Raw genomic sequence first — 115343 nt, 5'->3', positions numbered from 1 at the left:
CCACGCCGGACGCTGGCCGACCTCCAGCTCCAGGTCGTGCCGGAAGTCCTCGGTGATGGTCTCCATGCCGCAGCCGGTGTGGTGGATGAGGGCCACGCTGCGGGTCCCGAGCGCCCGCTGGCTGATGGTCAGGGAGCGGATCACGTCGTCGGTGACGACACCGCCCGCGTTGCGGATGGTGTGACAGTCGCCCAGCTTCAGGCCGAGCGCGGCGTGCAGGTCCAGGCGCGCGTCCATGCAGGCGACGACCGCGACCCGCTGTACGGGGCGGGCGTCCATGCCGGGGTCGGTGAACGCCGCGGCGTAGCGCTCGTTCGCCTCGACGAGCCGGTCGGTGACGGTGTGGTCGGCCACTATGGCGGATTCCGGGCCTGCGGGTACCGATGCAGAAGTCGTCATATCCATGACGTTACTGGCCGTCCCCGCCCGTGGCCCGCTGTGAAGCGGTACAAAGAACGTCATCGGGGCTTGTTGTGAGCAGGCCCACAGGGCGGTGCGCATGCGGCCGTCCGAGTGAAAAGCCGCGTGATACCGGTTTGCGGACGCCGGGGTCCGCGACGCGCAGGCCGGTTGATTGACCGGGCGACACGGTGGACTAAAGTGACGCGAAGCGGGAGGCGAGGTCCTCCCTGCTGGACTGAATTCCCCGGAGACCTGGGCGACGTCCCGCCAGATCTCCCCACGTGCGCGGCGCGTACGTACGGCTCGGCCTCCTCCCGCTCCCGGCCGACCGACGCTCTTGGCGCCGGCAGGCCTCCCCTTCAGATGCGAGCGGGAGGGGACCCGGCGGTGCGTGACGCCGCGCCGGACCTGAGAGGCCGCCCCACTTGAGCCAGAGTCGACACGTCCCGGTGATGCTCCAGCGGTGTCTGGACCTGCTGGCGCCCGCCCTCCAGGAGCCGGGAGCCGTGGTCGTCGACTGCACGCTGGGACTCGGCGGGCACAGCGAGGCACTCCTCGAACGCTTCCCCGAGGCCCGGCTCGTCGCGCTCGACCGCGACAAGGAGGCCCTGCGCCTGTCCGGCGAGCGGCTCGCCCCGTACGGCGAGCGCGCCACCCTCGTGCACGCCGTCTACGACGAACTGCCCGACGTCCTCGACCGGCTCGGCACCCCCCGCGTCCAGGGCGTGCTGTTCGACCTCGGCGTCTCCTCCATGCAGCTCGACGAGGCCGACCGCGGCTTCGCCTACGCCCAGGACGCCCCGCTCGACATGCGGATGGACCAGACGACCGGCATGAGCGCCGCCGAGGTCCTGAACACCTACCCGCCCGGCGAACTCGTCCGCATCCTGCGGGCGTACGGCGAGGAGAAGCAGGCCAAGCGGATCGTGTCCGCGGTCGTGCGCGAGCGCGAGCGCGAGCCGTTCACCAACAGCGCCCGCCTGGTGGAGCTGATCCGCGCGGCGCTCCCGCAGGCCGCCAAGCGCACCGGCGGCAACCCGGCCAAGCGCACCTTCCAGGCCCTGCGTATCGAGGTCAACGGCGAACTGTCGGTCCTGGAGCGGGCGATCCCGGCCGCCGTGGAGGCGCTCGCGGTCGGCGGGCGGATCGCGGTGCTGTCGTACCACTCGCTGGAGGACCGGCTGGTCAAGCAGGTGTTCGCGGCCGGCGCCGCCAACACCGCGCCGCCCGGCCTGCCCGTCGTCCCGGAGCAGTACGCGCCGCGGCTCAAGCTGCTCACCCGCGGTGCCGAACTCCCCACCGAGGAGGAGATCGCCGAGAACCGGCGGGCGGCACCGGCACGGCTGCGCGGCGCCGAGCGCATCAGGGAGTCCCTCGGGTGAAGGGGGTTCCTCGGGAGCAGCCAGTGAGGCAGGCCAGGCAGGGGTGCGGACGGCTCACCCGGGGCCGGGGGGAGGGCACATGAGCAGGAAACCCGAACTGAAGGGCCGGGCGGCCCGACTCGCCCGGCTCCTGCCCACCGGCGGCACCCGCGGCCAGGCGGCCCGGGCGCCCTTCGTCCTGCTGGTCGTCGTCCTGCTCGGCGGCGGCCTCATCGGGCTCCTCGTGCTGAACTCCGCCCTGAGTGAGGGCTCCTTCCAGCTGGACGACCTCAAGCAGCGGACCAAGGAACTCACCGACGAGGAACAGGCGCTCCAGCGGGACATCGACGCCTACTCAGCCCCCCGGGCCCTCCAGCGCCGCGCCCTCGAACTGGGCATGGTGCCCGGCGGCGACCCCGCCTTCCTCGACCCCGACGGCACCGTCAAGGGCGCCCCCAGCCCCGCGCCCGCCGCGGCCACCCCGCTCGTGCTCGCCCCCGAGGCACTGGCCTCGACGTCCGCCGGCGCGACCGCGGCCACACCGTCCCCCTACACCGAGCCGTCCGCCCCGGCCCCCACGTCCACCACCGCGGCCCCACCCAGCACAGCCGCCACCCCCACCACAGCGGCGACGCCCACCCCGACCCCGACTCCCGGCAGGTGACGGAAGTGTCCGACAGGGAACCGCCGCGCCGCCGCGTGCCCGGACCCGCGAGGCCCGTCCGCCCCGGCGGCGGGCGCCGCCCGGGACCGGGCGCCCGGCCGGCCCGCAGGCCGGGCCCGCCCCGCCCTGCGCCCCGCGCCTTCCGGCTGGGCAGCCCGCGTCCCCGGCTGCGCATGATCGGCCTCGCGCTGACCCTGGTGCTGGCCGCCTTCGTCGTACGACTCCTCCAGGTGCAGGCCGTCGACGCCGGCACGTACTCCGCGAAGGCCGAGCAGAACCGCTACGTCGTGCACACCCTGCCCGCCGAACGCGGCGGGATCACCGACCGCAACGGCGTCGCCCTCGCGACCACCGTGGACTCCTACGACATCACCGCCGACCCCACGATGTTCACCCGCGAGCAGCTGAAGGTCGACGACGGCCCCGAGCAGGCGGCGGCGCTCCTCGCGCCGATCCTCGGCCAGGACCAGGAGCAGCTCGCCAAGGTGCTCCGCCCGAAGAACAAGGAACTGCGCTACGTCCGCCTCGCCCGCCGGCAGACCCCCCAGGTCTGGAACCAGATCAAGGACCTGAAGACCGCGCTCACCACCAAGGCGGAGACCGACAAGTCCACGGTCAACGCGCTCGCGGGCGTCTTCGCCGACCCCAGCAGCAAGCGCGTGTACCCGGGCGGCGACCTCGCCGCCGGCATCCTCGGCTGGGTCGGTGCCGACGGCAAGGGCGGCGGCGGCCTGGAGCGGAAGCTGGACAAGAAGCTGGCCGGCGAGGACGGCAAGATCCGCTACGCCCAGTCCGGCGGGCGCCAGGTGCCCACCGCCGGTTCCACCGAGACGCCCGCCGTGCCCGGCAGCGACGTCGAGCTGACCATCGACCGCGACATCCAGTGGGCCGCGCAGCACGCCATCAGCGAGCAGGTGGAGAAGTCCAAGGCGGACGGCGGCTACGTCATCGTCCAGGACACGCAGACCGGCGAGATCCTCGCCATGGCCAACTCGCCCGGCTTCGACCCCGGCGACCTCGCCCACGCCGACCCCGACGCGCTGGGCAACGCCGCGCTCCAGGACGCCTTCGAACCGGGCTCCACCGCCAAGGTGCTGTCCATGGCGGCCGTGCTGGAGGAGAACGTCGCCACCCCGGGCACCCACATCACCGTCCCCAACCGGCTCAAGCGCGGCGACCGGCTCTTCAAGGACGACATCGACCACCCGACCTGGTATCTCACGCTCAACGGCGTGCTCGCCAAGTCCAGCAACATCGGCACGATCATGGCCACCGGCGAACTGGGCAAGACCCAGGCCGAGGCCAACAAGGTGCTCTACTCCTACCTGCGCAAGTTCGGCCTCGGCGACTACAGCGGGCTCGGCTTCCCGGGGGAGACCAAGGGCATCCTCGCGCCGCCCGGCCAGTGGTCGACCTCGCAGCAGTACACGATTCCTTTCGGCCAGGGCGTCTCCGTGAACGCGCTCCAGGCGGCCTCCATCTACTCGACCATCGCCAACGGCGGCGTCCGCATCGAACCCACGCTCGTCCGCGGCACCAAGGACGCCGACGGACGCTTCACTCCGGCCCCCGAGCCCAAGAAGACCCGCGTGACCAGCGAGAAGACCGCGAAGACCCTCTCTCAGATGCTGGAGTCCGTCGTCGACGACGAGGAGGGCACCGGCACCAAGGCCCGCATCCCCGGCTACCGGGTGGCGGGCAAGACGGGCACGGCCAACCGGGTGGATCCGGCCACCGGCAAGTACCACGGCTACACCTCGTCCTTCGCCGGGTTCGCCCCCGCGGACAAGCCCCGCGTCACCGTCTACTGCGCCATCCAGAACGCCACCGAGGGCAGCTACTTCGGCGGCCAGATCTGCGGCCCCATCTACAAGCAGGTCATGGAGTTCGCCCTGAAGACCCTCCAGGTCCCGCCGACCGGGGCCGACCCCGCGAGGCTCCCGGTGACCTTCAAACCCTGAGCCGTACCGCCCCTCCCGCACCGAGCCCGTACCGAGCCAGCGCCGTTTCAGTACCGAGCCACCAGGAACCACCCGTGACAACGATCACCCCCGACCCCGGGAACCAGAGAGCCCCCCAGGCCCCGCCCCAGCCCTCGCTTCGCCGGGAAGCGGGTACTCCCGGTACGCTCACCGCCGTGCCACACCCTGATCAGTCCCAAACCACCCAGAAGGGCCACCCCGTGACATACCCGGGACCGCCCCGGCCGGTGCGGATCTCCGCCACACCCCTCGCGGAACTCGCCGATCAGCTGGGTATCGCCGCGCCGGACGGCTCCGCCGAGATCACGGGGATCACCCACGACTCGCGCGCCGTCCGCCCCGGTGACCTGTACGCCGCCCTGCCCGGAGCCCGCCTGCACGGCGCCGACTTCGTCACCCAGGCCGCCGGTCTCGGCGCCGCCGCCGTGCTGACCGACCCGGCCGGCGCGGAGCGTGCCGCCGCCGCCGGACTGCCGGCGCTCGTCGTCGACGACCCGCGCGCGCGGATGGGCGAGCTGGCGGCCACGATCTACGGCCACCCGGGCCGAGACCTGCTCCAGATCGGCATCACCGGCACCTCCGGCAAGACCACCACCGCCTACCTCGTCGAGGGCGGCCTGCGCACGGCGAAGTCCACCGGTCTGATCGGCACGGTCGAGATGCGCATCGGTGACGAGCGCATCAAGTCCGAGCGGACCACGCCCGAGGCCACCGACCTCCAGGCGCTGTTCGCGGTGATGCGCGAGCGCGGCACCGAGGCGGTCGCCATGGAGGTCTCCAGCCACGCCCTGGTGCTGGGCCGCGTCGACGCCTGCGTCTTCGACATCGCGGTCTTCACCAATCTCAGCCCGGAGCACATGGAGTTCCACTCCGGCATGGAGGACTACTTCCAGGCCAAGGCGCAGCTCTTCACCCCGGAGCGCAGCAAACTGGGCGTGGTCAACGTGGACGACGAGTACGGGCGGCGGCTGGCCAACGAGGCCACCGTCCCGGTCGTCACCTACTCCGCCGAGGGTCACCCGGACGCCGACTGGCGCGCCGACGAGGTCGAGGTCGGCCCGCTGGACTCGACGTTCATCGTGCTCGGGCCGAAGGGCGAGCGGATCACCGCCAAGTCACCGCTGGCCGGGCCGTTCAACGTGGCGAACACCCTCGCCGCGATCGTCGCCCTGGCCGCCGCGGGGCTCGACCCGCAGAGCGCCGCCGACGGCGTCGCCGCCGTACCGGGCGTGCCGGGCCGGCTGGAGCGCGTGGACGAGGGCCAGCCCTTCTTCGCGGTGGTCGACTACGCCCACAAGACCGACGCCGTCGAGTCCGTCCTGCGGGCCCTGCGCAAGGTCACCGAGGGCAGGCTGCACGTGGTGCTCGGCTGCGGCGGCGACCGGGACACCACCAAGCGGGAGCCGATGGGTGCCGCCGTGGCCCGGTTCGCCGACACCGCCGTACTGACCTCCGACAACCCCCGCTCCGAGGACCCCCTCGCGATCCTCGCCACCATGCTCCAGGGCGCGGCGTCCGTGCCCGCGCACGAGCGCGGCGAGGTGCAGGTCTTCGAGGACCGGGCCGCCGCGATCACCGCCGCCGTCGCCCGGGCCGAGCCCGGCGACACGGTGCTGGTGGCGGGCAAGGGCCACGAGCAGGGCCAGGACATCGCCGGGGTCGTCCGTCCCTTCGACGACCGCCAGGTGCTCAGCGAAGCCATCAAGAAAGCCCAGGGATGAGATCCCGATGAGATCCCGAACGATCCAGCCGATCCTGATCCTGATCCAGGGGACGAACTTGTGATCACCCTCTCACTCGCCGAGATCGCAGAAGTCGTCGGCGGGCGGATGCACGACATACCGGACGCGTCCGCCGAGGTCACCGGGCCGGTCGTCCGGGACTCCCGGGAAGCGGGGCCCGGCAGCCTGTTCGTCGCCTTCGTGGGCGAACGGGTCGACGGCCACGACTTCGCCGCGCAGGTCGTCGAAGCGGGTGCGGTGGCCGTCCTCGGCTCCCGTCCCGTCGGCGTGCCCGCGATCGTCGTGGACGACGTCCAGGCCGCCCTGGGCGCCCTCGCCCGGCACGTCGTGCGGCGCCTCGGCACCACCCTCGTGGCCCTCACCGGGTCGGCCGGCAAGACCAGCACCAAGGACCTGATCGCCCAGGTACTGCGCCGCAAGGCGCCCACGGTCTTCACGCCCGGTTCCATGAACAACGAGGTGGGGCTGCCGCTCACCGCGCTCACCGCCACCGACGAGACCAAGTTCCTCGTCCTGGAGATGGGCGCCCGCGGCATCGGCCACATCCGGTACCTGTGCGAGCTGACCCCGCCGAAGATCGGCGTGGTCCTCAACGTCGGCTCCGCGCACATCGGCGAGTTCGGCGGCCGGGAGCAGATCGCCCAGGCCAAGGGCGAACTCGTCGAGGCCCTGCCGCCGGCCGAGGAGGGCGGCGCCGCGATCCTCAACGCGGACGACCCGCTCGTACGGGCCATGGCCTCCCGAACGAAGGCGAAGGTGATCCTTTTCGGAGAGTCCGGCGAAGCGGACGTTCGCGCCGAGAACGTGCGACTCACGGACACCGGACAGCCTTCCTTCAGCCTTCACACACCCTCCGGTGCAAGCGATGTGACCATGCGCCTGTACGGTGAGCACCACGTGTCGAACGCGCTCGCCGCGGCCGCCGTCGCCCACGAGTTGGGCATGTCCGCAGACGAGATCGCCACCGCGCTCTCCGAGGCGGGCTCCCTCTCCCGCTGGCGGATGGAGGTCACCGAGCGCCCGGACGGCGTGACGGTCGTCAACGACGCCTACAACGCGAACCCCGAGTCCATGAAGGCAGCACTGCGTGCGCTCGTCGCCATGGGAAAGGGGCGGCGTACGTGGGCGGTGCTCGGCAAGATGGCCGAGCTCGGGGACGAGGCGCTCGCCGAGCACGACGCGGTCGGACGGCTCGCCGTCCGGCTCAACGTCAGCAAGCTCGTCGCGGTCGGGGGCAGGGAAGCCCAATGGCTGCAACTGGGCGCATATAACGAGGGTTCGTGGGGTGAGGAGTCGGTGCACGTGTCCGACGCACAGGCGGCGGTCGACCTGTTGCGCAGCGAGTTGCGCCCAGGAGACGTCGTGCTCGTGAAGGCGTCCCGTTCGGTGGGTCTGGAGAGCGTCGCCACGGCGCTCCTCGAGACCGGCGCCGAGGGTGAGGTTGCCGCCCGATGATGAAGCAGATCCTGTTCGCAGGAGTCATTGGCCTCTTCCTCACGCTGGTCGGCACCCCGTTGCTGATCAAGCTCCTGGCCCGCAAGGGCTACGGCCAGTACATCCGCGACGACGGACCGCGCGAGCACGCCAGCAAGCGCGGTACGCCGACCATGGGTGGTATCGCCTTCATCCTGGCGACGGTCGCCGCGTACTTCCTCGCCAAGGGCATCACCGGCTACCTGGACCCCGACATCGACGCGGGGCCGACCTTCTCCGGTCTGCTGGTGATCGGCCTGATGGTGGGCATGGGCCTGGTCGGCTTCCTCGACGACTACATCAAGATCGTCAAACGGCGTTCGCTGGGCCTGCGGGCCAGGGCGAAGATGATCGGCCAGCTCACCGTCGGCATCGCCTTCGCCGTGCTCTCGCTGCAGTTCGCGGACAACCGGGGCAACACCCCGGCCTCCACCAAGCTGTCGTTCATCACCGACTTCGGCTGGACCATCGGCCCGGTGCTGTTCGTCATCTGGGCGCTGTTCATGATCCTCGCGATGTCGAACGGCGTGAACCTCACCGACGGCCTGGACGGCCTGGCCACCGGCGCCTCCGTCCTGGTCTTCGGCGCCTACACGTTCATCGGCGTCTGGCAGTTCCAGGAGTCCTGCGCCAACGCGCTGACCCTGACCAACCCCGGCGCCTGCTACGAGGTGAGAGACCCGCTCGACCTCGCCGTGGTCGCGTCCGCGCTGATGGGTTCCTGCCTCGGCTTCCTGTGGTGGAACACCTCGCCGGCCAAGATCTTCATGGGCGACACCGGTTCGCTCGCGCTCGGCGGTGTGCTCGCGGGTCTGGCGATCTGCTCGCGCACCGAACTGCTGATGGCCATCCTCGGCGGCCTGTTCGTCCTGATCACCATGTCGGTGGTCATCCAGGTCGGCTCCTTCCGCCTCACCGGCAAGCGGGTCTTCCGGATGGCGCCACTCCAGCACCACTTCGAACTCAAAGGCTGGTCCGAGGTCCTTGTCGTGGTCCGATTCTGGATCATCCAGGGCATCTGTGTGATCGTCGGACTCGGCCTCTTCTACGCGGGATGGGCAGCGGACAAGTGACCTCCTCGGTGCCTTCGGAATTCACCGGCAAGCACGTCACCGTCGCCGGACTCGGCGTCTCCGGCGTCCCGGCCGCCAAGGTCCTGCACGGACTCGGCGCGCACGTGACCGTCGTCAACGACGGCGACGACGAGCGCGCCCGCGCGCAGGCGGCGGAGCTGGAGGCGCTCGGCGTCACCGTGCGCCTCGGCGACGGGGACACGCTGCCCGAAGGCACCGAGCTGATCGTCACCGCACCCGGCTGGAAGCCCACCAAGCCCCTGTTCACCGCGGCCGGGCAGGCCGGCGTCCCGGTCTGGGGCGACGTGGAGCTGGCCTGGCGGCTGCGCGGCCTGGACGGCAGGAAGCCCGCGCCCTGGCTCGCCGTCACCGGCACCAACGGCAAGACCACCACCGTCCAGATGCTCGCCTCGATCCTGAAGGCGGCCGGTCTGCGCACCGCCGCCGTCGGCAACATCGGCGTCTCCCTGCTGGACGCGGTCACGGGCGAGCAGGAGTACGACGTCCTCGCCGTGGAGCTGTCCAGCTACCAGCTGCACTGGGCGCCCTCGCTGCGCGCCCACTCCGCCGCCGTGCTCAACCTCGCCCCGGACCACCTCGACTGGCACGGCTCGATGGAGGCGTACGCCGCCGACAAGGGCCGCATCTACGAGGGCAACCGGGTCGCCTGCGTCTACAACGTCGCCGACAAGGCCACCGAGGACCTGGTCCGCGCCGCCGACGTCGAGGAGGGCTGCCGCGCGATCGGCTTCACGCTCGGCACCCCCGGGCCCTCCCAACTCGGTGTCGTGGAGGGCCTCCTGGTCGACCGCGCCTTCGTCGAGGACCGGCAGAAGAACGCCCAGGAACTGGCCGAGGTCTCCGACGTCAACCCGCCGGCCCCGCACAACATCGCCAACGCCCTTGCCGCCGCGGGCCTCGCCCGCGCCTTCGGCGTCTCCGCCGCCGCCGTACGCGACGGGCTGCGCGCCTTCACGCCGGACGCCCACCGCATCGCGCACGTCGCCGACGTGGACGGCGTGGCCTACGTGGACGACTCCAAGGCCACCAACACCCACGCCACCGAAGCCTCCTTGGCGGCCTACGAGTCGATCGTGTGGATCGCGGGCGGACTGGCCAAGGGCGCGACCTTCGACGAACTGGTCACGGGCGCGGCGAAGCGGCTGCGCGGCGCCGTCCTCATCGGCGCCGACCGCGCCCTGATCCGCGAAGCCCTGGCGCGACACGCGCCCGAAGTACCCGTGGTCGACCTCGACCGGACCGACACTGGTGCGATGCTCCAGGCCGTCCAGGAGGCGCGGCGGCTCGCCCGGCCCGGCGACACGGTGCTGCTGGCACCGGCCTGTGCCTCCATGGACATGTTCACCAACTACAACCAGCGCGGTGACGCGTTCGCGCAGGCCGTTCGCGAACTCGGCGCCTGACCCGGCCGCCTCCTGCCGCCGGGTGAACTCGGGAGGACGCGTGGGACGGTCCATGCCGACGTACAGCGGAGGCCGCGATGCCCGGTAGTCCCCAGAGCCGCACCGGACGTCCGCCCGTACAGCGGTCCGTCAAGCGACCCGCCACACCCGGGCCGGCGCACGAGAACGGCGCGCTCCGCCTCTACCACCGGCTGCGCCGGGCCTGGGACCGGCCGCTGACCGCGTACTACCTGATCTTCGGCGGCAGTCTGCTGATCACCGTGCTCGGTCTGGTGATGGTCTACTCGGCCTCCCAGATCACCGCGCTCCAGCTGTCGCTGCCCGGCTCGTACTTCTTCCGCAAGCAGGCCCTCGCGGCGCTGATCGGCGCGGGGCTGCTGGTCGCCGCCATGAGGATGCCGGTCAAACTGCACCGGGCGCTGGCCTATCCGATCCTCGCCGGTGCCGTCTTCCTGATGATCCTGGTCCAGGTGCCCGGGATAGGAGTCGCGGTCAACGGCAACCAGAACTGGATCTCGCTGGGCGGCTCCTTCCAGATCCAGCCCAGCGAGTTCGGCAAGCTGGCCCTGGTGCTGTGGGGCGCGGACCTGCTCGCCCGCAAGCAGGACAAGAAGCTGCTGACCCAGTGGAAGCACATGCTGGTGCCGCTGGTGCCGGCCGCGTTCATGCTGCTCGGGCTGATCATGATCGGCGGCGACATGGGCACCGCGATCATCCTCACCGCGATCCTGTTCGGTCTGCTGTGGCTGGCCGGCGCGCCCACCCGGCTGTTCGCGGGCGTGCTCTCGATCGCCCTGCTGCTCGGCTTCATCCTCATCAAGACCAGCGCGAACCGCATGGCCCGGCTCAACTGCCTCGGTGCCACCGACCCCGGACCGGGCGACTCCTGCTGGCAGGCCGTGCACGGCATCTACGCCCTCGCCTCGGGCGGACTGTTCGGGTCCGGGCTCGGTGCCAGTGTGGAGAAATGGGGCCAACTGCCCGAGGCGCACACCGACTTCATCTTCGCCGTCACCGGTGAGGAACTGGGCCTGGCGGGGACGCTGTCGGTACTCGCCCTCTTCGCGGCTCTAGGCTATGCGGGTATCCGCGTGGCCGGACGCACGGAGGACCCCTTCGTGAGGTATGCCGCGGGAGGCGTGACCACCTGGATCACGGCCCAGGCCGTGATCAACATCGGTGCGGTCCTCGGGCTGCTGCCGATCGCCGGTGTCCCGCTCCCGCTGTTCTCCTACGGGGGATCCGCCCTGTTGCCGACCATGTTCGCCATCGGTCTGCTGATCGCCTTCGCGCGTGACGAACCCGGTGCGCGGGCGGCGCTTGCGTTGCGGCAACCTCGCTTTGGTAGAAAGCGGGGAGCCAGGGGACCCGCGGCCAAGCGGAGCCCCGGGAGTTGGAACACGATGCGACGGCGCGCCTCGAAGGCGCGCTCGTCCGGAGAGCGGTGAATTTCGGTGCATGTCGTACTCGCCGGCGGAGGAACCGCGGGCCACATCGAGCCCGCGCTCGCCCTCGCGGACGCCCTGCGCAGGCAGGATCCGACCGTGGGGATCACGGCCCTGGGCACGGAACGCGGCCTGGAGACCCGCCTGGTGCCCGAGCGGGGTTACGAGCTGGCGCTGATCCCGGCCGTACCGCTGCCGCGCAAGCCCACCCCCGAGCTGATCACCGTCCCGGGCCGGCTGCGCGGCACCATCAAGGCCGCCGAGCAGATCCTGGAGCGCACCAAGGCGGACGCCGTGGCCGGCTTCGGCGGCTACGTGGCGCTGCCCGCCTACCTCGCGGCCAAGCGGCTCGGTGTGCCGATCGTCGTCCACGAGGCCAACGCCCGCCCCGGCCTGGCCAACAAGATCGGATCGCGCTACGCCGCCCAGGTCGCCGTCTCCACCCCCGACAGCAAGCTGCGCAACTCCCGCTACATCGGCATCCCGCTGCGCCGCTCCATCGCCACCCTCGACCGCGCCGCCGCGCGCCCCGAGGCCCGCGCGATGTTCGGGCTCGACCCCAACCTGCCGACGCTGCTGGTCACCGGCGGTTCGCAGGGCGCCCGGCGGCTCAACGAGGTGGTGCAGCAGGTCGCGCCCTGGCTCCAGCAGGCCGGCATCCAGATCCTGCACGCGGTCGGACCCAAGAACGAACTGCCGCAGGTCCACCAGATGCCGGGGATGCCCCCGTACATCCCGGTAAGTTATCTGGACCGGATGGACCTGGCGTACGCCGCCGCCGACATGATGCTCTGCCGCGCGGGCGCGATGACCGTCGCCGAACTCTCCGCCGTCGGGCTCCCGGCCGCCTACGTTCCGCTGCCCATCGGCAACGGCGAACAGCGGCTCAACGCCCAGCCGGTGGTCAAGGCCGGCGGCGGACTGCTGGTCGACGACGCGGAACTCACGCCCGAGTGGCTCCAGCAGAACGTCCTGCCCGTGCTCGCCGACCCGCACCGGCTGTACGAGATGTCCCGCGCCGCCGCCGAGTTCGGCCGCCGGGATGCCGACGACCTCCTCGTCGGCATGGTGTACGAGGCGATCGCCGCGGGTGCGCGACGCTAGTAACACGTCGGCGAGTGAGCCGAAGGGGCGCGTCGGTGCCGACAGGTCGAGCGCGCGGAGGCCCGAAGGGTTGAGCGCGGTCGGGCTGTCGGCACCGACTGCGGCGCCCCGGAGGTGAACCGAGCCAGGAAAGGAAGTGCGCGTGGCCGGATCGACCACCGCCGAGCGGGGTGCACGGCAGCAGGAGTCGTCCGGCCCGCCCCGGGTGCGCCGGTTCCGCCCGCCCCGCCTTCGTACGATCATCATCCTCGCCGTGGCGCTCGTGCTCGTCGCGGCCGGCACCGTCTGGGTGCTCTACGGCTCGAACTGGACGCGCCTGGAACAGGTGTCGGTCTCGGGAACACGCGTCCTGACGCCCGATCAGGTGCGCGAGGCCGCCGACGTACCGGTCGGGGACCCGCTGATTTCGGTCGACACGGAGGCGGTCGAGGCCCGACTGCGCCGGAAATTGCCCCGCATTGACGAGGTCGACGTGGAGCGTTCCTGGCCGCACGGAATCGAGCTGAAAGTGACCGAGCGTACTCCGGTCCTGATTGCCCAAAAGGGCCGAAACTTCGTGGAAGTGGACGATGAAGGCGTCCGTTTCGCCACGGTTTCCAAGGCCCCGAAAGGCGTGCCCACGCTGGAATTGGAACCCGCCCGTTCCGGCTCCGCCGCGGCGAGCCTGCGCCGCTTCGACGACGACCGCCTGGTGCGCGAGGCCGTGCGGGTGGCCGGCCGGCTCCCGGCCGGGGTCGCCCGGGACACGCGGGTCGTCAAGGTCCGTTCCTACGACGACATCTCGCTGGAGCTCAGCGGCGAGCGGACCGTGTCGTGGGGAAGTGGTGAGCAGAGTGTGCGCAAAGCCCGCGCGCTCACCGCGCTGATGAAAGCGACGCCCGATGCGCGGTACTTCGACGTGAGTGTTCCCACCGCCCCGGCGTCATCCGGGAGTTGACGGGTATACGTGCAGGCCAGCACCCTGGTTGGGCAGCGCTACGGCTGATCACATAGGGTGAAAAGAAAAACGGGAGGTTCGGCGTGTTCGTTGAACGTGCGCCACTTGTCGACTTAGTGTCCTGTTCGGAAGAGTCCAAGGAACAGACACACTGGTAACCCTAAACTTCAGCGTTAGGGTTCGGGTCGGCGCTACGGACCGTCCCAATCGGCATCAGTCGTCGGGTCGCGGGGGCATCAGTGCTTCGGCGGTCGGGCGACACGTAACTCGAGGCGAGAGGCCTTCGACGTGGCAGCACCGCAGAACTACCTCGCAGTCATCAAAGTCATCGGTGTCGGCGGCGGTGGTGTCAATGCCATCAACCGGATGATCGAGGTCGGTCTCAAGGGCGTCGAGTTCATCGCCATCAACACCGACGCGCAGGCGCTGTTGATGAGCGACGCCGACGTCAAGCTCGACGTCGGCCGCGAACTCACCCGCGGACTCGGCGCCGGAGCCAACCCGGCCGTCGGCCGCAAGGCCGCCGAGGACCACCGCGAGGAGATCGAGGAGGTCCTCAAGGGGGCCGACATGGTCTTCGTGACAGCCGGTGAAGGCGGCGGCACCGGCACCGGCGGCGCGCCCGTCGTGGCCAACATCGCCCGCTCGCTGGGCGCCCTCACCATCGGCGTGGTCACCCGCCCGTTCACCTTCGAGGGACGGCGCCGGGCCAACCAGGCCGAGGACGGCATCGCGGAACTCCGCGAAGAGGTCGACACCCTCATCGTCATCCCCAACGACCGGCTGCTGTCCATCTCGGACCGCCAGGTCAGCGTGCTCGACGCGTTCAAGTCCGCCGACCAGGTGCTGCTGTCCGGTGTGCAGGGCATCACCGACCTCATCACCACCCCCGGCCTGATCAACCTGGACTTCGCCGACGTGAAGTCGGTCATGTCCGAGGCGGGTTCGGCCCTCATGGGCATCGGCTCGGCCCGCGGCGACGACCGCGCGGTGGCCGCCGCCGAGATGGCGATCTCCTCGCCGCTGCTCGAGGCGTCCATCGACGGCGCCCGGGGCGTGCTGCTCTCCATCTCCGGCGGCTCCGACCTCGGCCTGTTCGAGATCAACGAGGCCGCCCAGCTGGTCAGCGAGGCCGCCCACCCCGAGGCCAACATCATCTTCGGCGCGGTCATCGACGACGCCCTCGGCGACGAGGTGCGGGTCACCGTGATCGCGGCCGGCTTCGACGGGGGCCAGCCGCCGTCCAAGCGGGACAACGTCCTCGGATCCTCCTCGGCCAAGCGCGAGGAGCCCACCCCGGCCCGGCAGACCGAGAGCCGCCCGTCCTTCGGCTCGCTCGGCAGCGTCAAGCCCAAGGAGGAGCCGGAGCAGGCGCCCGCGCCGGAGCCGGTCGCCGACCTGCCGGTCTCCCCGCCGCCGGTGCCGCCGTCGCGGACCTACTCGGACAGCGCGGCCGAGGAACTGGACGTGCCGGACTTCCTGAAGTGATAGGACAGCGCGACACCGTGAACGGCGCGCACTTCGGCTTCACCGACAGGTGGGGCGGAGTGAGCGCCGTTCCGTACGAGGAGCTCAACCTCGGCGGCGCGGTCGGCGACGACCCCGGCGCCGTCACGGCCAACCGGGAGCTGGCGGCCAAGTCACTGGGCGTCGACCCGGCCCGGGTGGTCTGGATGAACCAGGTGCACGGGGCCGACGTCGCCGTGGTCGACGCCCCCTGGGGGGACCGCCCGGTCCCGCGGGTCGACGCGGTCGTCACCGCCGAGCGCGGTCTCGCCCTCGCCGTCCTCACCGCCGACTGCGTGCCGGTCCTGCTCGCCGACCCGGTCGCCGGTGTCGCCGCCGCGGCCCACGCGGGCCGGCCGGGCCTGGTCGCCGGGGTCGTCCCCGCCGCCGTAGGGGCCATGACCGAACTGGGCGCGGACCCCGCCAGGATCGTCGCCCGTACCGGACCCGCCGTGTGCGGCCGGTGCTACGAGGTGCCCGAGGAGATGCGCGCCGAGGTGGCCGCCGCCGAGCCGGCCGCGTACGCCGAGACCGGCTGGGGCACTCCGGCTCTCGACGTGAGCGCCGGCGTGCACGCGCAGCTCGAACGCCTCGGGGTGCGCGACCGGGCGCAGTCGCCGGTGTGCACCCGGGAGTCGGCGGACCACTTCTCGTACCGACGCGACCGCACCACCGGGCGGCTCGCGGGCTATGTGTGGCTGGACTGATGGGGCATGACGGACCGTAAGCACGAACTCGCCGCGAACCTGGCGAAAGTGGAAGAGCGCATCACCGCCGCCTGCGCGGCCGCGGGCCGCCCGCGCCAGGACGTGACCCTCATCGTGGTCACCAAGACCTACCCCGCGGACGATGTGCGCATTCTCTCGGAACTGGGGGTGCGCCACGTCGCGGAGAACCGCGACCAGGACGCGGCACCCAAGGCCGCCGCCTGCTCGGATCTGCCGCTTTCATGGCATTTCGTCGGCCAGTTGCAGACCAACAAGGTGCGATCCGTGGTCGGCTACGCGGATGTCGTGCAGTCGGTCGACCGGGCCCGGCTGGTCACGGCCCTGTCGAAGGAGGCCGTACGGGCCGGCCGAGAGGTGGGCTGTCTCCTCCAGGTCGCGCTCGACGCCGGGGAGAGCGGGCGCGGGGAGCGCGGCGGCGTCTCGCCCGCCGGAATCGAAGAGTTGGCCGACCTGGTCGCCGGATCGGACGGGCTGCGGTTCGACGGGCTGATGACGGTGGCTCCGCTCACCGGCGAGTACGCGGGACGCCAACAGGCGGCGTTCGAGCACCTCATGGATTTGTCGACCCGGGTGCGCCGAACCCATCCGGCTGCGAACATGGTCTCCGCAGGGATGAGTGCGGACCTCGAACAGGCCGTGGCCGCCGGAGCGACACATGTACGCGTCGGCACTGCGGTACTCGGAGTCCGACCCAGGCTCGGGTAACGTCGCCAAGAAGTCGGACCACAGCAGAAAATATGGTCATTACCGCCGAAAGGCGGACGCAACGACCTCGTGGATCGCAGGCACTTGGCAGTCGTCAGCAGATCCACCACAGAGCGGAGGACTCAGAGCATGGCCGGCGCGATGCGCAAGATGGCGGTCTACCTCGGCCTCGTGGAGGACGATGGGTACGACGGCCGGGGGTTCGACCCCGACGACGACTTCGAACCCGAACTGGACCCGGAACCCGAGCGGGATCACCGGCGCCACGAACCGGCGCACCAGTCACACGGTTCGCATCAGCCCCAAAGGGACGAAGAGGTACGAGTCGTACAACCGCCCGCGCAGCGCGAGCCGATGCCCCGTTCCGCTCCGCTCGCGGCGGAATCCGGTCGTCCGGCGCGCATCGCGCCCGTGGCGTCCATCACACAAGAACGCGCAAGCCTGGAAAAGAGCGCACCGGTCATCATGCCCAAGGTCGTGTCCGAACGAGAGCCCTACCGGATCACCACACTTCACCCCCGGACCTACAACGAGGCCCGTACCATCGGGGAACACTTCCGTGAGGGCACTCCGGTGATCATGAATCTCACTGAGATGGATGACACAGATGCGAAGCGACTTGTCGACTTTGCGGCCGGTTTGGTGTTTGGTCTTCACGGCAGTATCGAGCGGGTGACGCAGAAGGTGTTCCTGCTGTCTCCTGCTAACGTCGATGTCACGGCGGAGGACAAGGCCCGCATCGCAGAGGGCGGGTTCTTCAACCAGAGCTGAGACGCACCACCGGTACAGAGCAAGAACACGGGCCCGAGGAAGGGTCCGAGAGATGGTTCAGGGGAGAGGGAAGCACAGGTCATGAGCGTGGTCCTGGATGTCGTCTACATCGCGCTGATGTGCTTCCTCATCGTGCTCATCTTCCGGTTGGTCATGGACTACGTCTTCCAGTTCGCCCGCTCGTGGCAACCCGGCAAGGCGATGGTGGTCGTTCTGGAGGCCACCTACACTGTCACCGATCCACCGCTGAAGCTTCTGCGGCGGTTCATCCCGCCGCTGCGTCTCGGGGGCGTGGCGCTCGACCTGTCCTTCTTCGTACTGATGATCATCGTCTACATCCTGATCTCGATCGTGAGCCGGCTGTGATCGATGAGAGAGATACGGGCTTGCCGAATGCCGACGACAACGTTGAGGTGAAGAGATGCCGTTGACCCCCGAGGACGTGCGGAACAAGCAGTTCACGACCGTCCGCCTCCGAGAAGGCTATGACGAGGACGAGGTCGATGCCTTCCTCGACGAGGTCGAAGCCGAACTGACCCGGCTGCTCCGCGAGAACGAGGACCTGCGCGCCAAGCTGGCCGCCGCCACGCGCGCGGCCGCGCAGAACCAGCAGAACATGCGCAAGCCTCCGGAACCTCCGCAGGATCAGCAGCAGCACCAGCAGGGTCCGCCGCAGCACCAGCAGGGTCCGCCGCAGCAGGGCGGTATGCCGCAGCAGGGCATGCGAGGTCCCGGCGCTCCGGTGCCCGCCGGCATATCGGGCCCGCCGCAGCAGCAGATGGGTGGCCCCATGGGTGGTCCGCCCCAGCTGCCCAGCGGTGCTCCGCAGCTGCCCGCCGGTCCCGGCGGACAGGGTGGCCCGCAGGGTCCCGGCCCGATGGGTCAGGGTCCGGGGCCGATGGGCCAGGGCCCGGGTCCGATGCAGGGCCAGATGGGTCCCGGTCCGATGGGCGGCCCCATGGGCGGCCCGCAGGGCCCCGGCGGTCCCGGTGGCCCCGGCATGCCCGGTCAGGGCGGCCCCGGTGGCGACAGCGCCGCCCGTGTCCTCTCGCTGGCCCAGCAGACCGCCGACCAGGCGATCGCCGAGGCCCGTTCCGAGGCCAACAAGATCGTCGGCGAGGCCCGTTCGCGTGCCGAGGGTCTGGAGCGGGACGCCCGTGCCAAGGCGGACGCCCTGGAGCGGGACGCGCAGGAGAAGCACCGCGTCGCGATGGGCTCCCTGGAGTCCGCCCGCGCCACGCTGGAGCGCAAGGTCGAGGACCTGCGCGGCTTCGAGCGCGAGTACCGCACGAGGCTGAAGTCCTACCTGGAGTCGCAGCTGCGCCAGCTGGAGACGCAGGCGGACGACTCGCTCGCCCCGCCGCGTACTCCCGCGACGGCCTCTCTGCCGCCGTCCCCGGCGCCCTCGATGGCACCGGCCGGTGCCAGTGCCCCGTCCTACGGCGGCAACCAGTCGATGGGCAGCGGTCCCGGCCAGTCCGGTCCGTCCTACGGCGGTCAGCAGCAGATGTCGCCGGCGATGACCCAGCCGATGGCGCCGGTGCGGCCGCAGGGGCCGTCGCCGATGGGGCAGGCGCCCTCGCCGATGCGCGGGTTCCTGATCGACGAGGACGACAACTGAGCTGTGTCGGACTGACGTCCGGTAGGTAGTACGGCGTTGCCGTCGGCAGCGTTCAGGGCGGGCCCCGGGTTTTTCGACCCGGGGCCCGCCCTTTGGTGTGCGCGGTTCTGCGTGCGGGGCGTTGGTGTGGGCGGGGCGTTGGTGTGGGCGCGGGGGGTGCTGCCCGGCGTTGCGGGGTGCCGCTGCGCCCACCCGTGCCGCCCCAGCGGCACGACTGCCCGCAGCTACGCAGAGGGCCCGCATCCTGTGGATGCGGGCCCTCGTTGGGTTCCTTCGGCTACTGCTTGCGCAGGCGGAACACCAGGGACAGGCCCTCGTCCGTGAACGGGGTGCCGTACGTGTCGTCCGCCTCGCCCTGCGCGAAGTCCGTCGCCAGGACCTCGTCGGCGATCAGGCCCGCGTGGTCGGCCAGGGCCGCGATCGTCGCCGGGTCCGTGGCCGTCCAGCGCAGGGCGATCCGGTCCGCGACGTCGAGGCCGCTGTTCTTGCGGGCCTCCTGGATCAGGCGGATCGCGTCCCGCGCGAGACCGGCCCGGCGCAGCTCCTCCGTGATCTCCAGGTCCAGCGCCACCGTCGCACCCGAGTCGGAGGCGACCGACCAGCCCTCGCGCGGCGTCTCCGTGATGATCACCTCGTCGGGGGCGAGGGCGACGGTCTCGCCGTCGACCTCCACCGACGCCGTGCCCTCGCGCAGCGCCAGGGACAGCGCGGCGGCGTCCGCGGCGGCGACGGCCTTCGCCACGTCCTGGACCCGCTTGCCGAACCGCTTGCCCAGCGCACGGAAGTTGGCCTTCGCGGTCGTGTCGACCAGGGAGCCGCCGACCTCGCTGAGCGACGCGAGGGACGCCACGTTCAGCTCCTCCGTGATCTGCGAGTGCAGCTCGGGGGAGAGGGCGTCGAAGCCCGCCACCGCGATCAGCGCGCGGCTGAGCGGCTGCCGGGTCTTGACGCCGGACTCCGCGCGCGTGGCACGGCCCAGCTCGACCAGGCGGCGGACCAGGACCATCTGCTTCGACAGCTCCGGGTCGATCGCCGTGAGGTCGGCCTGAGGCCACGAGGACAGGTGCACCGACTCGGGCGCGCCCGGGGTGACCGGCACGACCAGGTCCTGCCAGACCCGCTCGGTGATGAACGGGGTCAGCGGGGCCATCAGCTGGGTGACCGTCGCGACGACCTCGTGCAGCGTGCGCAGCGCCGCCTTGTCGCCCTGCCAGAAGCGGCGGCGGGAGCGGCGCACGTACCAGTTGGACAGGTCGTCGACGAACGCGGACAGCAGCTTGCCGGCCCGCTGGGTGTCGTAGGCGTCCAGTGCCTGGGTGACCTGGTCGGTCAGCGCGTGCAGCTCGGAGAGCAGCCAGCGGTCCAGGACCGGGCGGTCGGCCGGGGCCGGGTCCGCCTCGCTCGGCGCCCAGCCGGAGGTGCGGGCGTACAGGGCCTGGAAGGCGACCGTGTTCCAGTAGGTGAGGAGGGTCTTGCGGACGACCTCCTGGATGGTGCCGTGGCCGACCCGGCGGGCCGCCCAGGGCGAACCGCCGGCCGCCATGAACCAGCGGACCGCGTCGGCGCCGTGCTGGTCCATCAGCGGGATCGGCTGCAGGATGTTGCCCAGGTGCTTGGACATCTTGCGGCCGTCCTCGGCGAGGATGTGGCCGAGGCACACCACGTTCTCGTAGGACGACTTGTCGAAGACCAGGGTGCCGACCGCCATCAGCGTGTAGAACCAGCCGCGGGTCTGGTCGATGGCCTCGGAGATGAACTGCGCCGGGTAGCGGCTCTCGAACAGCTCCTTGTTCTTGTACGGGTAGCCCCACTGCGCGAACGGCATCGAACCCGAGTCGTACCAGGCGTCGATGACCTCCGGCACGCGCACCGCTTCGAGGGAGCAGCCCTCGTGGCTGCAGGTGAAGGTCACGTCGTCGATGAACGGGCGGTGCGGGTCCAGGGACGACTGGTCGGTGCCCGACAGCTCGGTCAGCTCCGCGCGGGAGCCGACGACCGTGAGGTGGTCCTCCTCGCAGCGCCAGATCGGCAGCGGGGTGCCCCAGTAGCGATTGCGGGACAGGGCCCAGTCGATGTTGTTGTTCAGCCAGTCGCCGTACCGGCCGTGCTTGACCGCCTCCGGGAACCAGTTGGTCTTCTCGTTCTCCTGGAGGAGGCGGTCCTTGATGGCGGTGGTGCGGATGTACCAGGACGGCTGCGCGTAGTAGAGCAGGGCCGTGTGGCAGCGCCAGCAGTGCGGGTAGCTGTGCTCGTACGGGATGTGCTTGAAGAGCAGGCCCCGGGCGTCCAGGTCCTCGGTCAGCTTCTCGTCGGCCTTCTTGAAGAAGACGCCGCCGACCAGCGGGACGTCCTCCTCGAAGGTGCCGTCCGGGCGGACCGGGTTGACCACGGGCAGTCCGTACGCGCGGCAGACCTTGAGGTCGTCCTCACCGAAGGCGGGGGACTGGTGGACGAGGCCGGTGCCGTCCTCGGTGGTGACGTAGTCGGCGTTCACCACGTAGTGGGCGGGCTCCGGGAAGGCCACCAGCTCGAAGGGGCGCTGGTACGTCCAGCGCTCCATCTCGGCACCGGTGAAGGACTGCCCGGTGGTCTCCCAGCCCTCGCCGAGGGCCTTCTCCACCAGCTGCTCCGCGACGACCAGCTTCTCCTCGCCGTCGGTGGCGACGACGTAGGTGACCTCGGGGTGCGCGGCGACCGCGGTGTTGGAGACCAGGGTCCACGGGGTCGTGGTCCAGACGACCAGCGCGGCCTCGCCGGCCAGCGGGCCCGAGGTCAGCGGGAAGCGGACGTAGACGGACGGGTCGACGACCGTCTCGTAGCCCTGGGCCAGCTCGTGGTCGGACAGGCCGGTGCCGCAGCGGGGGCACCAGGGGGCGACGCGGTGGTCCTGGACCAGCAGGCCCTTGTTGAAGATCTCCTTCAGCGACCACCAGACGGACTCGATGTACTCCGGGTCCATCGTGCGGTACGGGTCCTGGAGGTCGGCCCAGTAGCCCATGCGCGTCGTGAGCTCTTCGAAGGCGTCGGTGTGGCGGGTCACCGACTCGCGGCACTTCGCGTTGAACTCGGCGATGCCGTACGCCTCGATGTCCTGCTTGCCGGAGAAGCCCAGCTCCTTCTCCACCGCCAGCTCCACCGGCAGGCCGTGGCAGTCCCAGCCGGCCTTGCGGCCCACGTGGTAGCCGCGCATCGTGCGGAAGCGGGGGAAGACGTCCTTGAAGACGCGCGCCTCGATGTGGTGGGCGCCGGGCATGCCGTTGGCGGTGGGCGGGCCCTCGTAGAACACCCACTCGGGGCGGCCCTCGGACTGCTCCAGGCTCTTGGCGAAGATCTTCTGCTCGCGCCAGAAGTCGAGCACCGCGTGTTCGAGCGCGGGCAGGTCGACCTGGGCGGGTACCTGGCGGTACTGAGGCGTTGTCATCAGCGAGCTTCCTCCGGCGGACGTGCTGCCTTCCGTCGGAGGGACGAGAGCCGTGCTCCCGCGGTACCACCCTCCTTGGCCCGGCCGGTGCGTCGTGTGCTCCGGTGAGCCCCCTCATTGGGGTCGCGAGCCGGTTCTACTCGCCGCGGCTGTCCTGCCACGGCTTTCTTCCGGCGGCTCCGGGGTGATCTTCACGTCGCGCTCGCCCCCGGGCTCACACCGTCCCCGGGTCGCTCTGGGCTGCTGACGCCGCTACTCGTCCCCATCCACGCTTTTCGCTGCGCCCAGTGTACGGCGCCGTGCGGACCGCGGCCGACCCATTTGGGCGTGACCCGAATGCCGCCGTCCGGGGTCAGGCTCCCGGGCGGCCCGGCGGGAGCCGCTCCGGCGGATTACCGGGCGGGGAGCTGGGCACAACGCATGCATGCTCGCCGGGCGGCGCACGGCGGGCGGGCGAGTCGGGCGGCGTGCCCCGTTGCCGCGGGACCGGAGTCGATTTATCGTCCCAGCACGATTCGCGCGCAAGATCACAATATGTGAAGGGGCCGCGGCCATGGTGGCGAAGAAGAAGACGACGGCCGCGAAACGGAGCACCGCCGCGCAGAGCGCCGCGGTGCCGGACCCGGAGGAGAAGGCGGCGGCAGAGGCAGAGAAGGGCCCGGCGAAGAAGACGGCGGCAAAGAAGACCGCGGCCAAGAAGACCGCTGCGAAGAAGACCGCGGCGAGCGGTGGCACGGCGAAGAAGAGCACGGCCAAGAAAGTGGGCGCGGCCGAGGCCGCGGAGCAGACGGGAGCCACGACGGTGGTTGCGAAGAAGACTCCTGGCACGGCCACGGCGGCCAAGACCGCTGTTCCCAAGGCCCGCGGCACCGCTGCGGACCCCGGCGACCTCGCGGTACGCCCCGGCGAGGAACCCTGGACCCCGCAGGAGGTCGAGGAGGCACGCGGCGAGCTGCAGTCCGAGGCCGACCGGCTGCGTACCGAGATCGACACCTCCGAGCGGTCGCTGCAGGGCATGATGCGGGACTCCGGCGACGGCGCGGGCGACGACGAGGCGGACACCGGCAGCAAGAACATCACGCGCGAGCACGAGCTGGCGCTGGCCGCCACCGCGCGCGAGGTGCTCACCCAGACCGAGCGCGCCCTGGAACGCCTGGACACGGGTACCTACGGCCTGTGCGAGAACTGCGGCAAGCCGATCGGCAAGGCGCGGATGCAGGCCTTCCCGCGGGCCACCCTGTGCGTCGAGTGCAAGCAGAAGCAGGAGCGCCGGTACTGAGCCGCAGCCGGGACGGGAAGTGTGCCGTACCCTCGTGCTCAGTCAAGGACCTAGGCTGAGGGACTCACGTGGCAGAGGCGGAGCGCATCATCGGTACTCCGGACACCCCGGACGCGGCGGGGGAGGGGCAGGAGCGGCCCGACGCCGAGCCGGAGCGGGAGCAGCAGAAGCAGGAGCAGGCTCCTGAGCGCACTCGGGGCAAGCGGCGGGTCGCCGTGCTGTTCGCGGTCGCCCTCTTCGCGTACCTGCTCGACCTGGGCAGCAAGATGCTGGTGGTCGCCAAGCTGGAGCACCACGAGCCGATCGAGATCATCGGCGACTGGCTGAGGTTCGCCGCGATCCGCAACGCGGGCGCGGCCTTCGGCTTCGGCGAGGCCTTCACGATCATCTTCACGGTGATCGCCGCGGCCGTGATCGTCGTGATCGCCCGCCTCGCGCGCAAGCTGCACAGCCTGCCCTGGGCGATCGCGCTCGGCCTGCTGCTCGGCGGTGCCCTCGGCAACCTCACCGACCGGATCTTCCGTGCCCCCGGCGTCTTCGAGGGTGCGGTCGTGGACTTCATCGCGCCCAAGCACTTCGCCGTGTTCAACCTCGCCGACTCGGCGATCGTCTGCGGCGGCATCCTGATCGTGATCCTCTCCTTCCGGGGGCTGGACCCGGACGGGACCGTCCACAAGGACTGACCCGCACGGGGAGCCCGGTTGTCCACAGGGGCCCGATCGTCCACAGGGACTGAGCGCGCGTTCGGGTGGGCCCGGACCGTCCGGCATACTCGACGGGTGAGCACGATTCCCGAGATCCGTACCCTGCCCGTGCCCGACGGCCTGGAGGGCGAGCGCGTCGACGCCGCCATCTCCCGCATGTTCGGCTTCTCCCGCACCAAGGCCGCCGAGCTGGCGGCGGCGGGCAAGGTGCAGGTCGACGGGTCGGTGGTCGGCAAGTCCGAGCGCGTCCACGGCGGCGCCTGGCTCGAGGTCGAGATGCCGCAGGCGCCCGCGCCCGTGCAGGTCGTCGCCGAGCCCGTCGAGGGCATGGAGATCGTGCACGACGACGAGGACGTGGTGGTGATCGTCAAGCCCGTCGGCGTCGCGGCGCACCCGTCCCCCGGCTGGAGCGGGCCGACCGTGATCGGCGGACTGGCCGCCGCCGGGTACCGCATCTCGACGTCCGGTGCCGCCGAGCGCCAGGGCATCGTGCACCGCCTCGACGTCGGCACCTCCGGTCTGATGGCGGTGGCCAAGTCGGAGCGCGCCTACACCTCGCTCAAGCGCCAGTTCAAGGAGCGCACGGTCGACAAGCGCTACCACACGCTCGTACAGGGCCACCCCGACCCGACCAGCGGCACCATCGACGCCCCCATCGGCCGCCACCCGCAGCACGACTACAAGTGGGCCGTCACCGCCGAGGGCAAGCCCTCCGTCACGCACTACGACCTCATCGAGGCATTCCGCGCCGCCTCCCTGCTCGACGTGAAGCTGGAGACCGGCCGCACCCACCAGATCCGCGTCCACATGGCCGCCCACCGCCACCCCTGCGTCGGCGACCTGACCTACGGCGCGGACCCCACCCTCGCCAAGCGGCTGCGGCTGACCCGCCAGTGGCTGCACGCCGTGCGGCTCGGCTTCGAGCACCCCGGCACCGGCGACTGGGTCGAGTACGCCAGCGACTATCCCGAGGACCTCCAGCAGGCCCTCGACCTGGTCCGCGAGGAGACCTACGGATGAGCGGGCCGAGCCGGGCCCCGGCCGCCTACGAGGTGCGCGTCGCCGAGGACCCCGCCGACCGCGAGGCGTGCTTCGCCGTGCGCAAGGACGTCTTCGTCGCCGAGCAGAAGGTCCCCGAGGACATCGAGTACGACGCCTACGACGCCGACGCGGTCCACGTCCTGGCCGTCCGGGAGGACGGCGTGCCGCTCGGCACCGGCCGGCTGCTGCACGGCGCGGCCGCCACCGCGAAGAACGGCGACGGCGACCCGGCCGTCGGCTCCCTGGGCCGGCTCGCGGTGACCGCCGCAGCCCGCGGCCTGGGCGTCGGGGCCGCGCTGGTCCGGGCCGTCGAGGCGGCGGCACGCGCGCGCGGACTCACCGCGGTGGACCTGCACGCGCAGACCCACGCCCTGGGTTTTTACGAACGTCTGGGGTACCAGGCATACGGACCCGAGTTCCCGGACGCCGGGATTGCGCACCGCGCGATGCGGCGAGCCCTGTAGCCGGGGCGGCGAACGGGCTGGTGAGACCGGCCGCGTGGCACGCTTGAGGTCCGCCGTGTAACGCCGAGACCCCACCGGAGCGGTGACCGTGGATCAGCTGGCCCTGTTGTTCATGCTGTTGCTCGGGGCCCTGCTGAGCGTCCCGATCGGCGACCGGCTCGGGCTGCCGGCGCCGGTGCTGATGACGCTCCTCGGGATCGTCCTGGCGCTGCTGGACTTCGTGCCCAACGTCGACATCCCGCCCGAGCTGATCCTGCCCGCGCTGCTGCCGCCGCTGCTGTACGCCGCCGTGCGGCGCACCTCCTGGCGGCAGTTCGCGGCCAACAAGCGCCCGATCTTCCTGCTGGCCGTCGCGCTGGTCTTCGTCACCATGGTCTGCGTGGCGTCCGTGGCCCACGCGATCGTGCCGGGGCTGCCGCTCGCCGCCGCTTTCGCGCTGGGCGCCCTGGTGGCGCCGCCGGACCCGGTCGCCGCGACCGCCGTCGCCGGGCAACTGGGGCTGCCGCGCCGCCTGGTGTCCATCCTGGAGGGCGAGGGGCTCTTCAACGACGTGACGGCCATCGTCCTGTACCACGTGGCCATCGCCGCGGCGGTCGGCGGCTCCTTCTCGCCGTGGCAGGCCGGGTTCGACCTCGTGCTCTCCGCCGTCGTCGCCGTCACCATCGGGCTCGCCCTGGGCTGGGGCTCCAACAAGCTCATGAGCGTGCTCGGCGACCCGACGCTGCAGATCGGCCTCACCCTGCTGGTGCCGTTCGTGAGCTACGTCGCCGCCGACGAACTGCACGGATCGGGTGTGCTCGCCGTACTCACCACCGCCATGTTCCTCGCCGAGTACGCCTCGGACGCCGACGACGTGATGACCCGGCTCGGCGGCCACACCGTCTGGGACGTGGTCGACACCCTGGTCACTGGGGTGGCCTTCGGACTGATCGGACTGGAACTGCACAACGCCGTGCGCACCGCCTCCGGCCGGTGGACGGAACTGCTCGGCTGGGCGGCGGCGATCCTCGGCGTCGTCGTCCTGGTCCGCCTGCTGTGGCTGCTGCCGGCCACCTGGCTGACCCAGCGGCTGCACGCCAGACGCGACCAGGACGAGGACATCCCGACGAGCTGGCGGGAGACGGTGGTCATGTGGTGGGCGGGGATGCGGGGCGTGGCCTCCGTCGCGCTGGCCCTGGCGATCCCGCTGGAGACGGACGACGGGGCGGCCTTCCCGCACCGGGAGGAGATCGTCTTCATCGCGTTCGGGGTGATCATGGGCACGCTGCTGTTGCAGGGCCTCACGCTCCCCTGGCTGGTGGGCAGGCTCGGGGTACGGGCGGACACCGAGCGGGAGCAGGAGTTCGAGCGGGACCTGGCGCTGCGGGCGGCCAGGGCGGCCAAGCAGCGGCTCAAGGAGATCGAGGCGGTGGAGGAACTGCCGGAGGAGCTGTCCGAGCAGATGCTGCGGCGCGCCTTCGACATCGGGATACGCATCAGCCCAGACCTCGGGGACGAGGAACGGCGCGAGGCGCAGGAGCAGCGGGCGCGGCGGATCAAACGGGTCCGGCGCATCCAGGGCGAGATGCTGAGCGCCGCCCGGCACGAGGTGCTGGCCGCCCGCAGCGAACCAGGTGCCGACCCGGAGATCGTCGACCGGGTCCTGCGCCACCTGGACGTGCGCAGCCTGCGCTGACCCCGGCGGGCGACCGCGCGGTCACAGGCTCTTGGCGGGGCGGCCCGGGAAGCGGCGGGCGTCCCCGTCGGAGGAGCGTCCGGCGGCCGCGTCCGGGGCGTGGCGGGCGTGCGGGAGGCCGGAACGGGGCGGGCGCAGGGCGGCGTCCGCCGTGTTGACCCGGGGCAGCGCGTAGGGGTGCTCGTCCGCCAGCCAGCGGATCATCCCCTCGCGGACCGCGACCCGCACCGTCCAGATGTCGTCCGCGTCCTTCGCCGTCACCAGGGCCCGCACCTCCATGGTGGTCGGGGTGGTGTCCGTGACGGTCAGGTTGTAGCTGCGCCCGTCCCAGGCCGGGCACTCGCGCAGCAGGTCGCGCAGCCGCTCCCGCATCGCGTCGAGCGGCGCCGAGTGGTCGAGGTGCCAGAACACGGTCCCGGTCATCTGCGGGGTGCCGCGCGACCAGTTCTCGAACGGCTTCGAGGTGAAGTACGACACCGGCATCGTGATCCGGCGCTCGTCCCAGGTGCGCACGGTCAGGTAGGTCAGCGTGATCTCCTCGACGGTGCCCCACTCGCCGTCCACCACGACCGTGTCGCCCATGCGCACCATGTCGCCGAAGGCGATCTGGAACCCGGCGAACAGGTTGCCCAGGGTGGACTGGGCCGCCACACCGGCGACGATGCCGATGATGCCGGCCGAGGCCAGCAGGGAGGCGCCCGCCGCACGCATCGCCGGGAAGGTCAGCAGCATCGACGACACGGCGACCACGCCCACGATCGCCGTGACCACCCTCATGATCAACGACACCTGCGTCCGCACCCGCCGGACCCGGGCCGGGTCCCGTTCGGCGTGGGCGTGCGCGTAACGCGAGTAGGACGTCTCGACGACCGCCGCGGCGATCCGGACCACCAGCCAGGCCACCGAGCCGATCAGCAGCAGGGTCAGCGTCCGGCCGACTCCGGTCTGATGCTCGGGGAACACCTCGGCCTCGACGTAGGAGCCTCTCAGCAGGCCCGCGCAGAGCGCGATCTGGTAGGGCACGCGGGCGCGCCGCAGCAGCCCCCACAGCGGTGTCTCCGGGTGGCGTCCGTCGGCCTTGCGCAGCAGCAGGTCGGTGGCCCAGCCGATGACCACGGTCAGCAGTACCGAGCCGCCGACCACGATCAGCGGGCGGAGTATCGTCTCCATCCCTCGAACGTAACCGGCCGCGCGGTGCTGTGAACCTGTGAGCTATCTCCCGCCCGGGGTATCGCCGGGCGCGGGCCCGTCACACCCGGCTGGCACCATGGCCTCATGAACATCGTGCTCTTTCACTCGACCCTCGGCCCGAGGCCCGCGGTGCGGCAGGCCGCCGACCGGCTGCGCGACGCCGGGCACCAGGTGTGGACCCCGGACCTCTTCGAGGGCCGTACCTTCGACTCGGTCGAGGAGGGCATGGCCCATCAGGACGGGATCGGCCGGGAGGAGCTGCTGAAGCGGGCGGTGCTTGCCGCCGCGCCCTATTCGGAGCGCGGGCTGGTGTACGCCGGGTTCTCGCTCGGCGCCTCCATCGCCCAGACCCTCGCCCTCGGCGACCACCGGGCGCGCGGGCTGCTGCTCCTGCACGGCACTTCGGACCTCGCGGCCAACGCCTCGGTTGACGAGCTGCCGGTCCAGCTGCACGTGGCCGAGCCGGACCCCTTCGAGACGGACGACTGGCTCAGCGCCTGGTACCTCCAGATGGGCCGGATCGGCGCCGACGTCGAGGTGCACAGATATCCCGGCGCCGGTCACCTCTACACCGACCCGGAGCTCGACGACTACGACGCGGAGGCGGCCGAGGCCACCTGGCGGGTGGCGCTCGGCTTCCTCGAGACCCTCCGGGAGGCTCAGACCGGGGCGTAGACCCGCTCGACGCGTCGGGTGCCGCTGCGCGTGCGGCAGGAGCGGGCCCAGGCGGAGGCGGCCGCCGCGTCGGTGCGGTCGGAGACGACGTAGTAGTCCAGCTGCGCCCGGTCCGCGGTGACGTCCAGCACGCCGTAGCCGTGCCGGTCGTGCCGACCCGGTGGGCGTGCCGGTTCGCGGCCCGGCAGCGGATCGCCGGAGGCGACGCCGAGCGCGCGAGTGGGCGAACTCGCGAGAGTTCGCCCACTCGTCAGACGGCGATCACCGGGTCACTTGGTGACGCCCGCGTCCTTCAGCGCCTTCTGCCACGCGTCGGGCGTGCTCGGGGTCTCGACCACCTTGTCGTTGATCTTGATGGTCGGGGTCGACTGGACGCCTTCGGCCTTGTCGAAGGACTTGCTCATCCGCATCGCCCAGGCGTCGTAGGTGCCCTTCTCCACGGCGTCCTGGAACTTCTTGTTGCCCTTCAGGGCGTCGACCGAGTCCGCCACCTTGATCAGGTAGTCGTCCTTGGCGAACTCGTCGGTCGACTCCTCGGGGTGGTACTTCGTGGAGTAGAGCGCGGTCTTGTAGTCGACGAACGCCTCGGGGCTGACGTTCAGCGCGGCGCCGAGCGCGCTCAGCGCGTTCTTCGAGCCCTCGCCGCCCAGGTTGCCGTCGAGGAAGGTGCCGACGGTGAAGGAGAGCTTGTAGTCGCCGTCCTCCATGCCCTTGTTGACGGTCTCGCCGATGCTCTGCTCCATCGCCGCGCAGCCCGGGCAGCGCGGGTCCTCGTAGAGGTGGATGACGTTGTCGGACTTGGACTCGCCGATGACGACGGTGGTGCCGTCCTTGCCGGAGGTGTTGGCCGGGGCCACCACCTTCGCCTCGGCGGCCTTGTCCCAGCCGCTGGGCTTGTTGCCCTGCACGACGGCGTAGCTGATGCCGCCGGCTATCGCCAGCACGCCGACGATGGAGGCGGCCACGATGACCTGGCGCCTGACCTTGTCGCGCTTGGCCTGGCGCTCGCGCTCCTGGCGCAGGCGCTCACGGGCCGCCGTCTTCGCCGCCTGGCTGTTCCGCTTGCTCATGATGGTGATCTCTCCGGGGACGCGCACACGGGGGTGTGCGGAAGTTCGTATGGGGGGACTGCCGTGCTCGGTGTGCTCGTGCGACTCGGCCGGTGCCGGGTCAGACGAGGGTGGCCACCGGGCACGGCGGTCCGCGACGTCCCAGGGAGTGCGTGAGGATCCGCTCGCGGGCACCGGCGGCGCGGCGGGCCGGGGGAGCCGGGCGGCGCACCGCCGGGGCCCGGCGCACGCCCACGGCGGCGACGGCGAGCAGCAGCGGCCGGAAGGTGGTCGCGGCCACCGCGCCGAGCAGCTGGGCCAGCGCCCGCTCGCCGCGCCGCAGCCAGGCCGCCGCCAGCAGCCCGACACCGACGTGCGCGCCGAGCAGCAGCCAGGCGGTGCCGGGGTCGGCCTGGGCCAGCACCGACGCCATCCGGTCCGTCTCGGCCCCGGTCACCCGGGTCAGCGGCGCGGTCACCCCGGCGTGGATGCCGGTCCCGTCGCCGCACAGCACGTCGAAGCCGACCGAGCGCAGCGGGCCCGCGACCGGGCCGCCCGCCCGGCCGTAGCAGACGTGCTGGCCGGTGGTGAAGACCGTGTCGGCGGCCAGCTCCAGCGGGATCAGCAGGGCGGCGATCCGCCCGAAGCCGCGCTCGCGCCGCCCGGCCAGGGCGTACGCGATCAGGAACACGGCGGCGGCGACGGCGGCCACCGTGGGCAGCGGCAGCGGAACCCCGGACAGCAGCACGTGCGACGCGGTGCTGAGGGTCACGGCGAGTGCCGTGAACAGCGCCGCGCGTACGGCTCTGAGCGGGGTTCCGGATATGTCCATAGCAGTAGAAGAGTGTGTCACGGGGTCCGGTAAGGGACCCCTAAAGGGTTCCTGTGAGACAGCCGACGGTTACCGAAACCGGAATGGTCACAGACCCGGGATCCGGCCGTTGCGGAACAGGTCGACGAAGGTCTGGTGGTCACCGCGCGCGCGTGCGCCGTAGCGGTGCGCGAAGTCGACCAGCAGGGGCGCGAAGCCCTCCTCGTCGGCCGCGATCGCCGCGTCGATGGCCCGCTCGGTGGAGAACGGCACCAGGGACTCCCCGGACTGGTCGTCGGCCGCCGCGTGCATGGTCGCGGTGGCCCGGCCCAGGTCGGCGACGACCTCGGCGATCTCCTCCGGGTCGTCGATGTCGCCCCAGTCCAGGTCGACCGCGTACGGCGAGACCTCGGCGACCAGCTGTCCGGCGCCGTCCAGCTCGGTCCAGCCCAGCCACGGGTCGGCGTGCGCCTGGAGGGCGCGCTGGGAGATCACCGTGCGGTGGCCCTCGTGCTGGAAGTAGTCCCGGATGGCCTGGTCGGTGATGTGACGGGAGACGGCCGGGGTCTGGGCCTGCTTGATGTAGATCACGACGTCGTTCTCCAACGCGTCGCTGTTGCCCTCCAGCAGGATGTTGTACGAGGGCAGGCCGGCCGAGCCGATGCCGATGCCCCGGCGGCCGACGACGTCCTTCACCCGGTAGGAGTCCGGGCGGGCCAGGGAGGACTCGGGGAGCGTCTCCAGGTAGCCGTCGAAGGCCGCGAGCACCTTGTAGCGCGTGGCGGCGTCCAGCTCGATGGAGCCGCCGCCGGGGGCGAAGCGGCGCTCGAAGTCACGGATCTCGGTCATCGAGTCCAGCAGCCCGAAGCGGGTCAGCGAGCGGGCCATCCGCAGCGCGCCGAGCAGCGGGCCCTCCGCGGTGTCCAGCGTGAAGGGCGGCACCTCGTCGCTCTTGGCGCCGGTGGCCAGGGCGTGGATCCGCTCGCGGTACGCGCCCGCGTACACCCGCACCAGCTCGGTGATCTGGTCGTCGCTGAACGCCTTCGCGTACCCGATCAGCGCGACGGAGGCGGCGAAGCGCTTGAGGTCCCAGGTGAAGGGGCCGACGTAGGCCTCGTCGAAGTCGTTGACGTTGAAGATCAGCCGGCCGGTGGAGTCCATGTACGTGCCGAAGTTCTCCGCGTGGAGGTCGCCGTGGATCCACACCCGGGAGGTCCGCTCGTCCAGGTAGGCGCCGCCGTGCTGATCACCGAAGTCCGGATCCTCGGTCAAATCGCGGTAAAAGAGACCCGCGGTGCCGCGGTAGAACGCGAAGGCGGAGGCCGCCATCTTCCGGAACTTCACCCGGAACGCCGCGGGATCCGCGGCCAGCAGCTGGCCGAAGGCGGTGTCGAAGACGGCGAGGATCTCCTCGCCGCGGTGCTCCTCGTTGAGCTGCGGGACCGACATGCCTGGTGCCTCCTGGTGCGGGTGGTGCCTCACGGATGGAGCGGATCTCCACTCGGGCCAACGTTCGAAGGGGTGCGGGAGTGCCCGCCCCAGAAGGTACGCGTGGTGGCCCTCGGAGTGTCAGTGCAGAGGCATAGACTTCGACGCTGACCCCCCGGATCGACCGCCGCCAGTCGTCCCCAGTTTTCCCAGGAGGCCGCACGTGTCAAAGCCGCCGTTCACGCACCTGCACGTCCACACCCAGTACTCGCTGCTGGACGGTGCCGCGCGGCTCAAGGACATGTTCGACGCGTGCAACGAGATGGGCATGTCGCACATCGCCATGTCCGACCACGGCAACCTGCACGGGGCGTACGACTTCTTCCACTCCGCGAAGAAGGCCGGAGTCACCCCGATCATCGGGATCGAGGCGTACGTCGCGCCCGAGTCCCGGCGCAACAAGCGCAAGATCCAGTGGGGCCAGCCGCACCAGAAGCGGGACGATGTGTCCGGTTCCGGTGGTTACACCCACAAGACCATGTGGGCGACGAACAGCAAGGGTCTGCACAACCTCTTCCGCCTCTCCTCCGACGCGTACGCCGAGGGCTGGCTGCAGAAGTGGCCGCGGATGGACAAGGAGACCATCAGCCAGTGGTCCGAGGGCATCGTCGCCTCCACCGGCTGCCCCTCCGGCGAGGTGCAGACCCGGCTGCGCCTCGGCCACTTCGACGAGGCCCTGAAGGCCGCCGCCGACTACCAGGACATCTTCGGCAAGGACCGGTACTTCCTGGAGCTGATGGACCACGGCATCGAGATCGAGCACCGGGTCCGCGACGGGCTCCTGGAGATCGGCAAGAAGCTCGGCATCCCGCCGCTGGTGACGAACGACTCGCACTACACCTACGCGCACGAGGCGACCGCCCACGACGCCCTGCTGTGCATCCAGACCGGCAAGAACCTCTCCGACCCGGACCGCTTCCGCTTCGACGGCACCGGCTACTACCTGAAGTCGACGGACGAGATGTACGCCATCGACTCCTCCGACGCCTGGCAGGAGGGCTGCGCCAACACGCGCCTGATCGCCGAGATGATCGACACGACCGGCATGTTCGAGAAGCGCGACCTCATGCCGAAGTTCGACATCCCCGAGGGCTTCACGGAGATCACCTGGTTCCAGGAGGAGGTCCGCCGCGGCATGGAACGCCGCTTCTCGGGCCAGGTCCCCGAGGACCGCCAGAAGCAGGCCGAGTACGAGATGGACGTCATCATCCAGATGGGGTTCCCGGGGTACTTCCTGGTGGTCGCCGACTTCATCATGTGGGCCAAGAACCAGGGCATCGCGGTCGGCCCCGGCCGAGGCTCCGCGGCCGGTTCGATCGTGGCGTACGCGATGGGCATCACCGACCTCGACCCCATCCCGCACGGCCTGATCTTCGAGCGGTTCCTCAACCCCGAGCGCGTCTCCATGCCCGACGTCGACATCGACTTCGACGAGCGCAGGCGCGTCGAGGTGATCAGGTACGTGACCGAGAAGTACGGCGCCGACAAGGTCGCCATGATCGGCACCTACGGCAAGATCAAGGCGAAGAACGCCATCAAGGACTCCGCGCGCGTGCTGGGCTACCCGTACGCGATGGGCGACCGGCTCACCAAGGCCATGCCCGCCGACGTCCTCGGCAAGGGCATCGACCTCAACGGCATCACCGACCCGACCCACCCGCGCTACAGCGAGGCCGGCGAGATCCGCTCGATGTACGAGAGCGAGCCGGACGTCAAGAAGGTCATCGACACCGCCAAGGGCGTCGAGGGCCTGGTCCGGCAGATGGGCGTGCACGCGGCCGGCGTGATCATGTCCAGCGAGCCCATCGTCGACCACGCCCCGATCTGGGTCCGGCACACCGACGGCGTCACCATCACGCAGTGGGACTACCCGCAGTGCGAGTCGCTGGGCCTGCTGAAGATGGACTTCCTCGGCCTGCGCAACCTCACGATCATGGACGACGCCGTCAAGATGGTGAAGTCCAACAAGGGCATCGACCTCGACCTGCTGTCGCTCCCGCTGGACGACCCCAAGACCTTCGAACTGCTGCAGCGCGGCGACACGCTGGGCGTCTTCCAGTTCGACGGCGGCCCCATGCGCTCCCTGCTGCGGCTGATGAAGCCCGACAACTTCGAGGACATCTCCGCCGTCTCCGCGCTCTACCGGCCCGGCCCGATGGGCATGGACTCGCACACCAACTACGCGCTGCGCAAGAACGGCCTCCAGGAGATCACGCCGATCCACAAGGAGCTGGAGGAGCCCCTCCAGGAGGTCCTCGCGGTCACCTACGGCCTGATCGTCTACCAGGAGCAGGTGCAGAAGGCCGCCCAGATCATCGCGGGCTACTCGCTCGGCGAGGCCGACATCCTGCGCCGCGTGATGGGCAAGAAGAAGCCCGACGAACTGGCGAAGAACTTCGTCCTCTTCCAGGCCGGAGCCAGGAAGAACGGCTACAGCGACGAGGCCATCCAGGCCCTGTGGGACGTGCTGGTCCCCTTCGCCGGCTACGCCTTCAACAAGGCGCACTCGGCCGCGTACGGCCTGGTCTCGTACTGGACCGGCTACCTGAAGGCGAACTACCCGGCCGAGTACATGGCCGCCCTGCTCACCTCGGTCAAGGACGACAAGGACAAGTCGGCCGTCTATCTGAACGAGTGCCGGCGCATGGGCATCAAGGTGCTGCCGCCCAACGTCAACGAGTCCATGTCGAACTTCGCCGCCCAGGGCGACGACGTGATCCTCTTCGGCCTCTCCGCCGTGCGCAACGTCGGCACCAACGTCGTCGAGTCGATCATCAAGTGCCGCAAGGCCAAGGGGAAGTACGCGTCCTTCCCCGACTACCTGGACAAGGTGGAGGCGGTCGTCTGCAACAAGCGGACGACGGAGTCGCTGATCAAGGCCGGCGCCTTCGACGAGATGGGGCACACCCGCAAGGGCCTCACCGCGCAGTACGAACCGATGATCGACAACGTGGTCGCGGTCAAGCGCAAGGAGGCCGAGGGCCAGTTCGACCTCTTCGGCGGCATGGGCGACGAGCAGAACGACGAGCCCGGCTTCGGACTCGACGTGGTCTTCGGCGAGGACGAGTGGGACAAGACCTACCTCCTCGCCCAGGAGCGGGAGATGCTCGGCCTCTACGTCTCCGACCACCCGCTCTTCGGCCTGGAGCACGTGCTGTCCGACAAGGCCGACGCGGGCATCTCCCAGCTCACCGGCGGCGACTTCGGAGACGGCGCGGTCGTCACCATCGGCGGCATCATCTCGGGCCTCCAGCGCAAGATGACCAAACAGGGCAACGCCTGGGCCATCGCCACCGTCGAGGACTTGGCCGGCTCGCTGGAGTGCATGTTCTTCCCGGCGACCTACCAGCTGGTGTCCACGCAACTCGTCGAGGACGCCGTGGTGTTCGTCAAGGGACGCCTCGACAAGCGGGAGGACATCCCCAGGCTGGTCGCGATGGAGCTGATGATCCCCGACCTGTCCAACGCGGGGACCAACGCCCCCGTCGTCCTCACCATCCCGGCGACCCGCATCACCCCGCCGATGGTCAGCAGGCTCGGGGAGATCCTCACCCACCACCGGGGCGACAGCGAGGTGCGGATCAAGCTCCAGGGGCCGACGAAGACGACGGTGCTGCGCCTGGACCGGCACCGGGTGAAGCCCGATCCGGCGCTCTTCGGCGACCTGAAGGTGCTGCTCGGGCCGTCCTGCCTGGCGGGCTGAGCGGGCTCGGGGGACTCGGAAGGAACGGGCGAGGGGCGCACCCGGCTGCCGGGTGCGCCCCTCGTCGTGCGGGGGCCGCGACGGCCCGTACCGCGGATGTCAGTTGTGGCCGAAGCGCTTGTTCCGCTTGCGGGCGGCCGCGTCGCCGGGCGTCGTCAGCTGCGGGGAGTGCTGCTCCTCGCGGTCCAGGACGGCCGACTCGGCGGTCTGCGGGGAGCGCTCGGCGCGGGGCTGCTTACGATCACGGTTGTTCTTGTTCTTGGCCATGGTGATCTACCTCCTGAGGGGGATCTAGGGGCCAGGGCCGGATCCAGATTCACACAGCCCAACAAAGAACGCATATCGGGCAATTACCGTCCGTGACGCGGCTCGACGGAGCGCGGGGCGCGGAAACGCCACGCCGAAGATCGAGTTCGGGCCGTTAACCTCCGCGCGGTCGGGCAGACTCGAAGGAAGCCCGAAGCAAACCTCCCGGAAAGAGGGTGGATCGCGTGGACCGCTGCATCGTCCTGGTGGACGCCGGGTATCTGCTGGGGGCCGCCGCGAGTCTCCTGGCGGGAGAGCCCTCGCGCTCGCGCATCACCGTCGACCACGCCGCCCTCATCCAGGGGTTGCGCGACCGTGCCGAGTCCGACACGCAGCAGCCCCTGCTGCGCATCTACTGGTTCGACGGCGCCCCGGACCGCGTCCCGCAGCCCGAACACCGGCGGTTGCGCGTGATGCCCCGGGTCACCGTCCGGCTGGGCGCCCTCACGCGCAGTGACGGACGGTGGGCGCAGAAGGGCGTGGACGCCGCCATGCACGCCGAACTGACCGAGCTGGCCCGCAACCGCGCCTGCTCCGACGTGGTCCTGGTGACCGGCGACGGCGACCTGCTGCCCGGCATGATGGCCGCCAAGGAACACGGCGTCGCCGTCCACCTGTGGGCCGTACAGGCCGCCGACGGCGACTACAACCAGTCCGAGGACCTGGTCGCCGAGGCCGACGAACGCCGGGTCCTGGACCGTACGTGGATCACGAAGGCGGTACGCGCCAAGGAATTCGGCGGCATCTGCGCGCCGCCGCCCGTGCCCCGCCCCGAGATCGCCGCGATCCTCTCCGCGCCGCTGCCCGAGTCCGCCCTGTCGGCCGCCCAGCGGCCCGCCGAGGCGCCCGAACACCCCACCACGGCCGCCGCGGGACCGACCGGCACCGAGGAACGGGTACCGCCCGCCAAGGGCGTCCCCACCCCCAAGGACCTCGCCGCCCTGCGCGCCCCCGGCGCCCCCCACCCGGCCCCGCAGCAGGCCAACGCCACCAACGCCACCCTGCGCTGGTCCTCCGACAAGGGCTGGGTCGACCGGCCCGCCGCCGAGCCCGCCGAGGCCGCCTCGCTGCCGACGCTGGCCCAGCTCACCACCGCCGAGCAGCGCTGGGCCGACCGCGAGGAGGACATCACCACGGTCGGCGGCGACCCGTACGAGGTGGGACAGGTCTTCGCCCGGCGCTGGCTCGAACGCCTCGGCGACCACGCCCACCTGCAGAAACTGTCCGGGATGTACCCGCGCATCCCGCACCGCGTCGACGGGGAGCTGCTGCGTTACGCGGCCCGGTTCGGGCTGCTCGCGCACAAGGACGACCAGATCGACGAGCACGACCGGTACGCCATCCGCGCCGGGTTCTGGCGGGAGATCGACGTCCGTACGGCGACCGAACGCACGCCCGCCGCCGAGTGAGACGCCCCGGCGTACCCGACCGGAGCGACTGCTGCTGAATCGACACTTATGGGCGGACCCGGGAGCGGGCCGGGGCGAGTGACCCCGTACTCTCGTCCCTTGTGAGTACGCGCGCGGCACAGGCACCTCGACCCGGTGGCGATGCCGTGTGCGTGGTGCGCGCACTGACCAAGACCTATCCGGCCCTGCGCGGCCGGCGCGGCGTACCCGCCACTCCCGAGGTGCGGGCCACCGACGCCGTCACCCTGGACATCCGCCGCGGTGAGATCTTCGGACTGCTCGGACCCAACGGCGCCGGCAAGTCCACCCTCGTGCGCCAGCTCACCGGGCTGATGCGGCCCGACGGCGGCAGCGTGGAGATCCTCGGGCACGACATCGTGCGCCATCCCGAGCGGGCCGCGCGGATCCTCGCCTACCTGGGGCAGGAGTCCAGCGCCCTGGACGAGCTGACCGTGTCGCTCGCCGCCGAGACCACCGGGCGGCTGCGCGGCCTCGAGGTGCGCCGGGCCCGCGCCGAGCGGGACGCCGTGCTCGAGGAACTGGGCCTGACCGGGCTCGCCGCCCGCCCGATCAAGAAGCTCTCCGGCGGCCAGCGCCGCCTGGCCTGCTTCGCCGCCGCACTGGTGGGGGAGCGGCCGCTGCTCGTCCTTGACGAGCCGACCACCGGCATGGACCCGGTGGCCCGGCGCGCGGTGTGGTCGGCCGTCGACCGGCGGCGCGCCGAACACGGCGCCACCGTGCTGCTCGTCACCCACAACGTCATCGAGGCCGAGACCGTGCTCGACCGGGTCGCCGTCCTCGACCGGGGCCGCGTGATCGCCTGCGACACGCCGTCCGGGCTCAAGGAGAAGGTCGCCGGAGAGGTCCGCGTCGACCTGGTGTGGCGGGAGAACGCGCCGCTGAACGTCCCCGAGGTCGCCGCCCTGCGCGACCGCGTGGTCGAGTCCGGGCGCCGCTGGACCCTGCGGCTCGCCCCCGAGGAGGCCCGCGCGGTCGTCGCCACCGTCACGGGCGGCGCCGCCTTCGCCGCCCTGGACGACTTCACCCTGGCCACGCCCAGCCTGGAGGACGTGTACCTGGCGCTGGGCGGCGCCGCGCGACAGGGGCTGGTGAGAGCGTGAGCACGCGAGCGGTGAGCACACCGGCCGCCGCATCCGTACCCGTCGGGGCGGCCGTCCCCGCCGGGGCGACCGCTTCGAACGACCCGAGCGAAGGGGAGCTGCGCGACGTGAGTGTCGTACCCGCCGATGCCCTGCGGGGCGCCGCCCCGGCAGCCGAGGGGCAGCGCGTGGCAGGACCGGCCGAGCTGGGGCCCAGGGCACGGCTGTGGCCCTCCCTGGTGGCCGTGTACCGGGCGCAGCTGTCCCGGGCGCGGGTCGCGCGCATCCCGCTGCTGTTCGTGGCGACCTTCCAGTCGATCGGCATCATGATCCTGATGCGCGGCGTCGTGGATGGCGGCGGCGAGGCGCGGGCCGTGGTCGCCGGGTCCGCGGTGCTCGTCGTGGCCTTCGTCGCGCTGAACCTCCTCGCCCAGTACTTCGGCCAGCTGCGCGGGAGCGGCGGCCTCGACCACTACGCGACGCTGCCGGTGCCGCCCGCCGCGGTGGTGCTGGGCGCGGCGGGCGCGTACGCGTCCTTCACCGTGCCCGGGACCGTGGTCACGGCGGTGTTCGGATGCCTGCTGTTCGGGCTGCCGATGACCCATCTGTGGGTGCTGGTGGCCGTGATCCCGCTGGCGGGCGCCGCCCTCGCGGGGCTGGGCGCGGCGCTGGGGCTGCTCGCACCCCGGCCCGAGTTCGCCACGCTCCTCGGCCAGCTCGGCATGTCGGCGGCCCTGCTGCTCGGCGTGCTGCCCCCGGAACGGATGCCGCAGGTGGTCCGCCTGGCCCGGGACCTGCTGCCGTCCACGTACGGCGTGGAGGCATTCGCGCGCACCTTCGGCGAGCGGCCCGACTGGGGCTTCGTCCTCGGCGACCTCGCGGTGTGCGCCGCGGTCGGGGTGATCTCGCTGGCCGTGGCCACCTGGGCGTACCGCCGGGCCGCCGTCCGGTGACGCGCCGCACAGCCGGGTTTGGCACGATGGCACGGTGACCGCACCCTTGACTCCGCCACCGCCGCCGAACGAACGCCCGTCGTACCAGGGCGGGCCGGTGCCGCCGCCCGCCGGCGCACACGCGGTGGGAGCCGCGTCCGGCGGTTCTCACGACCCCTACGGCACGCACGGCGAACAGGACGGCCCCGGGATGCTGACCGAAGTGCGACAGGCCGCCGTGACCGCGGTGGCGGTCGCGCTCTTCGGCGCGCTGCTGGGCGTGCTGTGGTGGAAGCTGGCGCCGAGCGTGCCGCTGGTGGGCGAAGTGGTCAACGACAGCTGGGTCGTCTACCTCAAGGACTCCGAGGGCGAGCAGGCGATCGGCGTGGACGGAACGTTCACGCTGCTCGCGCTGGCGTTCGGGGCGCTCAGCGGGGTCGTGGTCTTCCTGCTGCGGCGGCGCGGTGGCGTGCCGCTGGTGGTGGCCCTGTGCGCCGGCGGTCTGCTCGGGTCGCTGCTGGCCTGGCGGCTCGGGGTGTGGCTCGGGCCGGCCCAGGACGTGATCGCGCACGCCAAGGACGTGGGCAAGGGGGTGACGTTCTCCGCGCCGCTCAAGCTGGGCGCCAAGGGGGCGCTGCTGGCCTGGTCGCTCGCGGCGCTGGTGGTCCACCTGGGGCTGACCGGCCTGTTCGGGCCCCGGGACCCGGAGCCGGATCCGTGGCCGGCACCGGGGCAGTATCCGTCGGGACCCTCGGGGCCGTACGGGGGCAAGTCGGTCTAGGCCGGGCGGCGGCCGTGGTTCGCCCGGCCCTTCCTGGTGCGCCACCGGCGCTTGCGCGTTCGCTTCGACATGTCCTGTCTGATTAGCCGACAACGGGACGTCCGTCGAGAGGGCGCGCACCTCCGGCCGGGGTCGGGCGCGCCCGATCGGCGCCGGCACCGGGTCCCGGGGTCAGGCGCGCCCGATCGGGGCCAGCACCGCGTCCGTGAGCCCGGCCAGGTCGCCGGGGGCCAGCTCGACCTCCAGGCCGCGGCGGCCCGCCGAGACACAGATCGTGGCGTGTTCCGCGGCCGACGCGTCCAGGACCGTCGCCAGTCGCTTGCGCTGGCCCAGCGGGGAGATGCCGCCGCGCACATAGCCCGTGGTGCGCTCGGCGAGCGACGGGTCGGCCATCGCCGCGCGCTTGCCGCCCACCGCGGCCGCCAGCGCCTTGAGGTCCAGCTGGCCCGCCACCGGCACCACCGCGACCGTCAGGGCGCCGTCGACGTCCGCCACCAGCGTCTTGAACACCCGCTCCGGCGAGACGCCCATCGCCTCGGCCGCCTCCTCGCCGTAGGACGGGTGCGCCGGGTCGTGCTCGTAGGCGTGGACCGTGTACGTCACCCCGGCCGCCGTGAGCGCCACCGTCGCGGGCGTGCCGCCCGACTGCTGCTTCTTCGCCCTGCCGGGCTTGTTCGGCTTCTTCGCCATGCGGGCCAGTACCTCAGTTGAGACTCGTCGGGCCGCGCGTCAGTTCCTGCGCGGGCAGGGACGGCAGCGTACGGATGATGGCGGTCTCCGAGCGAAGGAGTTTCAGCTCGTCCCGCAGCCGCGAGGCGGTGTCCGGGGCCTGGAGCAGGCGCTGCTTCGTCGGCGTGTCCAGCATCATCGCGGCGGCGACCAGGTAGGAGACCACACCCGGTTCGTCCGGCAGCTCGGCGCCGGTCGCCAGCGACCGTTCGCGGGCCCCCGCCAGCCGCTTCTGGTACTGCCGGAAGGACCGCAGCACGCCCTCCGCCAGGGCGCCCGCCTCGTCGCCCGCCTCCTCCGGCAGCGGCTCCAGCTCGGCCGTCAGGAACGGACCCGAAGCCTCCACCGAGAGCAGCCGCATCCGGGTGGTGCCGGTCGCCAGCACCTCGAAGGTGCCGTCGGCCCGCTCGCGGACGGTCGCCGCGTCCGCCACGCAGCCCACCTTGTGGAACGCCTTGAGCGGGTCGGTCCCGAACCCGGCCGTCGGGCCGCGCTCGACGGTGGCCGTCGGGTCGGGCAGGCCGGGGGCGGTCTGGGCCACCTCGTGGCCGTCGCGGATCGCCACGACGGCGAACCGGCGCGGTTCGTCCTCGGGAGTCTTCAGCAACTCGCGCATCATGGCGCGATAGCGCTCCTCGAAGATGTTGAGGGGGAGCACCAGACCCGGGAACAGGACCGAGTTCAGGGGGAAGAGGGGGAGCCGGACGGTGGTCACGACGCAGAAGCCTAATGGTCGCCGGGACGGACGCGTCCGCCGTGCCCGTATCGCGGCGGTCCCGAACCCGCCGTACCGGTCGTGGCGGACGCCTGCGCCACGCGTGCGCGGACATCCGCGCGCACCTGGAGGAAGCCGCCGAGCGGGTCGTCCGTGTCCCGGTCCCACGGGAAGGACGTGACGTACGGGCCGGTCAGCCGCAGCTGCTCCGCCGCGTCCTGGTGGCGTTCCAGGCGTACGAGGACGTGGACGAGCAGGTTCCGCAGCTCCGCCGCCCAGGGGTCGGCCGCCGGGTGGGCCGCCGAGAGGGTGATCGCGCGGTCCGCGGCGGCGTCCAGGCGGGGGCGGTGGGTGCGTACGGCGGCCGGCGTCCGGCAGGTGAGGGCCGCGTGCAGCGGCAAGGCCCGCACGAGCGCGTCCCCGGGCGCGTCCTGGGCGGCCGTCTCCGCGAAGTCCAGGCACTCGCCGTGGGCGTCGGGCGAGGCGGCGGCCAGGTACTCCAGGGCGGCGACATGGCTGCCGTAGTGGTGCGGGCTGCGGCGGACCGCCTGTTCCCACAGGCGCTCGAACTCGGCGTGTCCGGCCCGCGCACCCAGCGCGGCGTCCAGCGCGGTACGCCACGGCACCGGGTCGGCGGGCCCGGCGGCCGCCGCGGCGGCGGCGAGGGCGGGGAGCACCGGGCGCAGGAGTTCGGCGCGGGCCGGTGAGGCCCAGTGACGGTGGACCGTCAGGCGGGCGGCCACCAGCAGGGCGTCGGGGTCGTCCGGGGCGGCGGCACGCCAGGTGTCGAGCCACTCGGAGCGGGACCGGGCGAAGGCGGCGAGCCGGGTGGCGTAGCGGTCGCGGTGGTCCCATTCGGCGTTCTCGCGGGTACAGGCGAGAAGGCCGGCCGCGGGGCCGTGCTCGCCCCGGGCCGCGGCGACGAGGGCGGGGGCGAGGCGGTCGTCGGGGGCGTCGAGGAGCACGTCGTCGTCTGGGGCGGGCCGGGGTGTCCGGGAGCGGGCCCGGGCAGCCGCGGTCCGCAGGAACGCGCGCAGCATGGCCTGTACGACGGTCGAGGGTTCGGGATGGTTGTGCGGCCGGCCCCCGCCTTCGGCCAATCGTGGCTCCTCACCCGCACCGACCGCCGACACACGTCACCCGGTGCGGGTGCCGCCCGTCTGCTGAGGGGGCGCGCCGGGGATCTTCGGGGTGGGCGCCGGGGACTTGTGGGGTGTTTGGCTCGGGCTTTCGGCGGGGTGCTTCCGGGTGGAGGCGGGGCGCTCCGGCCGGGAGACGGCGGGCCGGGGGTGGTCGTGCCGCGGAGACGAGCCGTGGCTGACCCCGGCGAAACCCGTGGCTGATCCTGGCGGAACCCGTGGCTGACCCCGGCGGAAGCCGTGGCTGACCCAGCGGGGTCAGTTTCGGCGGAGGAGGCGGGTGGCGCCCGCTGCCACCGTGGTCGCCAGGACCCAGCCCAGCAGGACCAGGGCCGTCGACAGCCACTGCCAGCCGTCGTGGAGCTGCCAGGAGCCGGCCTGGCCCAGGTCGATCACCGGGAGGAGGAGGTCGAGGGCGAAGAGGGCCGGGTTCCAGTCGGGGTGTTCGCCGCTCTTCAGCGGAGGCGGGTCCGCACGCGCGAAGGCGAGGGAGCCCGCCGCCCACAGCACCGCCATCCACACCGCTGCCCGACCCGGCCGGTACCCGTAGGCGACCGTCCAGTCCTGCGCGTAGCCCACCAGCTTCGCGGCGAGGGGCAGGCTCTCGCGCCGCCTGCGGTGCTTGGCGAGCAGCACCTCGCGGGCGTCCTCGTCCTCGCCGCCGGCGCGCAGCACCGCCGCGAGGCGCTCGTACGGCTCCGGGTGGTACTCGGCGGTCGCGGCGCCCACCCACCGCAGCCGCTTCGCCAGCGGGAACGGCCCGCGCGGCACCAGGTTCTCGTAGGCGAAGCCGCCCATGTGCAGCCGGCCGGGGCCCGGCCAGCTGTCCGCCCGGTCCATCAGGTTGACCACCCGCGCCCCCGACAGCACCACCCGCCCGCGCGCCGGACGCTCGCCCAGGAAACGCAGCTCGGGCGTCTGCACCCGGCGCAGCGACAGCTCCTGGTCGTCGGTGAAGGTGAACCGCGCGTGCTCCAGGTCCAGCGCGTCGCCGAACCGCCCGTCGTCGAGCCGCACCCCGCCCTCGCACTCGAAGCGCTGGATGCGGGTGCCCTGGGCGGGGGTGGTGCCGCGCAGCAGCGGGCTGCCCAGGCCCGCCGGGGTCAGGTACAGCGTGCGCTCCACCGTCAGCTGCGGGGCGTTCAGCGCGTGCCGCGTGTACGGGTTCAGCAGCCGGGCGCCGCGCAGGCTGAGCGACACGCCGACCTGGGCGCTGCGCAGACTCACCTCGCCGTGCGACTCCAGCATCTCGGCCTGGAGGTCCTGCCCGACGGTCATGCCGTCCGCGGCGATGGAGCGCCCGCTGCGGTCCCGGTGCACGATCGCCTGGTTGAGCAGCAGGTCGGTGCCTATCTGCGCGTCCGTGAGCCGGATGCCGCCCGGGAACCGGGAGCGCGGCAGGTGCAGGTCGCCCTCGGTGTGCAGCCGCGCCGCCTCCAGCCGCGGCACCGCGCAGTCCACCAGCCGCACCGTCGTGAACCGGGTCTCCGGCAGCAGCACCTCCCGCTCGAAGCGGCAGCGCCGCAGCTCGACATAGGGCACCACCGTGCCGCCCGCCAGGTCCATCGTGTCGCTGATCTGTACGCCCACCAGCTGCAGCGAGGACACCCGGCCCGCGAGCGCCGGCGGGCCGTCGAGGAGCAGCCAGCACACGACGCGGGCCCGCACGGTCCGCTCCGGCCCCCACGGGTGCCCGCCGTGCGGGTCGTCCACCGCCGGGTCGCCGCTGCTCAGGTCGTACACGCTGCCGTTGCGGAAGGCCTGCCACATGCCGGCCTCGGCGGTGGTCAGGTCGTCCGGCAGCTCTCCGTCACGATGGCCTGCCCCCTCGGTCACGGTGCTTCACTCCCTCCCCACCTACTCGCCGGTCGCTCACTCTTCGTACAACCGTTCATGCCCACTGAGTGACCTGTCGAACACTCAAAGTGAGCACGGATCGCACGAGTTCACCGTGGGCCGTGAGGTCCGTCGCGTTCTGTATCAGCCATTGATACGCGCGGACCGGGCCGGACGCGGGTCTGAGAGAATTGGTTCCGTGATCTCCCGAATCGATCTGCGCGGCGACGCCCTCCCCGAGGGCCCCGCCCTGCGCGACCTGCTGCCCCGAGCCGACTTCGACGTCTCGGTCGCCCTGGAGAAGGTGCGTCCGATCTGCGAGGCCGTGCATCATCGCGGGGACGCGGCGCTGATCGACTTCACCGAGCAGTTCGACGGCGTCCGGCTGGAGCGGGTGCGCGTTCCGGCCGAGGAGCTGACCCGCGCGCTCGAGGGTCTCGACCCGGAGGTGCGCGCGGCCCTGGAGGAGTCCATCCGCCGCGCCCGCCTCGTCCACCGCGAGCAGCGCCGCACCACGCACACCACCCAGGTCGTGCCCGGCGGCTCGGTCACCGAGAAGTGGGTCCCGGTCGAGCGGGTCGGGCTCTACGTGCCCGGCGGCCGGTCGGTCTACCCGTCGTCGGTGGTCATGAACGTGGTGCCCGCGCAGGAGGCCGGGGTCGGCTCGATCGCGCTCGCCTCGCCCGCGCAGGCCGAGTTCGGCGGCATCCCGCACCCCACGATCCTCGCCGCCTGCGCCCTGCTCGGCGTCGACGAGGTGTACGCGGCGGGCGGCGCCACCGCCGTGGCGATGTTCGCCTACGGCACCGAGTCCTGCCCGCCCGCCAACATGGTCACCGGCCCCGGCAACATCTGGGTCGCCGCCGCCAAGCGCTTCTTCACCGGGAAGATCGGCATCGACGCCGAGGCCGGACCGACCGAGATCGCCGTCCTGGCGGACTCGACGGCCGACCCCGTGCACGTCGCCTCCGACCTGATCAGCCAGGCCGAGCACGACCCGCTGGCCGCCGCCGTCCTGGTCACCGACTCCGTGGAGCTGGCCGACGCGGTGGAGAAGGAGCTGCAGCCGCAGGTCGAGGCCACCAAGCACATCGAGGACCGGATCCGCCCGGCCCTGGCCGGCCGCCAGTCCGCGATCGTCCTCGTCGACGGCCTGGACGAGGGCCTGCGGGTCGTGGACGCCTACGGCGCCGAGCACCTGGAGATCCAGACCGCCGACGCCGCGGCCGTCGCCGACCGGGTCAGGAACGCCGGTGCGATCTTCGTCGGCCCCTGGGCACCCGTCTCGCTCGGCGACTACGCGGCCGGGTCCAATCACGTCCTGCCCACCGGCGGCTGCGCCTGCCACTCCTCGGGCCTGTCCGTGCAGTCCTTCCTGCGCGGCATCCACATCGTCGACTACACGCGCGACGCGCTCGCCGAGGTCGCACGGCACGTGGTGACGCTGGCCGAGGCGGAGGACCTGCCCGCGCACGGCGCGGCGATCAAGGCGAGGTTCGAGTGGAAGGTCCCGGAGAGCAAGTGACGTTCGGCATCGACGATCTCCCCGTACGGGACGAGCTGCGCGGCAAGTCCCCCTACGGCGCGCCCCAGCTGGACGTGCCGGTACGGCTGAACACCAACGAGAACCCCTACCCGCTGCCCGAGGCGCTGGTCGAGCGGATCGCCGAGCGGGTCCGCGAGGCCGCCCGCGACCTCAACCGCTATCCGGACCGGGACGCGGTCGAGCTGCGCACCCAGCTGGCCCGGTACCTGACCAACACCTCCGGACATCCGCTGGACGTGAGCAACGTCTGGGCGGCCAACGGCTCCAACGAGGTCATCCAACAGCTGCTGCAGACCTTCGGCGGGCCCGGCCGCACCGCGATCGGCTTCGAGCCGTCGTACTCGATGCACGGCCTCATCGCGCGCGGTACCGGCACCGGCTGGATCTCCGGGCCGCGCCACGAGGACTTCACCATCGACGTGCCCGCGGCCGAGCAGGCGATCGCCGAGCACCGCCCGGACGTCGTCTTCGTCACGACTCCCAACAACCCCACGGGCAACGCGGTCCCGGCCGAGACGGTCCTCGCCCTCTACGAGGCCGCACAGGCCGCCAAGCCCTCCATGGTCGTGGTCGACGAGGCGTACATCGAGTTCAGCCACGGCGCCTCGCTGCTGCCGCTGCTGGACGGCCGGCCGAACCTGGTCGTCTCCCGCACCATGTCGAAGGCGTTCGGCGCGGCGGGCCTGCGCCTCGGCTACCTCGCCGCGCACCCGGCCGTCGTCGACGCCGTCCAGCTCGTACGGCTGCCGTACCACCTCTCGGCCGTCACCCAGGCGACCGCGCTGGCCGCCCTGGAGCACACGGACACGCTGCTGAAGTACGTCGAGCAGCTGAAGACCGAGCGGGACCGGCTGGTCGCCGAACTGCGGGCCATCGGCTACGAGGTGACGGAGTCCGACGCCAACTTCGTCCAGTTCGGGCGGTTCGCGGACTCGCACGCGACCTGGCGGAAGATCCTCGACCGGGGCGTCCTGGTCCGGGACAACGGCGTGCCGGGATGGCTGCGGGTCACCGCCGGCACCCCGGAGGAGAACGACGCGTTCCTCGACGCGGTACGTGAAGTCAAGAAGGAGCAGAACACATGAGCCGCGTGGGACGCGTGGAGCGCACGACCAAGGAGACTTCGGTCCTCGTCGAGATCGACCTCGACGGCACCGGCAAGACCGACATCGCCACCGGCGTCGGCTTCTACGACCACATGCTCGACCAGCTCGGCCGGCACGGTCTGTTCGACCTGACCGTGAAGACCGACGGCGACCTGCACATCGACTCCCACCACACCATCGAGGACACCGCCCTCGCGCTGGGCGCCGCCTTCAAGCAGGCCCTCGGCGACAAGGTGGGCATCTACCGCTTCGGCAACTGCACGGTCCCGCTGGACGAGTCACTCGCCCAGGTCACCGTCGACCTCTCCGGCCGCCCCTACCTCGTGCACACCGAGCCCGAGAACATGGCGCCGATGATCGGCGAGTACGACGTGACGATGACCCGGCACATCCTGGAGTCCTTCGTCGCTCAGGCCCAGGTCGCCCTGCACGTGCACGTGCCCTACGGGCGCAACGCGCACCACATCGTGGAGTGCCAGTTCAAGGCGCTGGCCCGGGCCCTGCGCTACGCCTCCGAGCGCGACCCGCGCGCGGCCGGCATCCTGCCTTCCACGAAGGGCGCGCTGTAACCCATGAACGGTACGTCCACCGCACTGATCGTCGTCGGCCTCTTCTTCCTCGGCGGCATCTACTCCTTCGCCAAGCAGCAGATGCCCAAGGGGCTGATCGTGCTGCTGTCCATCGGCGCCGGCATGTGCCTGCTCGCGGGCGTCCTGAGGCTGGAGGTCTGGAGTTGACCCCGGTGAACCCGAAGCGGGTCGTCGTCTTCGACTACGGCTTCGGCAACGTCCGCTCCGCCGAGCGCGCCCTCGCGCGCGCCGGGGCCGACGTCGAGATCACCCGCGACTACGACAAGGCGATGAACGCCGACGGGCTGCTGGTCCCCGGCGTCGGCGCCTTCGCCGCCTGCATGGACGGCCTCAAGGCCGTCCGCGGCGACTGGATCGTCGACCGCCGGCTGTCGGGCGGACGCCCGGTCATGGGTATCTGCGTCGGCATGCAGATCCTCTTCTCGCGCGGCATCGAGCACGAGGTGGAGGCCGAGGGCCTGGACGAGTGGCCCGGCACGGTCGGACCGCTGCAGGCCGACGTCGTGCCGCACATGGGCTGGAACACGGTGGAGGCACCGGCCGACTCCCAGCTCTTCGCCGGCCTGGACGCGGACGCCCGTTTCTACTTCGTGCACTCCTACGCCGTCCACGAGTGGACGCAGGAGTCGCACAACCCGCTGATCGCCGAGCCCAGGGTCACCTGGTCCACGCACGGCAAGCCCTTCGTGGCCGCCGTGGAGAACGGCGCGCTGTGGGCCACCCAGTTCCACCCCGAGAAGTCCGGTGACGCCGGAGCCCAGCTCCTCACCAACTGGATCGAGACCCTCTAGAGATGAGCCCGGTAGAGATGAGCAAGCTCGAACTCCTCCCCGCCGTCGACGTCCGCGACGGCCAGGCCGTCCGCCTCGTGCACGGCGAGTCCGGCACCGAGACCTCCTACGGCTCCCCGCTGGAGGCCGCCCTCGCCTGGCAGCGCTCCGGCGCCGAGTGGCTGCACCTGGTGGACCTGGACGCGGCGTTCGGCACCGGGGACAACCGCGCGCTGATCGCGGAGGTCGCGAAGGCCATGGACATCAAGGTGGAGCTGTCCGGCGGCATCCGCGACGACGACACCCTCGCCGCCGCCCTCGCCACCGGCTGCACCCGGGTGAACCTGGGCACCGCCGCCCTGGAGACCCCCGAGTGGGTCGCCAAGGTCATCGCCGAGCACGGCGACAAGATCGCGGTCGGCCTGGACGTACGGGGCACCACGCTCCGGGGCCGGGGCTGGACCCGCGACGGCGGCGACCTCTACGAGACGCTGGACCGTCTGAACAAGGAGGGCTGCGCACGGTACGTCGTCACCGACATCGCCAAGGACGGCACCCTCCAGGGCCCCAATCTGGAGCTCCTGAAGAACGTCTGCGCCGCCACCGACCGCCCGGTCGTGGCGTCGGGCGGCGTGTCGTCCCTGGACGACCTGCGCGCGATCGCCGGGCTCGTCCCGGACGGTGTCGAGGGGGCCATCGTCGGGAAAGCCCTCTACGCGAAGTCGTTCACCCTGGAAGAGGCCCTGGAGGCTGTGTCGACATGACGTCCGAAGCCGTACGGCGCGTGCAGAGCGGAAGTCCCTGGGAAGAGTCCTTCGGTTTCGCACGGGCCGTGGCGGCGGGTGATCGTGTCATCGTGGCGGGCACCACCGCCTTCAAGGGCGACATGCTCTACGGCGAGGGCGATCCGTACGAGCAGACCAAGGTCGCCTTCGCCACCGCCCTCGAGGCGATCGGCGAGTTCGGGCTCGATGTCGAGTCCGTGGTCCGGACCCGTGTGTACCTGGCACATTCCCGTGACGTCGATGAGGTGGGCCGCGCCCACAAGGAGCTGTTCGACTCCGTGCGGCCGGCCACGACCCTGCTGGTCGTGGAGGGCTTCATCGACTCGCGGGTCCTGGTGTCGGTCGAAGTGGAAGCGTATAGAGGAGCCGTGGATTCATGACCCTGGCGGTCCGAGTCATCCCCTGCCTGGACGTGGACGACGGCCGGGTGGTCAAGGGCGTCAACTTCCAGAACCTGCGCGACGCGGGCGACCCCGTCGAGATGGCCAAGGTGTACGACGCCGAGGGCGCAGACGAGCTGACGTTCCTGGACATCACCGCCTCGTCGGGCGACCGCGAGACGACGTACGACGTGGTGCGCCGCACCGCCGAGCAGGTGTTCATCCCACTGACCGTCGGCGGCGGGGTGCGCACCGCCGAGGACGTGGACAAGCTGCTGCGGGCCGGCGCGGACAAGGTGGGCGTCAACACCGCCGCCATCGCCCGCCCCGACCTGATCCGCGAGATCGCCGAGCGGTTCGGCCGCCAGGTCCTCGTGCTGTCGGTCGACGCCCGCCGCACCGAGGCGGGCACCTTCGAGGTGACCACCCACGGCGGTCGTCGCGGCACCGGCATCGACGCCGTCGAGTGGGCGCACCGGGCCGCGGAGCTGGGCGCGGGGGAGATCCTGCTCAACTCGATGGACGCGGACGGCACGAAGGACGGCTACGACCTGGAGATGCTGGCGGCGGTACGCAAGCACGTGACCGTCCCCGTGATCGCCTCGGGCGGCGCGGGCAGCCTCGCCCACTTCGCCCCGGCGGTCGAGGCGGGCGCGGACGCGGTCCTGGCGGCGTCCGTCTTCCACTTCGGCGACCTGCGGATCGGCGAGGTGAAAACCGCCCTGGGCGAGGCGGGTCACCCCGTTCGGTAGTTCGAGAGGTCGCCCTCGGTAGTGAACGTGGTAGTGGTCCCGGTGGCGGCCCCGCTAAGGTGCTCATATGCCTGGGATCACGATTGAGTTCACCGAGGAAGAGCTGGCCGAGCTGCGCGCCGAGGCCAAGGAACAGGGTGTCGCGATCAAGCGTCTCGCGCACGACATACTGACCGAGGACGTGGTGCGCCGACGGCAGAAGCAGCGGTTCGTGGAGGGGGCGTCGAAGTACGCCCGCGAGATCATGGCTGACTTCGAAGAGCGCTTCCCGGCGGGACTGCGGTGACGCTCTACGTCGACGCCGGCTGGGTCCTCTGCGTGCAGGTGGAGGTCTCACCGCCGAACACGCCCATCAGGGACTGGGGCGCCCTTCACTGCATGGCCGAGAGGCATCGGTACGAGCGGGTCGCGGGAGAGCCCTACTACGAGGAGATCCCGGCTCGAGCGGCCACGTTCCTGCACACCGCGCTGAGGCTCCGCCCGTTCACGGACTACAACGCGTCGATCGGCATCGGCTGCATTCGGGCGTACATGGAGGCATCCGGAACACCGGTCGACCCGCGACCCGGCGACTGGGCCAAACTCGTCTCCGACATCCGCAGCGACGAGGCCGACCTCAACGAAACCGCCCGCCTGCTGTGCGACTGGGCTGCCTGACCAGGTGTCCGACCTCACCGACATAGCCGACCGGCAGGCCGGCCCCACTCCAGCCCGCCCCGCCCACCGGGACGGCAACGTCCTGCGCTGGGTCGGGGCCTACACCGCGTCGATGCTCGGTGACAGCGTCTTCTTCCTCGCGCTGTCCTGGGCCGCCGTGCGGCAGGGCAGTCCCGCCGAGGCCGGGATCGTCACGGCCGTGAGCGCGGTGCCGCGTGCGCTGCTCATGCTCGGCGGGGGAGTGGTCGTCGACCGGCTGGGACCGCGCAGGGTCGTCATCGGCAGCGACGCCGTGCGGTGCGCGGCGGTCCTCGCGGTGGCCGCGCTGCTCTTCGCCACCGACCCGGGACTGTGGCTCCTGGCCCTGCTCGCCCTGGTCTTCGGCGCGGTGGACGCCCTCTTCATGCCCGCCGTCGGAGCCCTCCCCGCGCGCATCACCACCAAAAACCAGCTGGCCCGAGTCCAGGGCATGCGCGGCCTCGCCGTCCGCCTGTCCTCCGTCGTGGGCGCCCCGCTCGGCGGTCTCGGCGTGGCGCTCGGCGGTGCTGCGGCGGCCTTCGCCCTCGCCGGGGTGCTGATCGCCGTGTCGGTGCCGCTGCTGGTCTCCGTACGGCTGCGCGAGCTGCCTCCCGACGACACGGCAACCGCCGAGGGCGGCACCGCGTGGCGGGACCTGCGGGACGGGCTCCGGTACATTCGCCGGCACCGCGTCCTCGGACCGCTGATGCTGGTCATCGCCCTCGGCGACCTCGGCTTCGTCGGCCCGCTCAACATCGGCCTGACCCTGCTCGCCGACGAACGCGGCTGGGGAGCCTCCGGCATGGGCTGGGTACTCGCCGGTTTCGGGATCGGCGCCGGGGCGGCCGCCCTGCTGCTGACCGTCCGGGGACGCGTGCCGCACGCCGGGTACGTCGTCGCCGGCGCCCTCGTCCCCGGCGCGGTCGCGATCGGCGCGCTGGCGCAGGCACCCGCCCTTCCGGTGGCCGTCGGGACGGCGCTGCTCATCGGGCTGCTCGCGGGCCTCAGCGGTGCGCTCTGCGGGGCCCTGCTCCAGACCCAGTCCGCTCCCGCTCTCCTCGGCCGTGTCACGGCGGTCTCCGGCATCGTCAGCCTGGGCATCGCCCCGCTGAGCATGCCGCTGTCCGCCGCCGCCATCGGCGTCTGGGGCACCGGTCCCGTCTTCGCCGTCAGCGCCTTGGTCTGCGGCCTCGGCGGGGTCGTCGCCCTGTGCGCGCCGGGCGTACGGCGGGCCGAGCTGCCGAAGTGAGCGGCTGAGGTCAGATGCCCAGCTGCTTCGTCTCCCGCAGCTTGGCGATCGCGTTCTCCTCGCCCGCCAGCTCCACCTTCGCCGCGCCCTGCCTGCCGCACGCGAACAGCAGCAGCTCGGACGGCTCGCCCGTCGCCGTCACCACCGGCGTACCCCGGTGGGCGACCGTCGTCTGGCCGTTCGGGCGGCGCAGCACCAAGCCCGTCGGGATGCCCCGTCCCATCAGGCGGGCGGCCCGCTCCAGGCGGGACCACAGGGCGTCCTGGAAGACCGGGTCCAGCTCGCGCGGCGACCAGTCCGGCTGGGCGCGGCGGACGTCCTCGGTGTGGACGTAGAACTCCACCGTGTTCGCCGCCTCGTCGACCTGCTTGAGCTGGAAGGGGGAGAAGCGGGGCGGGCCGGTGCGGATCAGCTGGAGCAGCTCCTCGTACGGCTTCGCGCCGTACTCCTCCCGCACCCGGTGGAGGCGGGACTCCAGCGGCTTGATCAGGGCGCCCCCGGCCGCGTCCGGACGCCGCTCGCGCACCACCACGTGCGCGGCCAGGTCACGGGTCCGCCAGCCCTCGCACAGGGTCGGGGCGTCCGGACCGGCCGTCTCCAACAGGTCCGCGAGCAGAAGTCGTTCACGCTTGGCGAAAGTCGACATGGAGTCAGCCTACGGCGGTCGGCCGGGTCCGCCCAATGGACATCCCGGGGGCGTGTCCGCCCCGCGCGGCACAATGGGCGCATGACCAGCAGCTCCCCCACCGGCGGCGGCCCAGGGCGGCCCAGCCCCCTCGCCCCCGAGATCGCCGACCGGCTCAAGCGCAGCGCCGACGGCCTCCTGCCCGCCATCGCCCAGCAGTACGACACCGGAGAGGTGCTGATGCTCGGCTGGATGGACGACGAGGCGCTGCACCGCACGCTGACCACCGGCCGCTGCACCTACTGGTCGCGCAGCCGCCGGGAGTACTGGGTCAAGGGCGACACCTCGGGACACTTCCAGTGGGTGAAGTCCGTCGCCCTGGACTGCGACGCCGACACCGTGCTCGTCAAGGTCGACCAGGTGGGCGCCGCCTGCCACACCGGCACCCGCACCTGCTTCGACACCGACGTGCTCCTCGCTGAGGATTCCGAGGGTTCGGGGGCCGCCGAAGACGCCGCGGGCGCCGACGCGCCCGGCGCGGATCAGTAGGGTCTGCCGCCATGGACGTCACGCATGACATGGACCTCGACACCTTCCGCAAGCTCGCCGCCGACCGCCGCGTGATCCCGGTCAGCCGCAAGCTCCTCGCCGACGGCGACACCCCGGTGGCCCTGTACCGCAAGCTCGCCGCCGAGCGCCCCGGCACCTTCCTGCTGGAGTCCGCGGAGAACGGACGATCCTGGTCCAGGTACTCCTTCGTCGGCGTCCGCAGCGCCGCCACCCTCACCGAGAAGGACGGGCAGGCGCACTGGCAGGGCACCCCGCCCGTCGGCGTCCCCACCGACGGCGACCCGCTCGCCGCCCTGCGCGCCACCGTCGAGGCCCTGCACACCCCGCGCGACCTCGCCCACGACCTGGGCCTGCCGCCCTTCACCGGCGGCCTGGTCGGCTACCTCGGCTACGACATCGTGCGCCGCCTGGAGAAGGTCGGCCCCGGCGAGCGGGACGACCTGAAGCTCCCCGAGCTGACCATGCTGCTCACCAGCGACCTCGCCGTCATGGACCACTGGGAGGGCTCGGTCCTGCTGATCGCCAACGCGATCAACCACAACGACCTGGAGACCGGCGTCGACGATGCCTACGCCGACGCGATCGCCCGCCTGGACGCCATGGAGGCCGACCTCACGCGCGCCGTCGCCCAGCCCCCGGCCGCGCTGCCGCCGTCCGAGCTGCCCGAGTACACGGCGCTGTGGGGCGGGCCCGACTTCCAGGACGCCGTCGAGGACATCAAGGAGCGCATCCGCGCGGGCGAGGCATTCCAGGTCGTCCCCTCCCAGCGCTTCGAGACGCCCTGCACGGCGAGCGCGCTCGACGTGTACCGGGTGCTGCGGGCCACCAACCCCTCCCCGTACATGTACCTCCTGCGCCTCGACGGGTTCGACGTCGTCGGCTCGTCCCCCGAGGCGCTGGTCAAGGTCGAGGACGGGCGCGCCCTGGTGCACCCCATCGCCGGCACCCGCCCGCGCGGCGCCACCCCGCAGGAGGACCAGGCCCTCGCCGACGAACTGCTCGCCGACCCCAAGGAACGCGCCGAGCACCTGATGCTCGTCGACCTCGGCCGCAACGACCTGGGACGCGTCTGCGAGCCCGGCTCCGTCGAGGTCGTCGACTTCATGTCCGTCGAGCGGTACTCGCACGTCATGCACATCGTCTCGACGGTCACCGGACGGGTCGCCCCGGACCGCACCGCCTTCGACGTCCTCACCGCCTGCTTCCCGGCCGGCACCCTCTCCGGCGCGCCCAAGCCGCGCGCCCTGCAGATCATCGACGAACTCGAACCCTCCCGGCGCGGCCTGTACGGCGGCTGTGTCGGCTACCTCGACTTCGCGGGCGACTCCGACACCGCCATCGCCATCCGCACGGCGCTGCTGCGCGACGGCACCGCCTACGTCCAGGCGGGCGCCGGTGTCGTCGCCGACTCCGACCCGGTCGCCGAGGACACCGAGTGCCGCAACAAGGCGGCGGCCGTGCTGCGGGCCGTGCACACGGCCAACCGGCTCGCGCAATAGGGCCAACCGGTCGGACCGGTGGGGCGATTCTCACGCCCCCCAATTCGAACCCCGGGTGACGGTTCGCCCGGGGTTCGGGTGATAGTGGAGTACGTGACAGCCGTTCCTCACCCCCGTACCCCAGCCGCAGGACCCGCCCGGGCCGGCCGCCGGAGCCTCGCCGTCGCCCTGATGTGCGGCGCGCTCGGCGCCGCCGTCGCCCTGCTCGCCACCCGGCAGGAGTGGGCGGAGGGCACCGCGACGGTGGCCGGCGGCGCGTTCTCGCTGACCGCCAAGGGCAGCGACGTCACGGGCGTGCCCGCGGCGCTCGCCATAGTCGGCCTCGCCGCGCTCGTCGCCGTCTTCGCCGTCCGCCGCGCCGGCCGCTTCGCCGTCGCCGCCGTGCTCGCGCTGAGCGGCGCGGGCACCGTCGCCGCCGCCCTGGTGGGCGCCTCCGACAGCTCGGCGCTGGACGACCAGGCCGCGAAGGCGGCCGGTGACACCTCGGCCACCGTCGACGCGCTGTCCCACACCGCTTGGCCGTACGTCGCGGCCGTGGGCGGCGCGCTGCTCCTGCTGGCCGGGCTGCTCGCGCTGCGCTACGGTCGCCAGTGGCCCGCGATGTCCGGCCGCTACGAACGCGGTGGCGCCCCGCGGCGCAGGCCGCAGACCGTCGACCCGGACCGCCCCGAGGACCTGTGGAAGGCCATCGACCGCGGCGAGGACCCCACCAGCGCCTGATCCGCGTCCGGGCCCGCCTCCCGCCCCGTGTCCCGACCCGCGTTCACCCACTGGAGCACCCCCGCTCACGGCGCGTGCCCCCGTGCGGGACAATGGGTACGAGCGTCCTGCTCAGACTTGGCACACAGCAACGAGGAGCAAGCAATGGCGGGCAGCAGCCACGGTCACACCCCGGCCGCCTGGACCGGTGTCATCATCGCCTTCATCGGTTTCTGCATCGCGGGCATGTTCATGGTGGCCGCCCAGCCGTGGGGCTTCTGGGCCGGCATGGTGGTCGTGCTCCTCGGTGGTGTCGTCGGCTACATCATGAAGATGATGGGCCTCGGCCAGCCGAAGCAGAACCACCCCGTGCACCAGGTCGCGGGCGAGCGCGCCGAGGCCGGCGCCAAGGGCTGACCGGGCGCCGCGGTCACGGACCTCCGGAGGGGCGGATCGGCACCACCGTGCCGGGACCGCCCCTCACGTGCGTGCGGGGGCCGCCGGAGGCAGAATGCGGGCGTGGACGTCGAGAGCGGGAAACCCGGCCGGACCGGCACCATCCAGCCCCGCGGCGCGGTCCTCCGCCTGGCCGCCCCGGCGGGAGCGCTCGCGGCCGTCGCCGGGGCCTTCGCCTACGTGGGGAGCGTGGACCCCTACGAGCCCGGCCACTACCCCGTCTGCCCGCTGCTGCGCTTCACGGGCATCTACTGCCCCGGCTGCGGCGGACTGCGCAGCGCCCACGCCTTCGTCCACGGCGACCTGACGGCCGCGCTGCACGCCAACGCGCCCGCCGTCCTGGCCTATCTGGGCTTCGCCGTCCTGTGGACCGTCTGGGTGATCCGCGCGGCCCGGGGCCGTCCCGTACGCATCGACCTCGGACCGGTCCACCTGTGGACGCTGGGGACGTTGCTGCTGGTCTTCAGCGTTGTCCGGAACCTGCCGTTCGGCGGCTGGCTGCTGCCTTGATCGTCCACGGGGCGTCCAGGTAATGGGACTGGGATCGGGCGGATGCGGGGCCGGTGCCCGGCTGCGGATACCATCACAGTGACCACACGTTTTGCCGTCTGAAAGGGGGCCGCTCGCGTGAGTGTGCTCGACGAGATCATCGACGGAGTCCGTGCCGACCTCGCGGAGCGGCAGGCGCGCGTCAGCCTCGACGAGCTCAAGGAGCGCGCGGCCAAGGCTCGCCCCGCCAAGGACGGCGTGTCCGCGCTGCGCGGCGACGGCGTCAAGGTCATCTGCGAGGTCAAGCGCTCCAGCCCCTCCAAGGGTGCGCTCGCGGCCATCGCCGACCCGGCCGGGCTCGCCGCCGACTACGAGGCGGGCGGCGCCGCCGTCATCTCCGTCCTCACCGAGGAGCGCCGCTTCGGCGGCTCGCTGGCCGACCTGGACTCGGTCCGCGCGCGCGTGGACATCCCCGTGCTGCGCAAGGACTTCGTCGTCACCTCGTACCAGCTGTGGGAGGCCCGTGCGCACGGCGCCGACCTCGTACTGCTGATCGTCGCGGCCCTCGAACAGCCGGCCCTGGAGTCGCTGATCGAGCGCGCCGAGTCCATCGGACTCACCCCGCTGGTCGAGGTGCACGACGAGGACGAGGTCGAGCGCGCGGTGGACGCGGGCGCCAAGGTCATCGGCGTCAACGCGCGCAACCTGAAGACGCTCGAAGTGGACCGCGGCACGTTCGAACGGGTCGCCCCGGAGATCCCCGCGCACATCGTCAAGGTCGCCGAGTCCGGCGTCCGCGGCCCGCACGACCTCATCGCCTACGCCAACGAGGGCGCCGACGCCGTCCTGGTCGGCGAGTCCCTGGTCACCGGCCGCGACCCCAAGACGGCGGTCTCCGACCTGGTGGCGGCCGGCGAACACCCGGCACTGCGCCACGGCCGGGGCTGACACGCCGGTAAGCTGACCCCGATGACCCCCGTACTCACTCCGGCTCCCCGGGACCCGTACGCCCGCCTCGCGCGCGGCTGCCGGCCCCGAGGCTGCCGCGCGCCCGCACGCCGGGTGCACGGCCGCCGAGTGCGGTACGTCATCGGAGACGAGCCTGGGCAAGTGAACGGCATGCGATGGCTCACGCGCCCCGTAAGGGGCGCGGGGGCTGTATTGAATTTGCGACTCCGTCGCGCGGGCGCGAGCAACCACGAACGGCCCGCGGCCGACGGATAGGTCCCCGCCCCCACGGCGATTAGTCCCCACCAGACACTCACCGTGAGGTACACGCATGCCCAGCACCTTCTTCATCCCCGACCCGGAGGGTCAAACCCCCAGCCCCGAAGGCTACTTCGGGGCGTACGGCGGCAAGTTCATCCCCGAGGCCCTCGTCGCGGCGGTCGACGAGGTCGCCGTCGAGTACGACAAGGCCAAGTCCGACCCGGAGTTCGCCCGCGAGCTGGACGACCTCCTCGTCCACTACACGGGCCGCCCGTCCTCCCTCACCGAGGTCCCCCGTTTCGCCGAGCACGCCGGCGGAGCCAGGATCTTCCTCAAGCGCGAGGACCTGAACCACACCGGCTCGCACAAGATCAACAACGTGCTCGGCCAGGCCCTGCTCACCAAGCGGATGGGCAAGACCCGGGTGATCGCCGAGACCGGCGCGGGCCAGCACGGTGTGGCGACGGCGACCGCCTGCGCCCTCTTCGGCCTCGACTGCACCATCTACATGGGCGAGATCGACACCCGCCGCCAGGCCCTCAACGTGGCCCGGATGCGCATGCTCGGCGCCGAGGTCGTCGCCGTGAAGTCCGGCAGCCGCACGCTGAAGGACGCGATCAACGAGGCGTTCCGCGACTGGGTCGCCAACGTCGACCGCACCCACTACCTGTTCGGCACCGTCGCGGGCCCCCACCCCTTCCCGGCGATGGTCCGCGACTTCCACCGCGTCATCGGCGTCGAGGCCCGCCGCCAGCTCCTGGAGCAGGCCGGGCGCCTGCCCGACGCCGCGATCGCCTGCGTGGGCGGCGGCTCCAACGCCATCGGCCTCTTCCACGCCTTCATCCCCGACACCGGCGTACGCCTCATCGGCTGCGAGCCCGCCGGGCACGGCGTCGAGACCGGCGAGCACGCGGCCACCCTGACCGCGGGCGAGCCCGGCATCCTGCACGGCTCCCGGTCCTACGTCCTCCAGGACGACGAGGGCCAGATCACCGAGCCGTACTCCATCTCGGCCGGCCTGGACTACCCGGGCATCGGTCCGGAGCACGCCCACCTCAAGGACTCCGGGCGCGGCGAGTACCGCGCGGTCACCGACGACGCCGCCATGCAGGCCCTGCGCCTGCTGTCGCGCACCGAGGGCATCATTCCGGCCATCGAGAGCGCCCACGCGCTGGCCGGTGCCCTGGAGGTCGGCAAGGAGCTGGGCAAGGACGGGCTGCTCGTGGTCAACCTGTCCGGCCGCGGCGACAAGGACATGGACACCGCCGCCCGCTACTTCGGGCTGTACGACACCGACGCCGAGGTCGCCGCCGACGGGACCGGCGCCGCGGAGATCGAGGGGGACGCCAAGTGAGCGGGAACGTACAGCTGCTGAACGACACCCTCGCGGCCACCAGGTCCGAGGGCCGCGCCGCCCTCATCGCCTACCTCCCGGCCGGGTTCCCGACCGTGGACGGCGGCATCGAGGCGATCAAGGCCGCTCTCGACGGCGGCGCCGACGTCGTCGAGGTGGGCCTGCCGCACAGCGACCCGGTGCTCGACGGCCCGGTGATCCAGACCGCCGACGACATCGCCCTGCGCGGCGGCGTGAAGATCGCCGACGTGATGCGCACGGTCCGCGAGGCGCACGAGGCCACCGGCAAGCCGATCCTCGTCATGACGTACTGGAACCCGATCGACCGCTACGGCGTGGAGCGCTTCACCGCCGAGCTGGCCGAGGCCGGCGGCGCCGGGTGCATCCTGCCCGACCTGCCCGTCCAGGAGTCGGCGCTGTGGCGGGAGCACGCGGACAAGCACGGGCTCGCCACGGTCTTCGTGGTCGCGCCCAGCAGCAAGGACGCGCGCCTCGCCGAGATCACCGCGGCCGGCAGCGGCTTCGTCTACGCCGCCTCCCTCATGGGTGTCACCGGCACCCGCGAGTCGGTCGGCGCGCAGGCCGAGGACCTGGTGCGGCGCACCCGCGCCACCACCGACACCCCGGTCTGCGTCGGCCTCGGCGTCTCCAACGCCGCCCAGGCCGCCGAGGTCGCCCGGTTCGCCGACGGCGTGATCGTCGGCTCGGCGTTCGTCAAGCGCATGCTGGACGCGCCAGACGACGCGGCCGGCCTGGAGGGCGTCCGCGCCCTCGCCGCCGACCTGGCGAAGGGCGTGCGCGGACAGGCGTGAGCACCGGCACGTGAGCACCAGCACATGACAGAGGTCCCTCGTACGAGTGGACTCGGGACCGGGGAGGCGCGCTGCGCCTCCCCGGTTCGTTCTGCGGGGTGTGAGCGAGAAGAACCGACAGGGAAAGCGCGGCGCCCGCGAGAAGCTGGCGGCCGAGCGCGAGAAGCAGAAGTCCAGGGACAAGCGCCGCCGTGCGCTGATCGTCGGCGCGAGCGTGGTCTGCGTGCTGGGCCTCGCGGCGGTGATCGGCGTGGTCGCCGCGAACGCGGGCAAGGACGACGGCAGCGAGTCGGCGGGTCCGGTCGTGGCACCCTCGGGGGCGCAGGGCAAGGACGGCCTCGCGATCCCCGTCGGCAAGGAGAGCGCCAAGTCCACGCTCACCATCTGGGAGGACTTCCGCTGCCCGGCCTGCAAGGCATTCGAGCTGGCGTACCGCAACACCATCCACGAGCTGACCGACGCCGGGCAGCTCAAGGTCGAGTACCACCTCGCGACCATCATCGACGGCAACATGGGCGGCACCGGCTCCCGCAAGGCCGCCAACGCCGCGGCCTGCGCCCAGGACGCCGGAAAGTTCCCGCCGTACCACGACGTGCTGTACGACAACCAGCCGCCCGAGACCGACGACGCCTTCGCCGACGAGAACAAGCTCCTCGACCTGGCGGGCAAGGTCGACGGCCTCGACACCACCCTGTTCCAGGAGTGCGTCAAGAACGGCAAGCACAACAGCTGGGTCGAGAAGTCCAACAAGGCCTTCCAGAACGGCGGCTTCAGCGGCACCCCGACCGTGCTCCTGGACGGCAAGAACATCTACCAGGACCGCTCCATGACCCCGGCCAAGCTCAAGCAGATGGTGGAGGAGGCCAACAAGTAGCGCGCCCGCTCGTTACGGACCCGTAGCCGGGCTGCCCGCCGCGTGTCCGGTCCGACACGGTAGCGTCGACCCTGCCATGGAACTTGCCTTCATTCCCAGCCCGTCGCGCGGGGTGCTGCACCTCGGTCCCATCCCGCTGCGCGGCTACGCGTTCTGCATCATCATCGGCGTCTTCGTTGCCGTCTGGCTCGGCAACCGGCGCTGGATCGCCCGGGGCGGGCGGCCGGGCACGGTGGCCGACATCGCGGTCTGGGCCGTTCCCTTCGGCCTGATCGGCGGGCGCCTCTACCACGTGATCACGGACTACCAGCTGTACTTCAGCGAGGGCCGTGACTGGGTCGACGCCTTCAAGATCTGGGAGGGCGGACTCGGCATCTGGGGCGCGATCGCGTTCGGTGCGGTGGGCGCCTGGATCGGTGCCCGCCGCCGGGGCGTCCCGATGCCCGCGTACGCCGACGCCGTCGCCCCCGGTATCGCCCTCGCGCAGGCCATCGGCCGCTGGGGCAACTGGTTCAACCAGGAGCTGTACGGCAGGGCGACCGACCTGCCGTGGGCCGTGGAGATCACCTCGACGGCGGACGGACGGGTGCCGGGCACCTACCACCCGACGTTCCTGTACGAGTCGCTGTGGTGCATCGGTGTCGCGCTGCTCGTCATCTGGGCCGACCGCCGCTTCAAGCTCGGCCACGGGCGCGCCTTCGCCCTGTACGTGGCGGCGTACTGCGCGGGCCGGTTCTGGATCGAGTACATGCGCGTCGACGACGCCCACCACATCCTGGGCCTGCGCCTGAACAACTGGACGGCGCTCTTCGTGTTCCTGCTCGCCGTGCTGTACATCGTGCTCTCGGCACGGATGCGGCCGGGCCGGGAGGCCGTGGTGGAGCCGGGCGCGGAGTCCGCCGCCGGTGACACCGGGTCCGCGGCGGACAAGGATGCCAAGGACGTCAAGGACAGCGAGAACGACGCGGACGCCGCGGAGAAGAGCGATGCCTCCGGCGCCACCGCGGCCCCGGAGGACCCGTCGGGCGCGGACGAAGCGGATGCCGCGGACGACGCGAAGGACGCCGAGGGCGTGACGAACGGCGCCGACTCCGCCAAGAAGGGCTGACCCCGGCCCGCAAGCTACGCCGCCGAGGGCGCCCGGGACTCTCCGGGCGCCCTCGGCGTATGCCGGGGCCGGGGCTCAGGACAGGGCCGGCCGCCGGGCCAGCGACAGGGTGCGCCGGGCCGTCGCCACCACCGCCGCGTCGATGAACCGGCCGTCCGGCAGCGCCTGCGCGCCCGGCTGGATCGTGGCCGCCTTCACGATCGTCTCCGCCTCCTCCAGCTCCCGCTCGGTCGGCAGATACGCCCGCTCGATGATCGGCAGCTGGCGGGGGTGGATCGCGGCCCGCCCCAGGAAGCCCAGGGCGCGGCCGTGGGAGCAGGACGCCGCCAGACCCTCCAGGTCCCGGGTGTCCGGGTGCACCGTCTGCGACGGCGGCGCGAGCCCCGCCGCCCGTGCGGCCACGACCACGCGCGAGCGCGACCAGTCCAGGCCGGTGTCCCCGCGCACGCCCAGGTCGGCCCTCAGGTCCGTCTCACCGAGGGCGATCCCGCGCAGCGCCGGGTGGGCGGCGGCGATCCGGTACGCCCGCTCCACCCCCAGGGCCGTCTCCAGCAGGGCGTACAGCGGGGGCCCGCCGGTGGCCGCGGCGACGCCGGTGATCTGCTCCGGCGACGTGATCTTGGGCAGCCGCAGCCCGGACAGGCCCGGCAGCGCGGCCAGCGCCGCCAGGTCGTCGGCGGCGAGCGGACCGTCCAGGGCGTTGACGCGGACGTGCACCGGCACCGGCTGCGGCTCGCCCAGCAGCTCGGCCGTGGCGTCACGGGCGTACTCCTTGCGGTCGGCGGCGACCGCGTCCTCCAGGTCGACCACCACCACGTCGGCCCCGGCGGCCAGCGCCTTGGCGACCACCCGGGGCCGGTCCCCGGGGGCGTACAGCCAGGTCAGCGGCGGTGCGGTCATACGACTCCCTCCTCGCGCAGCTCCTTCACGTCCGCCGGGGTGAGCCCCAGCCCGGTCAGCACCTCCTCGGTGTCGGCGCCGTGCGGGCGGCCCGCCCAGCGGATCGCGCCCGGGGTGGCGGAGAGCCGGAAGAGGACGTTCTGCATGCGCAGCGGACCCAGCTCCGGATCGTCGACCGTGGTGACGGTGTCGAGGGCCTGGTACTGCGGGTCGGCCATCACGTCCCGCACGTCCTGGACCGGCGCGATGGCCGCCTCGGCCTTCTCGAACGCCGCGAGCACGTCGGCGCGGGTGTGCCGGGCTATCCAGTCGCCGACCGCCGCGTCCAGCACGTCGGTGTGCCGGGCCCGGTCGGCGCCGGTCGCGAACCAGGGCTCGTCGATCAGCTCCGGGCGGCCCACCAGCCGCATCACCCGCTCGGCGACCGACTGCGCCGAGGTGGAGACGGCGACCCAGGTGCCGTCGGCGGTGCGGTAGGTGTTGCGCGGGGCGTTGTTCTGCGAGCGGTTGCCGGTGCGCGGCTGGACGTGGCCGAGCTGGTCGTACCAGAGGGGCTGCGGGCCGAGCACGGTCAGGATCGGCTCGATGATCGCCATGTCGACGACCTGGCCCTCGCCGGTGCGCTCCCGGGCGGCCAGCGCCGTCATCACGGCGTACGCAGTCGCCAGCGCGGCGATCGAGTCGGCGAGGCCGAACGGCGGCAGCGTCGGCGGCGCGTCGGGCTCGCCGGTCATGGCGGCGAAGCCGCTCATGGCCTCGGCGAGGGTGCCGAAGCCGGGACGGCGGGCGTAGGGGCCGAACTGGCCGAAGCCGGTGACCCGGGTGAGGACCAGGCGCGGATTGACGGCGGACAGCTCGTCCCAGCCCAGGTCCCACTTCTCCAGGGTGCCCGGCCGGAAGTTCTCGACGACCACGTCGGCGGTGGCGGCGAGCCGGAGCAGGGTGGTGCGCCCGGCGGGTTTCGACAGGTCCAGCGTGATCGTGCGCTTGTTGCGGCCCAGCAGCTTCCACCACAGAGCCACGCCGTCCTTCGAGGGACCGTGTCCCCGGGAGGGGTCGGGCCGGGTGGGGTGCTCGACCTTGATCACCTCGGCGCCGAAGTCGCCGAGCATGGTGGCGGCGAGCGGTCCCGCGAAGAGGGTGGCGAGGTCGAGGACGCGCAGACCGGTGAGCGGCGCCGGGGCGGAGGCGGAGGAGGAGCGGGCGGAGGAGGCGGCAGGGGCAGAGGTCACGGCGGGCTCGGGCATGGGCGGGTGGCCTCCCGGTGGGTGAGGTGGGCGAGGGTGTCGAAGCCGGTGCCGTCGAAGTCGCCGACGGAGGTGGCCAGGCGGTTCTTCAGCGGGGCCGTCCAGTGCGCGGGCAGCGCGGCGGGGGCACCGGCGAGCAGTCCGGCGACGCTGCCGACGGTGGCGCCGTTGGAGTCGGTGTCCCAGCCGCCCGACACGACACGCGAGACCGAGCCGGTGAAGTCGCCGTCCGCGTGGGTGAGCGCGGCGGCGATCAGGGCGGTGTTGGGGACGGCGTGCACCCAGTGGTGGGCGGGGGAGTGCACGGCGTGCAGCTCGTCCACGACGGTGTCGAAGTCGGTGTGCGCGCCCGCGAGCCGCACGGCGTGGCGGACGGCACGGGCGAGGCGGGAACCGGGCGGCACGACCGCGAGACCGGTGCGCAGACAGGCGTGGACGTCGGGTGCGTCGACGGGGGCGGCGGTGGCGATGACGGCCGCCGCGAACATCGCCGCGTGGACGCCGCCCGCCGTGTGGCTGAGGGTCGCGTCGCGGTGCGCCTGCTCGGCGGCGGCGCCCGGGTCGCCCGGGTTGGTCCAGCCGTGCACGTCGGCGCGGATCAGGGCGCCGATCCACTCGCGGAACGGGTTGCGGTGGCGGGCGGTGTCCGGAGGCTCGATGCCGGTCAGGAGGTTGCGGTAGGCGACGCGCTCGGCGGTGAAGGTGCGACCGGCCGGAAGTTCGTCCAGCCAGACCCGGGCCACATCGGCCGTGGCGAAGTCCCTGCCGTGGCGCTGGAGGAGCTTCAGGCCCAGGAGCGGGTAGTTGAGGTCGTCGTCCTCCGGCATGCCGTCGATGTTCTCGGCGAGGGAGGTGGGCGCGGAACGGCGGTTCCAGGGATACGCGGTGAGCAGCTCGCGCGGGACGCCCCGGGCGGTGAAGTACGCGGTCGGGGGCCAGTTGCCGGCGGCCCGGCCCAGGCGGCGGATGCCGGACAGGGGCAGCTTCTCGACGGGCTTGCCCAGGAGGCACCCGACGGCGCGGCCGAGCCAGGCGGCCTCCAGACGGGAGGGGGACACGGACGCGGCCGGGCGCGGGGCCGGCCAGTCGGGGCACAGCGCCCTGATCCGGTCGAGGTCCGTCGGCTCGGCGTCCGCCATGGGACTGGGCAGGCGGGCCAGTTCGTCCAGGAGCTCCTCGGCCAGGGCGCGGAGGTCGGGAGAGGCGGGTCGGTCGGAGGCGCCCGCCCGGGGTGGTGCCTCGCCGCCGCCCGCCGCGCGCCAGCGGGCCGCGACCGCCGACGCGTCGCGGCCGTCGAGCCGTGCCTGGCGCAGCTCGTGGCCGACCAGGTCCTCGGGCTGGACCCAGGTCAGCCGGAGCATCCCGTGCCCCCGATCGCGGCGAAGGCAGCCTCGTGGGCGCGGCGGCGCCGTACGTCACGCTCGAAGACCTCCCGTGCGACCTTGGTGAGCGTCGCCGCCGGTTCCCACAGGTCCAGGCGGCTCGCCTCCGCGACGGTCTTCGCCCAGTCCTCGGGGACCGGCGATCCGAGTGCTCCGGCCAGGGCGCCCGCCATCGTGGCGATGGAGTCGCAGTCGCGGCCGTAGTTGACGGCGCCGAGGACCGCGTGCCGGAAGTCGCCGCCGGAGACGAGCAGCATGCCGAGGGCGACGGGCAGCTCCTCGATCGCGTGCAGGCGAGAGGGGCGGCGGGCGCCCAGCGAAGGGGCGCGGTAGTCGGGGCCCACCGTGTCGTACGGGGCCACCGCCGCGCGCAGCGGCGCCAGCGCCGACTCGAAGTCCGAGTGGCGTGCGGCCACCTCGCACACCGCCTCGATCGCGGCCCGGGTGCCGTCCTTGGCCAGGGACAGCGCGGCAGCGACCACCGACTCCGGGGTCGCGCCCGGCACGCAGGCCGCGGCCACCGCCGCCGCGAGGACGCCGGCCGCCTCCCGGCCGTACGACGACTGGTGCGCGCCCGCGACGTCCAGGGCCTCCGCGTAGGCGGCCGCGGGGTTCGCCGCGTTGACCAGGCCGACCGGTGCCATGTACATCGCGGCCCCGCAGTTGACGATGTTGCCGGTGCCGGCCTCGCGCGGGTCCATGTGGCCGTAGTGGAGCCGCGCGACCAGCCACTTCTCGGCGAGGAAGATCCGCTGGAGCGGGAGCGCCTCGGTTTCCAGCTCCGGGATCCAGCGCGGGTTGCTGATCAGGTCCGGGACCAGGTGCTCGGCGATCGCGTACGCGTCGAGATGGTCGCGGACCGTGCCGTAGACCCGCACCAGCGCGTGCGTCATCAGGGTGTCGTCGGTGACGTGGCCGTCGCCCTTGTGGTACGGGGCCAGGGGACGGGCGGTGCGCCAGTCGTCGCCGTTCCAGGGGCCGACGACGCCGTGGACGCGGCCGCCGTGGCGTTCGAGGATCTGCTCGGGGGAGTAGCCCTCGACGGGGCCGCCGAGCGCGTCGCCGACGGCCGCGCCGATGAGTGCGCCGGTGACGCGCTCGTCGAGGGATGCGGTGGTGCCGTTGTGGGCCGGGGTCGGGTGAGTCATGGGGCGGTGCCTCGTCCTTCCGGTGGGGAGGGTCGTGTGGCGTGCAGGAGACCGGCGAGTTCGACCAGGTCGGTGCCGGTGAGCCGGGGCAGTACGCAGCCGGGCAGGGTGCGGCAGGCGTCCCGCCAGGACGCCGGGACCGAGGCGCCGCCGCCCAGCGCGCCGGTGAGGGCGCCGGCCAGCGCGGGGGCGGAGTCCGCGACCCGGGACAGGCAGGCCGCCGCCGGTACCGCCTCCGCGATGCGGCCACGGGCGGCGGTGGCCAGGGCGAGGGCGACCGGCACGGTCTCGGCGGCGGCGATGCCGTAGCTGTAGACGTGGTCGACGATGCGGTGCTCGAGGAGCGGGACCAGGGCGAAGGTGCTCTCGGTGTCCGCCGCGAGGGCCAGGGCCTGGCGGGCGTTGCGGCCGATCTCCGTGGCTTCGGGGAGTTCGGTGAGCGCGGCCGCCACACAGGCGTCCACGTCGGCACCGTCGAGGGCGCACGCGAGGGCCGCCGCCATGGCCCGCGCGCCGTGCACGCCGTCGCCGTCCTGGGTGTAGCGGGCGTCGAACTCGGCGAGGTCGGCGGCGTCGCGCGGGGCGCCGGGGTGGGCGACGGCCAGGACGCAGGCCCGCACGCAGGCGGCGTCGTCGAAGTAGTGCGGGTTGTCGTGGCCGGTGGCGGGCGGACGCAGGCCGGTGGCGAGGTTGCCGAGCCCGGCGCGCACCGAGATGCGGGCGCGCAGCGGCAGCACCGCGGACTCCACCTCGGGGGCGCGGTCGGCCGCCGCGGCGACCTCGCTCGCGACGGCGTTCCAGGTCAGGTCGATCGCGGCCCGCATCCGGCGGTCCCGGCTCAGGTCCCCGAGCACGCTGTCGTCCCCGGCCCGCAGCACGGCCTCCGCCGCGAACGCCGCCCACTCGGCGTCGTCCGAGGGGCCGAGGCGCAGTGGTTCCGGGGGCTGGTTCAGCGCGATGGGGACGGGGAGGGTGGTGGTCGCGTTCTGCTCGGCGAAGGTGTCCAGCTCGCGGGTGAGCCGACGTGTCCACTCCGGCATGCGGGCGGCACGGTGCCGGGCGGCCGGCCAGCCGGCGGCGTCCCCGGCGGCGAGCCCGAGCAGCAGCCCCTCGATGCGGTCCAGCATCGGCACGGCGGGGAACGCTGCAGCTGTCCCCGGCTCGGCTCCCGGCCGCTGTCCACTCCCGCTGGACACGACCCCCTCCGGCACACCGGGCCCCTCGACGTACGCCGTGGTGCCGGTCGCCCCGACCCCGGCGCGAGCCCTGCTCACGGCCCCACCCGCGCTGCCGCGCGGGCGGTGACGGACGGTTCGCCCGGAGGCTTCCCGGTGCTCCCGGTGCTCCCGGTGCTTCCGGTGTTCCCGGCGGTTTCGGCATTTCCGGCGTCCGGAGGTGCTTCACGTGCCGCGCGGGTCAGCAGGTCCGCGACCTGCAGTACGTGGTGGCCGGCCATCGACGGGAGGCAGGTGCCGCGGGCCGGGCCGATGGCCCTGGCCCAGTCGGCGGGGATGGCGTCGACGCCGCGGGTCGCCCCGGCCAGGGCGCCGGCCACCGCGGCCGTGGTGTCGGCGTCGCGGCCCATGTTGACGGCCGTCAGCACGGAGTCCGTGAAGTCGCCGTCGGCCGCCGCGTACGCGCCGAAGGCGAGGGCGACGGCCTCGGGGGCCAGGTCGGTCCACGGGTAGCCGCCGATGACCACCGCGGAGCGCACCGCGCGTTCGCCCCGGTGGGCCGCCGTCAGCGCGCGGCGCAGACAGCGCGCCGTCCAGGAGTCGTCCGGCACGGCGGCCAGCGCGGAGGCCGCCACCGCGACGGTCGACGCCCCGGCCATCGCCGCCGCGACGCCCGCCGCCACCGCCTGGCCGCCGTAGATGCCCTCGCCCTCGTGGCTGACCGAGCCGTCGATCGCCGCCAGCCGGGCCGCCTCGGCGGGGCGCCCGGCCGCGAACACGCCGTGCGGAGCGGCCCGCATGGCCAGTCCGTCGCTCCACGCGTGCCGGTGCTGGGCGGAGATCGGGGCGGCCAGACCGCGGCGCAGGTTCTCCAGGGTGCCGCGCTCGCTGAAGCCCGCGCCCCGGAACGGGCCCTCCTCCCGGTCCGCGATCCACTCGTGCCACGCCGTCTCCACGTGGGCCTGGGTGAGCCCGGAGCCGTGGCGGGCCAGCAGCAGCCCGGAGAAGATCGCGTACTCCGTGTCGTCCGTACCGGCGGGCCGGTCGGCCACGTACCCCGTGATGCGGCCCCAGCGGGCGCGGATCTCCGAGGGCTTCATGTTCTCGGCCGGTGCCCCGAGGGCGTCCCCGACGGCCAGTCCGAGCAGCGCGCCCCGGGCCCGGTCGCGGAGTCCGGCGGCGTCTCCCGGCGCGGCGGCCGGGGGAATGCAGGCGGTGGATGCCATGCGGCCTCTCCTCTCCCTCCGCAGATCTGTCCCCGGTGCGGTGCGCACCGCAGCCGAACCGGGCGCAGCGTCACCCGGTCGACATGTGAGCGAGCATGATCACGAATGAGTACGGAGAGATAAAACCGCAGGTAAGCCCAGCCTTTCCTTGCTGGCGGGACGGAAATGATCGGCGTAGATTGGGTGTTGTTAAAAAGTGGAATGAGTCCAAACTAGCTTCCCGGGGGCACCCTCATGGCCATCATCGAGACCGAGGCGGCGCTGCACGAGGCGCACCGCGACAACCACACCCACCGCGACGTGAACGGCGGCTGGCTGCGCCCCGCCGTCTTCGGTGCCATGGACGGACTGGTCTCCAACCTCGCCCTGATGACCGGTGTGGCCGGCGGTACCGCGAGCCAGCAGACCGTGGTGATCAGCGGGCTCGCCGGTCTGGCCGCCGGTGCCTTCTCCATGGCCGCCGGCGAGTACACCTCCGTCGCCTCCCAGCGCGAGCTGGTCGAGGCCGAGCTGGACGTGGAGCGCCGCGAGCTGCGCAAGCACCCGGCGGACGAGGAGGCCGAGCTGGCCGCGCTCTACGAGTCGCGCGGCGTCGAGCCGCACCTCGCGCGCGAAGTGGCCCGCCAGCTGTCCAGCGACCCCGAGCAGGCGCTGGAGATACACGCCCGCGAGGAGCTGGGCATCGACCCCTCCGACCTGCCCTCGCCGACCGTCGCCGCCGTGTCCTCGTTCGGATCCTTCGCGCTGGGCGCCCTGCTCCCCGTGCTGCCCTTCCTGCTCGGCGCCGGTGCGCTGTGGCCCGCCGTGCTGCTCGCGCTGGCCGGACTGTTCCTGTGCGGCGCGGTGGTCGCCAGGGTCACGGCCCGCAGCTGGTGGTACAGCGGCCTGCGGCAGCTCGCCCTCGGTGGCGCGGCGGCCGGTGTGACGTATCTCCTGGGCAGCCTGTTCGGAACGGCCGTAGGATAGCCCGGCTCGAACTTATGCGGCGGGACGCATAAGTAGCCGTTACTCGCTGGTTTCGAGTGCGTAATCTCCGGGCATGAGCCGTAAGCGCTGTGGGCAATGACGCCTGCCGTGCATTTCGCGGAGTGGGCGACGACGCTCCCTCCGCCCCCTCGGACCGACGGGCATCGATCTGTCCGCCTCGGTCTCCATAGCTTCCACCACGGGTGCGGTACCCCCATCGCCACCCTTCGGTGTCCGCATGCTGGAACGGATTGTCCCGTTTACCGAGAACCGTTCCATCATGTAGCCTGCACCAAATTTTTCAGCCACCGCAGAGGGCCAACGTCGTCCCTCGGCACCTGCACATGCCAGATGACGACGACGGGAGAGCCGATGCGTACGCCGCGCCAGCCGTCCCAGCACTCCGAGAGTGGCCAGAACTGGTCCTTCATGGATGCTCGCCCTGCTGCACAGGGTATGTACGACCCCCGCAACGAACACGACGCGTGCGGCGTCGGTTTCGTCGCCACCCTCACCGGCGAGGCGTCCCACACCCTGGTCGACCAGGCGCTCACCGTGCTGCGCAACCTGGAACACCGCGGCGCCACCGGCTCCGAGCCCGACTCGGGCGACGGCGCGGGCATCCTCTCCCAGGTGCCCGACGCGTTCTTCCGCGAGGTGGCCGGATTCGAGCTGCCCGAGGCCGGGGCGTACGCCGTCGGCATCGCCTTCCTGCCGGTCGACGGCACCCAGGACGCCGTCTCGCGCATCGAGACGATCGCCGACGAGGAGGGCCTCACCGTCCTCGGCTGGCGCGAGGTCCCGGTCGCCCCGCAGATGCTGGGCGCCACCGCGCGCTCCACGATGCCGGTCTTCCGCCAGATCTTCGTGAGCGACGGAACCTCGCAGGGCATCGCCCTGGACCGGCACGCCTTCGCGCTGCGCAAGCGCGCCGAGCGCGAGGCCGGGGTCTACTTCCCGTCGCTGTCCGCGCGGACCATCGTCTACAAGGGCATGCTGACCACCGGCCAGCTGGAGCCGTTCTTCCCGGACCTGTCCGACCGCCGCTTCGCCTCCGCGATCGCGCTCGTGCACTCCCGGTTCTCCACCAACACCTTCCCGAGCTGGCCGCTCGCCCACCCGTACCGCTTCGTCGCGCACAACGGCGAGATCAACACGGTCAAGGGCAACCGCAACTGGATGCGCGCCCGCGAGTCCCAGCTGGCCTCGGACCTGTTCGGCTCCTCCGCGGACCTGGAGCGGATCTTCCCGATCTGTACGCCGGACGCCTCGGACTCCGCCTCCTTCGACGAGGTCCTGGAGCTGCTCCACCTGGGCGGGCGCTCGCTGCCGCACTCGGTGCTGATGATGATCCCGGAGGCGTGGGAGAACCACGACTCCATGCAGCCGGACCGGCGGGCCTTCTACCAGTTCCACTCCACGATGATGGAGCCCTGGGACGGTCCCGCCTGCGTCACCTTCACCGACGGCACCCAGGTCGGCGCCGTGCTCGACCGCAACGGTCTGCGCCCCGGCCGCTACTGGGTCACCGACGACGGCCTCGTCGTCCTCGGCTCCGAGGTCGGCGTCCTCGACATCGACCCCGCCAAGGTCGTCCGCAAGGGCCGCCTGCAGCCCGGCCGCATGTTCCTCGTGGACACCGCCGAGCACCGCATCATCGAGGACGACGAGATCAAGGCCCAGCTCGCCGCGGAGCAGCCGTACGGCGAGTGGGTGGAAGCCGGCGAGATCGAGCTGTCCGACCTGCCCGAGCGCGAGCACATCGTGCACACCCACGCCTCGGTCACCCGCCGCCAGCAGACCTTCGGGTACACCGAGGAGGAGCTGCGCGTCCTCCTCGCGCCGATGGCCAAGGCCGGCGCCGAGCCGATCGGCTCCATGGGCACCGACTCGCCGATCGCCGCGCTCTCCGAGCGCCCCCGGCTGCTCTTCGACTACTTCACCCAGCTCTTCGCCCAGGTCACCAACCCGCCGCTGGACGCCATCCGTGAGGAACTGGTCACCTCGCTGCGCTCCTCGCTCGGCCCCCAGGGCAACCTGCTCGACCCGACGGCCGCCTCGTGCCGCAGCGTCCTGCTGCCCTTCCCGGTGATCGACAACGACGAGCTGGCCAAGCTCATCCACATCAACGCCGACGGCGACATGCCCGGCTTCAAGGCCGCGACCCTCTCCGGTCTCTACCGGGTGCACGGCGGCGGCGACGCCCTGGCCGCACGCATAGAGGAGATCTGCGCCGAGGCCGACGCCGCCATCGAGAACGGCGCCCGGCTGATCGTCCTGTCCGACCGCCACTCGGACGCCGAGCACGCGCCGATCCCCTCGCTGCTGCTCACCGCCGCCGTCCACCACCACCTCATCCGCACCAAGCAGCGCACCGAGGTGGGCCTGCTGGTCGAGGCCGGTGACGTCCGCGAGGTCCACCACGTCGCCCTGCTCATCGGCTTCGGCGCCGCCGCGGTCAACCCGTACCTGGCGATGGAGTCCGTCGAGGACCTGGTCCGGGCCGGCACCTTCCTGCAGACCGAGGACGGCGAGCCCGAGCAGGCCATCCGCAACCTGATCTACGCGCTCGGCAAGGGCGTCCTCAAGGTCATGTCCAAGATGGGCATCTCCACCGTCGCCTCCTACCGCGGCGCCCAGGTCTTCGAGGCCGTCGGCCTCGACGAGGAGTTCGTCGCCAAGTACTTCAACGGCACCGCCACCAAGATCGGCGGCGTCGGCATCGACGTCGTCGCCAAGGAGGTCGCCGCCCGCCACGCCAAGGCGTACCCGGCCAGCGGCATCGCGCCGGCCCACCGCGCCCTGGAGATCGGCGGCGAGTACCAGTGGCGCCGCGAGGGCGAGCCGCACCTGTTCGACCCGGAGACGGTCTTCCGCCTCCAGCACTCCACGCGCTCCGGCACGTACGAGATCTTCAAGAAGTACACCGAGCGCGTGAACGAGCAGTCCGAGCGGCTGATGACGCTGCGCGGCCTGTTCGGCTTCACGTCGGACCGGCAGCCGATCTCCATCGACGAGGTCGAGCCCGTCTCCGAGATCGTCAAGCGCTTCTCCACCGGCGCCATGTCGTACGGCTCCATCTCCCAGGAGGCGCACGAGACCCTCGCCATCGCCATGAACCAGCTGGGCGGCAAGTCCAACACCGGTGAGGGCGGCGAGGACCCGGAGCGCCTGTACGACCCGGCGCGCCGGTCCAGCATCAAGCAGGTCGCCTCCGGCCGCTTCGGCGTCACCTCCGAGTACCTGGTCAACGCGGACGACATCCAGATCAAGATGGCCCAGGGCGCCAAGCCCGGCGAAGGCGGCCAGCTGCCCGGCCACAAGGTCTACCCCTGGGTCGCCAAGACCCGGCACAGCACCCCCGGTGTCGGCCTGATCTCCCCGCCGCCGCACCACGACATCTACTCCATCGAGGACCTCGCCCAGCTGATCCACGACCTGAAGAACGCGAACCCGCAGGCGCGGATCCACGTCAAGCTGGTCTCCGAGGTCGGCGTGGGCACGGTCGCGGCGGGCGTGTCCAAGGCGCACGCGGACGTGGTGCTGATCTCCGGCCACGACGGTGGCACCGGCGCCTCCCCGCTCACGTCGCTCAAGCACGCGGGCGGCCCCTGGGAGCTGGGCCTCGCCGAGACCCAGCAGACCCTGCTGCTCAACGGCCTGCGCGACCGGATCGTCGTCCAGACCGACGGCCAGCTCAAGACCGGCCGCGACGTGGTCATCGCCGCCCTCCTCGGTGCCGAGGAGTTCGGTTTCGCCACCGCGCCGCTCGTCGTCTCCGGCTGCGTCATGATGCGCGTCTGCCACCTGGACACCTGCCCGGTCGGCATCGCCACCCAGAACCCGGTGCTGCGCGAGCGGTTCTCCGGGAAGGCCGAGTACATCGTCAACTTCTTCCGGTTCATCGCCGAAGAGGTCCGCGAGATCCTCGCCGAGCTGGGCTTCCGCTCCATCGAGGAGGCCGTCGGCCACGCCGAGGCCCTCGACGTGACCCGCGCGGTCGACCACTGGAAGGCGCAGGGCCTGAACCTGGAGCCGCTGTTCCACGTGCCCGCGCTGGCCGAGGGCGCGGTGCGCCACCAGGCCGTCGGCCAGGACCACGGCCTGGAGAAGGCGCTCGACAACCAGCTGATCAAGCTCGCCTCCGACGCGCTGGCCGCCCCGGACGCCACCCGGGCCGCCCCGGTGCGCGCCCAGGTCGCCATCCGCAACATCAACCGCACGGTCGGCACCATGCTCGGCCACGAGGTCACCAAGAAGTTCGGCGGCGCCGGTCTGCCCGACGACACCGTCGACATCACCTTCACCGGTTCCGCCGGCCAGTCCTTCGGCGCCTTCGTCCCGCGCGGCATCACGCTGCGCCTGGAGGGCGACGCCAACGACTACGTCGGCAAGGGCCTGTCCGGCGGCCGGATCGTCGTCCGCCCCGACCGGGGCGCCGACCACCTCGCCGAGTACTCCACCATCGCCGGCAACACCATCGGCTACGGCGCCACCGGCGGCGAGATGTTCCTGCGCGGCAAGGTCGGCGAGCGCTTCTGCGTCCGCAACTCCGGCGCGCTGGTCGTCTCCGAGGGCGTCGGCGACCACGGCTGCGAGTACATGACCGGCGGCCACGCGGTCGTCCTCGGCGAGACCGGGCGCAACTTCGCGGCCGGCATGTCCGGCGGCATCGCCTACGTCGTCGACCTCGACCGCGACAACGTCAACGTCGGCAACGTCGACGCGGTCCAGGCCCTGGACGACGCCGACAAGGACTGGCTGCACGACGTGGTGCGCCGCCACGCCGAGGAGACCGGGTCCACGGTCGCGGGCAAGCTGCTCGCCGACTGGCCCGCCGCCGTGGAGCGCTTCAGCAAGATCATCCCCAGCACGTACCAGGCAGTGCTCGCCGCCAAGGACGCCGCCGAGCGAGCCGGTCTCTCCGAGACCGAGACCACCGAGAAGATGATGGAGGCGGCGACCAATGGCTGATCCCAAGGGCTTTCTCAACCACGGACGCGAGGTCGCCAGGACCCGCCCCGTCGACGAGCGCGTCAAGGACTGGAACGAGGTCTACGTCCCCGGCTCCCTGCTGCCGATCATCAGCAAGCAGGCCAGCCGCTGCATGGACTGCGGCATCCCGTTCTGCCACAACGGCTGCCCGCTCGGGAACCTGATCCCGGAGTGGAACGACTACGCCTACCGCGAGGACTGGTCGGCGGCGTCCGAGCGCCTGCACGCCACCAACAACTTCCCGGAGTTCACCGGCCGCCTGTGCCCGGCTCCGTGCGAGTCGGCGTGTGTGCTCGGCATCAACCAGCCGCCGGTCACCATCAAGAACGTCGAGGTCTCCATCATCGACAAGGCGTGGGAGACAGGGGACGTCGCCCCGCAGGTGCCCGAGCGCCTGTCCGGCAAGACCGTCGCCGTCATCGGCTCGGGCCCGGCGGGGCTCGCCGCCGCCCAGCAGCTCACCCGGGCCGGTCACACCGTCGCCGTCTACGAGCGCGCGGACCGCATCGGAGGGCTCCTGCGCTACGGCATCCCCGAGTTCAAGATGGAGAAGCGGCACATCAACCGCCGCATAGAGCAGATGCGCGCCGAGGGCACCCGCTTCCGCACCGGCGTCGAGATCGGCCGCGACCTCAAGGCGACCGACCTGAAGAAGCGCTACGACGCCGTCGTCATCGCCGCCGGCTCCACCACCGCCCGCGACCTGCCGGTCCCCGGCCGCGAGCTGAACGGCATCCACCAGGCGATGGAGTACCTGCCGCTGGCCAACAAGGTCCAGGAGGGCGACTACGTGGCGCCCCCCATCACGGCCGAGGGCAAGCACGTCGTCGTCATCGGCGGCGGCGACACCGGCGCCGACTGCGTGGGCACCGCCCACCGCCAGGGCGCGGCCTCCGTCACCCAGCTGGAGATCATGCCCCGGCCGGGCGAGGAGCGGGACGCGGTGCGCCAGCCGTGGCCGACCTTCCCCATGCTGTACAAGGTCACCAGCGCCCACGAGGAGGGCGGCGAGCGGGTCTACGCCGTCTCCACCACCCACTTCGAGGGCGACGAGGACGGCAACGTCCAGTGGCTGCACATGAGCGAGGTCGAGTTCGTCGACGGCAAGCTCACGTCGAAGCCGGGGACCGAGCGCAAGATCCCGGCCCAGCTGGTCACCCTCGCCATGGGCTTCACCGGCACCGACAAGGAGAACGGTCTCGTCGACCAGTTCGGCCTGGCGCTCGACGAACGGGGTAACATCGCCCGGGACGCCGAATTCCAGACCAATGTGCCGGGTGTGTTCGTCGCCGGTGACGCCGGCCGCGGCCAGTCGCTCATCGTCTGGGCGATCGCCGAGGGCCGCTCGGCCGCGCGCGGCGCCGACCGCTTCCTGACCGGGGCCAGCGAACTGCCGGCCCCGATCCGCCCGACCGACCGCGCCCTCGCGGTCTGACGGACGGACGACCGTCCTGAGGGGCGGACAACCGAAGAACGTCCCGCACAAAGGCGTGCGGAACACTGATGGCGCCTGCCCCGTCCCCGACCGGACCATGGGCAGGCGCTGTCGCATGCTCAGGGCACCCGGTAGGTGTCCCCGTACATCTCCCACACCAGCGGCGTCGCCAGCTTCATGTTCCCGGCGGCGAGGAACCGGCGCTGGGCCGTGTCGACGCGGGAGGTGTCGATGCCCGGGCGCTTGTCCCGCATGGCCTGCTCGCGGACGTCCAGGAAGGCGTCCAGATACGCCTTCTCGGAGCCGCCCTGCCCCGGTGTCCTCGCCTTCGCCATGGCCAGCTCGCGCAACCCGTAGAAGCCCTCGGCGTCCGTGTCGGGGCCGTGGAAGACCATCGCGTCGTAGTAGACGAACTGGCCGAGCGTGCCCAGGCCGTCCAGCTTGGCCAGGCGCACCGCCGGTTCGAAGTAGACCCGGTCGCGCTCCTCCTCCTGGGCCGCGCGGAACGCCGGGAGTTCGGCCTCCGCCTTCCAGGCCGCCGTGAAGCCCGGGTCCAGGCCCTCGTGGGAGTCGCTGCCGTCCACCTTGCGCAGTGCGGGCAGGTACTCGGCCAGGCCGTTGTCCGGGTGGTCCTCGGTGTAGCGCTCGACCAGCATGAGCAGGTCGTGGGTACCGGTGCAGAAGCCGACGATGCCCGCGGTGTACCCGTCGCCGTCCCCGACGTCCTCGATGCTGCCGTAGGCGGTGCGCCACTTCGTCGTCGAGTTCTCGGCGCTGGACACCAGCTGCTGGGCCAGCTCCTTCTTCGCCGGTGCGGCCAGCCCCGGCGGCAGGTCGGCGATGAGCGCGTCGTCCGCCTCCCGCTCTTTCTCGGCCCGGTCCTTGGCGTCGTCGCGGGCCGACTTGGCGGTGGCCGGGGACGACGAGGACGCGGAGGACGCGGTGTCCGCCGAGTCGGCCGAGTCGTCCGGCACGGCGAGGTACACGCCCGCGGCGATCACGGGAAGGGCCCCGAGGAGCAGCACTCCGACACGTTTCACAGGGGGACACCTCTCATAGGGGGACACCTCTCACAGGGGAACACTTCCGCCGGTCAGTTCCGACACCTTCACCACCGCCGTCACCGCCAGCAGCAGCACCAGCCCGGCCCCCGCCCCGGCCTGCACCGCCACCCGGCGTCCGTCCCGGGGCGCGTACGCGTACGCCAGGGCCAGCGCACCGCCCACCAGCAGGCCGCCGAGATGACCCTGCCACGAGGTGGACCAGGCGGACACCACCAGCCACAGCAGCAGCCCGGCCGTGAAACGGTTGACCCGCCCCCTCTCGGCGCCCAGCCTGCGGTGCAGCACGTAGTACGCGGCCCCCACCCCGAAGACCGCACCGGACGCGCCGACCGAGGCATGCCCGGGATCGGCGAGGACCAGCTCCAGGACGGAACCGCCGAGCGCCGACAGCAGATACAGGACGGCGAACCGCACCCGGCCGAGCATCAGCTCCACCACCGGCCCCAACTGCCACAGCACGACCATGTTCAGCGCGATGTGCACAAGCCCGAACGTGCCCTCGAAGGGCGACTGGTGCAGGAAGGCGCTGGTGAGCATCCGCTCCCACTCGCCCCCGGCGACACCTTCCACCCGAGGCGGCCCGGAGCCCAGGAACAGTCCGTCACCGCCGGGCAGGGGGGTGCCGTCAGGACCGACCAGCCGCGAACCCACCATGGCGAACCGGTCCACGAGCCCCGGCCGCACCAGCTCCGCGAGGTACGCCAGCACGGTGAGCGCGAACAGCGCGTACGTCACCACGGGCGTCGCCGAGATCCTGCCACCGACGAGGGTCCGGGCCTGCCGTGCCGACCGCGCCCCCTCCTGCACGCACTCCGGGCACTGATGGCCGACCGGCGCCTCACGCATGCAGTCCGGGCAGATGTACCGCTCGCAGCGGGTGCAGCGGACCTGGCACGCCACCGCGGGATGGCGGTAGCAGGTGGTGGCGGTGGACTCGGAATCCACGGGGCCGGCTCCTCGGGACGGGCGGACGGTGAGCCGGTGGGGACGGCGGCGAACAAAATAGCGAATGCCGGTGGACCGGCCGGTCGGCGGGGTGCGCCGTGCCGTAACCTCGGCACCGGATGCCGCGAGGCAGCAGTGACGGGGGGAATCCGCATGGCCGCGATCAGTCTCACCAAGGTGCAGGAGAGCGCGCCCGCGCTGGTCGATCTGTACAAGACCGCCGGTGTGTCGCTCGCCAAGCACGGCATGGAGGGGACCCGGGCCGCGGTCTACCTCGTCGTCGACTACTCCGGCTCCATGAAGCCGTACTACAAGGACGGCAGCGTGCAGGCGCTGGCCGACCGGGTGCTGAGCCTGTCCGCCCACCTCGACGACGACGGCACCGTGCCGGTGGTGTTCTTCTCCACCGACGTCGACGCGGTCACCGAGATCGCGCTCGCCGACCACCAGGGCCGTATCGAACGGATCGTGGCCGGTCTCGGGCACATGGGCAAGACCAGCTACCACCTGGCCATGGACGCCGTCATCGACCACTACCTGGACAGCGGCGCCCGCCACCCCGCCCTGGTCGTCTTCCAGACCGACGGCGGCCCGATCAACCGGCTCGCCGCCGAGCGCTACCTGTGCAAGGCGGCGCCGCTGCCGCTGTTCTGGCAGTTCGTCGGCTTCGGCGACCCCGGCAGCCGCCAGTTCGAGTACCTGCGCAAGCTCGACGAACTCGCGGTGCCCGGCAAGCGGGTGGTCGACAACGCCGGGTTCTTCCACGCGGGCCGCGACCCGCGCAAGGTGACCGACGCCGAGCTGTACGACCGGCTGGTGGGCGAGTTCCCCCAGTGGCTGGCGGCCGCACGCGCCCAGGGGATCGTCCGGCCCGCCTGACCACGCCGGTCAGTGCCGCAGGGAGAAGCCCAGCACGACCCGGGCCGACACCTCCACCGCACCCGGCGCCAGCACGCCGGGCGGACCGCCGCCCGCGGAGGCACGGAACGCGGCGACGGGCTCGGACTCCACGTCCTGGATGTGCAGCACCGGACCCAGCCGCGCGTCCGCCGCCTCCGCGTACACCTGCGCCTTGCGGCGGGCCGCCGCCACGGCCCTGCGCCGTGCCTCGTCGAGCAGCGCCTGCCGGTCGCGCACGTCGAACTCCACACCGTCGATCCCGTGCGCACCCGCCTCGACCACGTCCGCGATCAGCCGCTCCAGCTCGTCCAGCGCCCCGGTCTCCACCGCGTACGAGGCCCGGCACCGGTAGCCGAGCAGGGCCCGGCCGCCGTCGCGGGTTCCGTACTCCGAGCTGAGGCCGAGCCGGGAGCCCGACACCGAGGCGTCCGGCACGCCGTGCCGCCGCAGGACCTCCCGCAGCCGGGCCACGGCCTCCCCGGCCCGCTGGAAGGCCAGCTCCGGCGACGGTTCCAGCACGTCCACCGCCGGCCGCACCCGAGCGAGTGACGGCTCGGCCCGCACCGTGCCCGAGCCGAACACGCTGATGCCCCAGGGTTCTTCGATGGCCTGTGTCATAGGGGCATTGAAGCAGCGCCCCCGCGCCCCGCGCGCCGTATCACGTGTCGCACTCCAGCACCGTCCGGCACAGCCCGCACCGCGCCCGGACCCGCCCGCGCACCGGCACCCTGATCCGCTGGTGACAGGTCGGGCAGGGGAACGACACCCGCAGCTGCCCCGGCGGCTGCGCGGTGAAGGAGTACGCGTCGCCGCCGGCCGCGCCGGCCGCGTGCGGATCCTGCGCGTGGCGGCGGTCCCGGGCGTAGCGGCGGCGGCCCGCCCAGCCCGCCGCGGTCAGCGGCGGCTGCTGCTCGTCCCGGCGCGCCCGCGCCAGGCCCTTGCCGTACGCCGTGTATGCCTGCGGGCTCGTGAACCACACCGAGGGATCCTCGCCGAACACCAGCGCCCGCTTGGCCAGCACGTAACCGAACTCCTCCGGCGTCAGATACCCCAGCTTCTGCGAGGACGCCGCGTCCTCCCGGTAGGCGTCGAGCAGCAGCCAGCCGGCGCCCAGGTACGTCGTCGCGGTGTCGGTGAGGATCTCGTTGTCCCGGGTGGAGGGGAACGACAGGTCGAGGCGGTGCAGGTACACGTGCATCACCTCGTGCGCGAGGGCCGCGCCGATGTCCCGGCGGTGCGTGCGGAAGCGGTCGTTCAGCTCGACGAAGTACTCCGGGCCGGCCGTGAGTTCCACGTTCGCCGCGTGGGTCATCTCGCGGAAGGAGACGATCATGCGGGCGTCGGGCAGCCGGTAGTGCCGCACCAGCTCGTGCGCCACCCGCTGCGTGCCCAGGTACAGGTCGTCCGTGTCGCAGAACGCCACGTCCGCCGGGGCCACACTGGCCGAGAACGTCCGCACGGTGTCGTACGACAGCCGCCGGTACAGCGCCGTGACCGCCTCCCGCACCGTCTCCAGGTGCGGGAACCCGTGCTCGACCGGTCCGCCGTTCGCCACGCCCGACCCCCAAGACGCCTGAACCCTGCCTCCTGAATGCTGCTCCCACTGTACGAGCCGCACGAGGACCGTACGGCGTTCAGCGCCTGAGACGGGTCTGCGACGGCCGGGCCGCCGCCCGTAGGGTGTGCGCCCATGACCACCAGCAACACCGGTACCGGTAACGTCGAACCCGCCGTCAGCGAGGAGCTGGCCCGGCTGCGGGACAGCATCGACAACATCGACGCGGCCGTCGTCCACATGCTCGCCGAGCGCTTCAAGTGCACCCAGCAGGTCGGCCACCTCAAGGCCCGCCACCGGCTGCCGCCCGCCGACCCGGCCCGGGAGGCCCGGCAGATCGCCCGGCTGCGCGCCCTCGCCGAAAGCGCCAAGCTGGACCCGGCGTTCGCCGAGAAGTTCCTGAACTTCATCGTCGCCGAGGTGATCCACCACCACGAGCGCATCGCGGAGAGCAACGGCGGCGGCGCGGGCGCGGCGCCCGCCTCCGACTGAGACCCGGTGCGCCCCCGCCCACGGGGGCGCACGCCGGGGGAGTGCGGCGACCGCCGCGACGGAGCGGACATACCGCACGTACCGAACCGCCTCTGTGCCCTGCCCACCGCATCAGGCAGCATGTCGTGCATGTCCGTACTGACGCGCGACGAAGCGCAGACCCGTGCCCGGCTCCTCGACGTCCACCACTACGCGATCGACCTCGATCTGACCCGTGGGGACGAGACCTTCGACTCCCGGACCGCCATCCGGTTCACCGTCCGCGCCGACGAGGGCACCGCGGACACCTTCGTCGAGGTCAAGCCCGCACAACTGCGCTCCGTCACGCTGGACGGGCAGCCCCTGGGCCCCACCGCCCTGGACGAGAACCGGCTGGCGCTGAAGGACCTCGCCCCCGGCGAGCACGAGCTGCGGGTCGAGGCGGCCATGCGCTACTCCCGCACCGGCGAGGGCATGCACCGCTTCACCGACCCCGCCGACGGCGAGACCTACGTCTACACCCAGCTCTTCCTCGACGACGTCCAGCGGGTCTACGCCGCCTTCGACCAGCCCGACCTCAAGGCCGTCTTCGACCTCACCGTGACCGCACCCGAGGGCTGGACCGTCCTCGCCAACGGCGTCACCGAGGACACCGGACAGGGCCGCTGGAAGGCCGCCACCACCCCGCTGATCTCCACCTACCTCGTCGCCGTCGCCGCCGGCCCCTGGCACTCCGTGCGCACCGAACACCGCGGCCTGCCCTTCGGCATCCACTGCCGCCGCTCGCTCGCCCCGCACCTGGACACCGACGCCGACGAACTCCTCGACGTCACCCGCGCCTGCTTCGACCGCTACCACGAGAAGTTCGACGAGCCGTACCCCTTCGACTCCTACGACCAGGCGTTCGTCCCCGAGTTCAACGCCGGCGCGATGGAGAACCCCGGCCTCGTCACCTTCCGCGACGAGTTCGTCTTCCGGTCCGCCGTCACCGAGACCCAGCGGCAGACCCGCGCCATGGTCATCGCCCACGAGATGGCCCACATGTGGTTCGGCGACCTCGTCACCCTGCGCTGGTGGGACGACATCTGGCTGAACGAGTCCTTCGCCGAGTACATGGGCTACCAGACCACCGCCGAGGCCACCCGCTTCACGGACACCTGGACCGACTTCGGCGTCACCCGCAAGGCCTGGGGCTACGACGCCGACCAGCGCCCCTCCACGCACCCGGTCGCCCCCGAGGACGTCCAGGACACCGCCTCCGCCCTGCTCAACTTCGACGGCATCTCCTACGCCAAGGGCGCCTCGGCCCTGCGCCAGCTCGTCGCCTGGCTCGGCGAGAAGGACTTCCTGGCCGGCATCAACATCCACTTCGAGCGGCACAGGTTCGCCAACGCCTCCCTCGCCGACTTCATCGACTCCCTGGCCGCCGCCACCGACCGCGACGTCCACGCCTGGGCCGACGCCTGGCTGCGCACCACCGGTGTCGACACCCTCGTCCCCGGCGTCACCGGCGACAACGGCAGCCGCGCCCTCACCGTCCGGCGCACCGGCGAGCGCCCCCACCGCATCGCCGTCGGCCTCTACGACCAGGACCCGGGCGACGAGGGCCTCCTCACCCCGCGCGAACGCCTCGACATCGACGTCCCCCAGGCCGAGCCCCGGCCCATCGGCAAGCTCCCCGCCCTGGTCGTGCTCAACGACGGCGACCTGAGCTACGCCAAGATCCGCTTCGACGCCGACTCCTTCCGGACCCTGCGCGAGAGCCTGTCCGGCCTGCCCGACCCCCTCACCCGGGCCGTCGTGTGGAACGCCCTCAGGGACGCCGTCCGCGACGGCGACCTGCCCGCCGCCACCTACCTCGACATCGCCCGCGCCCACCTCCCGCACGAGACCGACCTCGCGCTCGTCGACGGCGTCCTCGCCTTCGCCTCCGGCCAGATCGCCGACCGCTACGTCACCCCCGAGCAGCGGCCCGCCGCCCTGAGCACCCTCGCCGAGCTGTGCCGCGACCTCATCCGCCGCACCGAGGACGGCGACCACCCCGGGCTGCGCCTGATCGCCGTACGGCACCGCATCGCGACGGCCGCCCACCCCGACACCATCGCCGCCTGGCTCGCCGACGGCACCGTGCCCGGCGGACCCGAACTCGACCCCGAGCTGCGCTGGCGCATCCTCACCCGGCTCGCCGTCCTCGGCGCCACCGACGAGGCCGCCATCGCCGCCGAGCTGGCGAACGACCCGAGCGCCACCGGCCAGGAGGGCGCCGCCCGCTGCCGCGCCGCGCTGCCGGACACCGAGGCCAAGGCCCGCGCCTGGGAGGCCATGTTCGCCTCCGACGACCTCTCCAACTACCTGTTCACCGCCACCGCCCAGGGCTTCTGGCAGCCCGAACAGGCCGACCTCGTGCGGGACTACGTACCGCGCTACTACCCCGAGGCCGTCGCGCTCGCCGCCCGCCGCGGCCCCGCCATGGCCGACGCCGCCGGCCGCTGGGCCTTCCCCGCCCACGCCGTCGACGCCGACACCCTGCGCCTGGGCCAGGAGTGCCTCGCCGACGCCGACCCGATCCCCGCCCTGCGCCGCAAGCTCACCGACCAGCTCGACGACCTGGCGCGCGCCCTGCGGGTACGGGAGGCGGGCACGGCCTGACACACCGGACGCGGCCGGTCCGTCCCCGGGTGGGTAGACCGGCCGCGTTCCCCGGCCGAGAGCCGCCGGGATCCCCCTTTCGGGTTGTGATCACTGAGCTGTCCGGGCGAACGCGCCCCTCCACGTGGAAGCTGGAGCCCCAGCCCCCGTGCCCGGAGGACAGCACATGGGCATGCCGCCCCTCGCCTCGGGCCCGCACGGCACCGATGCCCTGCGGCCCCTGCTCGACACCGTGCTCGACGCCCTGCGCGCCGGCACGGCGGCACGCGGCGGCCCGCTGCCCGCGGGCGGCCCCGGTGCCGTCGCCGCCCGGGTGGCGGACGCGGCCGGCGACATCCTGCCCGAGAGGGGCGACCCCGAGGCGCTCCGCGTGCTGGTCACCGCGCTCGCCGAGGGCGCCGCCGACCCGGCCCACCCCCTGTGCGCGGCCCACCTGCACACCCCGCCGCTCGCCGTCGCGGCCGCCGCCGACCTCGCCGCGAGCGTCCTCAACCCCTCCCTCGACTCCTGGGACCAGGCACCCGCGGCCTCCGCCCTGGAGGCCCTCGTCGTCCGCGCCCTCGCCCGGGAGACCGGTGCCGCCGACGCCGTCGTCACCACCGGCGGTACCGAGTCCAACCAGCTAGCCGTCCTGCTCGCCCGCGAGACGCACGGCGCGGGCCTGCGGCTGGTCCACGGGGCGGGCGCCCACCACTCGCTGCCCCGTGCCGCCTGGCTGCTCGGCCTGCCCGAGCCCGTCGTCGTCCCCGCCCCCGCCGGCACCCTCGACCCCGCCGCCCTCGACGAGGCCCTCACCCAGGTCCCCGGGCCGCACCTGGTCGCCGCCACCGCGGGCACCACCGACGCCGGGCTCATCGACCCGCTGCCCGAGATCGCCGACCGCTGCGCCGCCCACGGCGCCCGCCTGCACGTCGACGCCGCCTACGGCGCGGGCCTCCTGTTCAGCGACCGGCACCGGGCCCGGCTGGCGGGACTGGAGGCGGCCGACACCGTCGCCCTGGACCTGCACAAGCTGGGCTGGCAGCCGATCCCGGCCGGGCTCCTCACGGTCACCGACGCCGACGACCTCACCGCCCTCCACCACCGCGCCGACTACCTCAACGCCGACGACGACACCGACGCGGGCCTGCCCGACCTTCTCGGGCGGTCCCCGCGCACCAGCCGCCGCCCGGACGTCCTCAAGACCGCCGTCACCCTCAAGACCCTGGGCCGCACCGGACTGGGCGCCCTCGTCGACGCGGTCTGCTCCCTCGCCCGCGAGTTCGCCGGGCTGGTCGAGGCGCACCCCGGGTTCGAACTGCACGCCCCGCCCACCATCAGCACGGTCCTGTTCCGGCCCGCCGGAGCGAGCGACGACGCCGTCGCCGCCGTACGCCGCGCACTGCTCACCACCGGCCGCGCCGTCCTCGGCCGGGCCCGCGCCGACGGCCGGCTCTGGCTCAAGGCGACCCTCCTGAACCCGCACACCCGCCCAGACGACCTCGCAGCACTCCTGACGCTCGTGGAAGGACACGTCCCGCGATGAACACCCCGGCGCACCACACCCCCGACGCCCCCCGCGACCTCGTCGGCATCGGCATCGGCCCCTTCAACCTCTCCCTCGCGGCCCTCGCCGACCCCCTCACCGACCTCGACGCCGTCTTCTACGAACAGCGTCCCGACTTCCGCTGGCACCCCGGTCTGCTCATCGACGGCGCACGCGTCCAGGTGCCCTTCCTCGCCGACCTGGTCACCCTCGTCGACCCGGCGAGCCCCTGGACCTTCCTCAACCACCTCAGGGCCAGAGAACGCCTCTTCCCCTTCTACTTCGCGGAACGCTTCCACATCGAGCGCGCCGAGTACGACGCGTACTGCCGCTGGGTCGCCGGGAACCTGCCCGCGCTCCGCTTCCACCACCAGGTCGACGCGGTGCGCTGGAACCCCGAACGCGACCTCTTCGAGGTCGACTACACCCAGCTCGACGCCGACGGGGAGGCCGAGGCCCTCGGCCGCACCCACACCCGGAACGTCGTCCTCGGCATCGGCACCGAACCGCACGTCCCCGACCCGCTCAGGCCGCTCGTCGAGGACCCCGCCGTCCCCGTCGTGCACGCCGCCGACTACCTACGCCACCGCGACACGCTCCTGGCCGCCGGACACGTCACCGTCATCGGCACCGGCCAGTCCGGCGCGGAGGTCTTCCTTGACCTGCTCCGCCACCGCCCCGCAGGCCGCGAGCGGCTGCACTGGCTCGGCCGCACCGAGGCCCTCGCACCCATGGAGTACTCCAAGCTCGGCCTGGAGCACTTCACCCCCGACTACACCCGCTACTTCCACGGCCTGGCCGAACCGGTCCGCGACCGCCTCGTCGCCGCCCAGTGGCAGCTGCACAAGGGCATCGACGCCGACACCACCGCCGCCATCCACGACGAGCTGTACCGGCGCACCCTGGACGGCGGCTGGCCCGACACCACCCTCACCCCCGGCGTCCACGTCCGCACCGCGGGACGCATCGCCGCCACCCAGGTCGAACTCCACCTGGAGCACGAGCAGCAGAAGACCCGCTCGCGCCTCACCACCGACGCCGTCGTCCTCGCCACCGGCCACCGCGAACGTCCGCTGGGCCGCCTCCTCGCCGGGCTCGACCCCTACATGCGGCGCGACAGCTCCGAACGCCCCCGCGTCGACGACCGCCACCGCCTCGTCCTCGACCCCTGTGTCACCGGCAACGTCTACGTCCAGAACGCCGAGACGCACACCCACGGGGTCGGCACGCCCGACCTGGGCCTCGCCGCCTGGCGCAGCGCGACCGTCCTCAACGACCTCACCGGGCGGGAGCCGTACCCGCTGCCCGACCGCACCGCCTTCACCACCTTCGGCCTCGAGGGCGGCCGGCCCCAGCTCCCGTCCGCGCGCCCCCACCGGGCGCTCACCCCCCTGGTGGACGGGATCTGAACCGGCCGCCTCAGGCGGCGCCCGTCAGAACACCGGCGTGCCGTCGCGCGTCAGCGACCAGTCCGCGGACGCGAAGTCCTTCGGGTCCAGCACACCCTTCTCGGTCGCCCACTCCGCGATCCGGGTGCGGATCTCCGTCGACTCCGACCACAGCTCCTTCGCCGACGCCACGTGCGGGAAGGCGCCGCCGCCGTTGGCCCGGTAGTTGTTCACGGCCAGCACGAACTGCTGGGCGTCGTCCAGCGGAGCACCGCCGTACGTCAGGTTCTTGATCCTTGAACCGGCGGCCTGCGCCACGTCGATCTCGTACGCCAGCCCCGACACGTAGTCGTAGTTGTAGTCCGGGCGGCCGTTCGCGTTGGTCAGCTTGTCCACGTCCACCGGCGCACCGGCGGCCGTCTGCACGTAGTACTCCGCCGAGTACTCCAGGTACGCCCGCAGCTGCGCGCCGGTCAGCAGCTTCGCGACCAGCGTGTTGTCGTACACGTACAGGCTCGACAGGTCCCGGATCGTCACGTCGCCGGCCGGGATCTCGGAGGTCCGCGAGAAGGGCGACGCCTGTGCGAGGACCGGCAGCGCGGCGTACTCCGTGCCCGCAAGCGCCTCCTTGACCACGTCCTCCTGGACCTTGGTGATCAGGTCGATGATCGGGGCGTCCTTGTACCGCGCCTCGACCGTGGTCAGCGTCTCGGTGGCGGTGCCGACCACCTGGTTGACGTAGGCCACGACCTTCTCGTGCTCGTCCGCCAGCAGCTTCGTGATCCTCGGGTCGTCCTCGACCGCGTTGGAGTTGCGCAGCGACGCCTTCACCGACTCGACGTGCCAGCGGCCCCGTTCGAAGACCAGCTCGAAGTCGAACAGGGTCAGCCGCTCGGCGTAGCACAGCGGCTCCGAGAGGACGACGGTCCTGCCGGTCTCCTCGTTGACGACCTTCAGCTCGGCGATCTCCTCGTGCGCGTGCCCGACCAGGATCGCGTCGATGCCCGGTACCTGCCGCGCCACGTTGGCCGCCGCGTTCTCGACGTAGGGGACCTGGTCACCGTAGGAGGACGTGCCCGACGAGCCCGAGTGGGCGGAGACGACCACCACGTCCGCGCCCATCGAACGCAGCTTCGGCACCCACTTGGCCGCCTGCTCCTCGAGGCCCGGGAAGGCCAGCTTCCCCTGCACGTACGCCTTGTCCCAGATCGCGATGCCCGGGTTGGTCAGCCCCAGCACCGCCACCTTCACCGGCGGCGCGCCCTTCACCCGGAAGGTCTTCATGAAGTACGGCGGGAAGGCGGGCTTCAGCGTCTTCGCGTCCACCGCGTTCGCGCCGAGCAGCGGGAAGTCGCACTGCTCCTCGAACCTGCGCAGCGTCTCGATGCCGTAGTTGAACTCGTGGTTGCCGAGCGCCACCGCGTCGTAGCCGATGGCGTTCATCGCCTGCGCCATCGGGTGCACCGGACCGCCCTCGGCGGTGATCGGGTCAACCTTCGCGTAGTAGTACGTCAGCGGCGTGCCCTGGATGGTGTCGCCCGCGTCCAGCAGCAGCGTGTTGCGGCGGCCCTTCTCCTCGCGGACCTGGTTCACCAGGATGGAGATCCGGCCGAGGCCCTGGGCGTTGCCCGCCGCGTCCGTGTACTCGGCGTCCTTGAAGTAGTCCCAGTTGAAGACGTGCCCGTGCAGGTCGGTGGTGCCGAGCACGGTCAGCGCGTACCGCTTGGGCCTGCGGCCGCCCCGGTGCGCGGGGGCCGCGGCCTCGGCCGCCGGAGCAGCCGCCGCGCCGGCCAGGGCGACCCCCGCCCCCGTCACGGCGGACCTGCTCAGGAACGTGCGGCGGTTCAACGGCATGACTGACTCTCCTCGGTGGGCCCGTGCAGACAGTGGCAACGCGCGTAGATTCTGTCCTGAACATGTCTCCTGTCAAGGGGTGCAGGACCGTCCGCCTGCTCATCGGAGCGGCGCCGCGCACAATTCAACACTTGTCAATATCCCTTTACTCAAAGGTTGTTGAGTGGTCATGCGTGGCCAATTCGCTACCCGGCAGTAAGTCTTAGGCTCGACTCATGCGCCGAGCAAAGATCGTCTGTACTCTTGGGCCCGCCACCGACTCGTACGACCAGATCAAGGACCTGGTCGACGCCGGTATGGACATCGCCCGCTTCAATTTCAGCCACGGCACCCACGCCGAACACGAAGAGCGCTACCACCGTGTCCGCAAGGCGTCCGACGAGACGGGCCGCAGCGTCGGCGCCCTGGCCGACCTTCAGGGTCCGAAGATCCGCCTCGGCCACTTCGGTGAGGGACCCGTACTCCTTGAACGCGGCGACAGCTTCACCATCACCGTCGAGGAGGGCGTCGAGGGCGACCGCCACACCTGCGGCACCACCTACGCGGGCCTCGCCGAGGACGTCACCCCCGGTGAACGCGTCCTCGTCGACGACGGCAAGGTGTGCCTGGAGGTGACCGGTGTCGACGGGCCGCGGGTGCGCACCCGGGTGATCGAGGGCGGCATGGTCTCCGACCACAAGGGCCTCAACCTGCCCGGCGTCGCGGTGTCCGTGCCCGCCCTGTCGAAGAAGGACGAGGACGACCTGCGCTGGGCGCTGCGCAGCGGCTTCGACGTCGTCGCCCTGTCCTTCGTGCGCAGCGGGCGGGACGTGCTCGACGTGCACCGCATCATGGACGAGGAGGGGCGCCGCCTGCCCGTCATCGCCAAGGTCGAGAAGCCGCAGGCCGTGGAGAACATCGAGGACATCGTCGCGGCCTTCGACGGCATCATGGTCGCCCGGGGCGACCTCGGCGTCGAGATGCCCCTTGAGCAGGTGCCGATCGTCCAGAAGCGCGCCATCAAGCTGGCCAAGCGCAACGCCAAGCCGGTCATCGTCGCCACCCAGATGCTCGACTCGATGATCGACAACGCCCGCCCGACCCGCGCGGAGGCGTCCGACGTCGCCAACGCGGTCATCGACGGCACCGACGCCGTCATGCTCTCCGGCGAGACCAGCGTGGGCAAGCACGCGACCGACACGGTGCGCACCATGGCCCGGATCGTCGAAGCGGCCGAGGAGGACATCCTGGCCAAGGGGCTGCCCCCGCTGACCGAGCGCAACAAGCCCCGCACGCAGGGCGGTGCGGTCGCCCGCGCGGCGGCCGAGATGGGCGACTTCCTCGGCGCGAAGTTCCTGGTCGCCTTCACCCAGTCCGGCGACACCGTCCGCCGTCTGTCCCGCTACCGCTCACCCATCCCGCTGCTCGCCTTCACACCCGAACCGGCGACCCGCTCGCAACTGAGCCTGACCTGGGGCGTGGAGACCTTCCTCGGCCCGCACGTGGACTCCACGGACGCGATGGTCGACCAGGTGGACGAACTGCTCACCCGGTACGGGCGGTGCGAGAAGGGGGACACCGTGGTCATCACGGCCGGCTCTCCGCCCGGGGTGTCCGGCACGACGAACCTGGTGCGGGTGCACCACATCGGGGAGGACGACGGCTGAACGGGTGTCCCGCAGCGACGCGAGGGTGCCTTCGAAATGAAGGTAAAGTGCCCCGGGTGGGACTCGAACCCACACTGAATGCCTTTTGAGGGCATCGTCTCTGCCGATTGGACTACCGGAGCCTCTTCGAACCGAAGGTCAGTGTAGCCCCTCGGTGACTCAAACATACAGGAGCTAGGTAGGCTCTTGTCAGCAGTACCCCTGCCCCGAACGAGGAGCCCACGTGACCGCCCCCGAGTCGCCCCAGCCCGTAGACGTGCCCGACGACGACCAGTCGCACGTTCCTCCGCTGACGACCCGCGTCGTCATCGCCGAGGACGAGGCGCTCATCCGGCTGGACCTCAAAGAGATGCTGGAGGAGGAGGGGTACTCCGTCGTCGGTGAGGCCGGTGACGGCGAGCAGGCCGTGGAGCTGGCCCGCGAGCACCGGCCGGACCTGGTGATCCTCGACGTCAAGATGCCCAAGCTCGACGGCATCTCCGCGGCCGAGAAGATCGCCGAGGAGTCCATCGCGCCGGTGCTGATGCTGACCGCCTTCTCGCAGCGCGACCTGGTGGAGCGGGCCCGCGACGCCGGGGCCATGGCGTACCTCGTGAAGCCGTTCAGCAAGAGCGACGTCGTGCCGGCGATCGAGATGGCCGTCTCGCGGTTCACCGAGTTGAAGGCGCTGGAGAAGGAGGTCGCCGACCTCAGCCTCCGGCTCGAGACCCGCAAGCTGGTGGACCGCGCCAAGTCGGTCCTCCAGACGGAGTACGGCCTGACCGAGCCGGCCGCCTTCCGCTGGATCCAGAAGACCTCCATGGACCGGCGGATGTCGATGCAGCAGGTGGCCGAGGCGGTCATCCAGGACGCCGAGGAGAAGAAGGCGTCCAAGGGCTGAGTCCCCGACGTACGAGTGAGGCCCGCGTCCCCGGTGTGGGGGCGCGGGCCTCAGCCGTACGGGCGCGGGGTCGTCAGTCCTCGCCCAGGTAGGCCTTGCGGACCGACTCGTCGTGGAGCAGGTCCTGGCCGCTGCCGGACAGGACGATGTTGCCGACCTCCATGACGTGGCCGTGGTCGGCCAGGGACAGGGCGGCCTGGGCGTTCTGCTCGACGAGCAGGATGGTGGTGCCCTGGGACTTCAGCTCGGCGATCGTCGCCATGATCTTTTGCATCATGATCGGCGAGAGGCCCATGGAGGGCTCGTCGAGCATCAGCAGCTTGGGCTGGGACATCAGGGCGCGGCCCATGGCGAGCATCTGCTGCTCTCCGCCGGACAGGGTGCCCGCGGCCTGCTTGCGGCGTTCACCGAGGATCGGGAAGAGATCGTAGGCGCGCTGGATGTCCTTCTCGATGCCCGGCCGGTCGCTGCGCAGGAAGGCGCCGAGGCGCAGATTGTCCTCGATCGTCATGCGCGGGAAGATGTGCCGCCCCTCGGGCGAGTGGGCGAGCCCCAGCGAGACGATCTGGTGCGCGGGCACCTTCTTGAGCGACTTGCCGCCGAATTTGATCTGGCCGCCGACCGGCTTCAGCAGCCCCGACAGGGTGCGCAGCGTCGTGGTCTTGCCGGCGCCGTTGGTGCCGATGAGGGTGACCACCTCGCCCGCGTCGACCTTGAAGGAGATGCCCTTGACGGCCTCGATCTTGCCGTAGGCGACGCGGAGGTCCTCGACCTCGAGCAGTGCGGTCATCGGTCGTTCTCCTTGCCGGCCGCGGTGTCCGTGGTGGTGTCGGCCTGGGCGGCCTGCGCGGCTTCGGCGGCTTCCACTTCGGCCGCTTCCGCGGCGCCGGGGTCGTCGGCGAGGGGCTCGCCGAGATAGGCGGCGACCACGCGTTCGTCGCCCTGCACCGTGGCGCTGTCGCCCTCGACGAGCTTCTCGCCCTGCACCAGCACGGCGACGCGGTCGCAGAGGTTGAAGATGAACCGCATGTCGTGCTCGATGACGAGGACGGCGATGCCCTTGTCGCGGATGGCGAAGACCAGTTCCTCGGTGGCCCGCGTCTCCTGCGGGTTCATGCCGGCCGTCGGCTCGTCCAGGAGCAGCAGCCCCGGCTCGCTGGCCAGCGCGCGGGCGATCTCCAGCTTGCGCTGCTCGCCGTAGGGCAGGTTGCGCGCCAGGTGGTCCGCCTTGGGTGCGAGACCCACGAACTCCAGGAGTTCCGTGGCGCGTTCGCGGGACGCCTTCTCCGCGCGGTGGAAGCCGGGGCCGCGCAGCACGGCCGACCAGAAGCCCTCCTTGGTCCGGGTGTGCCGGCCGACGAGGACGTTCTCCAGGACCGTCATGTTGCCGAACAGCCGGATGTTCTGGAAGGTACGGGCGATGCCGGCCGCGGTCACCTTGAAGGACTTGGCCGGCAGGACCTGGCCCTTGTAGCGGACCTCGCCCTCGGTCGGGACGTAGAGACCGGTCAGGCAGTTGAAGAAGGTCGTCTTCCCGGCGCCGTTGGGGCCGATCAGGCCGACGATCTCGCCGCTGTTCACGGTGAGGTCGACGCCGTTCACGGCGGTCAGTCCGCCGAAGCGCATCGTGACACCGCGCGCGTCGAGGATGGTGGTGCCGGGGGCCGGGGCGCCCGGTGCGGTGTCCTTGGTGGTGGTGTCGGTGGTCATGATGGTCAGGCCCCTGTCTTGCTCAGGACGGTGGGCGCTTCGGCCTCTTCGTGGAACTCCAGCTTGCGGCGGCGGTTGGCGATGAGGCCCTCCGGGCGGAAGCGCATCAGCAGGACGAGCGCGAGTCCGAAGGCGAGGAGCTGGTAGTCGTCCAGGAACTGGAGCTTGTTGGGAATCAGGAACAGCAGCGCCGCGCCGATGAGCGGACCGGCGATGGTGCCCATGCCGCCGAGCACGACCGCGGCGAGCAGGAAGGCCGAGTTGGGCGGCGTGGTGCCGGCGAAGAGGTACTGCTCGGGGGTGACGGTGTAGGTGACGTGCGCCTGGACGGTGCCGGCGAGTCCGGCCAGCGAGGCGCCGACGGCGAACGCGATGAGCTTGACCCGGAAGCCGTTGATACCCATGGCGAGCGCGGCGGTCTCGTCCTCGCGGATGGCGACCCAGGCGCGGCCGATGCGGGAGTCGCCGCTGCGCCGGAAGACCAGGACGACGACGGCCGTGATGATGAGCATCAGCAGGAAGTAGTTGGCGAACCGGCCGAGGGTGAAGCCGCCGATGTCGTGCGCGACCCCGAGGTCGAAGCCGAGGATCTTGAGGTCGGGGATGGACGAGATGCCGTTGGAGCCGTTGGTGACGTCCGGGCCCGAGGTGCCGTCCAGGTTGTTGGCGGTGATCCGGAAGATCTCACCGAAGCCGAGCGTCACGATGGCGAGGTAGTCGCCGCGCAGCCGCAGCGTGGGCGCGCCGATCAGGACGCCGAACACCAGGGAGGCGGCCGCGCCGACCAGGACCGCGGCCCAGAACGGCAGGTGCAGGTCGAAGGGCGAGCTGGGGGAGCCGGAGACCATGGACGCGGCGTAGGCGCCGACGCCGAGGAAGGCCACGTAGCCGAGGTCGAGCAGGCCGGCGAGGCCGACGACGATGTTCAGGCCGAGCGCGACCGTGGCGAAGATCAGGATGTAGACGCCGAGGGTGGCGTACTGGTCGTCGGACTGCGTGAAGGGGAAGCAGGCGGCCGCGATGAAGGCGCCGCAGACGGTGATGTTCTGGTGCCGTGCGGTGATCTCGGTGGCGTGGCTGATCAGCCCGGACCGGTGGAAGGCGGAGAACCCGAAGCCGGCGACGATCAGGAAACCGATGAACAGCTCGTCGTACTCGGTGCCGATGCCGTAGGTGAAGACCAGCAGGGCCACGGCGAGGATCGCCACGATGACGAGGATCTCGACGTAGGACGGCAGCGCGCGCGCGGGCTTGGGGTCCTTGGAGGCGAAGGCCGCCCGGACCGTCTGCCAGTTCTGCGAGCTGGAGTGCTTGAACCGGTCCCAGCCGGTGTCGTCGGGGTCGAACGGGTCCGGCTCGGGCCGCTCGAAGGGCAGCGCGAGGGCGCCCAGGAAGGCGATGAGCGTGACGGCCGCGGCGATGTAACCGCCGGGTTCGAGGTTGACGACGCCGCCGAGCTTGGTGCTGATCGCGACGACCGTGTACCAGGTGGTGGCGAAGGCGGCGAGCGCGGCGAACTTGAGCGCCGCGTCCGCACCGGCCGGCACGAGCCAGCCGAGCCCCTTGACGCCGTACGACGCGAGGCCGAAGAGGGCGGTGAGGGCGCCGGCGATCAGCACCAGGACCTGCAGGCCGCCCGGGTAGCCGTAGACGGTGAGGTCGCCGGGGAACTCGGCGGTCCAGGTCCAGGCGAGGAAGGTGGAGACGACGGTGAGGACACCGCCGCCGGTGGCGAGGGCACGGCCGAGGTTCGCGGGTATGCCGATGAGGCCGGAGGCGTCGTCCGGGGCGGGGGCGCCGGTGTTCTTCGGCGCGGTGGTCTGTGTGGTCATCGGTGTCACGCCCTGTCCGCAACGCGTTCGCCGAGCAGGCCCTGCGGCCTGAACAACAGCACGAGGATGAGGAGGATGAAGGCCCAGACGTCCGCCCAGGACTGGCTGCCGAACTTGTCCAGGCCGGGGATGTCGGCGATGTAGGCGGTGGCCAGGGTCTCGGCGACGCCGAGGACGACACCGCCGATCATGGCGCCGTAGATGTTGCCGATGCCGCCGAGGACCGCCGCGGTGAAGGCCTTGAGACCGAGGATGAAGCCCATCTTGAACTCGATCTGGCCGTACTTGAGGCCGTAGGCGACGCCTCCGACGGCGGCGAAGACGGCGCCGAGCGCGAAGGCGACCACGATGATGCGGTCCGTGTTGACGCCCATCAGCTTGGCGGTGTCCGGGTCCTGGGCGGTGGCCTGCATACCGCGCCCGGTGCGGGTGCGCATCACGAAGTAGCCGAGCAGCGCCATGCTGACCGGTGCCGCGATCAGCAGGAAGATGTCGCCGGTCTGGATGGTGACGTCGCCGATGTGGAAGGGCCCGCCGTCGATCTGCGGGAAGGGCCGCGCGGACTTCGCGTCCGGGTACCAGGCCCACACCGCCTGCTGCAGGGCGAGGGAGAGGCCGATCGCGGTGATGAGCGGCGCGAGCCGGGGTGCGCCGCGCAGGGGACGGTAGGCGAACCGTTCCGCCCCGACGGCGACGGTGGTGGAGACGATCACCGCGCCGATGAGCATCAGGGGCAGGGCGATCAGCATGGAGGTGCCGTCGGGCAGGATGTACATGTAGACCGTGAGTGCGCCGAAGGCGCCGGTCATGAAGATCTCGCCGTGGGCGAAGTTGATGAGCTGGACGATGCCGTAGACCATTGTGTAGCCGATGGCGACGAGCCCGTACATGGATCCCAGTAGCAGGCCGTTGACCAGCTGCTGCGGCAGTTCGTTCACCGCATGTCCTCCGAGACATTCGGACGTTCGACGGATGATGAGGCCGGATGCGAGTCCGCGCGGGGCGCCAGTGGAACAGCGCCCCGCGCGGCTCGTGGGCAGTGGTGCGGTCGGTCAGCCGGTGTAGGTACCGGACTTGACGTCGTTGAAGGCCCCGTTCTCGACGGAGTAGACGGTGAGCTGCTTGTTGGTCGCGTCACCGAACTCGTCGAAGGAGACCTTGCCGGTCACACCGTCGAAGGAGACGTTCTGCATGGCCTCGGTGACCTTGGCGCGGGCGTCGTCGGGAAGCTTCCCGTCGTTGTCCCCGACGACCTTCTTGACGGCCTCGATGATCGCCCAGGCGGAGTCGTAGGAGTAGCCGCCGTAGGCCGCGTAGTCCTCCTTGTAACCGCCCGCCTTGTAGTCGGCCACGAACTTCTTGGCCGACGGGAGTTCCTCGACGGGCGCGCCGACTGAGGTGGCGAGGTCGCCGGTGCTGGCGGGGCCGGCCAGCTTGATGAAGGTGTCGTCCTTGATGCCGTCGCCGCCGACCAGCGGGATCTTGGCGCCGGCCTCCTTGATCTGCTTGCTCAGCGGGCCGGCCTGCGGGTATTCACCGCCGTAGTAGACGACGTCGGCGCCGGAGTTCTTCACCTTGGTGGCGACCGAGGAGAAGTCCTTGGTGTCCGGGTTGATGTGCTCGGTGCCGACCACCTGGCCGCCGAGCTTCTTGAACTCCTCGGTGAAGGTGGCGGCGAGGCCCGCGCCGTAGGTCTTCTTGTCGTCGATGACGAAGACCTTCTTCTTCTTGGCGTCGTTGTAGACGTACTGCGCGGCGAACGGGCCCTGGATGGCGTCCGTGGTCGCGGTGCGGAAGTACGACTTGTACTGGCGGACCTTCTTGTTCCGCCAGTCCGGGCCCTGGGTCAGGGACGGGCCGGTGTTGGCCGGGGAGACCTCGACCAGCTTGGCGGTGTCGAAGACCTTCTGCATGGACTCGCCGACCGACGAGTTCAGCGGGCCGACGACGCCGAGGACGTCCTTGTTGGCGACGAAGCTACTGGCGTTCTGCTGGCCGACGGACGGCTGGCCCTGGTCGTCGAGTGCCTCGACCTTGAAGGTGATGCCGTCGACGGTCTTCTCCTTGTTGGCCGTCTTGGCCGCGAGGTCCGCCGAGTTCTTGATGCCGAGGCCGAGCGCGGACAGGTCGCCGGTCAGCGGGGCGTCGACGCCGATGACGACGGTGGTGCCACCGCCGCCGTTGCCGGAGTCGGATCCGCCGTCGTCGTCGCGCGAGCCGCAGGCGGTGAGGGTGAGCGCTCCCGCCGCCAGAGCGGCGGTGATGGCGATGAGCGAACGTTGACGCACGATCAGTCCTTTCCCTGGCACGGCCGCTTCCCCGTGGAGGCGGTCGAGTCGAGCGCGGGGCCGAAATGACAATCCGACGGCGCGGTGACTGGCCGTGACTCTAAGCGTGTGTGGGGAAGGTGGAGGAGGGTCTGACTGAGGCTGTGACTCTCTTGTTATGACACCGGGTATTGCAGAGCGGTACTCGGTGGGAAGAAGGGCTGAATTCAGGCCGATTCGCCCTGTCCGCATGGTGAGAACCCGCAGGACGAACGCCTCGGGTTCAGGCGTCTGGGGCGTTTTGGTGATTACCGCGAATCGTTGCCGCAGGCGACCTCGAGGGCCCGGGAGAGGTCCTGTGCATAGCGCGCCCCCAGGATGAAACTGTGGGCTTCTATTGCGCGCGCATTACGCAGTGTTACATCCAGGAAAGGGAGTCCGGGATTCCGGGGCGCTTTTTCACATTCCGTCACCCGCAGGGTGACAATGATCTTGCGGGCGGAATGCGATTTTGTCTGGAAAGGTGCCGCCGGCGAGGAGGTCACCGACAGGCCGTCGTAGGGCTGGGTCAGCCGCGTCACCGTGACGGGCGGTCCCGACCGCACGCTCAGCAGCACTGTGAAGCTGTAGGCGCCGGCCGTGGCCCCCCGTGAGCCGGTCGCGGGGGCCACGTAGACGAGGTCGACCGCCTGGGACGGGTAGGGCGGCGGGGGAGCCGGCTGCGGCTGGGAACGGCTCGCGTACAGGTAGCCGCCGCCCGCCAGTACGACGAGGACGGCGCCGGAGGCGAGGACGGTCCGGCGGTGGCGGTCGTAGCGCAGGGCGAGGCGTCCGCGCGGCCGGGGCGGCGTGTCCCGGACCCGGGTGTCCTCGCCCGGCTCGACCGGTCCGATGCCGGTCATGACTGCCACGGGCCGCGGCTCGGACCGCCGTCGCGGTACCCGTCGGCGCACGCCTGCCGCACCCGGCGGTCGATCAACTCCCCGGCGGCCCGGGCGCCTTGCTTCCGCTTCGCGGCCCGCGCCTCGTCCACGACCTCGCGCAGGATGTCGTACTGCCGGTTGGACAGCCCCATCGACTGATAGTCGCCGTAGGGCTCCCCGCCGTCCAGCATCTCGCGCGCCCAGTACCCGACGGCGCTCACGCACAACTCCGCGCCGGACAAGGGGCGGGGAGACGCGGGCGACGCGGCCGACGTCGAGGCGCCGTGTCCGGCCCCGGGGGAACCGCCCGCTCCGTCACCGGAGTTGCCGCAGCCGACGACCACGACCGCCGTCATCAGCGCCAGCGCCGCACGGCCCCGCCGCAGTGCCCGTCCCCGCCGGAGCGTCCCTCCCCGTCCCATGCCCTGACGCTAGGACGCGGGACGACCGCGGGCAATGCCGGTGTAGGCAATGCCGGTGTCACGGGTGCCGCGGGCGGGACCGGCAGGCCCCCGGCAGGCACCGGTAGTCCCCGGCAGGCGCCGCGGGGAGCTCGGCGCGGGTGCTCAGCCCGTCGCGGCCGTCGGGGCCCCGTCGCCGGGGTTCAGGTCGCGCAGCAGGCAGGTCAGCCGGGCGGTGCACACCCGGCGGTCCTGCTCGTCGCTGATCACGACCTCGTACGTCGCCGTCGACCGGCCCCGGTGCACCGGCGTGGCCACCCCGGTGACCAGGCCGGAACGGACCCCGCGGTGATGGGTGCAGTTCAGGTCGACACCGACGGCGATCTTGGAGGAACCGCCGTGCAGCATCGAGCCGACCGACCCGAGCGTCTCGGCCAGCACGGCCGAGGCGCCGCCGTGCAGCAGTCCGTACGGCTGGGTGTTGCCCTCCACCGGCATCGTGCCGACGACCCGGTCCGCGGACGCCTCGACGATCTGGACGCCCATGCGCGTTCCCAGGTGCCCGGCGGAGAACAGCGCGGGCAGGTCCACCCCGAGCGCGGCGTACTCGTCGATGACCTCCTGCGGGAACTGCACCTGCTGCTGCTCGCCCATGGGCCGGCTCCGTTTCGTCCATCCGTCTGTGGTCGGTGGCCGCCGGCCGGTTGCTGGGGCCGACCGGCCGGCCGCTTCGCTTGGCTGAGCAAACGCTCAGTCGGTCGCCGATTGTTCCAGACGGACGACCACGGACTTGCTGGCCGGGGTGTTGCTGGTGTCCGCGGTGGCGTCCAGCGGCACCAGGACATTGGTCTCGGGGTAGTACGCCGCCGCGCAGCCCCGGGCCGTCGGGTAGTGCACGACGCGGAAGCCGGGCGCACGCCGCTCCACACCGTCCCGCCACTCGCTCACCAGGTCGACGTACGAGCCGTCCGCGACGTCCAGCCTCCGGGCGTCCTCCGGGTTGACCAGGACGACACGGCGGCCGTTCCTGATCCCCCGGTAACGGTCGTCCAGGCCGTAGATCGTGGTGTTGTACTGGTCGTGCGAGCGCAGCGTCTGCAGCAGCAGCCGCCCCTCGGGCAGCTCGGGGAACTCCACCGGCGCGGCGGTGAAGTTGGCCTTCCCGGTGGCCGTCGGGAAGCGCCGCTCGTCGCGCGGGGCGTGCGGCAGCGCGAAGCCCCCGGGGTGCGCCACGCGCGCGTTGAAGTCCTCGAAGCCCGGCACGACACGCCCGATGCGGTCGCGGATCGTCGCGTAGTCCTTCTCGAACTCCTCCCACGGCGTGCGGCTCTCCTCGCCCAGCACCCGGCGCGCCAGGCGGCACACGATCGCGGGCTCGGACAGCAGCTGACCGCTCGCGGGCTCCAGCCGCCCGCGCGAGGCGTGTACCATGCCCATGGAGTCCTCGACGGTCACGAACTGCTCACCGCCGCCCTGGAGGTCACGCTCCGTGCGGCCCAGCGTCGGCAGGATCAGCGCTCGCGCGCCCGTGACCGCGTGCGAGCGGTTCAGCTTCGTCGACACGTGCACGGTGAGCCGGGCGCGGCGCATCGCCGCCTCGGTGACCTCCGTGTCGGGGGAGGCGGAGACGAAGTTGCCGCCCATGGCGAAGAAGACCTTCGCCTCGCCGTCGCGCAGCGCGCGGATCGCCCGTACGACGTCGTAGCCGTGCTCGCGCGGCGGGGCGAAGCCGAACTCCTTCTCCAGGGCGTCCAGGAAGGCGGGCGCGGGCCGCTCGAAGATGCCCATCGTGCGGTCGCCCTGCACGTTGGAGTGGCCGCGCACCGGGCAGACGCCCGCGCCGGGGCGGCCGATGTTGCCGCGCAGCAGCAGGAAGTTCACGACCTCGCGGATCGTGGGCACCGAGTGCTTGTGCTGGGTCAGGCCCATCGCCCAGCACACGATGGTGCGCTCCGAGGCGAGCACCATGCGCAGCGCTTCCTCGATCTCCGCGCGCGTGAGACCCGTCGCCGCGAGCGTGTCGTCCCAGTCGGCGGCGTGGGCGGCGGTCGCGAACTCCTCGTAGCCGTGCGTGTGTTCCTCGACGAATGCCTCGTCGACCGCGCCCTCCGTCTCCAGGATCAGCTTGTTGAGGAGCCGGAACAGCGCCTGGTCGCCGCCGAGGCGGATCTGGAGGAACAGGTCGGTCAGGGAGGCGCCCGCGGTGAGCCCCTTGGGGGTCTGCGGGTTCTTGAAGCGCTCCAGACCGGCCTCGGGCAGCGGATTGACGCTGATGATCCGCGCGCCGTTCGCCTTCGCCTTCTCCAGGGCCGAGAGCATCCGCGGGTGGTTGGTGCCCGGGTTCTGGCCGGCCACGATGATCAGGTCCGACTTGTACAGGTCCTCCAGCAGGACGCTGCCCTTGCCGACGCCGATGGTCTCGGACAGCGCCGAGCCGGACGACTCGTGGCACATGTTGGAGCAGTCCGGCAGGTTGTTGGTGCCCAGCTCGCGTGCGAAGAGCTGGTAGAGGAACGCCGCCTCGTTGCTGGTGCGCCCCGAGGTGTAGAAGACGGCCTCGTCGGGCGAGTCCAGCGCGGCGATCTCCTCCGCGACGATGTCGAAGGCGCGCTCCCAGGTGACCGGCTCGTAGTGCTCACCGCCCTCCGGCAGGTACACCGGGTGCGTCAGCCGGCCCTGCTGGCCCAGCCAGTAGCCGCTGCGGGTCGCGAGGTCGGCGACTGAGTGCGCCGCGAAGAACTCCGGGGTGACGCGGCGCAGGGTGGCCTCCTCGGCCACGGCCTTCGCGCCGTTCTCGCAGAACTCCGCCTTGTGCCGGTGGTCCCCCTCCGGCCAGGCGCAGCCCGGGCAGTCGAAGCCGTCCTTCTGATTGACACGCAGGAGCGTCAGCGCCGTCCGCTTCACACCCATCTGCCGCTGGGCGACCCGCAGGGTGTGGCCGATCGCCGGGATGCCCGCGGCCGCGTGCTGGGGTCCCGAGACCTGCGGCGCGTCCTGAACCGGATCACCCTTGGGAGGCTTGGTCGCCATCGCGCGCTCCTTCGCGTACACGTGTGAAGTACGTCTCCGATCCTCGCACGCGCCGACGGCAGCTTGAGATGCCGGGCACGATCGGCGCCCTGAAGGGGCGCGGGGCCGTGCTCGACGTGCGGCTCCGCCGCGTGGGCGCGACCAGCCACGACGCACCCGCACCGTAGAACTGCACCCGTGCCACAGACGCACCCGGCACCGACTGTCAGTGCCACGTGGCAGGATCGGTGTCGTGGCGAAGACAGCATCGAAGAAGACCGACAGCACCTCCGGCGCCCGACCGCGGCTGATGCTCATGGACGGGCACTCGCTGGCGTACCGCGCGTTCTTCGCGCTGCCCGCGGAGAACTTCACGACCGCGACCGGCCAGCCGACCAACGCGATCTACGGCTTCGCGTCGATGCTGGCCAACACCCTGCGTGACGAGGCGCCCACGCACTTCGCGGTGGCGTTCGACGTCTCCCGCAAGACCTGGCGGTCCGAGGAGTTCACCGAGTACAAGGCGAACCGCTCCAAGACCCCGGACGAGTTCAAGGGGCAGGTGGAGCTGATCGGCGAGCTGCTCGACTCCATGCACGTACCCCGGTTCGCCGTCGAGGGCTTCGAGGCGGACGACGTCATCGCCACCCTCGCCACCCAGGCCGAGGCCGAGGGCTTTGACGTCCTGATCGTCACCGGCGACCGGGACTCCTTCCAGCTCGTCAGCGAGCACACCACGGTCCTGTATCCCACCAAGGGCGTCTCCGAGCTGACCCGCTTCACCCCGGAGAAGGTCTTCGAGAAGTACGGGCTGACCCCCGCCCAGTACCCCGACTTCGCGGCGCTGCGCGGCGACCCCTCCGACAACCTGCCGGGCATCCCGGGCGTCGGCGAGAAGACGGCCGCGAAGTGGATCAACCAGTTCGGGTCGTTCGCGGAGCTGGTCGAGCGTGTCGACGAGGTCAAGGGCAAGGCCGGGCAGAACCTGCGCGACCACCTGGAGAACGTGAAGCTCAACCGTCGGCTCACCGAGCTGGAGCGGCGCGTCGAGCTGCCGAGGACCGTCACCGACCTGGAGCGGACGGCCTACGACCGCAAGGGCGTCGCGGTGATCCTGGACACCCTGGAGATCCGCAACCCCTCGCTGCGCGAGCGGCTCTACGCCGTCGACCCGGGCGCCGAGGAGGCCGAGGCCACCCCGGTGGTCGCGGACGGCGTCGAGCTGGACGGCACCGTGCTGGGCACGGGCGAGCTGGCCGGCTGGCTCACCGAGCACGGCGCGCAGCCGCTCGGCGTGGCCACCGTCGACACCTGGGCTCTGGGCACCGGCTCGGTGACCGAGGTCGCGCTCGCCGCGTCCGACGGGAAGGCCGCCTGGTTCGACCCGACGGAGATCGACGAGGCCGACGAGACGGCGTTCCGCTCCTGGCTCTCCGACCCGGACCGGCCCAAGGTCTTCCACAACGCCAAGGGCGCGATGCGCGTCTTCGCCGAGCACGGCTGGAGCGTCGCCGGCGTGGGCATGGACACCGCGCTTGCCGCCTACCTGGTCAAGCCCGGCCGCCGCTCCTTCGACCTGGACGCGCTGTCCCTGGAGTACCTGCACCGCGAGTTGGCCCCCGCCGCCGCGGCCGACGGACAGCTCGCCTTCGGCGCGGACGAGGGTGCCGAGGCCGAGGTGCTGATGGTGCAGGCCCGCGCCATCCTCGACCTGGGCGAGACCTTCGAGAGCCGCCTGGCCGACGTGGGCGCCGCCGACCTGCTGCGCGACATGGAGCTGCCCACGTCCGCGCTGCTCGCCCGCATGGAGCGGCACGGCATCGCGGCCGACCGGGAGCACCTCCAGGCCATGGAGCAGATGTTCGCGGGTGCCGTCCAGCAGGCGGTCAAGGAGGCCCACGCGGCGGCCGGACGCGAGTTCAACCTGGGTTCGCCCAAGCAGCTCCAGGAGGTCCTCTTCGGCGAGCTGAACCTGCCGAAGACCAAGAAGACCAAGACCGGCTACACCACCGACGCCGACGCCCTGGCCTGGCTCGCGGCCCAGACGGACAACGAGCTGCCGGTGATCATGCTCCGCCACCGGGAGCAGGCCAAGCTGCGCGTCACGGTGGAGGGCCTGATCAAGACGATCGCCGCGGACGGCCGCATCCACACCACGTTCAACCAGACGGTCGCCGCGACCGGCCGCCTCTCCTCCACCGACCCGAACCTGCAGAACATCCCGGTCCGCACCGACGAGGGCCGGGCGATCCGCCGCGGCTTCGTGGTCGGCGAGGGCTTCGAGTCCCTGATGACGGCCGACTACAGCCAGATCGAGCTGCGGGTGATGGCCCACCTCTCCGAGGACGCGGGCCTGACCGAGGCGTTCACGTCCGGCGAGGACCTGCACACCACCGCGGCCGCCCAGGTCTTCTCCGTCGAGCAGTCCGCCGTGGACGCGGAGATGCGCCGCAAGATCAAGGCCATGTCCTACGGCCTGGCGTACGGACTGTCCGCCTTCGGGCTCTCCCAGCAGCTGAACATCGAGGCGGCCGAGGCCCGCGGCCTGATGGACGCCTACTTCGAGCGTTTCGGCGGCGTGCGGGACTATCTGCGCCGGGTCGTCGACGAGGCACGGGCCACGGGTTACACGGCGACCCTCTTCGGCCGCCGCCGCTACCTCCCCGACCTCAACAGCGACAACCGCCAGCGCCGCGAGGCGGCCGAGAGGATGGCCCTGAACGCGCCGATCCAGGGCACGGCGGCCGACATCGTCAAGATCGCCATGCTCAACGTGGACAAGGCGCTGCGCGAGGCCGGCCTCGCGTCCCGCATGCTCCTCCAGGTCCACGACGAAATCGTCCTGGAGATCGCCCCGGGCGAGCGTGCCGCGGCGGAGGAGCTGGTCCGCCGCGAAATGGCCAACGCGGTGCAGCTCAGCGTCCCCCTGGGCGTCTCGGTAGGCGCGGGCCAGGACTGGGAATCGGCAGCACACTAGCCTCCGCCGCTGCGGGCAGTCGCGCCGCGCCGCTGCGGGCAGTCGTGCCGCTGGGCGGCACGGGTGGGCGGTGGGGGAGGCACCCCGCAACGCCGGGCTGCGTACACCCCACCCCGCCCCGCCCTCAACGCCGGCCAGCCCGTCGGCGCCGGGCTGCGCACCCCGCCCCCAACGCCGGGTCACTCTTCCGGCGCTGGTGGGCGGCCCCGGGGCCACTCGCCCACCGCTTCCGTCACTCCGGTGGCCCCCGAGGAAACGCCCCGCCCCCCGTCTCCCGTGAGGATGCGGGCATGGGTATACGCATGCTCCACCACCGGACGACACCGGCACGGGCACGCACCGACGGACCCGCCCGCGTGCCACTCCTCCCGGTCCCGGTCTTCGCACCGGGCGCAAGTACCGGCCGCACCCCCGCCACCCTCACGACGGTCCTGCGCCGCACCGCGTCGGACCTCCGCCGCCCACTCGCCCGCCGGGCCCGCGCGACCGCCGCCGCCCCGCACGAGACACCCGCCTGGCGGCTTTGGGCCGACCTGGCCCGCGGCTACCTCGCGCTGGCCCTCACCCTGCTGCCGCGCCCCCGACCTGCCCAGACCTTCACCGTGTTCGTCGCGACCGCCGACTCACTCGGCGCCCGACCGGGCGGCCCGACGCGGTACTGACCACGGCCCCGGACGGCAAGGCGGCCGCGTGACCGGGGGGGGCGAACGGCAACAGAACTCCTCATATGGCCAAGTGGTGAATATCGGGCAGGAACGGGTGCCCGCGCAAAGGAAGTTGTCGTAGGGTCGCCTGCGGCACGGTACGGGTCGAACAGACGCGCACGGTGCCCGGAGGATCGAGGTGCAACCGTCTGCGCCTGTCGATCGTCACAACAGGGCGGACACAGCCGGTACGACGGACGCGTACGACAGCAGAAGACGGACGGGACGGACGCGCGGGCGTCCACGGGAGGGGTTCACTCTATGGCGGCGCATTTCGACAGGAGGCTCCGCAAGGCGGCGGTCACCACCACCGTGGCGGCGGTCGCGGTCGCGGCCCTGTCCGCGTCCCAGGCCCCCGACGTGACGGCCGACGGCAACGGCAGACAGACCACCGCCGACAACATGCCGACGTCCGACACGCCTCCCGAGGAGAGCGCCACGGGCAACTCGCCCTACTACACCGACCTGCCGCCGCTCAACAGTCCCAACCCCTCCCCGACCACGGGCACCCCCTCCTCCCGGGGCTCGTCCGAGGCCGGCATCCCGGCCACCGTCCTCGACGCCTACAAGAAGGCCGAGTCGGAGCTGCGCCGGGCCAAGCCCGGCTGCAACCTGCCGTGGCAACTGCTCGCCGCCATCGGCAAGGTGGAGTCCGGCCAGGCTCGCGGCGGCCGCGTCGACGCCAACGGCACCACGATCGGCAGGATCATCGGCCCGCAGCTCGACGGCAACGGCTTCGCGCTCATCAAGGACACCGACAACGGCGTCTACGACGGCAACAGCAGCTACGACAACGCCGTGGGCCCCATGCAGTTCATCCCGTCCACCTGGGCGTGGGCGGGCCGCGACGGCAACGGCGACGGCAAGGAAGACCCCAACAACGTCTACGACGCCGCGCTCGCCGCCGGCCACTACCTGTGCCGCTTCGACTGGGACCTGTCCGACCAGGCCGACCTCAATCGCGCGATCCTCAGCTACAACAACTCGCAGGACTACCTGAACACGGTCCTGTCGTGGCTGGAGCACTACCGCAAGGGCACCCACGAGATCCCGGACGGCACCGGCAGCCTCCCGGTCGGCCGCAGCGACGACACGGCCGCCGGCGCCGACCCCTCGCCGGGCGGCGCGGGCGCGAGCACCGGGTCGCAGACTCCGGGCGCGACGCCGGGCCCGTCCCAGAGCCCGAGCAAGCCGCCGTCGTCGGGCAAGCCCACCGACCCCGGCGGTCCGAGCACCAGCCCCTCCACCCCGCCCAAGGACCCGACGCCGCCGACCGAGACCCCCACCCCGGCCCCCACACCCACCGACACGGTTCACCACCTGGAGGCCGCCGGTACCACGGGGCTCACTGCGATCGCGGGCGACACGTTCGCCGAGAAGATCAGCGCCCGCGCCGAGACCAAGGCAGGGAAGGCCGTCGGCAAGGTGCGCGTCCGCTTCACCGTCCTGGGCGACACAGACGCCGCCTTCACCGGCGGGGACAAGGTCGCCGCGGTCACCACCAACGCCTCCGGCGTGGCCGTCGCGCCCGCGCTGGTGGCGGGTGAGCAGACCGGAGGGTTCACCGTCCGCGCCACCGTGATCGGCCGTACCGTCCCGGGCCTCGACTACAAGGCCACCGTCACCGAGCGCGTCGCCGACGCCCTCACCAGCACCGGTGAGACCGAGCTGACGTGCACACCGGGCGGCGAGTTCGCCGACCCGGTCCAGGTGAAGGCCACGCTCAAGGGCGCCGTCGCGGACAAGGTCGCCGTCACCGCGACCCTCATCAAGTCCGAGGACGACCCGACCGAGAACGACAAGGGCCCCTACTTCAAGGACGCCGACGGAAAGGCCGTCCGTACGCTGACCGGTCGGCAGACGGACGCCAACGGCCTGCTGGAGCTGCCGAAGCTGTTCGCCGACGACGCCGAGGGCACGTACGTCCTCCGCCTCACCACGCCGGGCGGCGGCCGGCTCGACATCACCCTGAAGGTGGCCAAGGCGGCCGAGCCGACGCCGGACCCGTCGACCGAGCCCTCGACGGCACCGGAGGCGTAGGGACCGTCCCGCCCGGCGGGGCGCTCCCCGCCGGGCGGAAACCGGTCACGTGCCGAGCCGGGCCTTCGTGTACCGCGTCGGCTCCGCCGTGGCCGGGTCCTCGGGCCACGGATGCTTCGGATACCGGCCGCGCAGCTCCGCGCGTACGCCCTTGTAGCCGTCCTTCCAGAACGAGGCCAGGTCGGCGGTGACCGCGGCGGGGCGGCCGGCGGGGGAGAGCAGATGCACGAGGAGCGGCACCCCGGCGATCTCGGGTGACCGCTGGAGCCCGAACATCTCCTGCAACTTCACGGCCAGGACGGGCTGTCCGGGGTCGCCGTAGTCGATCCGGATCCTGGACCCACTGGGCACGAGGATCCGCTCGGGGGCCAGCTCGTCGAGCCGTGCCGCTTCACCGGACGCCCAGGGCAGCAACCGCGTCAACGCCTGCCCGGCGTCGATCCGCCCCAGGTCGGACCGCCGCCGGGCCCGGCCGAGCTCGGGCTCCAGCCACTCGTCCGCGCGCGCGAGCATCGCCTCGTCCGTGACGTCCGGCCAGGGCTCACCGAGGTGCCGGCGCAGGAACGCGAGCCGCTTGCGCAGCAGCTCGGCGTCGGCCGACCGGCCCAGCAGCCCGAACCCCTCCCGCCGCAGCCCCTCCAGCAGCGCGCCCCGCACGAGCACGGGGTCGGCGTCGGTGAGGGGCCGCACCGCCAGTTCCACCGCCCCGAGCCGTTCGACCCGCCGGGCCACCACGTCGCCGTCCGCCCAGTGCACCTCGTCCCGCTCCGTCAGCAGCGCCCCCGCCGCGAGCCGGGCGGTCTCCTCGTCGACGGCCGCACCGAGCTGCACGCGCGCGTGCCCCCTGCCCACGGGCCGGTCGGCCACGGCGACGGCGATCCAAGGCGCCCCACGCAGGGCCGACGCCTCGGGCAGTTCCGCCCGGGTGCCGGAGACCATCAGGTACGAACCGCCGTCCTTCCTGGCCACCCGCTCGGGAAAGGCCAGGGCGGCCACCAGGCCGGCGAGGGCACCGTCGCCGGCCTGCCGTCCCGGCCCGCCGTCCGCGGCCCCCACGGCGGCCCGCAGCCGTCGCACCTCGGCCCGCCACCGGGCCCCGTACGCGTCACCGCCCCGCCGAGCCGCCCGCAGCACGGACACCAGATCGTCCCCGTACTCCCGCGGCGCCTCTTCGCTCAACAGCCCCACCACCTCGGCGACCACCTCGGCCCGACCTCCGCCGCAGCCACCGGCGCGGCCGGCAGCCGCCGCCGGTGAGCCCGAGGCGGCACGCGGCGAAGCCCCCGCGCCCGGCTCCGCCGCGTCCAGGAGCGCTCGGCCCAGCCGGGGGTGCAGGCCGAGGCGGGCCAGTCGTACCCCTCGCTCCGTCGCCCGGCCGGTGGAGTCCACCGCGCCGACCGCCGCCAGCACCGACCGGGCGGCCGCCATCGCCCCGCCCGGCGGCGGATCGAGCAGCGCCAGACCCGACGCGTCCGGATCGCCCCAGCAGGCCGCCTGCAACGCGAACGCCGTCAGGTCGGCCACCTTGATCTCCGGCGCGGGAAACCCCGGCAGCCGGGCGTCCTCCGCCTCCGCCCAGCAGCGGTACACCACTCCCGGCGCCTCGCGTCCGGCCCGGCCCGCCCGCTGCCGCGCCGCCGCCCGCGAGGCCCGTACCGTCGTCAGCGCGCTGAGCCCCCGCGCGTGGTCCACCCGCGGTTCCCGCGCAAGACCCGCGTCCACCACCACCCGCACGCCCGGAACGGTCAGCGAGGACTCGGCCACCGACGTCGCCAGCACCACCCGGCGCCGCGCCCCGGGCGCCAGTACCGCGTCCTGCACGGCCGCGGGCGCCCGCCCGTGCACCTGGAGCACGTCCACGTCCGCGAGCGCCCCCAGCTGCCCGGCGACGCGGGAGATCTCACCGACCCCGGGCAGGAAGCACAACACGTCCCCGTCCCGTTCGGCCAGCGCCCGCCGCACCACCGAGGCCACGTGGGAGAGCAGCGCCGGGTCCACCCGCATCCCGTGAGGTGGCCGCACCGGCCGCACCGGTGGCGCCCACACGGCCTCGACGGGGTACGACACGCCGTGCGCCTCGACGACCGGCGCGTCGCCCAGCAACCGGGACCAGCCCGCCGCGTCGGTCGTCGCCGACGCCGCCACCAGCCGCAGCTCGGGCCGCAGGGCCTGCCTCACGTCCCACAGGAAGGCCGCCGACGTGTCCGCGTCCAGATGCCGCTCGTGGCACTCGTCCAGCACCACCGCGTCGACGCCCGTCAGCTCCTGGTCCCGCTGGAGCCGCTGCAGCAGCACACCGGTCGTGACGACCTCCACGCGCGTGTGGCGCCCGACGACCCGCTCCCCGCGCACGGTGTACCCGACACTCGCGCCCGGCTTCTCACCCAGCAGCCACGCCATCCGCCGGGCCGCCGCCCGCGCGGCGATCCGGCGCGGCTCGGCCACGACCACGCGCCGCGCGGGAGCCTCCTCCCCGCCCAGCAGCCCGGCCAGCGCCAGCGGCACCAGCGTCGTCTTGCCGGTGCCTGGCGGCGCGACCAGCACCGCCGTGCCGTGCCCCTCCAGGGCGTCGTGCAGCGCGGGCAGGGCACCGCGCACGGGCAGTGCGTCCAGGGCGTCGTAACGGATCACGCCCCCAGTGTCGTACGTCCGCGAAACCGCCCTCCACGCGCGCGTGGACCCGCCTCCCGGTACGGCTCAGTCGCGCTCGCAGACGAAGATCGCCGTCCCCGGGATCAGGTGGCCGCGCAGGGGCGACCAGCCGCCCCACTCCGAGGTGTTCCAGTCCGGCCACTCCGGCTCGACGAGGTCCACCAGCCGGAACCCCGACGTCACCACGTCCCGCACCCGGTCACCGAGCGTCCTGTGGTGCTCGACGTACACCGCGAGGCCCTCGTCGTCCTGCTCGACGTACGGCGTCCGGTCGAAGTACGAGGCGGAGACCGACAGCCCCTCGGGGCCCGGCTCGTCCGGGAACGCCCAGCGCAGCGGGTGCGTCACCGAGAAGACGAAGCGGCCGCCGGGACGCAGCACCCGGCGCACCTCCCGCAGCACCAGCCGCGGGTCGGCGACGAACGGCAGCGCCCCGTACGCCGAGCACGCCAGGTCGAACGAGCCGTCCGCGAAGGGCAGCACCGACGCGTCGGCACACACCAGGGGGAACGAGACGCCGATGCGCAGGGCGTGCTGGAGCTGGCGGTGGGAGAGGTCCAGGGCCACCGGACGGGCACCCTGGGCGGTCAGCCAGCGCGAACACTGGGCCGCGCCGGCGCCGATCTCCAGGACGTCCTTGCCCTTCAGGTCCTCCGGCGGGCCGAGCAGCTCCGCCTCCACCTCGTCCAGGCCCTCGGGGCACCACACGAAGCGGTCGTCGCCGAGGAAGGTGCCGTGCTCGGTCTGGTACTCGTCCGCGTTCCGGTCCCACCAGCCGCGGTTGGCGCGGGAACTCTCCGTGACACCGGCGGCACGCCGGGTGGCCTCGGGTTCGGATGCTTCGACTCCCTCTTGGATGACCGGCTCCCTCGTACTAGTCTGCGGGCTCTTCCGTGCCGCCCGCCCCGTGTGTCACGCAAGGGGCATCCAGGGGTCCGTGTGGCCTCGGGAGGCGGCTCTTGTGCCGGGTATGCGACGATCCGCCCCGGGTGTGCGGCTTCGCGCATTGACCCTGCCCGGCTGCCCCCGTATGCTACAAGTTGCGCTGCGGGCCTGCGCACCTCAGACGTAGCAGGTCGCGCTCGCATCTGTTGTATGTCCCCTCGGTTCTCGAGGCGTCGCCAGTCGATTTTCGGTGACGCTTCCTTGGCTGTCCGGCTTCTGCAGAGCGAAACGGGCTCCCGGCGTAAGCAGTACCTACGACTTCAATGTCCGTACCGGAGCCCTTTCCCACATGACGAGCAGCACCGAGACCACCGCCACCACCCCGCAGGTTGCGGTCAACGACATCGGTAACGAGGAAGCCTTCCTCGCCGCGATCGACGAGACGATCAAGTACTTCAACGACGGCGACATCGTCGACGGCGTCATCGTGAAGGTCGACCGGGACGAGGTCCTGCTCGACATCGGTTACAAGACCGAAGGTGTCATCCCGAGCCGCGAGCTCTCGATCAAGCACGACGTCGACCCCAACGAGGTCGTCGCCGTCGGTGACGAGATCGAGGCCCTCGTCCTCCAGAAGGAGGACAAGGAAGGCCGCCTGATCCTCTCGAAGAAGCGCGCCCAGTACGAGCGTGCCTGGGGCACCATCGAGAAGATCAAGGAAGAGGACGGCATCGTCACCGGTACCGTCATCGAGGTCGTCAAGGGTGGTCTCATCCTCGACATCGGCCTCCGCGGCTTCCTCCCGGCCTCCCTGGTCGAGATGCGCCGCGTCCGCGACCTCCAGCCCTACGTGGGCAAGGAGCTCGAGGCGAAGATCATCGAGCTGGACAAGAACCGCAACAACGTGGTCCTGTCCCGCCGCGCCTGGCTGGAGCAGACCCAGTCCGAGGTCCGCCAGACCTTCCTCACCACCCTCCAGAAGGGTCAGGTGCGGTCCGGCGTCGTCTCCTCGATCGTCAACTTCGGTGCCTTCGTGGACCTGGGTGGCGTCGACGGTCTGGTCCACGTCTCCGAGCTGTCCTGGAAGCACATCGACCACCCGTCCGAGGTCGTCGAGGTCGGTCAGGAAGTCACCGTCGAGGTCCTCGACGTCGACATGGACCGCGAGCGTGTCTCCCTGTCGCTGAAGGCGACCCAGGAAGACCCGTGGCAGCAGTTCGCCCGCACCCACCAGATCGGCCAGGTCGTGCCCGGCAAGGTCACGAAGCTGGTGCCGTTCGGTGCGTTCGTCCGCGTGGACGAGGGCATCGAGGGTCTGGTCCACATCTCCGAGCTGGCCGAGCGCCACGTGGAGATCCCGGAGCAGGTCGTCCAGGTCAACGACGAGATCTTCGTCAAGGTCATCGACATCGACCTCGAGCGCCGCCGCATCAGCCTCTCGCTGAAGCAGGCCAACGAGGCCTTCGGTGCCGACCCGTCCACGGTCGAGTTCGACCCGACCCTGTACGGCATGGCCGCGTCCTACGACGACCAGGGCAACTACATCTACCCCGAGGGCTTCGACCCCGAGACCAACGACTGGCTCGAGGGCTACGAGACCCAGCGCGAGGCGTGGGAGACGCAGTACGCCGAGGCCCAGCAGCGCTTCGAGCAGCACCAGGCGCAGGTCATCAAGTCCCGCGAGGCGGACGAGAAGGCCGCTGCCGAGGGTGTCGACACCGCGGGTGCGGCCCAGGCCGCGTCCGGTGGCGGTGGCGGCGGCTCGTACTCCTCCGAGGGTGGCGACAACTCCGGCGCCCTGGCGTCGGACGAGGCGCTGGCCGCGCTGCGTGAGAAGCTCGCCGGCGGCCAGAGCTGAGGCTCTGCACACCGGCCGCTGACACACGGCGGTTGAAGCACAGCGGTTGACCGAGGGGCCGCACCTTCCGAGGTGCGGCCCCTTCGGTGTGCCCCGCCGGGAATGCCCCACCCCGCAAGGGCGTTGTGAGGTGTGAACACGAGGAGGGGAGCGGTCACTGTGCTTGATCCGCAGGATTTGTACGCCTGGGAGCCGAAGGGCCTTGCCGTCGTCGACATGGCACTCGCCCAGGAGTCGGCCGGACTGGTCATGCTGTACCACTTCGACGGATACATCGACGCCGGGGAGACCGGCGACCAGATCGTCGACCAGGTGCTCGACGCGCTGCCCCACCAGGTCGTCGCCCGCTTCGACCACGACCGGCTCGTGGACTACCGCGCGCGCCGGCCGCTGCTGACCTTCAAGCGGGACACCTGGGCGGACTACGAGGAGCCCACCATCGAGGTGCGGCTCGTCCAGGACGCCACCGGGGCGCCCTTCCTGCTCCTGTCGGGCCCCGAGCCGGACGTCGAGTGGGAGCGCTTCGCCGCCGCCGTGGGGCAGATCGTGGAGCGGCTCGGCGTCCGCCTGTCGGTGAGCTTCCACGGCATCCCGATGGGCGTCCCGCACACCCGCCCCGTCGGCATCACCCCGCACGGCACCCGCACCGACCTGGTGCCGGGCCACCGCAGCCCCTTCGAGGAGGCGCAGGTTCCCGGCAGCGCGGAGGCCCTGGTCGAGTACCGACTCGCGCAGGCCGGCCACGACGTGCTGGGCGTCGCCGCGCACGTCCCGCACTACATCGCCCGCTCCGCCTACCCGGACGCGGCGCTGACCGTCCTGGAGGCGATCACCGCGGCGACCGGACTGGTGCTGCCGGGCATCGCGCACTCCCTGCGCACGGAAGCCCACCGCACCCAGACGGAGATCGACCGGCAGATCCAGGAGGGCGACGAGGAGCTCACCGCCCTCGTCCAGGGCCTGGAGCACCAGTACGACGCGGCGGCCGGCGCCGAGACCCGGGGCAACATGCTCGCCGAACCCGTCGAGATCCCCTCCGCGGACGAGATCGGCCGCGAGTTCGAACGGTTCCTCGCGGAGCGGGAGGGCGACAACTGACGGCTCGACCGGCACCCTCTAAGCTTCCGCTCATGCTGAAGGTGGGCCTGACCGGCGGGATCGGCGCCGGCAAGAGCGAGGTGTCCCGGCTCCTCGTCGAGCACGGCGCCGTACTGATCGACGCCGACCGGATCGCGCGCGAGGTCGTCGCCCCCGGGACACCGGGGCTCGCCGCGGTCGTGGCGGCCTTCGGCGAGGACGTCCTCGCCGATGACGGCACTCTGGACCGGCCGAAACTGGGCTCGATCGTGTTCGCCGACCCGGACCGGCTGGCCGTCCTGAACGGCATCGTGCACCCGCTGGTCGGTGAGCGCTCCCGCGCCCTGGAGGAGGCCGCCGCCGAGGACGCCGTCGTCGTCCACGACGTCCCCCTGCTCACGGAGAACGGCCTGGCGCCGCTGTACGACCTCGTGGTCGTCGTGGACGCCGACCCGGCCACCCAGCTCGACCGGCTGGTGCGGCTGCGCGGCATGACGGAGCAGGACGCACGGGCCCGCATGGCCGCCCAGGCGACGCGCGAGCAGCGCCGGGAGATCGCGGACGTGGTCGTCGACAACGACGTACCGCTGGACGAGCTGCGGCGGCGCGTCAAGGAGGTCTGGGACGAACTGGTGCGCAGGGCGCGCACGGAATAGCGGATCCGGCGCGTGCGTTGATCCATCCCAGCGAGGGAAGGACTCTGCCGTGCCCGAGACAAGCGGA

General features: G+C 71.9%; 100 protein-coding genes, 1 tRNA gene and 1 pseudogene (2 of these 102 running past the window's edge). 66 read left to right on the top strand and 36 right to left on the bottom strand.

Translation table 11 applies throughout. The features are described from left to right. Positions 1-399, bottom strand: partial view of a beta-class carbonic anhydrase gene (locus IE258_RS30545; protein WP_161376465.1) — the 5' portion only. 150 nt of this gene lie to the left of the window's left edge; the window shows 399 of its 549 coding nt (coding positions 1-399); it begins with the start codon at positions 397-399; its stop codon lies off the left edge, out of view. Between the two features lie 428 nt (positions 400-827). On the opposite strand from IE258_RS30545, the gene rsmH reads away from it, so the two are divergent. The 16 genes from rsmH to divIVA all read left to right on the top strand — a co-directional run bounded on the left by rsmH (position 828) and on the right by divIVA (position 18938). Then, positions 828-1784 (top strand): 16S rRNA (cytosine(1402)-N(4))-methyltransferase RsmH, encoded by a 957-nt coding sequence (gene rsmH, locus IE258_RS30540; protein ID WP_189748926.1) that lies wholly within the window; start codon positions 828-830, stop codon positions 1782-1784. A 79-nt stretch (positions 1785-1863) separates the two neighbouring features. Beyond that, on the top strand, positions 1864-2427 hold the full coding sequence (gene ftsL / locus IE258_RS30535; RefSeq protein ID WP_189748924.1) for a cell division protein FtsL: 564 nt from the start codon (positions 1864-1866) through the stop codon (positions 2425-2427). Beyond that, positions 2424-4388, top strand: coding sequence for a cell division protein FtsI (ftsI, locus tag IE258_RS30530; RefSeq protein WP_189748922.1), 1965 nt, complete (start codon positions 2424-2426; stop codon positions 4386-4388). The genes ftsL and ftsI overlap by 4 nt, the downstream gene beginning before the upstream one ends. 221 nt (positions 4389-4609) lie before the next feature. Further along, entirely contained in the window at positions 4610-6130 is a 1521-nt protein-coding gene (locus IE258_RS30525) for a UDP-N-acetylmuramoyl-L-alanyl-D-glutamate--2,6-diaminopimelate ligase (protein ID WP_189748920.1), read from the top strand. 60 nt (positions 6131-6190) lie between these two features. After that, positions 6191-7606, top strand: a complete 1416-nt coding sequence (locus IE258_RS30520) for a UDP-N-acetylmuramoyl-tripeptide--D-alanyl-D-alanine ligase (protein WP_189748918.1) — start codon at positions 6191-6193, stop codon at positions 7604-7606. After that, positions 7606-8697 (top strand): phospho-N-acetylmuramoyl-pentapeptide-transferase, encoded by a 1092-nt coding sequence (mraY, locus tag IE258_RS30515; protein WP_159326701.1) that lies wholly within the window; start codon positions 7606-7608, stop codon positions 8695-8697. The genes IE258_RS30520 and mraY overlap by 1 nt, the downstream gene beginning before the upstream one ends. Positions 8698-8705: 8 nt before the next feature. After that, positions 8706-10121 (top strand): UDP-N-acetylmuramoyl-L-alanine--D-glutamate ligase, encoded by a 1416-nt coding sequence (gene murD / locus IE258_RS30510; RefSeq protein WP_189748916.1) that lies wholly within the window; start codon positions 8706-8708, stop codon positions 10119-10121. Between the two features lie 77 nt (positions 10122-10198). Continuing rightward, the gene (ftsW, locus tag IE258_RS30505; RefSeq protein WP_189748914.1) at positions 10199-11569 is read left to right on the top strand and encodes a putative lipid II flippase FtsW; all 1371 of its coding nucleotides are present in this window, start codon (positions 10199-10201) and stop codon (positions 11567-11569) included. Between the two features lie 6 nt (positions 11570-11575). Continuing rightward, positions 11576-12670 (top strand): undecaprenyldiphospho-muramoylpentapeptide beta-N-acetylglucosaminyltransferase, encoded by a 1095-nt coding sequence (gene murG, locus IE258_RS30500; protein ID WP_161380270.1) that lies wholly within the window; start codon positions 11576-11578, stop codon positions 12668-12670. 142 nt (positions 12671-12812) lie between these two features. Beyond that, entirely contained in the window at positions 12813-13607 is a 795-nt protein-coding gene (ftsQ, locus tag IE258_RS30495; protein ID WP_189748912.1) for a cell division protein FtsQ, read from the top strand. Between the two features lie 288 nt (positions 13608-13895). Further along, a complete protein-coding gene (gene ftsZ / locus IE258_RS30490) occupies positions 13896-15095 on the top strand; it encodes a cell division protein FtsZ (RefSeq protein ID WP_087809850.1) in 1200 nt (399 codons plus the stop codon). Continuing rightward, positions 15092-15820 (top strand): peptidoglycan editing factor PgeF, encoded by a 729-nt coding sequence (pgeF, locus tag IE258_RS30485; RefSeq protein ID WP_189748910.1) that lies wholly within the window; start codon positions 15092-15094, stop codon positions 15818-15820. The genes ftsZ and pgeF overlap by 4 nt, the downstream gene beginning before the upstream one ends. A 6-nt stretch (positions 15821-15826) precedes the next feature. Continuing rightward, positions 15827-16546 (top strand): YggS family pyridoxal phosphate-dependent enzyme, encoded by a 720-nt coding sequence (locus tag IE258_RS30480; RefSeq protein WP_189748909.1) that lies wholly within the window; start codon positions 15827-15829, stop codon positions 16544-16546. A gap of 129 nt (positions 16547-16675) precedes the next feature. Next, a complete protein-coding gene (sepF, locus tag IE258_RS30475) occupies positions 16676-17317 on the top strand; it encodes a cell division protein SepF (RefSeq protein ID WP_189748908.1) in 642 nt (213 codons plus the stop codon). A gap of 81 nt (positions 17318-17398) precedes the next feature. Beyond that, on the top strand, positions 17399-17683 hold the full coding sequence (locus tag IE258_RS30470; protein WP_007448661.1) for a YggT family protein: 285 nt from the start codon (positions 17399-17401) through the stop codon (positions 17681-17683). Positions 17684-17738: 55 nt separating this feature from the next. After that, positions 17739-18938, top strand: a complete 1200-nt coding sequence (gene divIVA, locus IE258_RS30465; RefSeq protein ID WP_189748907.1) for an apical growth/hyphal branching protein DivIVA — start codon at positions 17739-17741, stop codon at positions 18936-18938. A gap of 277 nt (positions 18939-19215) precedes the next feature. Here divIVA and ileS read toward each other — a convergent pair whose 3' ends face one another. After that, positions 19216-22359 carry an isoleucine--tRNA ligase gene (gene ileS / locus IE258_RS30460; RefSeq protein WP_189748906.1) on the bottom strand — a complete coding sequence of 1048 codons (3144 nt, stop codon included), beginning with the start codon at positions 22357-22359 and terminating at the stop codon, positions 19216-19218. Between the two features lie 553 nt (positions 22360-22912). Here ileS and IE258_RS30455 point away from each other — a divergent pair. From IE258_RS30455 to IE258_RS30435, 5 genes are all read left to right on the top strand, one after another. Beyond that, entirely contained in the window at positions 22913-23638 is a 726-nt protein-coding gene (locus tag IE258_RS30455) for a TraR/DksA family transcriptional regulator (protein WP_189748905.1), read from the top strand. Positions 23639-23706: 68 nt separating this feature from the next. Beyond that, positions 23707-24321: a signal peptidase II gene (gene lspA / locus IE258_RS30450; protein WP_189748904.1), complete on the top strand. Its 615-nt coding sequence runs from the start codon at positions 23707-23709 to the stop codon at positions 24319-24321. A 96-nt stretch (positions 24322-24417) separates the two neighbouring features. Beyond that, positions 24418-25362, top strand: a complete 945-nt coding sequence (locus IE258_RS30445; RefSeq protein WP_189748902.1) for an RluA family pseudouridine synthase — start codon at positions 24418-24420, stop codon at positions 25360-25362. Beyond that, positions 25359-25847: a GNAT family N-acetyltransferase gene (locus tag IE258_RS30440; RefSeq protein WP_189748900.1), complete on the top strand. Its 489-nt coding sequence runs from the start codon at positions 25359-25361 to the stop codon at positions 25845-25847. The genes IE258_RS30445 and IE258_RS30440 overlap by 4 nt, the downstream gene beginning before the upstream one ends. A gap of 88 nt (positions 25848-25935) precedes the next feature. Further along, positions 25936-27522 carry a Na+/H+ antiporter gene (locus IE258_RS30435; protein WP_189748898.1) on the top strand — a complete coding sequence of 529 codons (1587 nt, stop codon included), beginning with the start codon at positions 25936-25938 and terminating at the stop codon, positions 27520-27522. Positions 27523-27543: 21 nt separating this feature from the next. Here the strand turns inward: IE258_RS30435 and IE258_RS30430 are convergent, their stop codons facing one another. Further along, positions 27544-28692 carry a mechanosensitive ion channel family protein gene (locus tag IE258_RS30430; protein ID WP_189748896.1) on the bottom strand — a complete coding sequence of 383 codons (1149 nt, stop codon included), beginning with the start codon at positions 28690-28692 and terminating at the stop codon, positions 27544-27546. A gap of 105 nt (positions 28693-28797) precedes the next feature. Here IE258_RS30430 and IE258_RS30425 point away from each other — a divergent pair, with 105 nt between their 5' ends. After that, positions 28798-29388: a dienelactone hydrolase family protein gene (locus IE258_RS30425; RefSeq protein WP_159326658.1), complete on the top strand. Its 591-nt coding sequence runs from the start codon at positions 28798-28800 to the stop codon at positions 29386-29388. Here the strand turns inward: IE258_RS30425 and IE258_RS30420 are convergent. The 4 genes and pseudogenes from IE258_RS30420 to IE258_RS30405 form a co-directional block, all read right to left on the bottom strand. Further along, positions 29373-29572: pseudogene (locus IE258_RS30420) on the bottom strand (alkaline phosphatase D family protein); the annotation flags it as partial. The gene IE258_RS30425 and the pseudogene IE258_RS30420 sit on opposite strands and share 16 nt — an antisense overlap. Before the next feature lie 85 nt (positions 29573-29657). Next, on the bottom strand, positions 29658-30458 hold the full coding sequence (locus IE258_RS30415; RefSeq protein ID WP_189748894.1) for a DsbA family protein: 801 nt from the start codon (positions 30456-30458) through the stop codon (positions 29658-29660). 100 nt (positions 30459-30558) lie between these two features. Then, positions 30559-31269, bottom strand: coding sequence for a hypothetical protein (locus IE258_RS30410; RefSeq protein WP_109031842.1), 711 nt, complete (start codon positions 31267-31269; stop codon positions 30559-30561). 87 nt (positions 31270-31356) lie between these two features. Then, positions 31357-32697 (bottom strand): DUF2252 domain-containing protein, encoded by a 1341-nt coding sequence (locus IE258_RS30405; protein ID WP_189748892.1) that lies wholly within the window; start codon positions 32695-32697, stop codon positions 31357-31359. A gap of 202 nt (positions 32698-32899) precedes the next feature. Here IE258_RS30405 and dnaE point away from each other — a divergent pair, with 202 nt between their 5' ends. Beyond that, complete coding sequence (gene dnaE, locus IE258_RS30400; protein WP_189748890.1) at positions 32900-36439, top strand: DNA polymerase III subunit alpha; 3540 nt, start codon at positions 32900-32902, stop codon at positions 36437-36439. A gap of 99 nt (positions 36440-36538) precedes the next feature. Here dnaE and IE258_RS30395 read toward each other — a convergent pair whose 3' ends face one another. Further along, a complete protein-coding gene (locus IE258_RS30395; RefSeq protein ID WP_189748888.1) occupies positions 36539-36706 on the bottom strand; it encodes a hypothetical protein in 168 nt (55 codons plus the stop codon). A gap of 224 nt (positions 36707-36930) precedes the next feature. Here IE258_RS30395 and IE258_RS30390 point away from each other — a divergent pair, with 224 nt between their 5' ends. The 4 genes from IE258_RS30390 (at position 36931) to IE258_RS30375 (ending at position 40967) form a co-directional block, all read left to right on the top strand. Next, positions 36931-38154, top strand: coding sequence for an NYN domain-containing protein (locus IE258_RS30390; RefSeq protein ID WP_189748886.1), 1224 nt, complete (start codon positions 36931-36933; stop codon positions 38152-38154). 146 nt (positions 38155-38300) lie between these two features. Further along, complete coding sequence (locus IE258_RS30385) at positions 38301-39275, top strand: ABC transporter ATP-binding protein (RefSeq protein WP_189749020.1); 975 nt, start codon at positions 38301-38303, stop codon at positions 39273-39275. Positions 39276-39382: 107 nt separating this feature from the next. Beyond that, the gene (locus IE258_RS30380) at positions 39383-40207 is read left to right on the top strand and encodes an ABC transporter permease (RefSeq protein ID WP_189749018.1); all 825 of its coding nucleotides are present in this window, start codon (positions 39383-39385) and stop codon (positions 40205-40207) included. A 34-nt stretch (positions 40208-40241) separates the two neighbouring features. Then, the gene (locus IE258_RS30375) at positions 40242-40967 is read left to right on the top strand and encodes an AAA family ATPase (protein WP_159326648.1); all 726 of its coding nucleotides are present in this window, start codon (positions 40242-40244) and stop codon (positions 40965-40967) included. Between the two features lie 171 nt (positions 40968-41138). Here IE258_RS30375 and ybaK read toward each other — a convergent pair whose 3' ends face one another. From ybaK to IE258_RS30355, 4 genes are all read right to left on the bottom strand, one after another. Beyond that, the gene (gene ybaK / locus IE258_RS30370; protein WP_189748884.1) at positions 41139-41657 is read right to left on the bottom strand and encodes a Cys-tRNA(Pro) deacylase; all 519 of its coding nucleotides are present in this window, start codon (positions 41655-41657) and stop codon (positions 41139-41141) included. A gap of 13 nt (positions 41658-41670) precedes the next feature. Beyond that, positions 41671-42411, bottom strand: coding sequence for an LON peptidase substrate-binding domain-containing protein (locus tag IE258_RS30365; RefSeq protein WP_159326646.1), 741 nt, complete (start codon positions 42409-42411; stop codon positions 41671-41673). A gap of 11 nt (positions 42412-42422) precedes the next feature. Further along, a complete protein-coding gene (locus IE258_RS30360) occupies positions 42423-43451 on the bottom strand; it encodes a hypothetical protein (RefSeq protein WP_189749016.1) in 1029 nt (342 codons plus the stop codon). Positions 43452-43808: 357 nt separating this feature from the next. Next, the gene (locus IE258_RS30355) at positions 43809-45386 is read right to left on the bottom strand and encodes an oxidoreductase (RefSeq protein WP_189748882.1); all 1578 of its coding nucleotides are present in this window, start codon (positions 45384-45386) and stop codon (positions 43809-43811) included. A gap of 199 nt (positions 45387-45585) precedes the next feature. Here IE258_RS30355 and hisD point away from each other — a divergent pair, with 199 nt between their 5' ends. The 11 genes from hisD (at position 45586) to IE258_RS30300 (ending at position 53239) form a co-directional block, all read left to right on the top strand. After that, positions 45586-46911: a histidinol dehydrogenase gene (gene hisD, locus IE258_RS30350; RefSeq protein ID WP_189748880.1), complete on the top strand. Its 1326-nt coding sequence runs from the start codon at positions 45586-45588 to the stop codon at positions 46909-46911. Further along, positions 46908-48017 carry a histidinol-phosphate transaminase gene (locus tag IE258_RS30345; RefSeq protein ID WP_189748878.1) on the top strand — a complete coding sequence of 370 codons (1110 nt, stop codon included), beginning with the start codon at positions 46908-46910 and terminating at the stop codon, positions 48015-48017. The genes hisD and IE258_RS30345 overlap by 4 nt, the downstream gene beginning before the upstream one ends. Beyond that, a complete protein-coding gene (gene hisB / locus IE258_RS30340) occupies positions 48014-48607 on the top strand; it encodes an imidazoleglycerol-phosphate dehydratase HisB (protein WP_030186039.1) in 594 nt (197 codons plus the stop codon). The genes IE258_RS30345 and hisB overlap by 4 nt, the downstream gene beginning before the upstream one ends. A 3-nt stretch (positions 48608-48610) precedes the next feature. After that, the gene (locus IE258_RS30335) at positions 48611-48775 is read left to right on the top strand and encodes a CG2302 family histidine operon protein (protein WP_003976764.1); all 165 of its coding nucleotides are present in this window, start codon (positions 48611-48613) and stop codon (positions 48773-48775) included. After that, positions 48772-49419: an imidazole glycerol phosphate synthase subunit HisH gene (gene hisH / locus IE258_RS30330; protein ID WP_189748876.1), complete on the top strand. Its 648-nt coding sequence runs from the start codon at positions 48772-48774 to the stop codon at positions 49417-49419. The genes IE258_RS30335 and hisH overlap by 4 nt, the downstream gene beginning before the upstream one ends. Before the next feature lie 17 nt (positions 49420-49436). Then, complete coding sequence (gene priA / locus IE258_RS30325; RefSeq protein WP_159326698.1) at positions 49437-50162, top strand: bifunctional 1-(5-phosphoribosyl)-5-((5-phosphoribosylamino)methylideneamino)imidazole-4-carboxamide isomerase/phosphoribosylanthranilate isomerase PriA; 726 nt, start codon at positions 49437-49439, stop codon at positions 50160-50162. Then, positions 50159-50563, top strand: coding sequence for a RidA family protein (locus IE258_RS30320; RefSeq protein WP_159326641.1), 405 nt, complete (start codon positions 50159-50161; stop codon positions 50561-50563). The genes priA and IE258_RS30320 overlap by 4 nt, the downstream gene beginning before the upstream one ends. Next, a complete protein-coding gene (gene hisF, locus IE258_RS30315) occupies positions 50560-51315 on the top strand; it encodes an imidazole glycerol phosphate synthase subunit HisF (RefSeq protein WP_189748875.1) in 756 nt (251 codons plus the stop codon). Before IE258_RS30320 ends, hisF begins: the two co-directional genes overlap by 4 nt. A 67-nt stretch (positions 51316-51382) precedes the next feature. Further along, positions 51383-51601, top strand: a complete 219-nt coding sequence (locus IE258_RS30310; RefSeq protein WP_030186025.1) for a hypothetical protein — start codon at positions 51383-51385, stop codon at positions 51599-51601. 92 nt (positions 51602-51693) lie between these two features. Beyond that, positions 51694-51972, top strand: a complete 279-nt coding sequence (locus IE258_RS30305) for a hypothetical protein (protein WP_229892513.1) — start codon at positions 51694-51696, stop codon at positions 51970-51972. A 4-nt stretch (positions 51973-51976) separates the two neighbouring features. After that, complete coding sequence (locus IE258_RS30300; protein WP_268256353.1) at positions 51977-53239, top strand: MFS transporter; 1263 nt, start codon at positions 51977-51979, stop codon at positions 53237-53239. A gap of 10 nt (positions 53240-53249) precedes the next feature. Here the strand turns inward: IE258_RS30300 and IE258_RS30295 are convergent, their stop codons facing one another. Beyond that, a complete protein-coding gene (locus IE258_RS30295; protein WP_189748871.1) occupies positions 53250-53885 on the bottom strand; it encodes a TIGR03085 family metal-binding protein in 636 nt (211 codons plus the stop codon). An 81-nt stretch (positions 53886-53966) separates the two neighbouring features. Here IE258_RS30295 and hisI point away from each other — a divergent pair, with 81 nt between their 5' ends. The 11 genes from hisI (at position 53967) to lgt (ending at position 62934) form a co-directional block, all read left to right on the top strand. Beyond that, on the top strand, positions 53967-54413 hold the full coding sequence (gene hisI, locus IE258_RS30290; protein WP_189748869.1) for a phosphoribosyl-AMP cyclohydrolase: 447 nt from the start codon (positions 53967-53969) through the stop codon (positions 54411-54413). Positions 54414-54424: 11 nt separating this feature from the next. Next, positions 54425-55933: an anthranilate synthase component I gene (locus IE258_RS30285; RefSeq protein ID WP_268256352.1), complete on the top strand. Its 1509-nt coding sequence runs from the start codon at positions 54425-54427 to the stop codon at positions 55931-55933. Positions 55934-56017: 84 nt separating this feature from the next. Beyond that, complete coding sequence (locus IE258_RS30280; RefSeq protein WP_159326635.1) at positions 56018-56653, top strand: TIGR02234 family membrane protein; 636 nt, start codon at positions 56018-56020, stop codon at positions 56651-56653. A gap of 144 nt (positions 56654-56797) precedes the next feature. After that, positions 56798-57049, top strand: a complete 252-nt coding sequence (locus IE258_RS30275) for an HGxxPAAW family protein (protein WP_159326634.1) — start codon at positions 56798-56800, stop codon at positions 57047-57049. A gap of 102 nt (positions 57050-57151) precedes the next feature. After that, a complete protein-coding gene (locus tag IE258_RS30270; protein WP_189748867.1) occupies positions 57152-57598 on the top strand; it encodes a DUF2752 domain-containing protein in 447 nt (148 codons plus the stop codon). A 117-nt stretch (positions 57599-57715) separates the two neighbouring features. After that, entirely contained in the window at positions 57716-58525 is an 810-nt protein-coding gene (gene trpC / locus IE258_RS30265; RefSeq protein WP_087809885.1) for an indole-3-glycerol phosphate synthase TrpC, read from the top strand. A gap of 21 nt (positions 58526-58546) precedes the next feature. Next, a complete protein-coding gene (trpM, locus tag IE258_RS42105) occupies positions 58547-58801 on the top strand; it encodes a tryptophan biosynthesis modulator TrpM (RefSeq protein WP_373309954.1) in 255 nt (84 codons plus the stop codon). A gap of 55 nt (positions 58802-58856) precedes the next feature. Then, the gene (gene trpB, locus IE258_RS30260) at positions 58857-60140 is read left to right on the top strand and encodes a tryptophan synthase subunit beta (protein ID WP_189748865.1); all 1284 of its coding nucleotides are present in this window, start codon (positions 58857-58859) and stop codon (positions 60138-60140) included. Beyond that, entirely contained in the window at positions 60137-60952 is an 816-nt protein-coding gene (gene trpA, locus IE258_RS30255; RefSeq protein WP_189748863.1) for a tryptophan synthase subunit alpha, read from the top strand. Before trpB ends, trpA begins: the two co-directional genes overlap by 4 nt. Positions 60953-61052: 100 nt before the next feature. Next, positions 61053-61826, top strand: a complete 774-nt coding sequence (locus IE258_RS30250) for a DsbA family protein (RefSeq protein ID WP_189748862.1) — start codon at positions 61053-61055, stop codon at positions 61824-61826. A 76-nt stretch (positions 61827-61902) separates the two neighbouring features. Continuing rightward, entirely contained in the window at positions 61903-62934 is a 1032-nt protein-coding gene (lgt, locus tag IE258_RS30245; protein WP_189748861.1) for a prolipoprotein diacylglyceryl transferase, read from the top strand. A 75-nt stretch (positions 62935-63009) separates the two neighbouring features. Here lgt and IE258_RS30240 read toward each other — a convergent pair whose 3' ends face one another. The 6 genes from IE258_RS30240 to IE258_RS30215 are packed head-to-tail and all read right to left on the bottom strand — an operon-like array spanning position 63010 to position 70012. Further along, positions 63010-63834 carry an HpcH/HpaI aldolase/citrate lyase family protein gene (locus IE258_RS30240; protein WP_189748859.1) on the bottom strand — a complete coding sequence of 275 codons (825 nt, stop codon included), beginning with the start codon at positions 63832-63834 and terminating at the stop codon, positions 63010-63012. After that, entirely contained in the window at positions 63831-65081 is a 1251-nt protein-coding gene (locus IE258_RS30235) for a CaiB/BaiF CoA transferase family protein (protein WP_189748857.1), read from the bottom strand. The genes IE258_RS30240 and IE258_RS30235 overlap by 4 nt, the downstream gene beginning before the upstream one ends. Further along, on the bottom strand, positions 65063-66442 hold the full coding sequence (locus IE258_RS30230) for an ADP-ribosylglycohydrolase family protein (protein ID WP_189748855.1): 1380 nt from the start codon (positions 66440-66442) through the stop codon (positions 65063-65065). The genes IE258_RS30235 and IE258_RS30230 overlap by 19 nt, the downstream gene beginning before the upstream one ends. Next, positions 66430-67611, bottom strand: coding sequence for an ADP-ribosylglycohydrolase family protein (locus IE258_RS30225; protein ID WP_189748853.1), 1182 nt, complete (start codon positions 67609-67611; stop codon positions 66430-66432). Before IE258_RS30225 ends, IE258_RS30230 begins: the two co-directional genes overlap by 13 nt. Beyond that, the gene (locus tag IE258_RS30220; protein WP_189748852.1) at positions 67608-68885 is read right to left on the bottom strand and encodes an ADP-ribosylglycohydrolase family protein; all 1278 of its coding nucleotides are present in this window, start codon (positions 68883-68885) and stop codon (positions 67608-67610) included. The genes IE258_RS30225 and IE258_RS30220 overlap by 4 nt, the downstream gene beginning before the upstream one ends. Further along, a complete protein-coding gene (locus IE258_RS30215; protein WP_229892512.1) occupies positions 68882-70012 on the bottom strand; it encodes an ADP-ribosylglycohydrolase family protein in 1131 nt (376 codons plus the stop codon). The genes IE258_RS30220 and IE258_RS30215 overlap by 4 nt, the downstream gene beginning before the upstream one ends. 234 nt (positions 70013-70246) lie before the next feature. Between IE258_RS30215 and IE258_RS30210 the strand changes: the two genes are divergently transcribed. The 3 genes from IE258_RS30210 (at position 70247) to IE258_RS30200 (ending at position 77408) form a co-directional block, all read left to right on the top strand. After that, on the top strand, positions 70247-70978 hold the full coding sequence (locus tag IE258_RS30210; protein ID WP_189748850.1) for a VIT1/CCC1 transporter family protein: 732 nt from the start codon (positions 70247-70249) through the stop codon (positions 70976-70978). Between the two features lie 429 nt (positions 70979-71407). Then, the gene (gene gltB, locus IE258_RS30205; protein ID WP_189749011.1) at positions 71408-75952 is read left to right on the top strand and encodes a glutamate synthase large subunit; all 4545 of its coding nucleotides are present in this window, start codon (positions 71408-71410) and stop codon (positions 75950-75952) included. After that, positions 75945-77408 (top strand): glutamate synthase subunit beta, encoded by a 1464-nt coding sequence (locus tag IE258_RS30200; RefSeq protein WP_189748848.1) that lies wholly within the window; start codon positions 75945-75947, stop codon positions 77406-77408. The genes gltB and IE258_RS30200 overlap by 8 nt, the downstream gene beginning before the upstream one ends. A 119-nt stretch (positions 77409-77527) precedes the next feature. On the opposite strand, the gene IE258_RS30195 is transcribed toward IE258_RS30200, so the two are convergent. Then, entirely contained in the window at positions 77528-78448 is a 921-nt protein-coding gene (locus IE258_RS30195) for a chitosanase (RefSeq protein WP_189748846.1), read from the bottom strand. Between the two features lie 30 nt (positions 78449-78478). Further along, complete coding sequence (locus tag IE258_RS30190; RefSeq protein ID WP_189748844.1) at positions 78479-79417, bottom strand: rhomboid family intramembrane serine protease; 939 nt, start codon at positions 79415-79417, stop codon at positions 78479-78481. Positions 79418-79570: 153 nt separating this feature from the next. On the opposite strand from IE258_RS30190, the gene IE258_RS30185 reads away from it, so the two are divergent. Next, entirely contained in the window at positions 79571-80296 is a 726-nt protein-coding gene (locus IE258_RS30185; RefSeq protein WP_189748841.1) for a vWA domain-containing protein, read from the top strand. 9 nt (positions 80297-80305) lie between these two features. On the opposite strand, the gene IE258_RS30180 is transcribed toward IE258_RS30185, so the two are convergent. Together IE258_RS30180 and IE258_RS30175 are read right to left on the bottom strand one after the other, a co-directional pair. After that, positions 80306-80935, bottom strand: a complete 630-nt coding sequence (locus IE258_RS30180; protein WP_189748838.1) for an SIMPL domain-containing protein — start codon at positions 80933-80935, stop codon at positions 80306-80308. A 40-nt stretch (positions 80936-80975) separates the two neighbouring features. Further along, the gene (locus IE258_RS30175) at positions 80976-81872 is read right to left on the bottom strand and encodes a hypothetical protein (protein ID WP_189748835.1); all 897 of its coding nucleotides are present in this window, start codon (positions 81870-81872) and stop codon (positions 80976-80978) included. Between the two features lie 135 nt (positions 81873-82007). Between IE258_RS30175 and IE258_RS30170 the strand changes: the two genes are divergently transcribed. From IE258_RS30170 to IE258_RS30155, 4 genes are all read left to right on the top strand, one after another. Next, a complete protein-coding gene (locus tag IE258_RS30170) occupies positions 82008-82364 on the top strand; it encodes a chorismate mutase (protein WP_189748833.1) in 357 nt (118 codons plus the stop codon). Positions 82365-82493: 129 nt separating this feature from the next. After that, a complete protein-coding gene (gene pepN / locus IE258_RS30165; RefSeq protein WP_189748830.1) occupies positions 82494-84992 on the top strand; it encodes an aminopeptidase N in 2499 nt (832 codons plus the stop codon). Positions 84993-85158: 166 nt separating this feature from the next. Continuing rightward, positions 85159-86517 carry a pyridoxal phosphate-dependent decarboxylase family protein gene (locus IE258_RS30160; protein ID WP_189748826.1) on the top strand — a complete coding sequence of 453 codons (1359 nt, stop codon included), beginning with the start codon at positions 85159-85161 and terminating at the stop codon, positions 86515-86517. Beyond that, the gene (locus tag IE258_RS30155; protein ID WP_189748823.1) at positions 86514-87926 is read left to right on the top strand and encodes a lysine N(6)-hydroxylase/L-ornithine N(5)-oxygenase family protein; all 1413 of its coding nucleotides are present in this window, start codon (positions 86514-86516) and stop codon (positions 87924-87926) included. Before IE258_RS30160 ends, IE258_RS30155 begins: the two co-directional genes overlap by 4 nt. A gap of 24 nt (positions 87927-87950) precedes the next feature. On the opposite strand, the gene IE258_RS30150 is transcribed toward IE258_RS30155, so the two are convergent. Further along, positions 87951-89759, bottom strand: coding sequence for a bifunctional metallophosphatase/5'-nucleotidase (locus IE258_RS30150; protein ID WP_189748819.1), 1809 nt, complete (start codon positions 89757-89759; stop codon positions 87951-87953). 215 nt (positions 89760-89974) lie between these two features. Here IE258_RS30150 and pyk point away from each other — a divergent pair, with 215 nt between their 5' ends. Continuing rightward, entirely contained in the window at positions 89975-91405 is a 1431-nt protein-coding gene (gene pyk / locus IE258_RS30145) for a pyruvate kinase (RefSeq protein ID WP_189748818.1), read from the top strand. A gap of 48 nt (positions 91406-91453) precedes the next feature. On the opposite strand, the gene IE258_RS30140 is transcribed toward pyk, so the two are convergent. Next, positions 91454-91527: transfer RNA gene (locus tag IE258_RS30140), tRNA-Leu, on the bottom strand. Positions 91528-91628: 101 nt separating this feature from the next. Between IE258_RS30140 and IE258_RS30135 the strand changes: the two genes are divergently transcribed. Then, entirely contained in the window at positions 91629-92285 is a 657-nt protein-coding gene (locus tag IE258_RS30135; RefSeq protein WP_104635570.1) for an ANTAR domain-containing response regulator, read from the top strand. Positions 92286-92358: 73 nt separating this feature from the next. Here IE258_RS30135 and IE258_RS30130 read toward each other — a convergent pair whose 3' ends face one another. The 9 genes from IE258_RS30130 to IE258_RS30090 form a co-directional block, all read right to left on the bottom strand. Further along, entirely contained in the window at positions 92359-93075 is a 717-nt protein-coding gene (locus IE258_RS30130; RefSeq protein WP_109031890.1) for an ABC transporter ATP-binding protein, read from the bottom strand. Continuing rightward, positions 93072-93995, bottom strand: a complete 924-nt coding sequence (locus tag IE258_RS30125; protein WP_127892732.1) for an ABC transporter ATP-binding protein — start codon at positions 93993-93995, stop codon at positions 93072-93074. The genes IE258_RS30130 and IE258_RS30125 overlap by 4 nt, the downstream gene beginning before the upstream one ends. Positions 93996-94000: 5 nt before the next feature. After that, complete coding sequence (locus IE258_RS30120) at positions 94001-95827, bottom strand: branched-chain amino acid ABC transporter permease (RefSeq protein WP_189748816.1); 1827 nt, start codon at positions 95825-95827, stop codon at positions 94001-94003. Positions 95828-95832: 5 nt separating this feature from the next. After that, positions 95833-96765 (bottom strand): branched-chain amino acid ABC transporter permease, encoded by a 933-nt coding sequence (locus tag IE258_RS30115; RefSeq protein WP_123623264.1) that lies wholly within the window; start codon positions 96763-96765, stop codon positions 95833-95835. A gap of 114 nt (positions 96766-96879) precedes the next feature. Continuing rightward, entirely contained in the window at positions 96880-98115 is a 1236-nt protein-coding gene (locus IE258_RS30110; RefSeq protein WP_189748813.1) for a branched-chain amino acid ABC transporter substrate-binding protein, read from the bottom strand. A gap of 287 nt (positions 98116-98402) precedes the next feature. Further along, positions 98403-98996, bottom strand: a complete 594-nt coding sequence (locus tag IE258_RS30105) for a Tat pathway signal sequence domain protein (RefSeq protein ID WP_189748810.1) — start codon at positions 98994-98996, stop codon at positions 98403-98405. Then, on the bottom strand, positions 98993-99439 hold the full coding sequence (locus IE258_RS30100; RefSeq protein ID WP_189748808.1) for a hypothetical protein: 447 nt from the start codon (positions 99437-99439) through the stop codon (positions 98993-98995). The genes IE258_RS30105 and IE258_RS30100 overlap by 4 nt, the downstream gene beginning before the upstream one ends. A gap of 144 nt (positions 99440-99583) precedes the next feature. Beyond that, positions 99584-100072: a PaaI family thioesterase gene (locus tag IE258_RS30095; protein ID WP_189748805.1), complete on the bottom strand. Its 489-nt coding sequence runs from the start codon at positions 100070-100072 to the stop codon at positions 99584-99586. Between the two features lie 96 nt (positions 100073-100168). Further along, positions 100169-102448 carry an FdhF/YdeP family oxidoreductase gene (locus tag IE258_RS30090; protein ID WP_189748801.1) on the bottom strand — a complete coding sequence of 760 codons (2280 nt, stop codon included), beginning with the start codon at positions 102446-102448 and terminating at the stop codon, positions 100169-100171. A gap of 232 nt (positions 102449-102680) precedes the next feature. Here IE258_RS30090 and polA point away from each other — a divergent pair, with 232 nt between their 5' ends. The 3 genes from polA (at position 102681) to IE258_RS30075 (ending at position 108148) form a co-directional block, all read left to right on the top strand. Next, a complete protein-coding gene (polA, locus tag IE258_RS30085; protein WP_189748798.1) occupies positions 102681-105404 on the top strand; it encodes a DNA polymerase I in 2724 nt (907 codons plus the stop codon). Between the two features lie 290 nt (positions 105405-105694). Then, the gene (locus IE258_RS30080) at positions 105695-106066 is read left to right on the top strand and encodes a hypothetical protein (RefSeq protein ID WP_189748795.1); all 372 of its coding nucleotides are present in this window, start codon (positions 105695-105697) and stop codon (positions 106064-106066) included. 303 nt (positions 106067-106369) lie between these two features. Then, positions 106370-108148: a lytic transglycosylase domain-containing protein gene (locus IE258_RS30075; protein WP_189748792.1), complete on the top strand. Its 1779-nt coding sequence runs from the start codon at positions 106370-106372 to the stop codon at positions 108146-108148. A 45-nt stretch (positions 108149-108193) separates the two neighbouring features. On the opposite strand, the gene hrpB is transcribed toward IE258_RS30075, so the two are convergent. After that, entirely contained in the window at positions 108194-110779 is a 2586-nt protein-coding gene (gene hrpB, locus IE258_RS30070) for an ATP-dependent helicase HrpB (protein ID WP_189748789.1), read from the bottom strand. 66 nt (positions 110780-110845) lie between these two features. Continuing rightward, positions 110846-111508 carry a class I SAM-dependent methyltransferase gene (locus tag IE258_RS30065; RefSeq protein WP_159326602.1) on the bottom strand — a complete coding sequence of 221 codons (663 nt, stop codon included), beginning with the start codon at positions 111506-111508 and terminating at the stop codon, positions 110846-110848. Between the two features lie 526 nt (positions 111509-112034). Here IE258_RS30065 and rpsA point away from each other — a divergent pair. From rpsA to IE258_RS30045, 4 genes are all read left to right on the top strand, one after another. After that, positions 112035-113543, top strand: coding sequence for a 30S ribosomal protein S1 (gene rpsA, locus IE258_RS30060; protein WP_127894270.1), 1509 nt, complete (start codon positions 112035-112037; stop codon positions 113541-113543). Between the two features lie 159 nt (positions 113544-113702). Next, on the top strand, positions 113703-114641 hold the full coding sequence (locus tag IE258_RS30055; RefSeq protein WP_159326601.1) for a PAC2 family protein: 939 nt from the start codon (positions 113703-113705) through the stop codon (positions 114639-114641). Positions 114642-114673: 32 nt separating this feature from the next. Then, positions 114674-115276 (top strand): dephospho-CoA kinase, encoded by a 603-nt coding sequence (coaE, locus tag IE258_RS30050; protein WP_189748786.1) that lies wholly within the window; start codon positions 114674-114676, stop codon positions 115274-115276. Positions 115277-115325: 49 nt separating this feature from the next. Beyond that, a protein-coding gene (locus IE258_RS30045) for a tetratricopeptide repeat protein (protein WP_159326599.1) crosses the window boundary here: on the top strand, positions 115326-115343 show its 5' end (the start). 372 nt of this gene lie beyond the right edge of the window; only the first 18 of its 390 coding nucleotides appear in the window; the start codon lies at positions 115326-115328; its stop codon lies beyond the right edge, outside the window.

The organism is Streptomyces tendae (assembly GCF_014650435.1).
Classification (GTDB): domain Bacteria; phylum Actinomycetota; class Actinomycetes; order Streptomycetales; family Streptomycetaceae; genus Streptomyces; species Streptomyces tendae.
Note: the sequence above shows the minus strand (reverse complement) of the source record. Positions and strands in the feature narration are given on the sequence as shown.

Excerpts from the sequence above, each read along its gene's own strand:
- ftsL (WP_189748924.1), top strand. The coding sequence starts at position 1,864 with ATGAGCAGGAAACCCGAACTGAAGGGCCGGGCGGCCCGACTCGCCCGG.
- mraY (WP_159326701.1), top strand. The coding sequence starts at position 7,606 with ATGAAGCAGATCCTGTTCGCAGGAGTCATTGGCCTCTTCCTCACGCTG.
- ftsW (WP_189748914.1), top strand. The coding sequence starts at position 10,199 with ATGCCCGGTAGTCCCCAGAGCCGCACCGGACGTCCGCCCGTACAGCGG.
- IE258_RS30480 (WP_189748909.1), top strand. The coding sequence starts at position 15,827 with ATGACGGACCGTAAGCACGAACTCGCCGCGAACCTGGCGAAAGTGGAA.
- sepF (WP_189748908.1), top strand. The coding sequence starts at position 16,676 with ATGGCCGGCGCGATGCGCAAGATGGCGGTCTACCTCGGCCTCGTGGAG.
- IE258_RS30470 (WP_007448661.1), top strand. The coding sequence starts at position 17,399 with ATGAGCGTGGTCCTGGATGTCGTCTACATCGCGCTGATGTGCTTCCTC.
- divIVA (WP_189748907.1), top strand. The coding sequence starts at position 17,739 with ATGCCGTTGACCCCCGAGGACGTGCGGAACAAGCAGTTCACGACCGTC.
- ileS (WP_189748906.1), bottom strand. The coding sequence starts at position 22,359 with ATGACAACGCCTCAGTACCGCCAGGTACCCGCCCAGGTCGACCTGCCC.
- IE258_RS30455 (WP_189748905.1), top strand. The coding sequence starts at position 22,913 with ATGGTGGCGAAGAAGAAGACGACGGCCGCGAAACGGAGCACCGCCGCG.
- IE258_RS30440 (WP_189748900.1), top strand. The coding sequence starts at position 25,359 with ATGAGCGGGCCGAGCCGGGCCCCGGCCGCCTACGAGGTGCGCGTCGCC.
- IE258_RS30430 (WP_189748896.1), bottom strand. The coding sequence starts at position 28,692 with ATGGAGACGATACTCCGCCCGCTGATCGTGGTCGGCGGCTCGGTACTG.
- IE258_RS30425 (WP_159326658.1), top strand. The coding sequence starts at position 28,798 with ATGAACATCGTGCTCTTTCACTCGACCCTCGGCCCGAGGCCCGCGGTG.
- IE258_RS30415 (WP_189748894.1), bottom strand. The coding sequence starts at position 30,458 with ATGAGCAAGCGGAACAGCCAGGCGGCGAAGACGGCGGCCCGTGAGCGC.
- IE258_RS30410 (WP_109031842.1), bottom strand. The coding sequence starts at position 31,269 with ATGGACATATCCGGAACCCCGCTCAGAGCCGTACGCGCGGCGCTGTTC.
- IE258_RS30405 (WP_189748892.1), bottom strand. The coding sequence starts at position 32,697 with ATGTCGGTCCCGCAGCTCAACGAGGAGCACCGCGGCGAGGAGATCCTC.
- IE258_RS30395 (WP_189748888.1), bottom strand. The coding sequence starts at position 36,706 with ATGGCCAAGAACAAGAACAACCGTGATCGTAAGCAGCCCCGCGCCGAG.
- ybaK (WP_189748884.1), bottom strand. The coding sequence starts at position 41,657 with ATGGCGAAGAAGCCGAACAAGCCCGGCAGGGCGAAGAAGCAGCAGTCG.
- IE258_RS30360 (WP_189749016.1), bottom strand. The coding sequence starts at position 43,451 with ATGCTGCGCGCGTTCCTGCGGACCGCGGCTGCCCGGGCCCGCTCCCGG.
- hisB (WP_030186039.1), top strand. The coding sequence starts at position 48,014 with ATGAGCCGCGTGGGACGCGTGGAGCGCACGACCAAGGAGACTTCGGTC.
- IE258_RS30335 (WP_003976764.1), top strand. The coding sequence starts at position 48,611 with ATGAACGGTACGTCCACCGCACTGATCGTCGTCGGCCTCTTCTTCCTC.
- priA (WP_159326698.1), top strand. The coding sequence starts at position 49,437 with ATGAGCAAGCTCGAACTCCTCCCCGCCGTCGACGTCCGCGACGGCCAG.
- IE258_RS30320 (WP_159326641.1), top strand. The coding sequence starts at position 50,159 with ATGACGTCCGAAGCCGTACGGCGCGTGCAGAGCGGAAGTCCCTGGGAA.
- hisF (WP_189748875.1), top strand. The coding sequence starts at position 50,560 with ATGACCCTGGCGGTCCGAGTCATCCCCTGCCTGGACGTGGACGACGGC.
- IE258_RS30310 (WP_030186025.1), top strand. The coding sequence starts at position 51,383 with ATGCCTGGGATCACGATTGAGTTCACCGAGGAAGAGCTGGCCGAGCTG.
- IE258_RS30305 (WP_229892513.1), top strand. The coding sequence starts at position 51,694 with ATGGCCGAGAGGCATCGGTACGAGCGGGTCGCGGGAGAGCCCTACTAC.
- IE258_RS30295 (WP_189748871.1), bottom strand. The coding sequence starts at position 53,885 with ATGTCGACTTTCGCCAAGCGTGAACGACTTCTGCTCGCGGACCTGTTG.
- hisI (WP_189748869.1), top strand. The coding sequence starts at position 53,967 with ATGACCAGCAGCTCCCCCACCGGCGGCGGCCCAGGGCGGCCCAGCCCC.
- IE258_RS30285 (WP_268256352.1), top strand. The coding sequence starts at position 54,425 with ATGGACGTCACGCATGACATGGACCTCGACACCTTCCGCAAGCTCGCC.
- IE258_RS30275 (WP_159326634.1), top strand. The coding sequence starts at position 56,798 with ATGGCGGGCAGCAGCCACGGTCACACCCCGGCCGCCTGGACCGGTGTC.
- trpM (WP_373309954.1), top strand. The coding sequence starts at position 58,547 with ATGACCCCCGTACTCACTCCGGCTCCCCGGGACCCGTACGCCCGCCTC.
- trpB (WP_189748865.1), top strand. The coding sequence starts at position 58,857 with ATGCCCAGCACCTTCTTCATCCCCGACCCGGAGGGTCAAACCCCCAGC.
- lgt (WP_189748861.1), top strand. The coding sequence starts at position 61,903 with ATGGAACTTGCCTTCATTCCCAGCCCGTCGCGCGGGGTGCTGCACCTC.
- IE258_RS30240 (WP_189748859.1), bottom strand. The coding sequence starts at position 63,834 with ATGACCGCACCGCCGCTGACCTGGCTGTACGCCCCCGGGGACCGGCCC.
- IE258_RS30235 (WP_189748857.1), bottom strand. The coding sequence starts at position 65,081 with ATGCCCGAGCCCGCCGTGACCTCTGCCCCTGCCGCCTCCTCCGCCCGC.
- IE258_RS30230 (WP_189748855.1), bottom strand. The coding sequence starts at position 66,442 with ATGCTCCGGCTGACCTGGGTCCAGCCCGAGGACCTGGTCGGCCACGAG.
- IE258_RS30225 (WP_189748853.1), bottom strand. The coding sequence starts at position 67,611 with ATGACTCACCCGACCCCGGCCCACAACGGCACCACCGCATCCCTCGAC.
- IE258_RS30215 (WP_229892512.1), bottom strand. The coding sequence starts at position 70,012 with ATGGCATCCACCGCCTGCATTCCCCCGGCCGCCGCGCCGGGAGACGCC.
- IE258_RS30210 (WP_189748850.1), top strand. The coding sequence starts at position 70,247 with ATGGCCATCATCGAGACCGAGGCGGCGCTGCACGAGGCGCACCGCGAC.
- gltB (WP_189749011.1), top strand. The coding sequence starts at position 71,408 with ATGGATGCTCGCCCTGCTGCACAGGGTATGTACGACCCCCGCAACGAA.
- IE258_RS30200 (WP_189748848.1), top strand. The coding sequence starts at position 75,945 with ATGGCTGATCCCAAGGGCTTTCTCAACCACGGACGCGAGGTCGCCAGG.
- IE258_RS30185 (WP_189748841.1), top strand. The coding sequence starts at position 79,571 with ATGGCCGCGATCAGTCTCACCAAGGTGCAGGAGAGCGCGCCCGCGCTG.
- IE258_RS30180 (WP_189748838.1), bottom strand. The coding sequence starts at position 80,935 with ATGACACAGGCCATCGAAGAACCCTGGGGCATCAGCGTGTTCGGCTCG.
- IE258_RS30170 (WP_189748833.1), top strand. The coding sequence starts at position 82,008 with ATGACCACCAGCAACACCGGTACCGGTAACGTCGAACCCGCCGTCAGC.
- pepN (WP_189748830.1), top strand. The coding sequence starts at position 82,494 with ATGTCCGTACTGACGCGCGACGAAGCGCAGACCCGTGCCCGGCTCCTC.
- IE258_RS30160 (WP_189748826.1), top strand. The coding sequence starts at position 85,159 with ATGGGCATGCCGCCCCTCGCCTCGGGCCCGCACGGCACCGATGCCCTG.
- IE258_RS30155 (WP_189748823.1), top strand. The coding sequence starts at position 86,514 with ATGAACACCCCGGCGCACCACACCCCCGACGCCCCCCGCGACCTCGTC.
- IE258_RS30150 (WP_189748819.1), bottom strand. The coding sequence starts at position 89,759 with ATGCCGTTGAACCGCCGCACGTTCCTGAGCAGGTCCGCCGTGACGGGG.
- pyk (WP_189748818.1), top strand. The coding sequence starts at position 89,975 with ATGCGCCGAGCAAAGATCGTCTGTACTCTTGGGCCCGCCACCGACTCG.
- IE258_RS30130 (WP_109031890.1), bottom strand. The coding sequence starts at position 93,075 with ATGACCGCACTGCTCGAGGTCGAGGACCTCCGCGTCGCCTACGGCAAG.
- IE258_RS30125 (WP_127892732.1), bottom strand. The coding sequence starts at position 93,995 with ATGACCACCGACACCACCACCAAGGACACCGCACCGGGCGCCCCGGCC.
- IE258_RS30120 (WP_189748816.1), bottom strand. The coding sequence starts at position 95,827 with ATGACCACACAGACCACCGCGCCGAAGAACACCGGCGCCCCCGCCCCG.
- IE258_RS30105 (WP_189748810.1), bottom strand. The coding sequence starts at position 98,996 with ATGACCGGCATCGGACCGGTCGAGCCGGGCGAGGACACCCGGGTCCGG.
- IE258_RS30100 (WP_189748808.1), bottom strand. The coding sequence starts at position 99,439 with ATGGGACGGGGAGGGACGCTCCGGCGGGGACGGGCACTGCGGCGGGGC.
- IE258_RS30095 (WP_189748805.1), bottom strand. The coding sequence starts at position 100,072 with ATGGGCGAGCAGCAGCAGGTGCAGTTCCCGCAGGAGGTCATCGACGAG.
- IE258_RS30090 (WP_189748801.1), bottom strand. The coding sequence starts at position 102,448 with ATGGCGACCAAGCCTCCCAAGGGTGATCCGGTTCAGGACGCGCCGCAG.
- IE258_RS30080 (WP_189748795.1), top strand. The coding sequence starts at position 105,695 with ATGGGTATACGCATGCTCCACCACCGGACGACACCGGCACGGGCACGC.
- IE258_RS30075 (WP_189748792.1), top strand. The coding sequence starts at position 106,370 with ATGGCGGCGCATTTCGACAGGAGGCTCCGCAAGGCGGCGGTCACCACC.
- rpsA (WP_127894270.1), top strand. The coding sequence starts at position 112,035 with ATGACGAGCAGCACCGAGACCACCGCCACCACCCCGCAGGTTGCGGTC.
- coaE (WP_189748786.1), top strand. The coding sequence starts at position 114,674 with ATGCTGAAGGTGGGCCTGACCGGCGGGATCGGCGCCGGCAAGAGCGAG.